At 41.3% G+C, this 115343-nt stretch carries 115 protein-coding genes, 3 tRNA genes, 1 other RNA gene and 1 other annotated feature (2 of these 120 cut by a window edge); of the genes, 81 read left to right on the forward strand and 38 right to left on the reverse strand.

The annotated features are described in order from the left end of the window. Positions 1 to 821 carry the 5' portion of a M23 family metallopeptidase gene (locus B1K71_RS18950; RefSeq protein WP_245799355.1) on the reverse strand. It extends 658 nt beyond the left edge of the window, so the window shows 821 of its 1479 coding nt (coding positions 1-821); it begins with the start codon at positions 819 to 821; its stop codon lies off the left edge, out of view. Between the two features lie 563 nt (positions 822 to 1384). After that, complete coding sequence (locus B1K71_RS18955) at positions 1385 to 2671, reverse strand: adenylosuccinate synthase (RefSeq protein WP_077329774.1); 1287 nt, start codon at positions 2669 to 2671, stop codon at positions 1385 to 1387. Between the two features lie 241 nt (positions 2672 to 2912). Here B1K71_RS18955 and B1K71_RS18960 point away from each other — a divergent pair, with 241 nt between their 5' ends. After that, positions 2913 to 3497 (forward strand): HXXEE domain-containing protein, encoded by a 585-nt coding sequence (locus tag B1K71_RS18960; RefSeq protein ID WP_077329776.1) that lies wholly within the window; start codon positions 2913 to 2915, stop codon positions 3495 to 3497. Positions 3498 to 3546: 49 nt separating this feature from the next. On the opposite strand, the gene dnaB is transcribed toward B1K71_RS18960, so the two are convergent. From dnaB to B1K71_RS18980, 4 genes are read right to left on the reverse strand one after another with little or no spacing between them, the layout of a single operon-like run. Next, a complete protein-coding gene (dnaB, locus tag B1K71_RS18965; protein ID WP_077329778.1) occupies positions 3547 to 4920 on the reverse strand; it encodes a replicative DNA helicase in 1374 nt (457 codons plus the stop codon). A 46-nt stretch (positions 4921 to 4966) separates the two neighbouring features. Next, positions 4967 to 5413: a 50S ribosomal protein L9 gene (gene rplI / locus B1K71_RS18970; protein WP_077329780.1), complete on the reverse strand. Its 447-nt coding sequence runs from the start codon at positions 5411 to 5413 to the stop codon at positions 4967 to 4969. After that, the gene (locus B1K71_RS18975; protein ID WP_077329782.1) at positions 5410 to 7383 is read right to left on the reverse strand and encodes a DHH family phosphoesterase; all 1974 of its coding nucleotides are present in this window, start codon (positions 7381 to 7383) and stop codon (positions 5410 to 5412) included. Before B1K71_RS18975 ends, rplI begins: the two co-directional genes overlap by 4 nt. 31 nt (positions 7384 to 7414) lie before the next feature. Next, positions 7415 to 8362: a YybS family protein gene (locus B1K71_RS18980; RefSeq protein ID WP_077329784.1), complete on the reverse strand. Its 948-nt coding sequence runs from the start codon at positions 8360 to 8362 to the stop codon at positions 7415 to 7417. 403 nt (positions 8363 to 8765) lie between these two features. On the opposite strand from B1K71_RS18980, the gene B1K71_RS18985 reads away from it, so the two are divergent. The 4 genes from B1K71_RS18985 to B1K71_RS19000 are packed head-to-tail and all read left to right on the forward strand — an operon-like array spanning position 8766 to position 11360. Beyond that, positions 8766 to 9254 (forward strand): DUF1189 family protein, encoded by a 489-nt coding sequence (locus B1K71_RS18985; RefSeq protein WP_077329786.1) that lies wholly within the window; start codon positions 8766 to 8768, stop codon positions 9252 to 9254. Positions 9255 to 9267: 13 nt separating this feature from the next. Next, positions 9268 to 10035: a molybdate ABC transporter substrate-binding protein gene (gene modA / locus B1K71_RS18990; protein WP_077329788.1), complete on the forward strand. Its 768-nt coding sequence runs from the start codon at positions 9268 to 9270 to the stop codon at positions 10033 to 10035. Between the two features lie 12 nt (positions 10036 to 10047). Continuing rightward, positions 10048 to 10725, forward strand: coding sequence for a molybdate ABC transporter permease subunit (modB, locus tag B1K71_RS18995; RefSeq protein WP_077329790.1), 678 nt, complete (start codon positions 10048 to 10050; stop codon positions 10723 to 10725). 14 nt (positions 10726 to 10739) lie between these two features. Then, the gene (locus B1K71_RS19000) at positions 10740 to 11360 is read left to right on the forward strand and encodes an ATP-binding cassette domain-containing protein (RefSeq protein ID WP_077329792.1); all 621 of its coding nucleotides are present in this window, start codon (positions 10740 to 10742) and stop codon (positions 11358 to 11360) included. Between the two features lie 235 nt (positions 11361 to 11595). On the opposite strand, the gene rpsR is transcribed toward B1K71_RS19000, so the two are convergent. The 7 genes from rpsR to B1K71_RS19035 all read right to left on the reverse strand — a co-directional run bounded on the left by rpsR (position 11596) and on the right by B1K71_RS19035 (position 16351). Then, positions 11596 to 11826 (reverse strand): 30S ribosomal protein S18, encoded by a 231-nt coding sequence (rpsR, locus tag B1K71_RS19005; RefSeq protein WP_077329794.1) that lies wholly within the window; start codon positions 11824 to 11826, stop codon positions 11596 to 11598. Positions 11827 to 11861: 35 nt separating this feature from the next. Further along, positions 11862 to 12338 carry a single-stranded DNA-binding protein gene (gene ssb, locus B1K71_RS19010; protein ID WP_077329796.1) on the reverse strand — a complete coding sequence of 159 codons (477 nt, stop codon included), beginning with the start codon at positions 12336 to 12338 and terminating at the stop codon, positions 11862 to 11864. Positions 12339 to 12353: 15 nt separating this feature from the next. Further along, positions 12354 to 12644: a 30S ribosomal protein S6 gene (gene rpsF / locus B1K71_RS19015; protein ID WP_077329798.1), complete on the reverse strand. Its 291-nt coding sequence runs from the start codon at positions 12642 to 12644 to the stop codon at positions 12354 to 12356. A 180-nt stretch (positions 12645 to 12824) separates the two neighbouring features. Then, complete coding sequence (ychF, locus tag B1K71_RS19020; RefSeq protein ID WP_077329800.1) at positions 12825 to 13925, reverse strand: redox-regulated ATPase YchF; 1101 nt, start codon at positions 13923 to 13925, stop codon at positions 12825 to 12827. 203 nt (positions 13926 to 14128) lie between these two features. Further along, positions 14129 to 14335, reverse strand: coding sequence for a DUF951 domain-containing protein (locus tag B1K71_RS19025; protein ID WP_077329802.1), 207 nt, complete (start codon positions 14333 to 14335; stop codon positions 14129 to 14131). A 14-nt stretch (positions 14336 to 14349) separates the two neighbouring features. Further along, positions 14350 to 15249, reverse strand: a complete 900-nt coding sequence (locus tag B1K71_RS19030; RefSeq protein WP_245799356.1) for a mechanosensitive ion channel family protein — start codon at positions 15247 to 15249, stop codon at positions 14350 to 14352. Between the two features lie 82 nt (positions 15250 to 15331). Beyond that, a complete protein-coding gene (locus B1K71_RS19035; RefSeq protein WP_077329804.1) occupies positions 15332 to 16351 on the reverse strand; it encodes a YkvI family membrane protein in 1020 nt (339 codons plus the stop codon). A gap of 89 nt (positions 16352 to 16440) precedes the next feature. On the opposite strand from B1K71_RS19035, the gene yyaC reads away from it, so the two are divergent. Next, positions 16441 to 17058 (forward strand): spore protease YyaC, encoded by a 618-nt coding sequence (gene yyaC, locus B1K71_RS19040; RefSeq protein WP_077329806.1) that lies wholly within the window; start codon positions 16441 to 16443, stop codon positions 17056 to 17058. 97 nt (positions 17059 to 17155) lie between these two features. Here the strand turns inward: yyaC and B1K71_RS19045 are convergent, their stop codons facing one another. The 15 genes from B1K71_RS19045 to rpmH form a co-directional block, all read right to left on the reverse strand. Beyond that, positions 17156 to 18232 carry a DUF1646 family protein gene (locus tag B1K71_RS19045; protein WP_077329808.1) on the reverse strand — a complete coding sequence of 359 codons (1077 nt, stop codon included), beginning with the start codon at positions 18230 to 18232 and terminating at the stop codon, positions 17156 to 17158. A gap of 261 nt (positions 18233 to 18493) precedes the next feature. Beyond that, a complete protein-coding gene (locus B1K71_RS19050) occupies positions 18494 to 19390 on the reverse strand; it encodes a glycine betaine ABC transporter substrate-binding protein (RefSeq protein WP_077329810.1) in 897 nt (298 codons plus the stop codon). 348 nt (positions 19391 to 19738) lie between these two features. Next, a complete protein-coding gene (locus B1K71_RS19055) occupies positions 19739 to 19999 on the reverse strand; it encodes a hypothetical protein (RefSeq protein ID WP_077329811.1) in 261 nt (86 codons plus the stop codon). A gap of 379 nt (positions 20000 to 20378) precedes the next feature. Continuing rightward, positions 20379 to 21083 (reverse strand): DUF554 domain-containing protein, encoded by a 705-nt coding sequence (locus tag B1K71_RS19065; RefSeq protein ID WP_077329815.1) that lies wholly within the window; start codon positions 21081 to 21083, stop codon positions 20379 to 20381. A gap of 18 nt (positions 21084 to 21101) precedes the next feature. Continuing rightward, complete coding sequence (locus B1K71_RS19070; RefSeq protein WP_077329817.1) at positions 21102 to 22256, reverse strand: aminotransferase class V-fold PLP-dependent enzyme; 1155 nt, start codon at positions 22254 to 22256, stop codon at positions 21102 to 21104. A gap of 397 nt (positions 22257 to 22653) precedes the next feature. Beyond that, a complete protein-coding gene (locus B1K71_RS19075; RefSeq protein WP_077329819.1) occupies positions 22654 to 23499 on the reverse strand; it encodes a ParB/RepB/Spo0J family partition protein in 846 nt (281 codons plus the stop codon). Continuing rightward, entirely contained in the window at positions 23480 to 24253 is a 774-nt protein-coding gene (locus B1K71_RS19080; RefSeq protein ID WP_077329821.1) for a ParA family protein, read from the reverse strand. The genes B1K71_RS19075 and B1K71_RS19080 overlap by 20 nt, the downstream gene beginning before the upstream one ends. A 179-nt stretch (positions 24254 to 24432) precedes the next feature. Beyond that, the gene (noc, locus tag B1K71_RS19085) at positions 24433 to 25293 is read right to left on the reverse strand and encodes a nucleoid occlusion protein (RefSeq protein ID WP_077329823.1); all 861 of its coding nucleotides are present in this window, start codon (positions 25291 to 25293) and stop codon (positions 24433 to 24435) included. Between the two features lie 164 nt (positions 25294 to 25457). Next, positions 25458 to 26174 (reverse strand): 16S rRNA (guanine(527)-N(7))-methyltransferase RsmG, encoded by a 717-nt coding sequence (gene rsmG, locus B1K71_RS19090; RefSeq protein ID WP_077329825.1) that lies wholly within the window; start codon positions 26172 to 26174, stop codon positions 25458 to 25460. A 19-nt stretch (positions 26175 to 26193) separates the two neighbouring features. After that, on the reverse strand, positions 26194 to 28080 hold the full coding sequence (gene mnmG, locus B1K71_RS19095; RefSeq protein ID WP_077329827.1) for a tRNA uridine-5-carboxymethylaminomethyl(34) synthesis enzyme MnmG: 1887 nt from the start codon (positions 28078 to 28080) through the stop codon (positions 26194 to 26196). Between the two features lie 65 nt (positions 28081 to 28145). Next, positions 28146 to 29522 (reverse strand): tRNA uridine-5-carboxymethylaminomethyl(34) synthesis GTPase MnmE, encoded by a 1377-nt coding sequence (gene mnmE / locus B1K71_RS19100; protein ID WP_077329829.1) that lies wholly within the window; start codon positions 29520 to 29522, stop codon positions 28146 to 28148. Positions 29523 to 29782: 260 nt separating this feature from the next. Then, complete coding sequence (jag, locus tag B1K71_RS19105) at positions 29783 to 30397, reverse strand: RNA-binding cell elongation regulator Jag/EloR (protein ID WP_077329831.1); 615 nt, start codon at positions 30395 to 30397, stop codon at positions 29783 to 29785. Continuing rightward, positions 30397 to 31164 (reverse strand): YidC family membrane integrase SpoIIIJ, encoded by a 768-nt coding sequence (spoIIIJ, locus tag B1K71_RS19110; RefSeq protein WP_077329833.1) that lies wholly within the window; start codon positions 31162 to 31164, stop codon positions 30397 to 30399. The genes jag and spoIIIJ overlap by 1 nt, the downstream gene beginning before the upstream one ends. A gap of 118 nt (positions 31165 to 31282) precedes the next feature. Further along, positions 31283 to 31627 carry a ribonuclease P protein component gene (rnpA, locus tag B1K71_RS19115; protein ID WP_077330394.1) on the reverse strand — a complete coding sequence of 115 codons (345 nt, stop codon included), beginning with the start codon at positions 31625 to 31627 and terminating at the stop codon, positions 31283 to 31285. Positions 31628 to 31745: 118 nt separating this feature from the next. Continuing rightward, positions 31746 to 31880, reverse strand: a complete 135-nt coding sequence (gene rpmH / locus B1K71_RS19120; RefSeq protein WP_010094630.1) for a 50S ribosomal protein L34 — start codon at positions 31878 to 31880, stop codon at positions 31746 to 31748. Between the two features lie 573 nt (positions 31881 to 32453). Between rpmH and dnaA the strand changes: the two genes are divergently transcribed. From dnaA to B1K71_RS19160, 8 genes are all read left to right on the forward strand, one after another. After that, entirely contained in the window at positions 32454 to 33806 is a 1353-nt protein-coding gene (gene dnaA, locus B1K71_RS19125) for a chromosomal replication initiator protein DnaA (RefSeq protein WP_077330396.1), read from the forward strand. A gap of 184 nt (positions 33807 to 33990) precedes the next feature. Next, positions 33991 to 35127 (forward strand): DNA polymerase III subunit beta, encoded by a 1137-nt coding sequence (gene dnaN / locus B1K71_RS19130; RefSeq protein ID WP_077329835.1) that lies wholly within the window; start codon positions 33991 to 33993, stop codon positions 35125 to 35127. 539 nt (positions 35128 to 35666) lie between these two features. Continuing rightward, positions 35667 to 35885 (forward strand): S4 domain-containing protein YaaA, encoded by a 219-nt coding sequence (gene yaaA / locus B1K71_RS19135; protein ID WP_077329837.1) that lies wholly within the window; start codon positions 35667 to 35669, stop codon positions 35883 to 35885. A gap of 15 nt (positions 35886 to 35900) precedes the next feature. Next, positions 35901 to 37013, forward strand: coding sequence for a DNA replication/repair protein RecF (gene recF / locus B1K71_RS19140; RefSeq protein WP_077329839.1), 1113 nt, complete (start codon positions 35901 to 35903; stop codon positions 37011 to 37013). A 15-nt stretch (positions 37014 to 37028) separates the two neighbouring features. Continuing rightward, positions 37029 to 37313, forward strand: coding sequence for an extracellular matrix regulator RemB (gene remB / locus B1K71_RS19145; RefSeq protein WP_077329841.1), 285 nt, complete (start codon positions 37029 to 37031; stop codon positions 37311 to 37313). 33 nt (positions 37314 to 37346) lie between these two features. Continuing rightward, the gene (gene gyrB, locus B1K71_RS19150; protein ID WP_077329843.1) at positions 37347 to 39269 is read left to right on the forward strand and encodes a DNA topoisomerase (ATP-hydrolyzing) subunit B; all 1923 of its coding nucleotides are present in this window, start codon (positions 37347 to 37349) and stop codon (positions 39267 to 39269) included. Between the two features lie 138 nt (positions 39270 to 39407). Continuing rightward, on the forward strand, positions 39408 to 41906 hold the full coding sequence (gyrA, locus tag B1K71_RS19155) for a DNA gyrase subunit A (protein ID WP_077329845.1): 2499 nt from the start codon (positions 39408 to 39410) through the stop codon (positions 41904 to 41906). Between the two features lie 97 nt (positions 41907 to 42003). Next, positions 42004 to 42726 carry an EcsC family protein gene (locus tag B1K71_RS19160; protein WP_077329847.1) on the forward strand — a complete coding sequence of 241 codons (723 nt, stop codon included), beginning with the start codon at positions 42004 to 42006 and terminating at the stop codon, positions 42724 to 42726. On the opposite strand, the gene B1K71_RS19165 is transcribed toward B1K71_RS19160, so the two are convergent. Beyond that, the gene (locus B1K71_RS19165; protein ID WP_077329849.1) at positions 42699 to 43664 is read right to left on the reverse strand and encodes a YaaC family protein; all 966 of its coding nucleotides are present in this window, start codon (positions 43662 to 43664) and stop codon (positions 42699 to 42701) included. The two genes, B1K71_RS19160 and B1K71_RS19165, sit on opposite strands and share 28 nt — an antisense overlap. Positions 43665 to 43847: 183 nt before the next feature. Here B1K71_RS19165 and guaB point away from each other — a divergent pair, with 183 nt between their 5' ends. The 11 genes from guaB (at position 43848) to B1K71_RS19220 (ending at position 55018) form a co-directional block, all read left to right on the forward strand. Next, positions 43848 to 45317, forward strand: a complete 1470-nt coding sequence (gene guaB, locus B1K71_RS19170) for an IMP dehydrogenase (RefSeq protein WP_077329851.1) — start codon at positions 43848 to 43850, stop codon at positions 45315 to 45317. A gap of 214 nt (positions 45318 to 45531) precedes the next feature. Next, on the forward strand, positions 45532 to 46869 hold the full coding sequence (locus B1K71_RS19175; protein ID WP_077329853.1) for a D-alanyl-D-alanine carboxypeptidase family protein: 1338 nt from the start codon (positions 45532 to 45534) through the stop codon (positions 46867 to 46869). 38 nt (positions 46870 to 46907) lie between these two features. Next, positions 46908 to 47792: a pyridoxal 5'-phosphate synthase lyase subunit PdxS gene (gene pdxS / locus B1K71_RS19180; RefSeq protein ID WP_077329855.1), complete on the forward strand. Its 885-nt coding sequence runs from the start codon at positions 46908 to 46910 to the stop codon at positions 47790 to 47792. 15 nt (positions 47793 to 47807) lie between these two features. After that, a complete protein-coding gene (pdxT, locus tag B1K71_RS19185; RefSeq protein ID WP_077329857.1) occupies positions 47808 to 48398 on the forward strand; it encodes a pyridoxal 5'-phosphate synthase glutaminase subunit PdxT in 591 nt (196 codons plus the stop codon). Positions 48399 to 48429: 31 nt separating this feature from the next. Further along, positions 48430 to 48647: a binding site (T-box leader), on the forward strand. A gap of 65 nt (positions 48648 to 48712) precedes the next feature. Continuing rightward, the gene (serS, locus tag B1K71_RS19190; RefSeq protein ID WP_077329859.1) at positions 48713 to 49987 is read left to right on the forward strand and encodes a serine--tRNA ligase; all 1275 of its coding nucleotides are present in this window, start codon (positions 48713 to 48715) and stop codon (positions 49985 to 49987) included. Positions 49988 to 50107: 120 nt separating this feature from the next. Beyond that, a tRNA-Ser gene (locus B1K71_RS19195) sits at positions 50108 to 50200 on the forward strand. Between the two features lie 215 nt (positions 50201 to 50415). Beyond that, positions 50416 to 51231: a pyrroline-5-carboxylate reductase gene (proC, locus tag B1K71_RS19200; RefSeq protein WP_077329861.1), complete on the forward strand. Its 816-nt coding sequence runs from the start codon at positions 50416 to 50418 to the stop codon at positions 51229 to 51231. Positions 51232 to 51505: 274 nt separating this feature from the next. Next, the gene (locus tag B1K71_RS19205) at positions 51506 to 52297 is read left to right on the forward strand and encodes a transporter substrate-binding domain-containing protein (RefSeq protein WP_077329863.1); all 792 of its coding nucleotides are present in this window, start codon (positions 51506 to 51508) and stop codon (positions 52295 to 52297) included. Between the two features lie 284 nt (positions 52298 to 52581). Continuing rightward, the gene (locus tag B1K71_RS19210; RefSeq protein ID WP_077329865.1) at positions 52582 to 53241 is read left to right on the forward strand and encodes an amino acid ABC transporter permease; all 660 of its coding nucleotides are present in this window, start codon (positions 52582 to 52584) and stop codon (positions 53239 to 53241) included. Then, positions 53241 to 53963, forward strand: a complete 723-nt coding sequence (locus tag B1K71_RS19215) for an amino acid ABC transporter ATP-binding protein (protein ID WP_077329867.1) — start codon at positions 53241 to 53243, stop codon at positions 53961 to 53963. Before B1K71_RS19210 ends, B1K71_RS19215 begins: the two co-directional genes overlap by 1 nt. 119 nt (positions 53964 to 54082) lie before the next feature. Continuing rightward, positions 54083 to 55018, forward strand: coding sequence for an aldo/keto reductase (locus tag B1K71_RS19220; protein WP_077329869.1), 936 nt, complete (start codon positions 54083 to 54085; stop codon positions 55016 to 55018). A 280-nt stretch (positions 55019 to 55298) separates the two neighbouring features. Here B1K71_RS19220 and B1K71_RS19225 read toward each other — a convergent pair whose 3' ends face one another. Further along, positions 55299 to 55982 carry a deoxynucleoside kinase gene (locus B1K71_RS19225; RefSeq protein ID WP_077329871.1) on the reverse strand — a complete coding sequence of 228 codons (684 nt, stop codon included), beginning with the start codon at positions 55980 to 55982 and terminating at the stop codon, positions 55299 to 55301. 399 nt (positions 55983 to 56381) lie between these two features. Continuing rightward, the gene (locus tag B1K71_RS19230; RefSeq protein WP_077329873.1) at positions 56382 to 57026 is read right to left on the reverse strand and encodes a deoxynucleoside kinase; all 645 of its coding nucleotides are present in this window, start codon (positions 57024 to 57026) and stop codon (positions 56382 to 56384) included. Between the two features lie 196 nt (positions 57027 to 57222). Here B1K71_RS19230 and B1K71_RS19235 point away from each other — a divergent pair. Beyond that, positions 57223 to 57295: transfer RNA gene (locus B1K71_RS19235), tRNA-Arg, on the forward strand. 159 nt (positions 57296 to 57454) lie between these two features. Here the strand turns inward: B1K71_RS19235 and B1K71_RS19240 are convergent. Then, positions 57455 to 57994: a hypothetical protein gene (locus B1K71_RS19240; protein ID WP_077329875.1), complete on the reverse strand. Its 540-nt coding sequence runs from the start codon at positions 57992 to 57994 to the stop codon at positions 57455 to 57457. 256 nt (positions 57995 to 58250) lie between these two features. Then, complete coding sequence (locus tag B1K71_RS19245; protein WP_077329877.1) at positions 58251 to 59756, reverse strand: MFS transporter; 1506 nt, start codon at positions 59754 to 59756, stop codon at positions 58251 to 58253. 416 nt (positions 59757 to 60172) lie between these two features. Here B1K71_RS19245 and acsA point away from each other — a divergent pair, with 416 nt between their 5' ends. Next, the gene (gene acsA, locus B1K71_RS19250; RefSeq protein ID WP_077329879.1) at positions 60173 to 61888 is read left to right on the forward strand and encodes an acetate--CoA ligase; all 1716 of its coding nucleotides are present in this window, start codon (positions 60173 to 60175) and stop codon (positions 61886 to 61888) included. Between the two features lie 263 nt (positions 61889 to 62151). On the opposite strand, the gene hmpA is transcribed toward acsA, so the two are convergent. Then, positions 62152 to 63387 carry an NO-inducible flavohemoprotein gene (gene hmpA / locus B1K71_RS19255; protein ID WP_077329881.1) on the reverse strand — a complete coding sequence of 412 codons (1236 nt, stop codon included), beginning with the start codon at positions 63385 to 63387 and terminating at the stop codon, positions 62152 to 62154. A gap of 231 nt (positions 63388 to 63618) precedes the next feature. Between hmpA and B1K71_RS19260 the strand changes: the two genes are divergently transcribed. After that, positions 63619 to 64137 (forward strand): type 1 glutamine amidotransferase domain-containing protein, encoded by a 519-nt coding sequence (locus B1K71_RS19260; RefSeq protein ID WP_077329883.1) that lies wholly within the window; start codon positions 63619 to 63621, stop codon positions 64135 to 64137. Between the two features lie 144 nt (positions 64138 to 64281). On the opposite strand, the gene B1K71_RS19265 is transcribed toward B1K71_RS19260, so the two are convergent. Beyond that, positions 64282 to 64815 (reverse strand): isochorismatase family cysteine hydrolase, encoded by a 534-nt coding sequence (locus tag B1K71_RS19265; protein ID WP_077329885.1) that lies wholly within the window; start codon positions 64813 to 64815, stop codon positions 64282 to 64284. 68 nt (positions 64816 to 64883) lie between these two features. On the opposite strand from B1K71_RS19265, the gene tadA reads away from it, so the two are divergent. The 7 genes from tadA (at position 64884) to B1K71_RS19300 (ending at position 69361) form a co-directional block, all read left to right on the forward strand. Beyond that, positions 64884 to 65345: a tRNA adenosine(34) deaminase TadA gene (tadA, locus tag B1K71_RS19270; RefSeq protein ID WP_077329887.1), complete on the forward strand. Its 462-nt coding sequence runs from the start codon at positions 64884 to 64886 to the stop codon at positions 65343 to 65345. A gap of 64 nt (positions 65346 to 65409) precedes the next feature. Continuing rightward, positions 65410 to 65675: signal recognition particle sRNA large type (ffs, locus tag B1K71_RS19275), an RNA gene on the forward strand. Positions 65676 to 66024: 349 nt separating this feature from the next. Next, positions 66025 to 67716: a DNA polymerase III subunit gamma/tau gene (gene dnaX, locus B1K71_RS19280; protein ID WP_077329889.1), complete on the forward strand. Its 1692-nt coding sequence runs from the start codon at positions 66025 to 66027 to the stop codon at positions 67714 to 67716. Positions 67717 to 67745: 29 nt separating this feature from the next. Continuing rightward, the gene (locus B1K71_RS19285; protein WP_077329891.1) at positions 67746 to 68066 is read left to right on the forward strand and encodes a YbaB/EbfC family nucleoid-associated protein; all 321 of its coding nucleotides are present in this window, start codon (positions 67746 to 67748) and stop codon (positions 68064 to 68066) included. Positions 68067 to 68160: 94 nt separating this feature from the next. Continuing rightward, positions 68161 to 68757, forward strand: a complete 597-nt coding sequence (recR, locus tag B1K71_RS19290; RefSeq protein ID WP_077329893.1) for a recombination mediator RecR — start codon at positions 68161 to 68163, stop codon at positions 68755 to 68757. A 48-nt stretch (positions 68758 to 68805) separates the two neighbouring features. Continuing rightward, complete coding sequence (locus B1K71_RS19295) at positions 68806 to 69024, forward strand: YaaL family protein (protein ID WP_077329895.1); 219 nt, start codon at positions 68806 to 68808, stop codon at positions 69022 to 69024. A 70-nt stretch (positions 69025 to 69094) separates the two neighbouring features. Continuing rightward, positions 69095 to 69361, forward strand: coding sequence for a pro-sigmaK processing inhibitor BofA family protein (locus tag B1K71_RS19300; protein WP_077329897.1), 267 nt, complete (start codon positions 69095 to 69097; stop codon positions 69359 to 69361). A 47-nt stretch (positions 69362 to 69408) separates the two neighbouring features. Here B1K71_RS19300 and B1K71_RS19305 read toward each other — a convergent pair whose 3' ends face one another. Beyond that, positions 69409 to 70224, reverse strand: a complete 816-nt coding sequence (locus B1K71_RS19305) for a ZIP family metal transporter (RefSeq protein ID WP_077329899.1) — start codon at positions 70222 to 70224, stop codon at positions 69409 to 69411. 310 nt (positions 70225 to 70534) lie between these two features. On the opposite strand from B1K71_RS19305, the gene B1K71_RS19310 reads away from it, so the two are divergent. From B1K71_RS19310 to rsmI, 10 genes are all read left to right on the forward strand, one after another. Then, complete coding sequence (locus B1K71_RS19310; RefSeq protein WP_077329901.1) at positions 70535 to 70726, forward strand: sigma factor G inhibitor Gin; 192 nt, start codon at positions 70535 to 70537, stop codon at positions 70724 to 70726. Positions 70727 to 70818: 92 nt separating this feature from the next. Beyond that, a complete protein-coding gene (locus tag B1K71_RS19315; protein WP_077329903.1) occupies positions 70819 to 72234 on the forward strand; it encodes an aminotransferase class I/II-fold pyridoxal phosphate-dependent enzyme in 1416 nt (471 codons plus the stop codon). Positions 72235 to 72248: 14 nt separating this feature from the next. Beyond that, complete coding sequence (tmk, locus tag B1K71_RS19320; RefSeq protein ID WP_077329905.1) at positions 72249 to 72884, forward strand: dTMP kinase; 636 nt, start codon at positions 72249 to 72251, stop codon at positions 72882 to 72884. A gap of 14 nt (positions 72885 to 72898) precedes the next feature. Continuing rightward, positions 72899 to 73228 (forward strand): cyclic-di-AMP receptor, encoded by a 330-nt coding sequence (locus B1K71_RS19325; RefSeq protein ID WP_077329907.1) that lies wholly within the window; start codon positions 72899 to 72901, stop codon positions 73226 to 73228. 116 nt (positions 73229 to 73344) lie between these two features. Continuing rightward, a complete protein-coding gene (gene holB / locus B1K71_RS19330; protein WP_077329909.1) occupies positions 73345 to 74334 on the forward strand; it encodes a DNA polymerase III subunit delta' in 990 nt (329 codons plus the stop codon). Between the two features lie 5 nt (positions 74335 to 74339). Next, on the forward strand, positions 74340 to 75167 hold the full coding sequence (locus B1K71_RS19335; protein ID WP_077329911.1) for a PSP1 domain-containing protein: 828 nt from the start codon (positions 74340 to 74342) through the stop codon (positions 75165 to 75167). 14 nt (positions 75168 to 75181) lie between these two features. Continuing rightward, the gene (gene yabA / locus B1K71_RS19340; protein WP_077329913.1) at positions 75182 to 75526 is read left to right on the forward strand and encodes a DNA replication initiation control protein YabA; all 345 of its coding nucleotides are present in this window, start codon (positions 75182 to 75184) and stop codon (positions 75524 to 75526) included. A 143-nt stretch (positions 75527 to 75669) separates the two neighbouring features. Then, positions 75670 to 76416 (forward strand): tRNA1(Val) (adenine(37)-N6)-methyltransferase, encoded by a 747-nt coding sequence (locus B1K71_RS19345; protein WP_077329915.1) that lies wholly within the window; start codon positions 75670 to 75672, stop codon positions 76414 to 76416. Continuing rightward, the gene (locus tag B1K71_RS19350) at positions 76403 to 76696 is read left to right on the forward strand and encodes a GIY-YIG nuclease family protein (RefSeq protein ID WP_077329917.1); all 294 of its coding nucleotides are present in this window, start codon (positions 76403 to 76405) and stop codon (positions 76694 to 76696) included. Before B1K71_RS19345 ends, B1K71_RS19350 begins: the two co-directional genes overlap by 14 nt. Beyond that, positions 76674 to 77549, forward strand: coding sequence for a 16S rRNA (cytidine(1402)-2'-O)-methyltransferase (gene rsmI, locus B1K71_RS19355; RefSeq protein WP_077329919.1), 876 nt, complete (start codon positions 76674 to 76676; stop codon positions 77547 to 77549). Before B1K71_RS19350 ends, rsmI begins: the two co-directional genes overlap by 23 nt. Positions 77550 to 77622: 73 nt before the next feature. Here rsmI and B1K71_RS19360 read toward each other — a convergent pair whose 3' ends face one another. Further along, positions 77623 to 77910, reverse strand: coding sequence for an AbrB/MazE/SpoVT family DNA-binding domain-containing protein (locus B1K71_RS19360; RefSeq protein WP_077329921.1), 288 nt, complete (start codon positions 77908 to 77910; stop codon positions 77623 to 77625). Positions 77911 to 78217: 307 nt separating this feature from the next. Between B1K71_RS19360 and metG the strand changes: the two genes are divergently transcribed. The 26 genes from metG to B1K71_RS19490 all read left to right on the forward strand — a co-directional run bounded on the left by metG (position 78218) and on the right by B1K71_RS19490 (position 102382). After that, entirely contained in the window at positions 78218 to 80179 is a 1962-nt protein-coding gene (metG, locus tag B1K71_RS19365) for a methionine--tRNA ligase (RefSeq protein WP_077329923.1), read from the forward strand. Positions 80180 to 80239: 60 nt separating this feature from the next. Next, positions 80240 to 81007: a TatD family hydrolase gene (locus tag B1K71_RS19370; RefSeq protein ID WP_077329925.1), complete on the forward strand. Its 768-nt coding sequence runs from the start codon at positions 80240 to 80242 to the stop codon at positions 81005 to 81007. 250 nt (positions 81008 to 81257) lie between these two features. Continuing rightward, positions 81258 to 82529, forward strand: coding sequence for a G5 and 3D domain-containing protein (locus B1K71_RS19375; RefSeq protein ID WP_077329927.1), 1272 nt, complete (start codon positions 81258 to 81260; stop codon positions 82527 to 82529). A 69-nt stretch (positions 82530 to 82598) separates the two neighbouring features. Next, positions 82599 to 83168, forward strand: a complete 570-nt coding sequence (gene rnmV, locus B1K71_RS19380; protein ID WP_077329929.1) for a ribonuclease M5 — start codon at positions 82599 to 82601, stop codon at positions 83166 to 83168. Then, positions 83158 to 84039: a 16S rRNA (adenine(1518)-N(6)/adenine(1519)-N(6))-dimethyltransferase RsmA gene (gene rsmA, locus B1K71_RS19385; protein ID WP_077329931.1), complete on the forward strand. Its 882-nt coding sequence runs from the start codon at positions 83158 to 83160 to the stop codon at positions 84037 to 84039. Before rnmV ends, rsmA begins: the two co-directional genes overlap by 11 nt. A gap of 210 nt (positions 84040 to 84249) precedes the next feature. After that, positions 84250 to 85128 (forward strand): sporulation peptidase YabG, encoded by an 879-nt coding sequence (yabG, locus tag B1K71_RS19390; RefSeq protein WP_077329933.1) that lies wholly within the window; start codon positions 84250 to 84252, stop codon positions 85126 to 85128. Between the two features lie 182 nt (positions 85129 to 85310). Further along, positions 85311 to 85568, forward strand: coding sequence for a biofilm formation stimulator Veg (veg, locus tag B1K71_RS19395; RefSeq protein WP_077329935.1), 258 nt, complete (start codon positions 85311 to 85313; stop codon positions 85566 to 85568). 182 nt (positions 85569 to 85750) lie between these two features. Further along, the gene (locus B1K71_RS19400) at positions 85751 to 85927 is read left to right on the forward strand and encodes a small, acid-soluble spore protein, alpha/beta type (RefSeq protein WP_077329937.1); all 177 of its coding nucleotides are present in this window, start codon (positions 85751 to 85753) and stop codon (positions 85925 to 85927) included. 114 nt (positions 85928 to 86041) lie between these two features. After that, entirely contained in the window at positions 86042 to 86899 is an 858-nt protein-coding gene (gene ispE / locus B1K71_RS19405; RefSeq protein WP_077329939.1) for a 4-(cytidine 5'-diphospho)-2-C-methyl-D-erythritol kinase, read from the forward strand. Positions 86900 to 86962: 63 nt separating this feature from the next. Beyond that, a complete protein-coding gene (purR, locus tag B1K71_RS19410) occupies positions 86963 to 87775 on the forward strand; it encodes a pur operon repressor (RefSeq protein WP_077329941.1) in 813 nt (270 codons plus the stop codon). Between the two features lie 130 nt (positions 87776 to 87905). After that, positions 87906 to 88196, forward strand: coding sequence for a septation regulator SpoVG (gene spoVG, locus B1K71_RS19415; protein ID WP_077329943.1), 291 nt, complete (start codon positions 87906 to 87908; stop codon positions 88194 to 88196). Between the two features lie 227 nt (positions 88197 to 88423). Beyond that, positions 88424 to 89797, forward strand: a complete 1374-nt coding sequence (gene glmU / locus B1K71_RS19420) for a bifunctional UDP-N-acetylglucosamine diphosphorylase/glucosamine-1-phosphate N-acetyltransferase GlmU (RefSeq protein WP_077329945.1) — start codon at positions 88424 to 88426, stop codon at positions 89795 to 89797. Positions 89798 to 89818: 21 nt separating this feature from the next. Then, complete coding sequence (locus B1K71_RS19425) at positions 89819 to 90772, forward strand: ribose-phosphate diphosphokinase (protein ID WP_077329947.1); 954 nt, start codon at positions 89819 to 89821, stop codon at positions 90770 to 90772. 294 nt (positions 90773 to 91066) lie between these two features. Then, complete coding sequence (locus B1K71_RS19430) at positions 91067 to 91699, forward strand: 50S ribosomal protein L25/general stress protein Ctc (protein WP_077329949.1); 633 nt, start codon at positions 91067 to 91069, stop codon at positions 91697 to 91699. Positions 91700 to 91774: 75 nt separating this feature from the next. Continuing rightward, complete coding sequence (pth, locus tag B1K71_RS19435) at positions 91775 to 92341, forward strand: aminoacyl-tRNA hydrolase (protein ID WP_077329951.1); 567 nt, start codon at positions 91775 to 91777, stop codon at positions 92339 to 92341. 72 nt (positions 92342 to 92413) lie between these two features. After that, on the forward strand, positions 92414 to 92644 hold the full coding sequence (locus B1K71_RS19440; RefSeq protein ID WP_077329953.1) for an anti-sigma-F factor Fin family protein: 231 nt from the start codon (positions 92414 to 92416) through the stop codon (positions 92642 to 92644). Positions 92645 to 92760: 116 nt separating this feature from the next. Then, positions 92761 to 96285 carry a transcription-repair coupling factor gene (gene mfd / locus B1K71_RS19445; protein WP_077329955.1) on the forward strand — a complete coding sequence of 1175 codons (3525 nt, stop codon included), beginning with the start codon at positions 92761 to 92763 and terminating at the stop codon, positions 96283 to 96285. A 130-nt stretch (positions 96286 to 96415) separates the two neighbouring features. Next, a complete protein-coding gene (gene spoVT / locus B1K71_RS19450) occupies positions 96416 to 96952 on the forward strand; it encodes a stage V sporulation protein T (RefSeq protein ID WP_077329957.1) in 537 nt (178 codons plus the stop codon). Between the two features lie 93 nt (positions 96953 to 97045). After that, on the forward strand, positions 97046 to 97258 hold the full coding sequence (locus tag B1K71_RS19455; RefSeq protein WP_077329959.1) for a hypothetical protein: 213 nt from the start codon (positions 97046 to 97048) through the stop codon (positions 97256 to 97258). Positions 97259 to 97291: 33 nt separating this feature from the next. After that, positions 97292 to 98875 (forward strand): putative polysaccharide biosynthesis protein, encoded by a 1584-nt coding sequence (locus tag B1K71_RS19460; RefSeq protein WP_077329960.1) that lies wholly within the window; start codon positions 97292 to 97294, stop codon positions 98873 to 98875. Next, entirely contained in the window at positions 98872 to 100320 is a 1449-nt protein-coding gene (gene mazG / locus B1K71_RS19465; RefSeq protein WP_077329962.1) for a nucleoside triphosphate pyrophosphohydrolase, read from the forward strand. The genes B1K71_RS19460 and mazG overlap by 4 nt, the downstream gene beginning before the upstream one ends. 5 nt (positions 100321 to 100325) lie before the next feature. Beyond that, positions 100326 to 100586 carry an RNA-binding S4 domain-containing protein gene (locus B1K71_RS19470; protein WP_077329964.1) on the forward strand — a complete coding sequence of 87 codons (261 nt, stop codon included), beginning with the start codon at positions 100326 to 100328 and terminating at the stop codon, positions 100584 to 100586. Positions 100587 to 100642: 56 nt separating this feature from the next. Next, complete coding sequence (gene yabP / locus B1K71_RS19475; RefSeq protein ID WP_077329966.1) at positions 100643 to 100942, forward strand: sporulation protein YabP; 300 nt, start codon at positions 100643 to 100645, stop codon at positions 100940 to 100942. After that, entirely contained in the window at positions 100939 to 101538 is a 600-nt protein-coding gene (gene yabQ, locus B1K71_RS19480) for a spore cortex biosynthesis protein YabQ (RefSeq protein WP_077329967.1), read from the forward strand. Before yabP ends, yabQ begins: the two co-directional genes overlap by 4 nt. Before the next feature lie 6 nt (positions 101539 to 101544). Next, positions 101545 to 101925, forward strand: a complete 381-nt coding sequence (locus B1K71_RS19485) for an FtsB family cell division protein (RefSeq protein WP_077330398.1) — start codon at positions 101545 to 101547, stop codon at positions 101923 to 101925. 73 nt (positions 101926 to 101998) lie between these two features. Continuing rightward, positions 101999 to 102382 (forward strand): S1 domain-containing RNA-binding protein, encoded by a 384-nt coding sequence (locus tag B1K71_RS19490; RefSeq protein ID WP_077329969.1) that lies wholly within the window; start codon positions 101999 to 102001, stop codon positions 102380 to 102382. A gap of 203 nt (positions 102383 to 102585) precedes the next feature. Here B1K71_RS19490 and B1K71_RS19495 read toward each other — a convergent pair. Further along, positions 102586 to 102659, reverse strand: a tRNA-Met gene (locus B1K71_RS19495). Between the two features lie 432 nt (positions 102660 to 103091). Here B1K71_RS19495 and spoIIE point away from each other — a divergent pair. From spoIIE to cysK, 10 genes are all read left to right on the forward strand, one after another. Continuing rightward, on the forward strand, positions 103092 to 105542 hold the full coding sequence (spoIIE, locus tag B1K71_RS19500; protein ID WP_077329971.1) for a stage II sporulation protein E: 2451 nt from the start codon (positions 103092 to 103094) through the stop codon (positions 105540 to 105542). 92 nt (positions 105543 to 105634) lie between these two features. After that, positions 105635 to 106363 (forward strand): VWA domain-containing protein, encoded by a 729-nt coding sequence (locus B1K71_RS19505; protein ID WP_077329973.1) that lies wholly within the window; start codon positions 105635 to 105637, stop codon positions 106361 to 106363. Further along, the gene (locus B1K71_RS19510; RefSeq protein ID WP_077329975.1) at positions 106338 to 107261 is read left to right on the forward strand and encodes a protein kinase domain-containing protein; all 924 of its coding nucleotides are present in this window, start codon (positions 106338 to 106340) and stop codon (positions 107259 to 107261) included. Before B1K71_RS19505 ends, B1K71_RS19510 begins: the two co-directional genes overlap by 26 nt. A 105-nt stretch (positions 107262 to 107366) precedes the next feature. Beyond that, entirely contained in the window at positions 107367 to 108776 is a 1410-nt protein-coding gene (tilS, locus tag B1K71_RS19515; protein WP_077329977.1) for a tRNA lysidine(34) synthetase TilS, read from the forward strand. Next, complete coding sequence (gene hpt, locus B1K71_RS19520) at positions 108769 to 109314, forward strand: hypoxanthine phosphoribosyltransferase (protein ID WP_077329979.1); 546 nt, start codon at positions 108769 to 108771, stop codon at positions 109312 to 109314. The genes tilS and hpt overlap by 8 nt, the downstream gene beginning before the upstream one ends. 141 nt (positions 109315 to 109455) lie before the next feature. Beyond that, on the forward strand, positions 109456 to 111501 hold the full coding sequence (gene ftsH / locus B1K71_RS19525) for an ATP-dependent zinc metalloprotease FtsH (protein WP_077329981.1): 2046 nt from the start codon (positions 109456 to 109458) through the stop codon (positions 111499 to 111501). A gap of 236 nt (positions 111502 to 111737) precedes the next feature. Next, positions 111738 to 112517, forward strand: a complete 780-nt coding sequence (locus tag B1K71_RS19530; protein WP_077329983.1) for a type III pantothenate kinase — start codon at positions 111738 to 111740, stop codon at positions 112515 to 112517. Positions 112518 to 112537: 20 nt separating this feature from the next. After that, positions 112538 to 113422 (forward strand): Hsp33 family molecular chaperone HslO, encoded by an 885-nt coding sequence (hslO, locus tag B1K71_RS19535; protein ID WP_077329985.1) that lies wholly within the window; start codon positions 112538 to 112540, stop codon positions 113420 to 113422. Positions 113423 to 113433: 11 nt separating this feature from the next. Continuing rightward, the gene (locus B1K71_RS19540; protein ID WP_077329987.1) at positions 113434 to 114330 is read left to right on the forward strand and encodes a peptidylprolyl isomerase; all 897 of its coding nucleotides are present in this window, start codon (positions 113434 to 113436) and stop codon (positions 114328 to 114330) included. Between the two features lie 99 nt (positions 114331 to 114429). Next, positions 114430 to 115343 carry the 5' portion of a cysteine synthase A gene (gene cysK, locus B1K71_RS19545; protein WP_077329989.1) on the forward strand. Its footprint extends 13 nt past the window's final position, so only the first 914 of its 927 coding nucleotides appear in the window; its start codon is at positions 114430 to 114432; its stop codon lies beyond the right edge, outside the window.

The raw sequence follows: 115343 nt of genomic DNA on the forward strand, positions 1-115343 counted from the left end.
TTTTGACCAATCGGCAGAACCGCTTCTTTTTTCAATTCCTTGTTCAGTTCCTTTAACTTTTCGACCGATAAGTCATATTCACCAGCAATACCGCTTAATGTATCACCTTCCTGAACCTTGTGCGTTTCTTCGTTCAGCGTTCCTTTTTCAAGTGCCTTGACACCTTCTTTGACGGTTAATACTTTGGAAGGTGATACAACGGCTTCGGAAAGTGATACCTCTTTTGAAAAATTTACATCTGTAATGACTGATTCACCTGTATCCAACGAAAGCTGGTCCTTATTTTCAGCCTGATGTGGTGTTGATCGATTGTTTTTTTCATTGTTTTCTTTTGTCGCTGCAAGCTTTTTCAGAACATCATCATCGACATAATTGCCTTTATATTTCTTCAGCACTTCATTTGCTGCCATTTTATCTTTAAAAAAACCGACTGTATTATGTGCAATCGTGATGCCGGTTGCCTTTGCTTTTACTGTAAGTTTGTCTTTAAGTAATTCAGCTACTTTATCATTGTCATAGGACGGATCAAAAACACGTTCCGGTACAAAAGATACATCTTCACCGACTATAAGCGAAAGATTCTTATACTTATCTTTCTTATGTTCTATTTTGGAATCCATCACATCCTGTGCGACACTTTTTTGGTCAATCTTCCCAACATGTTCGCCATCCACATAAACGTGGTAAATGGTCTCCAGTTTTCCACTCCCGTCCGCTGCAAAAGATGTCGTAAAAGGCAATAACATGCCAATGCATGCAGCAATGGCAACCTTCATGAAAAGGTCTGCATTCCCACTTCCGGTATTTCTTCTATTTAACACGCTCGTATTTCCCCCTAGCAATCTGTTTCCAATCTAGTACTAAAGACTTTCTTTTTTCTGCATCAAATCTATCATAGATAATATAGGTACAAAAGAGAACGTCTGTATTTGTAAAACAAACGTATAGATGGTACCATTTATATCCAAATCCCGATTCTTTTTAGGTCATTTTACCTATAAAAGAGAAAGTTTTTCCTGTGCAGTGATCTGTTTTGTAATCATATTGTAATATTAATTGTATAAAAAAGTAAAATAAAGGTTTAAATTGTAAATTTATAGGAAAGTCATTCAACATTTTTGTCGATATTTAGATTATTTATAGAAGTACTTGCGTATGACGGGAAAATTTTACATTATAGGTCGGTGCGCCCCATATCATTTTGTGAAGGATTGTATTTCCGGCTGAACGCTCGTTTTTCATCATGAGAGACTGTATTTTTTCCTGAAGGACCGTATTTTTCTGCGAAGGATCTATTTCCAGCTGAATGCTCGTTATTCATCGTGAGAGACTGTAGAAACACCCCTATCAAGTTGACAGGGGTGCATCTGTTTACTTTTTCCACTTAGCTGTAGACACTTCGTACGACATTTGTCTGCGTGCGATCCGGTCCAACAGAGAAAATGGATAGTGGTATTTCGGTTAATTGGGAAACCCGCTCCAAGTAATGACGAGCATTCGGTGGTAATTCATGCAGTGAGCGGACATTCGTTATATCTTCGGTCCAGCCCGGCATTTCTTCATAAACCGGCTCACATTCAGCGAGAACTTTTAAACTCGCCGGAAATTCGTTCATAATTTTACCTTTATACCGATATGCCACACAAATCTTCAATGTTTCAATACCAGTTAACACATCAAGTGAATTCAGCGATAAATCAGTAATTCCGCTAACGCGTTTTGCATGGCGCACAACGACGCTGTCAAACCAGCCGACACGACGCGGTCTTCCTGTAGTTGTACCATACTCACGGCCTGTCTCCCGTATTTGATCACCGATCTGATCGTTCAGTTCAGTTGGAAACGGACCATCGCCAACGCGGGTCGTATACGCTTTGGAAACACCGACAACATGATTTATTTTGGAAGGACCGATTCCGGAACCAATTGTTACCCCTCCGGCAATTGGATTCGAAGATGTTACAAACGGATAAGTTCCCTGATCAATATCAAGCATAACACCTTGTGCACCTTCAAACAGGACACGTCGTCCTTCATCAAGAGCATCATTTAACACAACTGAAGTATCACATACATATTCAGCCAACTGCTGGCCATACTCATAATATTCGTCCAGTATGTCCTCAACCTTTATACCTTCTGTTTCATATACTTTTTCAAATAACCGGTTTTTTTCGTTCAGGTTTTGTTCCAGCTTCTCACGGAATGTTTCTTTATCGAGAAGGTCCGCAACTCTGATACCTGAACGTGCCGCTTTATCCATATAAGCAGGTCCGATTCCCTTTTTGGTCGTGCCAATTTTATTTTCGCCTTTATCTTCTTCCTGCAGCACGTCCAATTTTAAATGATAGGGCAAAATAACATGTGCACGGTTGCTAATGCGTAGATTATCTGTTGCAATATTCCGTTCATGTAAATAAGCAATTTCTTCTGTAAATGCTTTCGGATCAATTACCATGCCATTTCCGAGCACACAGGTTTTATCATTGAAAAAAATTCCGGATGGGATCAAATGCAATTTATACGTAATATCATCAAATTTGATGGTGTGTCCGGCATTATTTCCACCTTGGTAACGAGCAACAACTTCTGCGTTCTGTGAAAGAAAATCGGTTATTTTACCTTTTCCTTCGTCACCCCATTGCGTTCCAACTACGACTACTGAGGACATAACGCACCTCCACTATTAGTATCATTTGTATTTCATGTTTAACATGGTAAGTTTATCAGTAAAGATACGGCCTGTCAATGTCTAAATGCGAACGATGAGCCAAAATCACCAATTAATGTTCGGTTAAAACTATTCCAATAATATGAACTTCACGATATTACCAGTGAACATATTAATGTGGTACATTTAGGATAGTTTCCATATTGACTCAAAAACCGGACATTGGAAGGGGACGCTGGTTATGCACGGTATTACAAAAGAATGGTTGATAGCCTATTGGCCGCATGTCAGTTTTTTTGCAGCGATTTTCATAACGCTGCCTCTGCTGACGTTTTTGCCGTATTTGGATCTGTTAAGCTTATGGATCTGGTTACAGGTGCCTATTTATATGCTTCATCAATTCGAGGAGCATGGAACGGGGAAATTCAAATTGTGGATTAATCATGTCATTTTTAATTCAAAAGAAAAAGAAGTTTTAACGAATGAACACCTGTTTTGGATTAATGCTCCTCTAACATGGGTATTATTCCCGCTTTTTGCAGCTTTATCAAGCATTCATCCATCGTTTGCACTATGGATTATCATGACGTCAATCTTGAATTCAGCGTTGCATATTGGGGCAACGGCTGTACAAAGAAAATATAATCCTGGTTTTTGGGCCAGCTTAGTTCTCAATATGCCAAGCGGAATCTTCGTCATCTATTTAATGCAGCAACATGGAATATTAAATTCTATAAATGTTACGGTGTCCATTATTATCGCAATCGCAGCACATGCACTGATACAAGTAATTGGCCGAATCCAAAAGAGAAAGGTTCTATATTAAAACGCATGGATATGTTGGTATCCATGCGTTTTAATGATTGGTTATTTTATTATGCCTGAACCGGTTCTGGAGGTACATCACTATCAGAGTAACGGTGATCCAGATCCACAAATTTATTATATTCTTTCACGAAGGCCAGTTCCACATTACCGACAGGACCATTACGCTGTTTGGAAATGATGATTTCAATAATATTTTGCTTTTCGGATTCCTGATCATAGTAGTCATCACGGTATAAAAACCCTACAATATCCGCATCCTGCTCAATACTTCCGGATTCACGGAGGTCCGACATCATTGGCCGCTTATCCTGTCTTGATTCCACCCCACGGGAAAGCTGTGATAGTGCAATCAACGGCACATTCAGTTCACGTGCCAGCGCTTTTAATGACCGGGAAATTTCGGAAACTTCCTGTTGTCTGTTTTCCTTCGAGTTTCCACTGCCTTGAATCAACTGCAGATAATCAATCAGAATCATTCCCAGACCGTGCTCCTGCTTAAGACGGCGGCACTTGGATCTAATTTCACTGACCCGAATACCCGGAGAATCATCGATATAAATTCCGGCATTGGACAGACTTCCCATCGCCATTGTTAGTTTGCCCCAGTCATCCGGCTCGAGTCTTCCTGTCCTTAGACGCTGTGCATCAATGTTTCCCTCTGCACACAACATACGGGAAACAAGCTGATCAGCCCCCATCTCCAAACTGAAAATAGCTACATTTTCATCCGTGTTAATGGCAACGTTTTGCGCGATATTCAGGGCAAATGCAGTTTTACCGACGGATGGCCGGGCCGCAACAATAATCAAATCATTGCGCTGAAACCCGGAAGTTATCCGGTCCAGGTCCCGATAACCGGTTGGGATACCGGTAACATCTGCATCATGATGATGAAGCTGCTCAATATTATCATAAACATCAATCAGAACATCTTTGATTGATTTAAAAGCTCCCGAATTTTTGCGTCCGGAAACTTCAAGAATATTTTTTTCCGCCTCATTCAGAACATCTTCCACATCATCTTCTGTAGCAAATCCGGACGTGACGATGTCAGTTGCAGTACGAATCAGCCTGCGAAGCAATGACTTTTCTTCCACAATTTTACTGTAATATTCGATGTTTGCCGCTGTCGGGACACTTCCTGCCAAATCGGACAGGTATTGAACACCCCCGACTTCATTGAGCGTCTTATCATTTGATAAAGACGTTGTTACGGTTACAAGGTCAATCGGTTCTCCCCGGTCCGACAACTTCAGCATGGCATCAAAAATACGCTGATGGCTTGCCCGGTAAAAATCTTCCGGCATTAACGCTTCTGCAGCGGCTGACAAGGCTTCCGGCTCCAGAAAAACGGCACCGATTACCGCCTGTTCCGCTTCGATGTTATGTGGTGGTGTTCGGTCACTCCAAAATTCACTCATGATTCTCCCCCTTTTAGGGCTTGCTGCAGGTTTTGCTCACACTCGATTATTTCTCAGATACGTGAACTTTAATGGTGCCGGTAACATCCGGATGCAGCTTAACCGGGACATCGGTATAACCCATTTCACGAATAGGGCTGTCAAGTTCAATTTTACGCTTATCAATTTTGTAGCCGTACGTGTTTTTCAGTTCCTCTGCTATTTGCTTACTTGTGATGGAGCCGAATAAACGACCGCTGTCACCGGCTTTCGCTTTGATTTCCACTGTCGTGTCCGCCAATTCATCTTTTAGACGCTTTGCGTCGTCCACTTCTTCCTGCGCTTCCTGTTTTGCTTTATTTTTTTTGGCTTCCAGAGCTTTTAAATTTCCGGATGTAGCTTCCACCGCCAAATTATTTTTCAATAAATAGTTTCGTGCATACCCATCGGAAACGTTTTTCAGTTCACCTTTTTTTCCTTTACCTTTTACATCTTTTGTAAAAATTACCTTCATTCCGTTTCCCCTCCTTCAAAATACTCATGCAATATATCTTTTAACAGTTTTTCCGCATCATCAATAGTAGTATCTTCAATTTGTGTTGCTGCATTTGTTAAATGCCCGCCGCCGTTCATTTGTTCCATAACAACCTGCACATTAACATCACCGAGCGACCGGGCACTGATTCCGATTCGTCCGTCATTGCGTTCAGAAATAACGAACGATGCAGAAACTCCGCTCATTGTCAGCAGCGTATCAGCAGCTTGTGCGATTAGCACACTGCCATAGACCTCCCCGGGTTTTCCTTTCGAAATAGCTATCGAATCCTGAAAAATCTCCGCGCGCTCAATTAGCTTGCTTCGTTTAATATAAAGATCCAAATCCTCTTTCATAAACTGCTGGACCAGAACGGTATCAGCCCCTTTTGAACGCAAATAGGAAGCAGCGTCAAAGGTTCGTGATCCTGTTCTGAGTGTAAAGCTTTTTGTATCAACTATAATACCTGCCAGTAATGCGGTTGCCTCGAGCATTTTCAGTTTTAATGTTTTCGGCTGATATTCAAGCAGCTCTGTGACAAGTTCCGCTGTTGACGATGCGTACGGTTCCATATATACCAATGTAGGATTTTCAATAAAATCTTCCGCACGTCTGTGGTGATCAATAACCACTTTATAGTTCGATTTATTGAGCAATCGCGAATTGGCCACCATTGATGGTTTATGCGTATCGACAACCACAACAAGACTTTTACTCGTTATAATTGCCTCTGCTTCATCCGGTTCGATGAAATGCTGCCACAAATCATCCTCGCCTTTAATGGCATCAACCAGCCGATACACGCCAGTATCTACGTCATCCGGGTCAAATACAATATATCCTTCGACACCGTTAACCTTTGCGATGTTCAATATCCCGATAGCCGCACCAACTGAGTCCATATCAGGAGACTTGTGCCCCATTATAATAACATTTTCACTTTCTTTCACCAATTCTTTCAATGCATGCGAAATAACACGCGCTCTAACTCTGGTACGTTTTTCCATCGGATTTGTCCGGCCGCCGTAAAAACGTACTTTACCGGTATCATCCTTAATGGCTACCTGATCACCGCCACGGCCCAGTGACAAATCAAGACTTGACTGCGCCAGTTCACCAAGCATCGGAAGCGGCACATTTCCGTAACCAATACCGATACTCAACGTCAGCGGGATGTTGTGTTCCGCATTTAACGCCCGCACTTCATCAAGGATATCAAACTTTGATTTTTCAAGCTGATCCAGCGTTTCTTTAGTGGAAACAGCCAAAAAACGATCCTGTGAAGTACGTTTTAAATAGATACCATAATCATGTGACCAATTATTCAGAACTGACGTCACTTTCGAATTCAGCTGGCTTTTAAGTGTATCATCCATGTTCTGGGTAATTTCCTCATAATTGTCCAGGAATATAATTGATATGACGGTCTGTTCGTTATGATAAAGGGTTTGTATCTCGGCCTGCTCAGTACGGTCAAACAAATAAAGCAGACGTTCTTCTTTTTTGATGGTCGTCTGGAACCGATAATTTTCCAATTGCAGCCATACTTCACTGCTTTCTTCTTTAATATCGGAAATCAGGTTATCATCCAACTCGATAAGTGATGTCCCAACAAGGGTATCATTTTCAGCGAATTGATTCATGAATGGGTTCGCCCATTCAATCTTATAATCATCATTAAATAATATGATCCCGATAGGCATTTCCAGCAGTGCCTCTTCACCGACCCTTTTTATCCGGTGGGAGAGTGTGGAAATATATTGCTCAGTCCTGTTCCTGTTCGTACGTTCTGTCAGGATACTATAATAAAATGATGCTGCAAATAGCACCGTCATGATCAGACCAAGCGTCCAGTGATAATACCAAATAAATACAAGCAGAACAATTGATAATGCATAAATAATCCATAAATGCCTGCTCAATTTTGGTTTCTTTTTTGAGTCCGTCACGAAATCAGCTCCTACTGGCTACTCTCCCAAATTACTTATTGTCTTTTTCCCCGATTCGGTCCCGTAATCCGAAACCTATATCAATTATACCTAATAGACGTACAAGGTAAAGAAGAAAAAACGGGAAAAACAGTGACAATACCACACTTGAAATGGGCAGTGCCTTTGAAATATTTTTCTCGTGGGCATAGAAAAAAATAAATGAAAAACCTTGTAACGTCATGAGTATTCCAGTCAGCCACATAATATTATTTACCGCCAAATATAACGTACCGGAAGGATCCAAATCAAAAAATGTGACAATCAGAGATAAAAAGTATATCCAGATAAGCGCCACCGGGAATCGCAACGTGCGAAACGGCGGAAAACCAAGTCTTTGTTGATACAAACGATTAATCACCTTATATGCTGCCCATTGGCTGATAAACGCAAAGATGATTGCAATGATCGCTAATCCCACTGGAAGGAGATTTGCTATCATGGATACTTGTTTCTTAAGCGTATCCCATTCTTCCTGTGTGACCTCAGCAAGCCCAAATTGAGTCATGAAATCACGACTCATCTGCATCGATTCTGCTAACATTGCATTGAGTTCATCAATCCAGTTGACGTCAAAAATAATCTGACTGAACAGAAAAGCAAATAACAATCCGACAATAAATCCGATTGTTCCGCGTGCCCATGTTTCATAAGCAGTAGATTGCTGATGCATGGCACTGCCTATCATCAACCCGCCTAAACAGGTCATAACCGTGATTGGCAGTGACAAAAACGTTGTAAACAGAAACGATAAGATTAGAATGGCACCAACCATAACAGCAGTCGGTTTCCAATTATAACGGCTGGCATATATAATTACCGGAACCGGCAAAACAAACATTGCAACAACTGATATTATCGGCACAAAAAGCGTAATCAGCAGAAGTACAATATAAAGTGCCGTAAGCATTGCGCCGTCTGTTAATTTTTTCGAGTTCATGTATTGCACCTTCATCTCCAAAAATTTTATTATTAGTATAAGCCGTTTTCTGAAAGATTGTTGTTTACTATTGTCCCGTTGCTGTGTGTACATTACAGCTTAGATGCGACATCTGCTCCAATTCGGTTAAAAGATAGTTAAACCTCAGCGAAGGGAAATTATTCGCCGTTTATAGAACCACAAAGGTTTACAGAACAACAAAACATGCGAAAATAGCCTTAGTACATGATAACACGATTTCACGTTTAATTGGTATATAATCAAATTATTTCCCGGGCAATAATTGCCGAATTTTGTCGGCTGGTTCAAATAGTCATGGAATCTTCATCCCTAATAAGCGATTTTGTGACTTATTTCCATTATAATATAAACCGTAAGCAATATATTCTGAAGGATGAAATGAATGATTTTTTTACAGGCCTTTTTGTACAGCATCAGATTACCGAAAAAGCAGGCAATGTTCCGCTTAAACCGTATAGGAATGGATATAACTGTCATCTACATGTTTATTCTCATATTTTTTGTATCCCTTCCATCTTTTATAAACCGTTTGACTTCCGCAAAGGGATTAGGGGCGGATATGCCCTTTTTTATGCAGCTTGTTTATTTTTTTATGTTTTACTATTTACCATTAACAATCATGCTTTTTCTGCTTATATCATTGATTGCATATATTGGTACACTCACGGCAAAAGCACTGAATCGGAAAATACGTTTTGCAATATTATGGAAAATGTGTGCATATACCACAACTATTCCATTTCTTGTTTATACAATTGCTGCACTGATTTTCCCTGTGAGTGATGCTTTCATATGGTTGTTTATAATTTATTCACTGGCATTTATGATTAAAATCATCACGGTGTACCCGAAACGGAAAAAGCGAAAATAGGAGTTTTTTAATTATGAAATACATAAAATATATATCTTTTATTCTTATCATTATACTTGTATCCGGATGTTCCAACCAGGCAAAGGATGCGGAACATAAAATCTTTGTTTCTGCAGCAGCAAGTTTATCCGGCCCCCTGAATGAAATAGTGGATGAATTTGAAAAGGAAAACCCGGACACTATCGTGACATTACAGTTTGGCGCTTCAGGAAAGCTTGCTCAGCAAATCCAGCAGGGCGCGCCTGTGGATGTTTTTTTATCAGCTGATGAAAAGCGAATGGATCTGCTGGCGTCACAGGACATGATTGTACCCGATACAAGAACTAATTTCACCCGAAATAAGCTTGTACTGATTGCTAACAAAAACAGTGCCATTCAGATTAATACATTAAAAAATCTTCCGCAAACAAATGTGAGTCAAATAGCCATTGGTAATCCGAAAAGTGTTCCAGCAGGCACATATACCAAGCAAGCGCTTGAAAATGTGGGCATTTGGGACAGCCTTGCAGAAAAGTTTGTATATGCAAAGGATGTACGGCAGGTACTGACATACGTGGAATCGGGCAATACTGACCTTGGCTTTGTTTATGCTTCTGATTTAAAACGTTCAGGGCTGGTGAAAGGTATTTCAAAAATAAACGCGGATTTATACGACCCAATTGTCTATCCGGCGGCAGTAACAGCTTCCAGTGAAACAAAGAAACAAGCAAAATCATTTATACAATTTCTCAAGTCCGACAAGGCACAAACGGTCTTGTCCGATGCTGGATTTGGTTCCTGAAGGCGGGATGATATGGATTTTACACCATTACTTCTTTCATTAAAAATAGCTGGCATTGCTACTGTGATTGTTCTGGTATTGGGAGTCTTCCTTGCACGGATTATAGCGCGAAATCATTTTCCCGGAAAACGGATTCTGGAATCGGTCCTTATGCTTCCTTTGGTCCTGCCCCCAACGGTAGTCGGGTTCGGCTTGCTTTTATTATTCGGGAAAAACGGTCCAATTGGCGGTCTTCTTTTGTCCCGGTTTGATTTCCAGATTGTTTTTACTTGGATTGGTGCTGTAATTGCGGCTGTAGTTGTTTCCTTTCCATTAATGTATCAAAGTGCTGCAGCCTCCTTTCAAAATTATGATCCAAACCTGGAAAACGCAGCTCTAACAATGGGGGCATCCAAATGGAAAGTCTTCTGGACAATTTCTTTCCCCCTTGCAAGACCGGGGCTTATCGCGGGACTTGTATTAACATTTGCACGTGCATTGGGAGAGTTTGGTGCCACTTTAATGATTGCAGGCTACATCCCAAATCGAACCGAAACAATTCCACTGGCAATCTACTTTTCCGTGGAATCCGGCAATATGGATGCTGCTTTATTTTGGGTAATCAGCATTGTTGCTGTCGGTTTTTGTGCAATATTGTGGCTGAACTGGTGGAATGGAAAAAATATTCTCCGATTTTCAAGTGACAAATAACAGGTGGAATGAACATGCTGACTTTGCAGATCACGAAAAAACTGAAGAATTTTACAATCGAAACAGCATTTGATATAGGCGGTGAAATAGCTGTATTATCCGGTCCATCCGGGGCGGGAAAAACAACCATCCTAAATTGCATTTCCGGCCTTATACAACCGGATTCCGGAAAAATCATGCTGAATGGACGTGTCCTTTTTAATGATCATGTAAAACCGCTCCCTGTGCAAAAACGGAATATTGGATATCTGTTTCAAGACTATGCCCTGTTTCCGCATATGACGATTGAAAAAAATATTTCATATGGCATGCGGGATGAGTCGTTGACCCGCAAACTTGTCGATGTGACGGGGATCGGCCATTTACTGAACAGCTATCCACATCAAATATCAGGCGGTGAAAAGCAACGTGCAGCACTTGTCAGAGCACTTGCAACAAAACCAGAAGCCCTTTTATTGGACGAACCTTTCTCCTCCTTGGATACCAAAACCAAAAACGAATGTCAAAATGAATTACTGCGACTGCATAGCATTTGGAAAATTCCAGTTATACTAGTGACACACGATTATGAGGAAGCTGAAAAACTTGGCGATCATCTTTTGCGGATTGAGCGGGGGAACATATTACCGGAATAGATCGCTTTGTTCGGTGGGTTTGGGGTTTCTTCAGTGGAGAATGGAGAGTTTCTTCAGCGCGAAACAGACTTTCTTCGGCGCGGTTCAGCTTTTCTTCAGCGCAGGACGGACTTTCTTCGGCGCGGAACGAACTTTCTTCGGCGCGGTACCCGCTTTATTCAGCGGGGGTGCACATATCTTCAGCACCTTTAAAGTCAAAAAAAAGCGGAGGCACTAAATGCTTCCGCTTTTCCTATTATTCTGCTGCATATGGCAATAATGCCATTTGACGGGCACGTTTGATTGCTTTTGTAAGTTTACGTTGGTATTTTGCAGATGTTCCAGTTACACGACGAGGAAGAATTTTTCCGCGTTCTGAAATGAAACGTCTCAGCAAATCAACATCTTTATAGTCAATGTGTGTAATTCCGTTCGCTGTGAAATAACACACTTTACGACGCTTTGCACGACCGCGACGAGCTGCCATAGTAAACCCTCCTTCAAATTTCTTCCATTCTTAAATCAGAATGGCAAATCATCATCTGATATATCGATAGGTTCTCCATTATTTTTAAACGGATCCTCTTCGTTTTGAGTTTGATTCTGGTTTTGGTTCATCCGGTTCTGATTCTGGTTTTGCTGGAATCCTGAAGACTGCTGTCCTCTGCTTTGCGAGGAACCTTTTGTTTCCAGGAATTGAACGCTGTCTGCTACAACTTCTGTTACAAATACAGTTTTGCCATCCTGGCCATCAAATGTCCGTGTTTGAATACGTCCGTCGACGCCAATCATACTGCCTTTTTTCATGTAATTCGCAAGGTTTTCAGCCGGTCTGCGCCAGACTACACAGTTAATGAAGTCTGCATCACGGTTTCCCTGCTGATTTGAGAAAGGACGATTGACTGCTACGGTAAAGTTGGCGACTGCTACTCCACTCGATGTATAACGTAAATCAGGATCCTTCGTTAACCTGCCGACAAGTACGACACGATTCAACATCAGAACCACTCCTTATTATTGATCATCTTCTCGAATTGCGATATGACGAATAATATCATCAGAGAACTTAGCGAGACGATCAAACTCATTGATAGCTTTTTCATCACCGCTGAAGTTAATGATTACATAATATCCATCACGGTAATCATTGATTTCATAAGCAAGACGTTTCTTGCCCTTTTCATCAACTTTTTCAATCTCCGCTCCGTTGTCAGTCAACACGTTGTTGAAACGCTCAATCAAAGCTGTTTGAGCTTCTTCTTCCATATCCGGGCGGACGATGTACATGATTTCGTATTTTCTCATCCGTTGCACCTCCTTTTGGTCTTAGCGGCCTCATTTGCCGTTCGGGTTCCAGAATAATGGCTGTCCATCTCTGTTACCTTCCTGTATGAAGCAAGGAGTAATCTATATTCATTACTCACGATAGTGTATTATACCAAATCTTGTTTTAAAAAACAACCATTCGAGGGATCCTTTTTACTGTTATACATTAAACCGGAAATGGATAACATCGCCATCCTGGACGATATATTCTTTTCCTTCAAGACGAACATTGCCATTTTCACGTGCCTTGGCCATACCCTGTGCTTCCATAAGATCATCATAGGATACCGTTTCGGCACGTATAAAACCTTTTTCAAAATCAGTGTGGATGATTCCTGCTGCCTGTGGTGCTTTGATACCTTTGCGGAATGTCCAGGCACGTACTTCCTGCTCACCGGCAGTAAAATAGGTTGCCAATCCAAGCAGACTGTATGATGCTTTGATCAATTTATCCAGCCCCGATTCGGAGATCCCAAGGTCTTCGAGGAACTCTTCCTTTTCCTCTTGTTCCAATTCAGCAATCTCTTCCTCAATTTTAGCGCAAATAACAATTACCTTGGCATTTTCATTTGCAGCATATTCCTTAACCTTCTGTACGTTTTCATTTGCATCAGGGTCTGCAATTTCATCTTCACTGACATTTGCCACATATAATGTAGGTTTACTAGTCAGTAAATGAAGTCCTTTGACCACTTTCCACTCTTCTTCAGTGAAATCCAATGCCCTTGCTGGATTATCCGCTTCCAGTCCATCTTTCAGTTTGGAAAGGATGTTTTGCTCTGCGACTGCTTCCTTATCTTTCTGTCTTGCCAGTTTCTCCACCCGCTGAAGCCGTTTATTAACGGTTTCCAAATCAGCCAGAATAAGTTCCAAGTTAATGATTTCAATATCATCAATCGGATCAATTTTGCCTGAAACGTGTGTAATATTATCATCCTGAAAACAACGGACAACCTGGCAAATGGCATCTACCTGGCGAATATGGGACAAAAACTGGTTCCCGAGTCCCTCGCCTTTACTTGCGCCCTTTACAATCCCGGCAATATCGGTGAATTCAAAAGCTGTAGGGGTTGTTTTTTTGGGGTTTACCAATTCTGTTAATTTATTTAAGCGATTGTCCGGAACCTCCACTATTCCCACATTCGGATCGATCGTTGCAAAAGGATAGTTAGCTGCCTCTGCACCCGCCTGTGTAATAGCATTAAATAATGTTGATTTCCCCACATTCGGAAGTCCGACAATTCCTGCTGTCAGTGACATTCAACTTTCACTCCTTAAGGGTTTCCATTCATATGAACGCGTTAGTCATACCAATTATAGATACAAGCATTTAAAATGACAAGTTATCAAAAAACAAAAATGGGCAACAAATGTCACCCATTTTTGCTTTTTACCCTATTATTTTTTGTTTTTCTATCTCTATATAGATCCATAATACTAGTTTTTGGGTACATTAGTCAATTTTAACCATTTTTATTTTCTGCTTTTTCCAGGATCTTTTTCAATTTTTTAGTGAAATCCTTTCGCGGCATCATTACACTGTGACCGCATCCAAGGCACTTGATTCGAATATCCATTCCCATGCGGATGATTTGCCAGCGGTTTTCACCGCATGGATGCTGTTTTTTCATTTGTACAATGTCGTTTTTTTCAAATTGTTTATCGGCCATACAGGGATCCCCTTCTATTCATGTTTTTCTGACGGCATTTCCATTGCATTCGGGCTCTCATTCCTGGAATACATTACAAGACGAGGAGCCGGGATCTCAATTCCCCGATCATAAAGAACCTCTTTCACTTCTTTACGGATAATACGTGCTCCGGCCCATTGATATACCGGCAATGTTTCAGCAATGACCCGAATCACATAATGTGACGTTTCCAGTGTTTGGACGCCGATAATTTCCGGAACCGTTACAATCTCCTCATAGTTATCCGGCAATTTACTGCATACTTCATTAATAATATCTTCCGCTTTGGCAACATCATTTTCGTATGGAACATTAATATCAACAACAGAAAGCCCGTTATGAGCCGAGTAATTCGTAACCTGTGTCACATTCCCGTTTGGGAGAACATGCTGCTCCCCTGTCCAGCTCATAATCTTGGTCGTCCGTAAACCGATTTCCTCAACCGTTCCTTCGACACCTGAAGTGAAAATATAATCTCCGACTGAGAACTGGTCCTCAAAAATAATAAAGAATCCGGAAATAATATCACGGACGAGACTCTGTGCACCAAACCCAATGGCAAGTCCGGCAACACCTGCACCGGCTAATAATGGTCCAATTTGAATACCCAATACCCCATCAAGAATCATCACGATTGCCGTAAAATAGACTGTATATTTCAAAATATTTTCGATTAATTTACGCAACGTCGTTTCCCTGCGCTCTGTAATCCGAAATGGTCCGCGCCGTTTATTTTGAAATACCCGGTTGATTATATTTTTTCCAACCTTAACAACAACCATAGCCAGCACCAGAATAACGATAACATGCAAAGCACCCATTAAAATGGTGTCTACCCATAGTTTCGAACTAGTTAAATACTCCAACAGTTTGAGACTTTCCTCAGTGTCCAATATCAATACCCCCGAAACAAAACTCTATACATAAGATATTACAATAATTGGAGCACGTTTTAAAGAAAGACCGACTAAATGTTTACTTTCCAGGTTTATTCCAAATGGGGTAAAACAGCAATCTTGTTAAAACATACAGATTCAATATTCCATATACCGGATAAATATAACTTATTAAGGTGGAAAACCCAAGTGTGGTTAACGGAATCATCGTTACCAGAATGACCGTTGCAAGCAGCCATACAGGACTGTTGTTCCAAATTGTTTTCATTCTGGAAACAATCCCCAGCACCCCTGCCGCTGCTGTCGTAAAAATGGCAAACCAAAGGAGAATAGACATAAAGATCAGCATCCCAAATGGATAATGTTTCAGGATTGCAAATAAAGGAATCTCGTACAGGAGTAATTCATCAGCAATTTGAATCAGACTGCTATTATATATATAAGAAATAACACCAAGTAAAAGCCCGCTTCCAAGTGAAGCAATCCATATCTCACGGTTGGATTTAACCTTATTGCCGATCGCACCCAGTACAGCAATTAACGGCAAAATATTCAATGCAGTAAACGGAAATGCCGCCGTCCAATTCCGCTGATTATGCCAATTTGGCAATAAATTAAGATCCTGATCCAATGTGAAAAGCAGTAAAATAAACAACAGGCCACCTAACAAAAGCGGCAGGATAAGCTGGTTAATCGCCAGTAGCCCGTTAATATCCCTCAAGAACAACACTACCAAGGCAATTACAATGAAAAATACGCCCCACCAGTACGAAAAGCGAAATGCCTGTCCGGTCGCACCGCTGCCGGCAATCATGACAACCGTTGTGGTAAACAAGTATAAAAAGATCATTACATCATACACACGGGTCAGCTTTGTTCCTACAATTATTTTTAAAACTGGTAAATAATCCGAGGATTTTTTCTCGTAACTTATTTTCATAATCACTAAGCAGCAAATAGAAAAAAAGATCATAAACAGTACAATGGCAAGTCCACTTTCATGACCAAAAAATTGCCATAATTCCCGTCCCGAGGCATACCCCGCTCCAATTGTTGTACCAATAATTAAGAACATCCATTTCATTCCGGCTTTCCACATGGCTTTTCCTCCATCATTTTTGCGTATTTAGGTATAGAACGAATTTTAAATCCGTATACTTATACCAATATGTTGATGGAGGATAAGCTATGAATCTGATGAATCGTTTTGAAGCAAAAAATAATAAACTCCAATTGCTGTATAACAACCCTGTTCTTAAGAAAAAAATGAGCGATAAAATAATTTCTTTCATACCCGATATGAGAAAAGATTGCATCATTGTCTGTATTGGAACAGATCGTTCCACCGGAGATGCACTTGGTCCCCTGATTGGGTCCTATTTACTGGAGAAAAACCTTAAAACGTTCACCGTGTATGGCACCCTTCCAGACCCGGTGCATGCTGTAAATCTGAAAGACTATTTAACACAGATTGAAAAGCAGCATGATAACCCATTCATTATTGCTGTTGATGCATCACTCGGAAAAACGGCAAAAGTCGGCAGTGTCATACTGGATAAAGGCCCGCTGCTTCCCGGTGCCGCAGTTAACAAAGATTTACCGCCAGTGGGAGATATTCATATTACGGGCGTGGTCAATAAGCTGGGATTTATGGAATATTCAATTCTGCAAAATACAAGACTTTCAACCGTAGTGGAAATAGCCAAAAAAACTGCGGACATTTTACATTTGGTGGATGAATTGCTGTCAGTCAGAGAGGCACTCCCCGAAACAGCAATGGCAGCAACGAAAAAAACATTACAGTAAGGGTGGACCAGATTTTTCCATATCCTAGCAAGCCATCCAACACAAATGGCGCAGGACTGAATTTATCCTGCGCCATTTTCACCCGGTTTCCTTATATTCACGTGAACAAAATGACCATGAAATATACCAGCATAGCTATTAACCCAATTGGGAAAGCAAACTTCGCATATTCGAGACTGGTAATTTTCAGCTTGCCGGCAGCAATGATATTCGGTATGTTACCCGGAATCAGCATACCGCCACTAATCAATAAGCCCATTAAAATTGCCTTAATGGTTGGTGTATCCATTGCAGGACTTACCTCTGCAGCAGCCAATGTAGCATTGTCCAGTACAGCCGAAATCATATTGATCCAATACAGCAGATCCGGACTAAGGCCCAGTAAGTATTTTTCAATAAACGGCTCAAATCCCGCCCCGAGAAATGTCAGTGCCATAACAAATAAATATATTTTTAAACTCCGGACAATAATTTCTGTATACGATTCAACTTCCGGTTCCGCCTCTTCAGTCACATTACCGGCCGCGCCTGCCGAACCCGCTTTTCCCGCGGCTATCTCGTTTCCAGCTTTATTAGCCTCCGATTCTTCTTTCGACTTAATTACGAAAGCGGCAAGTATTCCGAATATAATCACGCCAGGTATGACAGATTTGCCAATCAGCTTAAACAAATAAAAGAAATCTTCATTTAGTTTACTGACAACAATGGTTGATAAAGGTTCACCGATTGGAGTCAGTGCTGCACCTAATCCAATCGCAAAACAGGCCAGCACAACAAGCCGAATTTCTGATTTACGATCCATTGGCAGTACGCTGATAACCGCAACAAGCACAATTGCAGCGATAATCGCTGTAATGACACTGGAAAGCAGCCCAAGTATGATGACAAACAGCGCAATAAATAATCGATACGGCATAGCCTTGCTGGTGGCCAAAATTCCTTTTTCAATTGGACCCTGGAACCAGCGGAATAACAGCCCTGCAACAAGTACAGCCAGTGTAATATTAATCGGATGGATCAGCGCCTCTTTCGTCAGATTCCAGTCCAGCACCTGGCTTACCAATACTGACGCAATACCCATTATAAATAAGAATACTTCCAGGTTCTTTTCAACCACTCTTGTGAATGGTAAAAATAGTACAAGCAGTAATATGATAGTCAATCCAATTATCATAAACGCAGCTCTCCCCTTTACCTAATTAATTTTGAAAAACGGAAGCAATTATCTTTTCTTTCAAATCATTTCGACAAAATCATACAAAAAAACCTGCCACCAAGGTACATATGTACCCCTTGGTGACAGGCTCCTCCATAAAACGAACATCTATTTGAAAGTAAAAGAACACTTCTATTTCCCAAATGCTTAAAAGTATTTTATAACTTTCTTTATTCTAACACATGATATATAAATTTTTCAATATTTTTTCTACCGATGTTATTTTTCTGCTTTTAAGTCTTTAATGGAATCAATGTCCATGTATGCCGGCACAACTAAACCATTCCTTGTACCGGTCAGATTAACTCCCAAGTCTACTAAATCATTTTTATACTTTTTATAATAAGGAGCATGTGTTGATGGCAGCCATGCACCTATCATTGCATCTGCACTTCCATCCGCAATACTGGCAAACATAGGACCTGGTTCCACTTGAAGTAATTCAACTTCAAAATCCAATTTATTTTCCAATACATATTTTATGACATTAGAACTGGCAATTACATCAGCCCAGGCAACATATGGCACTCTTAATTCGGCACCGTTCCCTGGCTTTACCCCCTTAATCCAAGTATTAACCAAATCTTCATTATTCTCGACCCATTCCTTTGCCGCATCCTGTTCTGATTGGCCATCCTCAATTTTCAGCATCACCTTTTGCAAGTCTTCCGGCTCCCAATGAAATTGATCGAAAAACTTATACGCATTAGGCATATCTTCCTTTAAACCCTTGCGTATAAGCGTCTTAATCTTTTCTTCACCGCCATATACTTTTTTTGGATCCTTCAGCATTTTAAGATCATACTGGATGAACATCCAATGTGGAATCCAGCCAGTCACAATAATTGGCTCCTTATCATCAATCGCATTGTCTAATGATGCCGTCATGGCGGCACCGGAACTTTCCGTAAGCTCCCATTTCTCCTTAAGACCATACTCAGATAATACATCATTCGTTTGCCCCATAATACCAGCACCTGGATCAATTCCAATGATTTCATAGTCAACCTTATCGCCGACAAAGGCATTTTCATCTACCTTTTCATCTTCTCCACATGCTGTTAAACCTATTAAAAATAGTAATGCTAACGTTATTCCCAACCATTTTTTTAGCATGATATGTATCCTCCTTGTGTACGTAATTCTTCTGATGATCTAAAATGGCTAACCTTTAAAGGAGACAAAGTCTAATTTTACAGATTATTAGGCTGCAGCTCAACGTTCAAAATCAATTAAATTAAAGACTGGCAATTGAGTTATGGTTCTTTATCGACATCATATGTAATTTTCTTAGAATTGCACTAATTTACTATAGCATTTGATTTTGGTGACAGCGTACCTAGGCGCTTTCACTAAACTGATGACATCTCCGGTCTTTCGGCATGATGTTGCCGGTTGAATGTCCACTCATTTGCGCTAAAAAACTATAAAAAAACCAGGTATGCTAGATTTAATTTATCCCAATCATAAAAATAAAATAAGTGATACAATAAAAAATAACAGTAGAGAAATAATGGCTCTTATCCAAGTTATCTTTTTACTTATTCCAGCCTTTTTTTCCAAGAATTCAATATAACTTATGGTTAACAGAAAGCCAAAAAAGATAATTGCAAACCATTTCATATCTTTTATAAGCTGATATCTAAAGGCTCCTGCAGCTATAAGTACTGTACCCACGGCCCCCATGATCATAAAAAAACATAATTCTTTCGTACCTTTATTCAAAATTACCCTTCCTCCTTTCATCATAACTCTATTTTTACAGAACAGATAAGGTAACAGCTGTGTATTTATTAAAATCAGATGTCGATGATTATGTTGTAAAGTCTTTTTATCCAAGCCTTAAGCATGATCAACAACATCGATGATACAGTCTGTATTTTCTGTAAAATATCCCCAACTGATGACCCTGGCAGCATTAAATCGTTTAGCAGAAGTTTGAAAGAATAGCTTTCAAACTGTTTTAATGCTTCGATAACGGACATGGATTGTCATCTATAAAAGAACTGATTGTATCTTTTCAACCACAATATGAACCAACTTAAATAAGCCCAATTTTTCCAATACATACCGGGAAATTGGGCTTTATTTATTATAAAATCCTTTAAAAAAGCAAATAAACATAATTGACAATTCCAACCGTAACCAATGATGGCAGCAGATTTCCAACGCGAATCTGAACAATTTTCAACAGGTTCATGCCGATAGCAACAATTAAAAGCCCGCCTACCGCAGTAAGTTCCGTTATTAATCCATTTAAAAAGGACTCCGGAAGAAATTGTTCAATTTGCGTGGCCAAGAGCGCAATGGTCCCCTGATAAAGAACGACCGGAATAACAGAAAAAATAACACCAAAACCCAAGGTTGTTGTTAAGACAAGTGCAGTAAACCCGTCTATCATTCCTTTTGTAATCAGGATTTCATGATCTCCCCGTAATCCGCTGTCAAGTGCACCAATGACTGACAAGGCTCCAATAACAAAGATTAAAGAAGCTGTTACAAATCCCTGGGCAACACTAAAATCATCTTCTGTATTGGAAAACCATGAACCAATCCATTCCCCAAGGCGGTTAAGTCCTTCTTCAACATGAATAAACTCCCCTATTATTGCACCAGTCAATAAACTAAGCAGCACAACAATGATTGCCTCGGTTGAAAAAGCCATTTGCAGTCCGATTAGAATGACAGCTAGTCCGATCCCATGCATAACTGTTTCTTTGTATCGTTCAGGTATTTTTGTAAAAAACAGGCCGAGCAAACACCCTGCTATAATACAAACGCCATTTATGATTGTTCCTAGTAAAACCATTGCTACATCTCCATCTTTTTATAAATCCTCGTATGCTGATACTATTTCTTGAATTGCTTTTATAAAAAAATTGACTTCTTCTTCTGTGTTATACATACCAATACTCGCCCTCACAGCACCTTGTTCTGTAGTATTTAATGTTTCATGCCCTAACGGACTGCAATGCAGCCCCGCTCTTACTGCAATATTATAATGCGTATCCAGAACCATAGCAATTTCCTGAGATGGAATATCATTAATATTAAATGCAACAATTGGCATTCTCGATTCATGTTCCTGAGGTCCGTAACAAACTATTCCAGGAATGGATTTCAGACCTTTCAACAACTGTTTTGCCAACAATGTTTCACGTGGAACATTTTCCATCGACCTACCTTCCAACAGTGTCAGTGCAGCATTTAAGCCGGCAATCCCCGGGGTGTTTAATGTGCCGCTCTCATATTTTTCCGGCCATTGTTCCGGTTGTCCAATCAATTCAGAATAGGCACCTGTCCCCCCGTGATGGATTGGTTCAAGTTCGATATCTCCCTCGACAAGCAGCATTCCGGTCCCCTGTGGTCCAAGTAGCCCTTTATGACCTGGAAAAACCAGCATATCTATATCCTGCCGAACCATATTAATTGGAATATGACCGGCAGTTTGGGAACCATCAAGCAGCGTTTTAATGGAATTCCTGCGGGCAACTTTTGAAACCTTTTCAATTGGAAGGATAGTACCGGTAACATTTGATGCATGTGTCATGGCAATCAGTTTCGTCTTGGATGTCACAGCATCCTCCAAATCAATGATAAATTTCTCAGTATCTCCATTCCATTGCAAATATGTAATTGTTATCCCTTTTTGTTTTCTTATGTATTCCAGTGGCCTTCTGATGGAATTATGTTCAAATGAAGTGGCAATAATATGATCTCCCCTGCTCCATGGGAAACCTTTGATTGCCTGATTCAATGCTGTTGTTGCATTGGAATAGAATAGTGCTTTTTTTGGGTCTGTACAACCGAATAAACGGCTGGCGCGTTCACGTGTTTCCTGAATAATGGATGCTGCATTCCTTGCCGATTGATGACTTCCCCTGCCCGGATTTGCACCGATTTCATTCAGCGCATGCAACATCGCCTTCCCTACTCCTTTTGGCTTGGGAAATGATGATGCAGCCTGATCAAAATAAATCATCTCTACAGTCCCTCCTCCCCTGTTGCCTATATTTATTAGAGCTGTTATAAAAAGTTTTTTCTATCACCAAACTAAATTGGGGAGGTTCTTTGACCCCGCCGTTGGAATATACTCGCTTTCCACGGGCAAGTGTCTCGCCTAGCTTGTTCTTCCCGTAGGAGTCTCGCATATTCCAACGGCTAATTAAGAATTTTTCATTTAAATATTGCAAAATAGATTTAAAAACAACAAACGGTATACAACACCTAACATGTATTTCCGATATGACTTGATAGAATAAGTTTTTTCACAGTATGTCCGAAGTTATTATCAATACTAGAGTTGACTAAAAAAACTATATTAAAAAAGACCGACAGCATGTCATACTTCACCAGTCAGTCTTATTTAATATACGTTATTATTGTTCAAATGTCGTTAAGATCCGCTCCAAGTCATCATTTGAATAAAATTCAATTTCAATTTTACCTTTGCGTTTTCCGCGATTGATTGTAACTGCAGTGCCAAGACGATCGCGAAGAATAGATTCGCGCTCTTGCAAGAAAATGTCCTTTTCATCCTTTTTCTTTTTCTTTGGCTTTTTCCCTTTCTCATTCATCTGTACAATCAGTTGTTCCACTTGGCGAACATTAAGCTTTTCTTTACGAATCTTATCAACAAACGGCATAATTTTATCCGTATCTTTGATTCCCAGCAATGCACGACCATGCCCCATTGAAAGTTCTCCATTATTAATATAGGCAATCGCCTGATCCGGCAATGATAACAGACGGATTATATTGGCAATATGGGACCTGCTTTTACCGAGCCGTTTGGACAATTCATCCTGGGTTATATCCAATTCATTCATCAAATTGGAATATGCATAAGCTTCTTCTATAGGTGTTAAGTCTTCCCGCTGCAGGTTTTCCAAGAGCGCGACTTCCATCATTTTCTCGTCAGTAAGTTCTTTTACAACCGCAGGAATTACATCAAGCCCCGCTTCCTTTGCTGCCCGGAAGCGACGTTCTCCAACAACGATTTCATAGCCTTTAATACTTTTTCGTACGATTAAAGGTTGAATGATCCCATATTCCAAAATGGATTCTTTCAGTTCCTCGATTGCATCCGCGTGGAATGTCTTTCTAGGCTGATAAGGATTGGGACGGCAATCGTTGACAGGTATTTCCTCAATTAAATCATCCTTCTTCTCCTCTATTTCAGGAGGAAAAAAAGCATCTAAACCTTTACCTAACCCTTTCGCCACTGCTCATCACTTCCTTCGCTAATTCGAGATATACCTCAGCACCTTTGGATTTTGGATCATATTTAATAATAGGCTGACCATGACTAGGTGCTTCCCCCAATCGGACATTTCTCGGGATGATAGACTTATAGACTTTATCCTGGAAGTACTTTTTAACCTCCTCTGTTACTTGAACACCGAGGTTTGTTCGGGCATCCAGCATTGTCAGTAAAACACCTTCAATCATCAATTGTTTATTCAAATGTTTTTGAACAAGTCTGATCGTATTCAACAATTGACTTAATCCCTCTAATGCGTAATACTCGCATTGCACTGGTATCATAACTGTATCAGATGAAGTCAGCGCATTGATTGTCAGCAATCCAAGGGATGGTGGACAGTCTATAATGATATAATCATAGTTATCTTTCAAATCATCCAGTGCTTTTTTTAATCTAATTTCCCTTGAAATTGTCGGAACAAGTTCAATTTCGGCCCCTGCCAGTTGGATTGTTGCAGGGATAATATCAAGATTTTCCATATTAGTAGGTACGCAAACGTTTTCTGCCGGCAGATCTTCAACGAGCACATTATAAATACATTGATCCATATCGGCTTTGTTAATGCCGACTCCACTTGTCGCGTTACCTTGTGGGTCAATGTCAACAATCAATACTTTATTATTGAAATGTGCAAGTCCTGCGCTAAGATTTACCGATGATGTTGTTTTTCCTACGCCACCCTTTTGATTTGCAATGGCAATAATTTTTCCCATGCTGTCACCCACCTAAACTCTATACGTATTATTTTACCACTTTTTTTGTCAAAATACCTCAAATTTTTGGCTATTGTTAGGAAAAAGTAATCTTATTCAGGGGAATGAAAAACCACCCATCTTTCCGGCAAAGATGAATGGTATTATATAGGCCTATGAATCTTATATAATGGAAACTATTATTTCTTTTTCGGTATTTTTATCGTAATCTGATAGAAGTCATCTTCATCCTGCTCATCTGTTTCCACATCAATTCCCGTTTTGGAAACCATATTCAATGATTGATGAATCGTATTCATTGCTATGCGGATATCTTTATTGACACCTTTTAATTTCGGCTTCTTTTTGGCTGTTTTTTCGTTTGGCTTGTCCAGTTTTGCAATATATTCCTCTGTTTGCTTCACATTCAACTGTTTTTCCCTTATAGCCTTTAAAACATCAAGCTGTTTTTCCGGATCACTGACTTTAATCAATGCCCGTGCATGCCTTTCCGTAATTTCTTTGTCCAATACGGCCTGCTGTACATCGGCAGGCAGTTTCAACAATCGCAGTTTATTCGCAATCGTCGACTGATTTTTCCCCAACCGCTGTGCCAATGCCTCCTGTGTCAACTCCTGAAATTCCAGTAAACTTTCATATGCCTGTGCTTCCTCAATAACCGTCAGTTCTTCGCGCTGCAAGTTCTCAATCAGTGCCACAGAAGCGGTTTCGGCATCCGACATTTCACGGGTGATTGCAGGGATTCGTTCCCATTCCAATGTTTGAACAGCTCGCCATCTGCGTTCACCTGCAATGATTTCATAACCATCCTTATCATCCAATTTACGGACAATAATTGGTTGAATCATTCCATGTGTATGTATCGTTTGAGCAAGTTCATTTATCTTTTCTTCATTAAAAATTGAACGCGGTTGAAATCTGTTCGGTTCAATTTTTTCAACAAGAAGCTGTTCCACTTCGTTCGGATTATATGTTTCTTCATTCGATATGGAATTGGATTTATCCCCTTTGCCGAATAGCCGGTTAAAAGGACTTGCCATATTCAAGCACCACCTTTGACTCGTACGTTGTAACGATCCCTATTTTTAAAAATGTTCCACGTGAAACATTACTCATCTCTGATTAAATTCTAACTCTATTTTATCATATGTACAGTTGAAAGAGTATGTATATGCGAAATTATATCATGACAACAATGAGCTTGTTATGATATAGGATCTTTATTCGGCAGTCCGGGTTTGCGCGGATATTTATTCGGTGTCTTCCGTTTTTTACCGATTACGATTACTGAACGTTCACTGTCTTCAACCGGTAGTGTAAACGTATTGATAGATTCCAATTTTCCGCCAAGAATTTCAATCGCTGAGGCTGCATCATTTAATTCTTCTTCAGCCTGAGCGCCTTTCATTGCAATAAATACACCATTTTTCTTTGTTAGTGGCAAACATAATTCACTCAAAACGGACATTCGTGCAACAGCACGGGCTGTTACAATATCATAAGATTCACGGAATTTATTGTTTTTTCCAAATGTTTCTGCCCTGTCATGATAAAATGCAACATTTTCAAGCTCAAGATCCGCTGCAAGTTGATTCAGGAAATTAATTCGTTTTTTCAATGAGTCAACGATGGTTACCCGTAACCGGGGGAAACATATTTTGAGCGGGATGCTCGGGAACCCGGCCCCGGCACCCACATCACAAATATGTGCATCCTTCGTAAAATCATAATAAAATGCAGCAGAAATTGAGTCAAAGAAATGCTTTAAATAAACATCTTCCCTGCTTTTTAATGCAGTCAGATTAATTTTTTCGTTCCATTCGGACAATGTTTCAAAATAACGGCTAAATTGCTGCAGCTGATCATCGTTTAATTGTATGCGATGCTGGCGCAATGCCTCCATAAATTGATCTGGATTCATAAACGGAACTCCTCACTCATTAATTAGCAACCCGTGCAACATTACCTTGTTCAATATAAATCAACAAAATGGAGATATCTGACGGGTTAACGCCGGAAATTCGTGATGCCTGGCCAACAGAGAGCGGACGTACTTTTTTAAGTTTTTCTCTTGCTTCTGTTGCGATACCGCTAATCGCATCATAATCGATCTTTTCCGGTATTTTCTTGTCTTCCATTTTAAGCATGCGTTCAACTTGCTCATTCGCTTTTTTAATATATCCTTCATACTTAATTTGAATTTCCACCTGCTCACGAACAACTTCAGGCAGTTCCGGATTCGGCTCAATAACAGTTTCAAGCATGTCATATGTGATTTCCGGACGTTTCAGAAGATCATAAGCACGCACTGCCTCTTTTAATGGCGTGCCCTTCGCATCCTTCATCATTTGCTGGACCGGTTCTTCCGGTTTCAAAATTATTTTGAACAGGCGATTTTTCTCTTCTTCCACTAACCGATTTTTTTCGATATATTTGTTGTAACGTTCCTCTTTAATCAAACCAAGTTTGTACCCGATTTCGGTCATTCGCAAATCGGCATTGTCATGACGGAGCAAAAGACGATATTCGGCACGGGAGGTCAATAAACGATATGGTTCATTTGTCCCTTTTGTCACAAGATCATCAATCAATACGCCAATATATGCCTGTGAACGATCTAAAATCAAAGGTTCCTTCCCAAGCACTTTGGATGCTGCATTAATACCAGCCATGATTCCTTGTGCAGCTGCTTCCTCATAACCCGATGTGCCATTTATTTGACCGGCTGTATATAATCCGGGAATATTTTTCAATTCCAATGTCGGCCACAGCTGGGTCGGAACAATTGCATCATATTCAATTGCATATCCGGCACGCATGATCTCCGCATTTTCCAGCCCTGGTACGGATTTCACCATGTCATGCTGAATATATTCCGGCAATGATGTGGATAGCCCCTGTACATAAACCTCTTCAGTATCTCTTCCCTCCGGCTCAAGGAAAATCTGATGACGCGGCTTGTCATTAAACCGGACAATTTTATCCTCAATTGATGGACAATATCTCGGACCAGTTCCCCGTTTCATACCGGAATACATCGCAGACAATGATAAATTATCGTTAATGATTTGGTGTGTAAACTCATTTGTATAAGTGAGCCAGCATGGAATCTGATCTGTTATATACTCTGTCGTCTCATATGAAAATGCCCGCAGTTTTTCATCGCCCGGCTGTATTTCAGTCTTGGAATAATCAATCGTATGACTGTTCACTCTTGGTGGTGTACCTGTTTTAAAACGGGTCAGTTCAATTCCAAGTTCCTCAAGATACTCTGAAAGCTTAATGGATGCACGCTGATTGTTTGGACCACTTTCATATTCCAAGTCCCCCATCAACACTTTTCCGCGCATAAAAGTACCTGTTGTTACAATAACAGTTTCGGCATGATATGCTGCTTTTGTTTCCGTAATTACACCTTTACATACACCGTCTTCCATAATGAGTTCATTAACCATACCTTGCCTTAGTGTTAAATTTTCTTCATTTTCCAGTACATGTTTCATTTCTTTTATATATAAAGGCTTATCAGCTTGTGCCCGCAAAGCTTGCACTGCCGGTCCTTTTCCTGTGTTCAGCATGCGCATCTGGATATGCGTTTTATCAATTACTTTGGCCATTACACCGCCAAGTGCATCGATTTCACGGACAACGATTCCTTTAGCCGGTCCACCCAATGACGGATTACACGGCATGAACGCAACCATATCCAGGTTCAATGTCAGCATTAACGTTTTGGCACCCATACGAGCTGCGGCTACACCGGCTTCAACTCCCGCATGTCCGGCACCAATTACAATAACGTCATAACGCCCTGCATCATATACCATTTTTTTCACCCTTTCTAAATTAAAAGAAGATCTATTTTAAGCAATGCCCGACTCCGGCACATTTCTTATTTCCCTAGGCAAAACTGTGAAAATAATTGATCAATCAAACTGTCACTTGCTGTATCACCAATGATCTCACCCAAGAATTCCCACGTTCTCGTTACATCTATCTGTACTATATCAAGCGGCATATTCATTTCCAGGCTTGCCATGGCATCCTCAAGCGCCTGCTTCGCCTGTTTCAGTAATTGAATATGTCTGATATTGGATACATATGTTAAATCGCCTGTATCAATTTCACCTGCAAAAAAAGTTTGGGCAATTGCGGACTCCAATTCATCAATCCCCTCTTCCTTAATTAATGAAGTTGTGATGATCGGGTTACCCTCTGCAAGTTTTTCAACCTGCTGCAAATCGAGTTTGGGCTCAAGATCCATTTTATTTACAATCACAATATAATCAAGACCCTGTATTGCTTCAAACAATTTTTCATCTTCTACCGACAATTCTTCATTGTTATTTAAGACAAATAAAATCAGATCGGATTCTTTCAGGACTTGCCGGGATCGTTCGACACCAATTTTCTCCACGATATCCTCTGTCTCACGAATTCCTGCTGTATCGACAAGCCTCAGCGGAACTCCCCGGACATTTACATATTCTTCGATAATATCCCGTGTTGTTCCGGGCACCTCAGTCACAATTGCTTTATTTTCCTGAACAAGTGAATTCATCAGGGATGATTTTCCGACATTCGGTCTGCCGATAATTGCGGTTGCCAAACCTTCACGTAAAATTTTTCCCTGCTTAGCAACCTGGAGCAGCTCCTCAATCTCACGATGCACTTCCTTCGTCTTTTTCTGCATCATTTCATTCGACATTTCCTCAACATCATCATATTCCGGATAATCAATATTCACTTCCACATGTGCGACCGTCTCCAGCAAATCTTGTCGATAACGCTGGATCAGCGATGACAATCGTCCATCCATTTGTTTCAGTGCCACTGACATCGCCTTGTCGGTTTTGGCGCGAATCAGATCCATGACCGCTTCGGCCTGTGACAAATCAATCCTGCCATGCAGAAAGGCACGCTTTGTAAATTCTCCCGGTTCAGCGATTCGTACCCCTTTACCAAGCATTATCTCCAGCACCCTGTTCACTGATACTAAGCCGCCATGACAATTGATTTCGACAATGTCTTCACGTGTGAATGTTTTTGGCGCACGCATAACTGAAACCATTACTTCCTCAGCAACTTCATTCGTTTCCGGATCCATTATTTTTCCATAATGCATCGTATGTGATTCAACTTCGACTAGATTTTTTCCTTCAAACACTGAAGCTGCAACAGAAATCGCCTCCGGTCCGCTTAACCGCACAATTGCAATTGCCCCTTCACCAATTGGTGTCGAAATCGCTGTAATTGTATCTGTTTCCACTCATCTCACCCCATTTCTATCCACATGTTCATATCTATAAAAACACCCATTTATTTTAATGTCACTAACTAAATAGAATATCACAAAATCCAACAAAAATAAACTTATCCACATGTGGACAATTTGAGGCACTTGGCATCTCCTGAATTTTGTCGAATTTTCTTCAAGTATGTGGTTCGGCAATTTTTGCGATTTGTCATTTCGGGTTTTAAAGACAAAAAAATACCCCCGGACATTTCCAGGAGTATGATTGAGTTCTTTTATGGCTTAATCACAATATGCCGATGTGGTTCCACACCATCGGAATACGTGGATACCTTACCTTTTCCCTGCAAGGCACTATGAATTATTTTACGTTCAAATGCAGGCATTGGTTCAAGTGCCACTTTTTTATTTAAACGAACAGCCTTCTCGGACATCTTGACGGCCAATGATTCCAAGGTATCTTTCCGCCTTTGTCTATACCCTTCAGCATCAACCGTTACGGTATAATACTGTTTGCCGTCTTTGTTTAAAACGAGATGAACCAGGTATTGAAGCGCATTTAATGTTTGTCCGCGCTTACCGATCAATAGAGCGATTTTTTCACCGGACAAATCAAATGTGACATGATTGCCTTCCACAGCAGTTGTTACTATTGTTTCAACATTCAATTTATCAGTTACTTCCTTTAAATAAGTTTCCGTACGTTCAATCTGATTTTTGACCATTATTACTTTTACGATTGCACGTTTGGATCCGAATACGCCCAATAAACCTTTTTTACCTTCATCAATCACTTCAACTTCCACATGGTCCCTGGTTGTGTCTAACTGCTCTAATGCTGATTGGACCGCTTCTTCAACAGTTTGTCCGCTGGCAGTTATTTCCCTCACTATTTGTCGCCTCCAGTTTTAGCATCTTTCATCATTGGCTTGCGAATAAAAATAGTCTGCGCCACCATGAATACGTTACCGACAACCCAATACAGTGCAAGTGCAGCCGGGAAGAAAAATGCAAAAACCGTAATCATGATTGGCATAACATACATCATAATCATCATTTGCGGGTTTTGTGATGCCGGGCTTCCCGCCATCATCAGTTTCTGTTGCAGGAACGTTGCCCCACCTGCAATCAGCGGTAAAATATAAAACGGATCTGGTTGTCCTAATTCAAACCATAAAAAGCTGTGTTCCTGAATTGGTTCATACCGCATAATCGCATGATAAATTGCAATTAAAATCGGCATTTGTACAAAAATTGGCAGACATCCTGCAAGCGGGTTAACCCCATGCTTCTGAAACAATGCCATCGTCTCCTGCTGCAATTTTTGCTGTGTATTAGCATCTTTTGAACTGTATTTCTTTTGAATTTCTTTTAACTCAGGCTGGATGTCCTGCATCGCCTTGGAGCTTTTCAGCTGTTTTACGTTTAGCGGCAAAAGCACCAAACGAATAATGATCGTTACAATAATAATCGCCAGTCCATAATTTCCATTAAACAATTCAGCGAAATATGAAATGAACTGTGCCATTGGCCATACAAACCATTCAGCCCAAATTCCCTCTGTTTTATCGCTAATTGGGGCGTTATAATTTGTACAACCGGATAAAACCGCAAGCAACCCTGTCAGGATTACAAGCAATAAAACCTTTTTACGCAATTTATTTCCTCCTTACTGATCAAACCAAAAAACATGTCCGACTGTATAAGCATTTAATCTATATGTACTCACTTTAATTGTAGTTTATCATTAAATCAATGCAAGATTCTATATAAAATTATTTCTTCATCAATAATCGTTCTTTTGACAGTACATGAATCAGACTTTTCTTCACTTCATGGAAGTTCATCTGCTTAGTAGGCTGCCGGGCTATTACAACAATATCATACTCCGGTTTCATGCGACTTTCCAGTTCATGCAGGCTTTGACGCAAATAGCGTTTTATCCGGTTTCGTGTTACTGCATTGCCGATTTTTTTCCCTACTGAAAGCCCAACCCGAAAATGGCTCTGGTCCACCTTCTTCATATAATAGATGACCAGCTGGCGATTCGCAAAAGACTTTCCATGCTTAAATACGTATTGAAATTGTTTATTATCCTTTATACGGAAAATCTTCTTCATCACTATCACCTTAAAATTGCTGATTTCACATTCAATATAAGCAGATGACATACACTTCACTTCTAGCAAAAGTACAACATCTGCCTAGAAAAAAGACCACTGAGATCTTTTCAGTGGCCTATGCAGACAATACTTTTCTTCCTTTGCGACGACGACGAGCCAAAACTTTACGTCCGTTTTTTGTGCTCATACGTGCACGAAAGCCGTGTACCTTTTTACGTTTACGATTATTTGGTTGAAATGTTCTTTTCATTTATCTTGCACCTCCCTAAGGAATTAAAATCTATACTAAAAATGTTCCTTTTAGACAGTCTAGGTAATTATACGGAAAAAATGTAGCATCTGTCAACTTTATCACGAATTTTTTTATCCACAGTCCATTGTTGTTTCATTTTTTCGCCTAAATTTCTATCCACAACAATTATCGACAATATAATCACAAAATATAGTGTTGTTGATAGCTTTTGTCTACAACTGGTGGAAATTGTGGATAACTGTCGAAAATGCATTGCAACAATTGATTTTATTTGGTATTATTATTGTGTTTTAACATGTGGAAAAAGATCTCGTCCGAACATTTTATCCACAAATTGTGGATAGTCTGTGGACAGTTGTTCACACATCTGTTTAAACACTTATCAACAAAACTGTGGATTTCGTATATAACTACAACAATTTCTTTACATGCCTGCGTTTTTTATCCACATCCAAAAAAATAACAATCATGTAAATTACATCGTAATACCTTTCCATCTTTCAAACTATCAATGAAGGATTGAGAGAGGTTTTTTCTATCACTTATACCAAATGAAAGGGGTGAATTATGTTGGAAAACATCAATGAGCTTTGGACAGCGGCCTTGGAAAAAATAGAAGAAAAAATCAGCAAACCAAGCTTCGATACATGGCTCAAAAATACAAAAGCCGAATCGTTACAAGGAGATACACTGATTGTTTCAGCTCCCAATGAGTTTGCACGTGATTGGCTGGAAGGAAGATACACACAGCTGATTAACGAAATATTGACAGAAATTACCGGATCCAACCTGTCCACCCAATTCATTATTCCGGAAACCCAGGAACAGTCGGAAGATATAAAAGCACCGCCTAAAAAGATTCATACATTGAATGGCAATGACGGTTCAAACGCCTCCAAAACGATGCTGAATTCCAAGTACACATTCGATACATTTGTTATTGGATCAGGTAACCGATTTGCACATGCAGCTTCACTTGCAGTTGCCGAAGCACCGGCTAAAGCATATAACCCGCTGTTTATCTATGGGGGTGTAGGACTCGGTAAAACACACCTGATGCATGCAATCGGACACTACATTCGAGACCACAATCCAGAGGCAAACGTGGTCTATTTATCATCCGAAAAGTTCACAAATGAATTTATTAACTCCATCATGGATAATAAAGCTGCCAATTTTCGAAATAAGTACCGGAATGTCGATATTCTTCTAATTGATGATATTCAATTTCTCGCTGGGAAAGAACAAACACAGGAAGAATTTTTCCATACGTTCAATACATTACATGAAGAAAATAAACAGATTATTATTTCCAGTGATCGTCCGCCAAAAGAAATACCAACCTTGGAAGACCGGTTACGTTCACGATTCGAATGGGGTCTTATAACAGACATTACACCACCGGATCTGGAAACAAGGACAGCCATTTTGCGAAAAAAAGCAAAAGCGGAAGGACTGGATATTCCAAATGAAGTAATGCTTTATATTGCCAATCAAATTGATACCAACATCCGGGAACTTGAAGGTGCACTGATACGGATTGTTGCTTATTCATCACTGGTTAATCAGGATATTGATGCACAACTTGCTGCGGATGCACTGAAAGATATCATACCAAGCAATAAGCCTCGTACCATTACAATCAACCGGATTCAGGAAACAGTTGGAGAGAAATACAATGTAAAACTGGAAGATATGCTCGCCAAAAAACGAACGAAAACAATCGCTTTTCCGCGGCAGATTGCTATGTATTTATCAAGGGAAATGACCGATTTCTCACTGCCAAAAATAGGAGAAGAATTTGGAGGACGTGATCACACAACCGTCATTCATGCGCATGAAAAAATCACGAAAATGATGGAAAATGATACGCTTCTGCACAAAGATATTGAAGAAATTAAGGAACAATTAAAGTCGTTCTGATTTATCCTCTTGTGATTAATGTGAATAAAAGGACCAAACTTATAAACAGTCTATCCACATGTGAATAACTTTTGTTTAAATGCATTTATGGAGTTATCCACATAATCACAGTCCTTATTACTATTATTACTATATTTTATAAATAAAAGATAACTATATGTGCGAAAAAAGGAGAATAAATTCAATGAAATTTATTATTCAGCGTGATCAATTAATTTCCAGTGTTCAAGATGTCATGAAAGCTATCTCATCCAGAACCGCAATTCCAATATTAACGGGAATGAAAATTGAAGCGACCGCTAATGGCATTAAATTAACTGGCAGTGATTCAGACATCTCTATCGAATCATTTATCCCTGCTGAGGAAGATGGAATTGTCAATGCGGAACAAATTGAACCAGGAAGTATTGTTATTCAAGCACGTTACTTTCCTGATATTGTCCGCAAATTGCCTGAAAAAACAGTTGAAATCGAAACAGATTCAAATCTGAATGTAACAATTCGTTCCGGGAAAGCTGAATTTAATTTGAATGGACAAGATGCTGAAGAATATCCACAGCTGCCGAATCTGCAAAGTGAAAATAGTTTTGAATTACAGACAGATCTTTTAAAAAGTTTAATTAAACAAACGGTATTCGCCGTTTCTACAATGGAAACACGGCCGATTCTTACAGGTGTTCATATAAAACTGGAAAACAGTACGTTAAGTTTTACAGCAACAGACAGTCACCGGCTTGCTGCACGCGAATTACCGATACAGGAATCAAATGGTGATCTTTCAAGTGTTGTTGTACCGGGAAAAAGCTTAAATGAGTTATATAAAATCTTGGATGATACAGAAGAAAAAATAGAAATAAGTGTTACAAACAATCAAATTCTTTTTCAGACGAAACATTTAAATTTCCTGTCAAGATTGCTTGATGGCAATTATCCGGAAACGTCAAGACTTATTCCGGATCAAAGCAAAACGACAATTCATGTGAAAACGAAGGAACTGATTCATACAATTGACCGTGCTTCACTGCTTGCTAAGGAAGATCGAAATAACGTGGTCCGGCTGGCAACAAAAGGTACTTCGCTTTTGGAAATTACCAGTAATTCTCCAGAAGTAGGACAGGTTGCGGAAGAAATTTCTGTTCAATCGGTTGAGGGAGAAGAATTAAAAATATCATTCAGTTCCAAATACATGCTGGATGCATTAAAGGCAATTGAATATGATGATGTAAAAATTGAATTCACCGGTGCCATGCGCCCATTCATCATAAAACCGGAAAATGACGATTCAGTACTGCAATTAATACTGCCTGTCCGGACGTATTAAAATTTCTTTTTAGTGGTTCTCCGGCCAACGCCGGTGGAATATACTCGCTTTCCGCGGGCAAGTGCCGAGCCTCCTCAGCTCGTCCCTCGCCTGCGGGGTCTCGCCTAGCTTGTTCTTCCCGCAGGAGTCTCGCATATTCCACCGGCTAGTTTAGTGGTTTCAAGATTTGTTATGAAGGCCAATATCTATTTTGATATTAAGCTATAGTGCACAATACCCAGCGTAGGAAAAACACGAAGACTCCTGCGGGAAAGCGAAGACGATGAGACCCCGCAGTGAGTGGTTTTCTCACGAGGAGGCTCATCGCGAGCCCGCGGAAAGCGAAGTGTTTTTCCGGAGCGGTGGCATAGATTTTTTTATAAATTAATTAATCTTTTAGAAACAGCAAATAATATAAAGAGCTCTTATCAATGCGATAAGAGCTTTTCTAATCGCTTAAACAGTATTTCCTTCCCATAAGTCCAAAACTTTAGTAAAATAGATAGAAGGTACTTAAATAGTGTTAGATTAAATTTCTTCAAAAAATTTGGTGATGGATCATGCACGAAGAAGTAAAAATAAATACGGACTTTATTACACTTGGACAATTTATTAAATTGATCAATATTCTGGAATCCGGCGGAATGGTTAAAGCATTTTTACAAGACCAGGGAGCGCTGGTTAACGGTGAATTGGAACATCGCCGCGGCAGAAAACTTTATCCGGAAGATATTGTTGAAATTGAAAATGCCGGATCTTTCATTGTTTCCAAGGATTAATTTTGGTGATTTTTCATGCACATTGAACAATTAAAATTAAAAAACTACCGCAATTACACGGAGCTCGAATTAACCTTTGACGATAAAATCAATGTCATTATCGGTGAAAATGCACAAGGCAAAACAAACCTTATGGAAGCAATCTACCTGCTTGCCTTTACCAAATCACACCGGACGACAAGGGAGAAAGAGCTGATTCAATGGGAAGCAGATTATGCTAAAATAGAAGGCAGAATAACAAAACGCAGTCAGTCGTTCCCGCTTGAAATTGTCCTTTCAGGCAAAGGGAAAAAGGCAAAGTTAAATCGAATTGAACAAAAACGCCTCAGTGATTATATTGGCACACTGAATGTAGTTATGTTCGCACCGGAGGATTTGACTTTGGTAAAAGGTCCACCGCAAATTCGAAGACGATTTATCGATATGGAACTTGGTCAAATTCAGCCTAAATATATTTATCACCTTGGTCAATTTCAAAAAATATTGAAGCAGCGCAATCATTTTTTAAAACAACTTCAGCGTAATTACCAGACTGATCGTACAATGCTTGATGTTCTGACGGAGCAGTTGGTTGAACATGCTGCAACACTGCTTGAGCGCAGATTTATATTTTTGGAATTGCTCCGTAAATGGGCTGCTCCCATTCATCATGGAATCAGCCGGGAATTAGAAAATCTCGAAATAACGTATGCTCCTACGATTGACGTATCGGAAGACGCTGAAAAGGGAACAATAGAGAGTATCTATCGCAATCAGTTTCAAGAAATACAAGAAAAAGAGATTGAACGTGGTACAACCCTGATTGGTCCGCATCGTGATGACCTTATTTTTCATGTTAACGGAAAAAATGTACAAACGTATGGATCACAGGGGCAACAGCGGACAGCAGCACTGTCTGTAAAGCTTGCGGAAATAGAATTGATTTTCAATGAAGTCGGTGAATACCCGGTTTTGCTTTTGGATGATGTGCTGAGTGAACTGGATGATTTTCGGCAATCCCATTTGCTGAATACAATCCAGGGAAAAGTACAAACGTTTGTATCTACTACAAGTGTCAAGGGAATTAATCATGAAACACTGAAAGATGCTGAACTGTTCCGGGTGGAAAATGGGCAAGTATTTACATAGACGTGGAGGAATACGATGTTTATTCACATTGGCAATGATAACGTTGTTCAATCGAAGGATGTCATTACAATTATCGATCGCAATGTTGTGTCATCCTCAACGATTATGGAAGAAATGATGGACAATATGGGCCGGCAGGAAAAAGTCTATGGTCCAACCGAAAAAGCTAAATCAGTTGTGATAACAAATGATCAAATATATTTTAGCTCATTATCTGTTCCGACTTTAAAGAAAAGGGCCAGTATGATTTCTACAATCAGTAAACTGGAAGATTTTTCGGATGAACTGGAAGAAGAATAAAGATTTACCCACAAAGAAACGTAGGTGAAATGAATGTCAGAGGAAAACGTAACAAACGAACATGCGTACAATGCTGATCAGATTCAAGTACTTGAAGGATTGGAAGCTGTCCGGAAAAGACCGGGCATGTATATCGGTTCGACAAGTGAACGAGGACTGCATCATCTTGTATGGGAAATTGTTGACAACAGTATTGATGAGGCGCTGGCAGGCTACTGTGATCACATTCAGGTCATCATTGAAAAGGACAATAGTATTACAGTAAAAGATAATGGACGCGGGATTCCGGTCGGCATCCAGAAAAAAACCGGTAAACCTGCATTGGAAGTCATTATGACCGTTCTTCATGCCGGCGGTAAATTTGGCGGCGGCGGTTATAAGGTTTCCGGTGGTCTGCACGGAGTTGGGGCTTCTGTCGTCAACGCACTTTCCAGCAATTTGGAGGTATATGTCCACTTGGATGGAAAAATACACTTTTTAAGTTTTGAAAAAGGTGTTCCACAGGGCAGTATCGAAGTAATCGGAGAAACTGATATTACAGGAACGGTTACGCATTTTCAGCCTGATCCGGAAATTTTCACGGAAACAACAACGTATGATTTTGAACGATTGGAACAGCGTGTGCGTGAACTGGCATTTTTAAATAAGGGAATTACAATAACAATTGAGGATAAGCGGACTGATGAAGAGCCAATTAATTATTGTTACGAAGGCGGAATCAGCTCGTATGTGGAGTACATTAACCATACACGGGAAGTGCTGCATGAACCATTTTATGCTGAAACGGAAGAACAGCAAATTACGGTGGAAGTAGCTATTCAGTATAACGATGGATTTGCCAGCAATATTTTTTCCTATGCGAACAATATTCATACGATTGAAGGCGGCACACATGAATCCGGCTTTAAAACCGGTTTAACACGTGTAATTAATGATTACGCCAGAAAAAATAATATGTTTAAAGAAAATGATCCGAATCTTACGGGCGACGACGTTCGTGAAGGCCTGACCGCTGTTGTTTCCATCAAGCATCCGGATCCGCAATTTGAAGGACAGACAAAAACCAAACTCGGCAACAGTGAGGTTCGGACGGTAACTGATTCAGCCTTCAGCGAATCTTTTTCCAAATTTTTATTTGAAAATCCGGATGTTGCCAAAATCATTGTTGAGAAAGGTCTAATGGCTTCGCGGGCGCGCATGGCAGCCAAAAAGGCACGTGAATTGACCCGCAGAAAAAGCGCATTGGAGGTTTCCAATTTACCTGGTAAACTGGCTGATTGTTCATCCAAGAATGCGGAAATCAGCGAGTTGTACATTGTTGAGGGTGACTCAGCCGGCGGTTCAGCAAAACAAGGCCGGGATCGCCACTTTCAGGCAATTCTTCCATTGCGCGGAAAGATATTGAACGTTGAAAAAGCACGATTGGATAAAACTTTATCAAACAATGAAGTGCGCGCTATGATTACAGCACTTGGAACCGGAATTGGCGAAGATTTTGATCTGTCAAAAGCCCGATATCATAAAATTGTCATTATGACAGATGCCGATGTTGACGGTGCTCATATACGTACATTACTTTTGACATTTTTCTATCGTTATATGCGCCCATTGCTTGAACAAGGGTATGTCTATATCGCACAGCCGCCGCTTTATAAAGTACAGCAGGGAAAGACGGCTCACTATGTTTATAATGATAAGGCATTGGACGATTTACTTGAGGAACTGCCAAAAACACCGAAGCCCGGACTGCAGCGCTACAAAGGCCTCGGTGAAATGAATGCAACACAACTTTGGGAAACCACGATGGATCCGGAATCAAGAACATTGCTTCAGGTCCATTTAACAGATGCAATTGAAGCTGATCAGATCTTTGATATGCTAATGGGCGATAAAGTGGAGCCGCGCCGAAACTTTATTCAGGAAAATGCCCAATATGTACAAAATCTGGACGTATAAATAGTTTTTTGAACGGCGGCTGTTATAAACGGCCGACTGCGGAATATACCATCATACGACAGCTGTGAAGTATGTTTATATATATAATTGGCGCTATTTACGCGCTACGCTTTTTCCTATGATTTGGAGGTAATTTGAATGGCGGATCAACAACGTCCGAGCGTTAAAGAAATAAATATAAGCAAGGAAATGCGCACATCGTTTTTGGATTATGCGATGAGTGTCATTGTATCACGTGCTCTTCCGGATGTTCGTGATGGAATGAAGCCGGTACACCGCAGAATTTTATATGCCATGAATGACCTTGGAATGCATGCAGATAAAGCATATAAAAAATCTGCACGTATTGTCGGAGAGGTCATCGGTAAGTATCATCCGCATGGCGATTCAGCTGTTTATGAAGCAATGGTGCGGATGGCACAGGATTTCAGCTACCGTAATATGCTTGTTGACGGGCATGGGAACTTTGGTTCAGTTGACGGTGATTCGGCTGCTGCAATGCGTTATACCGAGGCACGCATGTCCAAGATTTCTATGGAATTGCTGCGTGATATCAATAAAGATACAATCGATTATCAGGATAACTACGACGGAACGGAACGGGAACCAGTCGTATTTCCTGCGCGCTTTCCAAATCTGCTTGTCAATGGGACATCAGGTATTGCCGTTGGTATGGCCACCAATATCCCACCACATAATCTGGGAGAAACCATTGATGCCGTTTTGGCAATAAGCAGAAATCCGGAAATTACAATTGACGAGCTGATGGAAGCGTATATTCACGGACCGGATTTTCCAACAGCTGGACAAATCCTTGGCAGGAGCGGAATCCGGAAAGCATACGAAACAGGTAAGGGCTCCATCACCATTCGAGCCAAAACCAATATTGAAGAACATGCCAATGGAAAAGCAACCATTATCGCGACGGAACTGCCGTATCAGGTTAATAAGGCAAAATTGATTGAAAAAATTGCCGAGCTTGTCCGAGATAAACGGATTGATGGCATTACTGACCTGCGGGATGAATCGGACCGCACGGGACTTCGTGTTGTAATTGAACTGCGCCGTGATGTCAATCCAAATGTTGTCCTGAACAATTTATATAAATATACGGCACTGCAAACGACCTTTGGCATTAATATGCTCGCCCTTGTGGATGGCAGGCCGAAAGTGTTATCCGTAAAACAGTGTCTTGAATATTATCTGGAACATCAGAAAGAAATTATTAAACGGCGTACTGCCTTTGAGTTGCGCAAGGCAGAAGCCCGCGCGCATATTTTGGAAGGCTTGCGAATTGCGCTTGATCATCTTGATGAAGTGATTGATTTGATCCGCAGTTCCCAAACAACTGATATTGCACGCGATGGTCTGATGGAACGTTTCGGTCTGTCCGAAAAACAGGCACAGGCCATTTTGGATATGCGCCTGCAGCGTCTGACAGGTTTGGAACGGGAAAAAATTGAAAGTGAATATAATGATCTCGTGAAGCTGATTGAAGAACTGAAGGCAATTTTGGCCAGTGAAGAAAAGGTCCTGGAAATTATCCGGGACGAGCTGACAGACATTAAGGAAAAATATAGTGATCCACGCCGTACGGAAATTGTTGTCGGCGGTGCAGACTTTATTGAGGATGAGGATTTGATTCCGGTTGAAAATATCGTAATCACATTGACCCATCAAGGATATATAAAGCGTCTGCCTGCTTCAACATATCGTACTCAAAAACGCGGCGGACGCGGAATTCAGGGGATGGGTACAAACGAGGATGACTTTGTCGAACACCTTGTTTCAACGTCTACACATGATACAATTCTTTTCTTCACGAACAAAGGAAAGGTTTATCGGGCAAAAGGGTATGAAGTTCCTGAATTTAGCCGAACGGCAAAAGGAATTCCAATCATCAATCTGCTGCAGATTGAAAAAGGTGAATGGATTAATGCGGTTATTTCCGTTAATGAATTCAGTGAAGATTGGTATTTGTTCTTTACAACGAAACACGGTATTTCCAAACGAACGCAGCTGTCCAATTTTGCCAACATCCGTAAAGGCGGCCTGATTGCAGTTGGACTGCGTGAGGAAGATGAACTGATTTCGGTTCGTATGACAGATGGTACGAAGGATATTATGATTGGTACCAGAAATGGTTATCTGATCCGTTTTCCGGAAGACCAGGTACGTTCCATGGGCAGAACGGCCGCCGGCGTCCGAGGAATTACACTGCGGGGCGAAGATGAAGTAATCTCCATGGAAATTCTTGAGGAAGGCTTGCAAGTGCTCCATGTGACGAATAAAGGGATTGGAAAACGAACACCGGAAGACCAATACCGGATTACCAACCGAGGCGGCAAGGGAATTTTCACTTGTAAGCTTGCCGATACAGATCATGTGGCAGCCATTAAAGCTGTAAATGGTGAAGAAGATATTATGCTTATTACGGTTGCCGGTGTATTGATTCGTATACCAGTTTCCGGAATTTCACAAACAGGCAGAAACACGATGGGTGTAAAGCTGATCAGGCTGCATGAAGATGAAGAAGTTGCTACAGTTGCAAAAGTGGAACCGGAAGAGGAAGAAGATCCGGAAGAAGCAGATGCTGAAAATGACGAAGCAGCTGAAACGGAAGACGACGAATCCTAATTTTATAATATAGTGCGTTAAGATGGTGACACCCGGGACATGGTCAATGTGGTGTCACCTTTTTATATGGAATTTTCAAAAAGGAGGAGCGTTGCTTATGGAGAAATATGAAGAAAAGGCAAAGATAGAATTAATACAATGGCGGAAGAAAATTTCCAAAAAATCATCCATGTTCAATCAACTGGCAAAAAAAGCGCAAAATAAGATCAATGAAAAAATACCTGAAAAGGCGCACCGAATTATAACCGAGAGCATTAAAAAGATGGTGCAGGCAACATTGATTGGATCGGAGTATACTGTTAAGGCTCCGGAAAGCTCTCCTTCGACATTGGAAGATATAGAAAAACTTGTTTTGGCAAAAAAGGATGTATATAAGCGGACAGCTGCTGCTGAAGGTGCGGGCACAGGTGCCGGCGGAATATTTCTGGGACTTGCGGATTTTCCGCTCCTTCTGTCAATTAAGATGCGTTTCTTATTTGAAACGGCATCACTGTATGGCTATGATATAAAAAAATACGAGGAACGCCTGTTTATCCTTTATGTTTTCCAACTGGCTTTTTCCAGTGACAGCCACCGGGAAAAGACAATTGATACAATCGAGCACTGGCAGCGGGAAAAAGATAAACTCACTAAGCTTGACTGGCATGTTTTTCAGCAGGAATACAGGGATTATATTGATTTTGTAAAAATGCTGCAGCTTGTCCCGGGAATTGGTGCCGTTATTGGTGCTTATGCAAATTACAATTTACTTGATCACCTTGGTGAAACGGCGATGAATTGTTATCGGATCCGTTATTTTCTTGGGGATCGTTTAAATTGATGCACCAAGTCATTTCCAAGCGAAAGCGGTACTTTTTCTGCTGAAATTTGTAAAAAACGTTTGATAAACGGAAAATCAATTTCGGCCTTTGCATTTAGAAGTTCCCCCCACCATTCTGTCTCATAACGGCTGATCATACTTAAGTTATAGAGCACAAGATAATGCACCAGGGTCTCAGGGAACGGAAGAAAATGATTTCTGTCTTTTGGAAAGTAAATTTCCCCTTTGCTGTTTTGAAAGAACGGTCCGGTGGAATCCGAAACAGGCTTCGACAATTCGACATTTAGCTTACCGGAATGAACAGTTACAGCGGTGATTTCCGGCAAATGTTTGCCGACCCGCTTCACAAAGGCGTGTTCAGTAAGCATATAACTATCCAGCAGATCCAACGGAAAAAACATGCTGGTTGCATCTTTTTTTCCAACAGGGACAAGCCTTTCTTCATTCGTGTAGGCAAATAACGGGTTGATCTCGGGAATAAGGGAAAGCAATTCCTCCATTTTAATTTTTTCAAACGGAATTGTATCCATGTTGTACAAATGTTTTGCGATATAAGTAAACAAGCCTTTGTGCTGTGTTTTTACTTCATCTGACATAAATGTATAGTTTTTTTTCTTACGTTTCCTGGTGGAGACACCATGTGCCAAAATGGATGTCGATTCCGGATAATCCGGCCGTTTTGTTAACAGACATGCTTTAAATAAATGGGATGCCCCATAAAATAATAAAACCGGCCGAAGTAGCAAATCCATTTCCATTGCTTGCTCAATAAAACGGATTCCGTGTTCTGCATAATACATAAAAGCGTTAGCGTTTTTGTAACTTTTTGCTTCTGCATCGGCAACGTTTTGTTGTTGATAACAATGGCATAAATAGTCAAATGCTGTCTCTTGTGATTGGACATATGTAAAAAATAATGAAATATCTTCTTTTTTCATCCTTTTCCCCCTTTTCTGTTCAAATATTTTGAATCTAATTTCTTTTTTTGTGAGCTGGCAATCCTGTTGAAAAAGCGCGGTTGTTGGCGTATTGTATATAACAATAGAAACAAGTATAGTTTGACCCAAATCTTGATTTATAGTCATTTTGACAATATATAATAATCGATAGGAGGAGGAAATATGCGCGAAGATAAATTTGCCAAAGAAGGTTTGACGTTTGATGATGTATTGCTGATGCCTGCTGAATCTGAGGTTCTTCCAAAGGATGTAAAAATCAGCACAGCCCTGTCCGACAAAATTAAATTGAATGCTCCATTCATCAGTGCCGGAATGGATACCGTAACAGAGGCTGATATGGCTATTGCAATGGCTCGTCAGGGAGGTCTCGGCATTATTCACAAAAATATGTCGATTGAGGACCAGGCTGAACAGGTGGATAAGGTGAAACGCTCAGAAAGCGGTGTTATTACTAATCCGTTCTTCCTGACACCGGAGCATCAGGTTTATGATGCTGAACATCTGATGGGGAAATTCCGCATTTCAGGTGTTCCGATCGTTAATAATATTGACGAACAAATTTTGGTAGGTATTCTAACAAATCGCGATCTTCGGTTTGTACAGGATTATTCCATCTCGATTACAGAAGTGATGACCAGCGAAAACCTTGTGACTGCTCCTGTCGGTACCACATTGGATGAGGCGGAGAAGCTGTTGCAGCAGCACAAAATCGAAAAACTCCCGCTTGTTGATGATAATGGTATGTTAAAAGGATTAATTACAATTAAAGATATTGAGAAAGTGATTGAATTTCCAAATGCAGCAAAGGATGGACAGGGAAGATTGCTTGCTGGAGCTGCGGTTGGCGTTACAGGTGATGCACTGAAACGAATTGAAAAATTAATCGATGCCGGTGTGGACGCAATTGTAATTGATACAGCACATGGACATTCCAAAGGTGTTTTGGAACAGGTACGGCTTGTACGTGAGAAATATCCTGATTTGGATATCATTGCTGGAAATGTCGCGACTGCAGAAGCAACCGAAGCATTGATTGAAGCGGGAGTATCCACCGTTAAAGTCGGCATTGGACCTGGTTCCATCTGTACAACACGTGTCGTTGCGGGAGTTGGTGTACCACAAATTACAGCTGTTTATGATTGTGTTCAGGCAGCTGAGAAACACGGTGTAGCAGTTATTGCTGATGGCGGCATCAAATATTCCGGTGATATTGTGAAAGCTCTGGCAGCCGGTGCAAGTGCTGTTATGCTTGGCAGCATGTTCGCAGGCGTAACGGAAAGCCCCGGCGAAACGGAAATTTTCCAGGGAAGACAATATAAAGTATACCGCGGAATGGGATCAGTTGGTGCCATGAAGGCTGGATCAAAGGATCGTTACTTTCAGGATTCAGAAGACGCCAAAAAATTAGTTCCTGAAGGTATTGAAGGACGTACAGCATACAAAGGGCCACTGGCAGATACCGTTCATCAGCTGGCTGGCGGATTGCGTGCAGGTATGGGCTATTGCGGAACCCCAACAGTTGATGCATTGCGGCATGATGCACGCTTTATCAGAATAACGAATGCCGGATTACGGGAAAGTCATCCACATGATGTGCAAATTACGAAAGAGGCACCGAATTATTCCTTTTAATTGCGCAGCGGAATAAATTCGTTCGACAAAACTGTCGGATTCGCCCAACTATATTACAGCTTGATCAAAAAAAATACATTTGTTTAAAAATTTTCATAGATGGGGATCATTCCCTGTCTATTTTTTCATTCTCTTTTATGGTAAAATATCAGGGTGCTTCCTATTTTTAATAGAAAGTATTAATATAATTCATTCATGTTGGAGGTTAAAGAAAGTGAAACATAAGCTACAAAAAGGATTGTCATTTTTACTGATAGCGTTGGTAATGATGACTACAGTAATTGCACAGCCGTTTTCTGCAAAAGCAGCGGGGTCGTTAAACATAGAAGCGGAATCAGCTATTTTGGTTGATGCTGAATCGGGAAAGATTGTATACTCTAAAAATCCTGATATTAAACTGCCTCCAGCAAGTATGACGAAAATGATGAGTGAATATCTTGTATTGGAAGCTATTAAATCCGGTAAAATCGACTGGGATACAACGACACAGGTCAGTAATTATGCATACAGCATTTCGGCTGACTCCACCTTCTCAGGTATTGGATTGACAAAAGGGAAACCGTATAAGGTAAAAGAATTGTATAAAGCAATGGCCATTTTTTCCGATAATGGTGCTACAATTGCACTGGCAGAACTTGTAGCAGGTTCTGAAGGCAATTTTGTCAAAATGATGAATAAAACAGCAAAAGAAATGGGTCTTCCAGATTATAAATTTGTAAATTCCACTGGACTTTCCAATAAGTGGCTTGGTGATAATGTTCCAGAAGGCACTGATCCTAATGCGAATAATTTATTATCTGCACGTTCAGCAGCACTTCTTGCATTTAATCTGATAAAAGACCATCCGGAAGCGTTGGACTATACAAGCATGATTGAAACAAAATTTGAAGGCTATAAAGTGGAGAACCTGAACTGGATGCTTCCACATAAGGCTACATATTTGAAACAGTTCCATTACAAAGGGGTGGACGGTTTAAAAACCGGCTATACCGATCTGGCAGGGTATTGTTTTACCGGTACTGTCGAGCGAAACGGACAGCGTTTTATCTCAGTAGTGATGAAAACGAAAAGTAAAGCTGAACGTTTTCAGGAAACGGAAAAACTGTATGAATATGCATTCAGCAATTTCGAATCCAAAAAGCTTTTTTCAAAGGGTTATCAGTTGAAGGATAAATCAACAATTCCTGTTTCAAAAGGGAAAAAGGACACTGTGGAAATTGCAACAAAAGAGGCATTCAAAGCACCTGTCAAAAAAGGTGAAAAAAAGAAATACGGCATCAAATACCATATTGATAAAGATAAATTGAATAAAGATGGGGAGCTTGCTGCCCCGATTAAAAAAGGCGAAAAAATCGGAACTGCTGAACTTGTTTATAAGGGTGATGCAGACTATGGTTATATCTTCCCTGGCGATGATAAACAAACTGTTGCATTAGTCGCACAGGATTCCGTAGAAAAAGATAATTGGTTCATGCTTACATTAGGATCTATTGGTAATTTCTTTTCCGATTTATTCGGTTCCATCGTGGATACCGTAAAAGGCTGGTTCTAATTTAATCACAGTAAAATATACCACAGGGAGGAAGCAAGATGACAAATACAGGAACAGACCGCGTAAAACGCGGCATGGCTGAAATGCAAAAAGGCGGCGTTATTATGGACGTTGTCAATGCCGAGCAGGCAAAAATTGCTGAACAAGCAGGAGCTGTAGCCGTAATGGCTTTGGAACGGGTTCCATCTGATATTCGTGCGGCCGGCGGGGTGGCACGCATGGCAAGTCCGGAAATTACAGAGGAAGTCTTAAATGCTGTATCCATACCTGTTATGGCTAAAGCACGCATTGGTCATATTGTTGAAGCCCGTGTGCTTGAAGCAATGGGTGTTGACTATATTGATGAAAGTGAAGTGCTGACACCAGCAGATGAAGAATTTCATCTCAAAAAGTCAGATTACACTGTACCGTTTGTTTGCGGATGCCGTAATCTTGGTGAGGCAGCACGCCGAATCGGTGAAGGTGCGTCCATGCTCCGTACAAAAGGGGAGCCTGGTACCGGAAATATCGTAGAGGCGGTTCGCCATATGCGCCAGGTGCAATCTGAAATCAGGAAGTTGACGTCCATGTCTGATGATGAGGTCATGACGTTTGCAAAAGAAATTGGTGCACCGTACAATCTTTTAATGGAAATTAAAACAGAGGGTCGTCTGCCTGTAGTCAATTTTGCGGCCGGTGGTGTTGCAACACCCGCTGATGCTGCTTTAATGATGCAGTTGGGAGCTGATGGTGTATTTGTCGGTTCCGGTATTTTTAAATCAAATAATCCGGAAAAGTTTGCGAAGGCAATTGTGGAAGCAACAACACATTATACGGATTACAAATTGATCGGTGAGCTTTCCAAAGGCTTGGGTACCGCAATGAAAGGTATTGAAATGAGTACATTGGAAGCACATGATCGTATGCAGGATCGCAGCGAGTAGAAAGAAGGAATTCCGATGACTACAATAGGAGTACTAGCATTACAAGGGGCAGTGCGTGAACATATTCGTTCGATTGAGGAAACTGGTGCCCAGGGAATAGAAGTGAAGCGAAAAGAGCAGTTCAATGAAATCGATGGTCTGATTCTTCCCGGCGGAGAGAGTACCACGATGCGCAGACTGATTGACAGTTACGACTTTTTCGATGCGATCCGGGACTTCGGAAAACAGGGAAAGCCTGTTTTTGGAACATGTGCCGGTTTGATTTTAATGGCAAATGAGATTGCAGGACAGGAAAATGCTCATTTAGGCTTAATGGATATGAAAGTTGCCCGTAATGCATTTGGAAGACAAGTCGCCAGTTTTGAAGCGGACATGTCAGTAAAGCGTATTGGGGAACATGTTAACGCAGTGTTTATCCGGGCACCTTATATCGTTGAAGCAGGATCTGATGTGGATATTCTTGCAACATATCAGAACCATATTGTAGCAGCACAACATGATAATTATTTGTGCACGGCGTTCCATCCGGAATTAACGGATGATAATCGTTTTATGGAATATTTTGTTCAAATGGTGGAACAATCTTTACAAATAGTTGCATCTTAACCCGCAATTGGGTATGATATACAGTAATATATGAACAGTATTGCGAGGAACCAGTACCTGGAATGCTTATCCAAGAGAGTCGGTGGCAGGTGTAAACCGATATGGGCATTGCGGTGAATCCATCCTCAAACTGGTTTGCTGAACCATGCAGTAGGCGAACCCGGTTAAAAACCGTTATGTGATTTAAGCCGGAAAAGTTTATCTTTTCAATTAGGGTGGCAACGCGGGAATAACACTCTCGTCCCTGTTTTATACAGGGACGGGATTTTTTTATTTTTATTAGCAAACAACCATCATAAAAGGAGGAATTAATCATGTTGGATATGAAGTATTTACGCAACAACTTCGAATTAGTTAAGGAAAAATTAGCCCATCGCGGGGAAGACCTGTCCGAATTGGATAAATTCGGAGAGCTTGATGAGCATCGCCGCAGATTGATTGCGGAGACAGAGAAATTGAAGGCGAAACGAAATGAAGCTTCTAAACAAATTTCGGTTTTGAAAAAGGAGAAAAAGGATGCTGAGCCTGCTATCAACGAAATGCGGGAAGTGGGTCAGCAAATTTCAGACTTGGATCGGGAATTGAAGGAAATTGAAGAGAAATTGAATCATATGATGCTTTCCATTCCGAATATCCCGCATGAATCCGTGCCGATTGGTGAGGATGAAGATGATAATATAGTCGCTCGCACATGGGGGGAGGTCCCGGCATTTGATTTTGAGGCAAAACCGCATTGGGATATTGCAGCTGATCTTGATATTATTGATTTTGAACGGGCTGCAAAGGTTACCGGAAGCCGGTTTGTCTTTTATAAAGGACTTGGCACCCGATTGGAACGTGCCTTAATCAGTTTCATGATGGATCTGCATGCTGACGAACATGGCTATACAGAGATGATGCCGCCGCAGATCGTCAATCGTGCCAGCTTAACTGGAACTGGCCAGCTGCCTAAATTTGCAGAAGATGTTTTCAAATTGGAGGAATGGGATTATTTCCTGATTCCGACAGCCGAGGTACCAGTGACGAATTTCCATCGTGATGAGATTCTTGCCAATGATGAACTTCCGAAGCAATATGCGGCATACAGTGCCAATTTCCGTTCTGAAGCAGGTTCTGCCGGACGGGACACACGTGGTCTAATACGCCAGCACCAATTCAATAAAGTAGAGCTGGTCCATTTTGTAAAACCGGAAGACTCTTACCAGACGTTAGAGGTATTGACCGGTCATGCTGAAAAAGTACTGCAGCTTTTAAAACTGCCATACCGTGTAATGAGTATGTGTACAGGTGATTTAGGATTCACAGCTGCCAAAAAATACGATATTGAAGTCTGGATACCGAATCAGGAAACATACCGTGAAATTTCTTCTTGCTCTAATTTTGAAGACTTTCAGGCAAGACGTGCCGGTATTCGCTTCCGACGCGAAGATAAAGGCAAGCCGGAATTCGTTCACACGCTGAATGGATCCGGTCTGGCTGTCGGCCGTACAGTGGCTGCCATTTTGGAAAATTATCAGCAGGAAGATGGCTCTGTTGTTGTACCGGAAATACTACAGCCGTACATGGGCGGCAAACAAGTAATTAAATAAAAAATGGATTATCGGGCCACGTGGTGTGGTCCGATGTCTTTTTTTTGTTCTGGTAAAATTTTTTTGGAAATATGTTTGACAATGCATGTACTGCATGATATATTAATTCTTGTCGCATACGGAGGTATACCCAAGTCTGGCTGAAGGGATCGGTCTTGAAAACCGACAGGCGGGTCAAACCGCGCGGGGGTTCGAATCCCTCTACCTCCTCCATTTAATAAAAAGCGCATAAATTGGAGATAGTAAAAATCGTTGCATGTGCAGCGGTTTTTTTAATTTTGATGACGGAATTGCTGTTACAATGGGCTGCAAAATAAAAAATTACATATTTCTCTTTTCTCTTGAAAAAAATACATTCATTTGGGATGATATATGGAATACTCTCGGTGCACGCTCGTTACCATAATGACTTAAAGGAGGTAATACATATGGATAAAAAAGTCGCTTTTATTGGAGCAGGATCGATGGCTGAGGCGGTAATTTCCGGGATTGTACAAGCGGAAATCCTGCAAAAAGAAAAGATTGTTGTGACGAACAGAAGCAATAAAGAACGAATTGACAGGCTGGAGCGCCGTTATGATATACAAAGTATCCAGGATAAAGAAAAAGTCGCAGCGGATGCTGATATTGTTATTTTGGCGACAAAACCGTATGATTTGGCAGCAGCAGTGGAATCTATTAAGGAATACTTGAATCAAAATCAGCTGATTATTTCTGTTATTGCGGGAATATCAACCGATGATATTACTGCATTAATTGGCAATAATGCCCCTGTTATTCGGGCGATGCCAAACACTTCCGCTTCTATCGGTTTCTCGGCAACCGCTTTATCTGCGGGGAAATTTGCCGGTGATGAGCATTTACTTGAAGCAAAAGCATTGTTTGAAACGATTGGTACGACGGTAATTGTTGATGAGGCGGATATGCATACAGTGACAGGTATTTCCGGAAGCGGACCGGCATATTTATATTATTTTGTCGAAGCGATGGAAAAAGCAGCGGTGGAATCCGGATTGAATAAAACAACAGCATTGGAACTGATTTCCCAGACTCTTGTTGGGGCGGGGGAAATGCTGAAACAGTCCGGTGAAACTGCAACATCTTTACGAGAAAAAGTAACAAGCCCGGGCGGCACAACTCAAGCCGGATTGGAGGCCCTTGCAGCCGGTGATTTTCAAAAGACTGTTCAGGAATGTGTAAAACAGGCAAGGAAACGATCCATCGAGCTGGGTGAAAAGAAATAATTAATGATATAGAAGGAAAAACGCCTCTGATAGCTTCTAAAGTCAGGGCGTTTTTTGTATATAAATCGCGTTGGTGATTCAGCATATTTCAAGTAATCGCTATCATTTGGAAGTTATCAGCAAGAAATAAAGGAATATATCTAATTTAATGCCCTCAGGAAGTCATAAGAGCCTATCTATGCTTAAATAACATCTAATCGGATTTTTCTAAAAAATGAGTATTTGATAGTATTAATTGTATGTATTGCAAAAAAACAGAAGGGGGCAAACAACAATGAAAAAGAAGTTTTTAGGACTTATCCTATTTTCTGCATTCCTGATTTTTGGACTTGCCGCATGTGGAAGCAGTGATGAGGCAAATGGTTCAGAAGATGGTGGTTTAAAAGATAAATATACCGTTGCAACGGATACAGGATTTGTTCCATTTGAATTTAAAAAAGACGGTGAATATGTTGGTTTTGATATTGATTTGATTAAAGCAGTTGCTGAGGAGGCAGGTTTTGAAATAGATCTGGCACCAACGAACTTTGATGGTATTATTCCGGGACTGCAAACGGGTAAATTTGATATTGCTGTAGCCGGTATTGGTATTACAGAAGAACGTGCCAAGAAGATTGACTACAGTGATCCGTATTACAAATCCGGACTTCGTATTGGGGTTCCAAAGGATAACACGTCCATTAAAGGGCTTGAGGATCTGGAAGGTAAAACTGTTGCTACAAGACTTGGTTCAACCAGTTCAGCGTTTATAAAGGAAAATATTGAAGGGGCAGATCCGAATGAGTATCAGCAAATGAGCCAAGTATATCTGGCTGTGGAAAATGGAAGTGCTGATGCAGTTCTGTATGATGCTCCAAATGTTGCTTACTATATTAAAACAAAAGGCAGTGACAAAATGAAACTTGTTGGTGACCTGTATAAAGCTGAAGAATATGGTATTGCTATTTCAAAAGGTCAGGATGAATTGGTGAAAGCAATAAATGATGCCCTGGCAACAATCAAAGAAAATGGAAAATATGACAAGATTTATAAAAAATGGTTTGGTGAAGAACCAATAAATCAATAGATGTGTGTTGAGAGGCTGGGACATATCAAAAACGCGAAGTTCAAAAGACGAACGATTAGCAATTTAGCGAAGTATATTTCCGGAGCGGCTATACGCTCCATTTTCTAATTCGTTTGTTCGGCTTTTTCTTTTGATATTACATTTTTGTCCAGCCTCCTTCCATGCTTTTTTGGCACATATGAAACTGTAAAACTTTCTAACTGCATTTTAAACTAAGACTATCGCCAAAGGGGTTCTTTGGCGATACGTCATATTTTCCAATAGACAACTAGAGAGGTGAAAGTATGCTGGGAAGATTTGATTTCGCCGGTGTGGTTGAATTTTTGCCGCAATTAATGACCGGTCTTTATTATACGCTCCTGATCTCAGTACTTGGTCTTTTGATCGGCTTCGTACTTGGTGCCATATTTGGCTTGGGACGTATCTCCAAAATTAAGATAATTTATTGGATATCAAGTGTTTATATAGAAATTTTACGCGGAACGCCGGTTCTCGTTCAGGCTATATGGATTTTCTATGCACTGCCGCTGATTATTGGATATAATTTTGATTCCGTTACAGCGGGTGTTATTGTTATTGCATTAAACTCGGGAGCCTATATTGCGGAAATTGTCCGTGGTGCTGTACAGTCCATTGAAAAGGGACAAATGGAAGCAGGCCGCTCACTTGGGCTCAACCATCGCCAGACGATGCGTTATATTATTTGGCCACAGGCATTTAAACGGATGATTCCGCCACTGGGTAATCAGTTCATTATCAGTATTAAAGATACTTCGCTGTTATCGGTAATTCTTGTTCCGGAACTGATTTTCCAGGGACGTCTGATTGCAGCAAACCACTTTAATGCGGTTGAGATTTATACAACGGTAGCTTTTTTCTACCTCGCGATTACATTAACATTATCATTCGTCCTGAGCATTGCTGAAAGGAGGCTGGATGTATAATGATTACCGTGGATAATTTACACAAAAGCTTTGGTAAATTGGAAGTGTTGAAAGGAATCGATTGTAAAATTGACCAAAAAGAGGTTGTTTGTGTGATTGGTCCGAGTGGATCCGGAAAAAGTACCTTTCTTCGATGCCTGAACCTGCTTGAAGAAATAACAAGTGGCGATGTCGTTGTTGACGGGGCACATTTAAATGACCCGAAAACAAATATTAATGAAGTTCGTAAAGAAGTTGGGATGGTCTTTCAGCAGTTTAACTTATTTCCGCACAAGACCGTGCTCGAAAACATTATGCTTGCACCGCAAAAGGCACGCGCGATTACTAAAAATGAGGCAAAAGAGCGTGCACAGAAATTATTGGATAAAGTCGGATTGAGCGATAAAGCTGATATGTATCCGAATTCTTTATCAGGCGGTCAGCAGCAGCGGGTGGCAATCGCCCGGGCATTGGCAATGGAGCCGAAAATCATGCTGTTTGATGAGCCGACCTCGGCACTTGATCCGGAACTTGTCGGCGACGTACTATCCGTTATGAAGCAGCTTGCCTATGAGGGAATGACCATGGTAGTTGTGACACATGAAATGGGGTTTGCCCGTGAAGTGGGTGATCGTGTTCTCTTTATGGATGAAGGAATCATAATGGAGGAAGGCGATCCGGAGCAGATTTTTACGAATCCAAAATCGGATCGGACGAAAGAGTTTCTGAATAAAATATTGTAATTGCAATCATGCTGCTGGACTCATAGTTATCTATGGGCCGGCAGTTTTTAATTTGATTGAACCGGCTATCTTGATAACGTACTTTATACAATTTAAGATAAAGGAAAGGTGGGATTACTATGGCAAATAAAGTGGAATTAGGCAACACCGGTATATCTATTCATCCGGTTGGACTTGGTGCCAACAAAATCGGCTATGAAAACGAGGAAACAAACACAGAATACGGTGGCAAAATTATTACGCAAGCCATGAACCAGGGCCTGAATTTTATTGACACAGCTTTTATGTATGGCCACGGCCTTTCTGAAGAGATCATTGGCAAAACCCTGAAAGAGAACGGCTTCCGAAATGATGCGGTTCTGGCAACGAAAGGTTCGCACCGATATGAAGGCGGTCAGATGGTTCATGATAATACACCATCATTTTTGTATAAAGCCATGGATGATAGTCTGAAAAGGCTGCAGACCGATGTGATTGATCTGTTTTACATTCATTTTCCGGACGATGATACCCCTAAATATGAAGCTGTTGGTGCATTGCAACGCATGCGGGAAGCAGGAAAAATCCGTGCAATCGGTGTTTCAAACTTTTCAATGGATCAGTTGAAAGAAGCTAATCAGGACGGCTATTTGGATGTTGTACAGGGAAATTACAATCTTTTGGAACGTTCGGCAGAAAAGGACTTATTCCCGTATTTACTTGAAAACGGTATTTCGTTTGTACCATATTTCCCTTTTGCATCAGGCTTACTGGCCGGTAAATATACGAAAGACACGATTCTTTCTGATCGGCAAAAGAAACGACCGCAATTTCAGGATGAAACGTATCTTAGAAATGTGGAAAAGGTGGAATACCTTCACAAGATTGCGGATAAGCATGGTGTTGCACCGGCACATGTGGTGCTTGCCTATTATTTGACGCTTGATCCAGTTGACGCGGTAATTCCGGGAGCTCGTAATCGTGAGCAGGTCACGGATAATTTAAAAGCTGTAGAGGTTAATCTGACAGCTGATGATATCCAACTCATTGAAAACGTTTTTCCGGTTCAGGCATAATCGCTTATGTTTATTGTTGAGCGTGGATAGCTGCAAGAACTTTAGCGAGAGGCATCTCCAATTGGGAGAGAAAGCTCTGAATCGGGAAAAAGAAGCCCGAATTGGGAGAGAAAAAACTGAATTGGGAGGGAAAAGCCCGAATTGGGAGAGGATAGCTGAAAGTTGGGAGAGAAAGCCCCCAATAGGGAGAGAGCACCCTTAAAGTGGAAAATAAGCCAATTAAGTAACATCAGCAAATAGAAATCGGTGCTCCAACTTTACAGGAGCACCGATTTCGGTTTTATCGTATAAGTTCTCTTGTTTTCCATTTTCGTGATTGTTGGATAAAGTGACCGACCTTTTCCAGAATCGGTTCAATCGTGCCTTCCTGATGGACTAAATCGTAATCGGAAATATTGACCCTCAGAATTGGACATGAATTAAAATTGTTAATCCAATTTTCATAGCGGTTGTACATTTCTTCCCAATATGAAACAGGTGTATTCTTTTCCATTTCTCTGCCGCGAAGTTCAATGCGCTTCAACACTTCGTCAAATGAACCTTCCAAGTAAATCAGAAGATCCGGATGGGGAAAGTATGGTGTCATGACCATTGCTTCAAACAGGTTGGTGTATGTTTCATAATCTGTTTTTGACATTGTGCCATTGTCATAGTGCATTTTTGCAAAAATCCCTGTGTCCTCATATATGGAGCGGTCTTGAATGAATCCGCCGCCGTATTCAAAGATTTTTTTCTGCTCTTTAAACCGTTCTGCCAGGAAATAAATCTGCAAATGGAAGCTCCAGCGCTCAAAGTCATCGTAGAACTTTTCCAGATATGGGTTTGCTTCAACCTTTTCCAGCGATGTTTTGAAATTCAATGCATCTGCCAATGCTTTGGTCATGGTTGATTTCCCTACTCCCACAGTACCGGCAATTGTAATGATACTGTCATGCGGAATCTGATATTTATCACGTAAATTCATGTTTTGTTCCCCTTTTTTCATTAGTAAAGAAAAGCAAAATTTGGATATTATTTTATTCTTGGGCTTAAATAGTCATGTCCAGCTCCAGCGCCCAGCAACTAGCAAACTTCACACTCCTCCACTACGATAAAGAAGACTTGCCGATTGGTGAAACCAGAGGCCTAGTCGCACTTATACCCTTGCGGTGAAAGTCAACATCGGTTCGGATTGTAAGGAAGGCCGACTAAAACCAGCCTTTGCGGCCAACGTCGGCATACCCCTTTTGCAGGGGCATGTTTTCTTTATCTCATTGCGGTTGGAGGAAGATCGGCTAAAACCGCCGCTTTGCGCGGCAACGCCGACCCACACTAAATGGCAGGGCGCAGTTTGTACGTTGCTAAACGGGCACTTACGCTTTTCTTATTTCGATATCACCTGATGATTGTTCAGTTGTTGTTCGACTTGCTGAATGATTGCGTTCAGGTCATCCTGGTGTTTTACAAAATCTGTTTGATCCCCATTGATACGAATGACTGGAATCTCCGGGTGCAGTAATTCAAACTCATTCATGTAATCCTCATAATCTTTTGCAAGCTGCGCCAGATAAGATGGTTTGATATTTTGCTCGATATCCCTTCCCCGCATGCGGATTCGCTTCAATATGGTATCCAGACTGGCGTGCAAATAAATCATCATATTAGGAACAGGCATATCCTTCGTCAAAATATGATAAATTTGCTCGTATTTTTTGAATTTATCGGCCTGTAATGTACGCTTGGCAAATATCATGTTCTTCGATATATGATAATCGGCAATAACTGCCCGGTTTTTTTTCAAATATTTTCGCTCAATATCTTCCAGTTGCTTGTAGCGATTGCATAAAAAGAACATTTCTGTTTGAAAACTCCACTCATCAATATCATCATAAAATTTCCCGAGAAACGGATTTTCCTCGACAATTTCTTTTAATAAATGAAAATCAAAATGGACAGAAAGTTTTTTTGCAAGTGATGTTTTTCCAATCCCAATTGGCCCTTCAATCGCAATAAATGGGACCTTCGACATAACTTTCCCTCCAATCTATGTAACAAAATTCGACATATGTACTTTATTTTAGCATATATAAAGTGAAACTTCATTCCTGCTTATTGTATGTTAGGCAGACCAATTTGGATTGAAGTGGATAAAAAAAGATGAAGTGCTTTTCAAGTGGCGTTTGGTTTTGTATAATAGTGATTGTTGCGTTTCCACTATTACATTTGCCCCCGTAGCTCAGGGGATAGAGCAATGGTTTCCTAAACCATGTGTCGCAGGTTCGAATCCTGCCGGGGGCGCTGTTGCTTTTTTGTCGTATAAATAAAAACACCGTTAAATTCCTTTTACCAGGAATGAACGGTGTTTTTTATTTATAATGAAATGAGATTCTGTTTAGGGGAGTATCGTACGTCTATTTCTTCCTGCGCTGCACCAAGCGCCAATCATTCATTTTCATGTTAAATCAACGGTCCTTTTTTACGCTGACGCTGTCGGATCAGATAATTATGCTGGTTTTGGTCAGTATTATCCTGTGAAGATTCGTCTGCAAAAGGGATATACTCCGCCTGATTATAATTGGGAAGGTTTTGCTTTCCCAATGACTTATACCTGATTTGAAATTCTTCGTGGAATTCGGGCATTTCCTGCTCCGAAGATGATTGTTTCATGCCTGCGATCCATGTCTCAAATTTATAGGTTCCTCTATTTATGATTCCACACAAATCTTCGAGGGATTGGGTCAATTCCATTAGACAATCCAATCCGTTTCTCAAAATTAATCCGCTTTTTCTAGCTTTCTCAATAGAGTGTTCCAGTTTGTAGGAATTCCCAAGATATTGAAATTCAATCAAGCAACTGGTGCGATCCCAATTGAAATGGTAATTTTCAATTTTTAATTCCTTCATTACCTTTGACAGTTTTTTTTCGTACACAGCTTGTTCATTATACGGCATCCATTTTAACGGTATCCATTTTAATAGATATTTTCTGATTAACATACAAATCACCTTCCTTAATTTTTGTTTTTACCTTAGACCAGTTTCCTTATACTAATCATTTCTATAAAACAAACAAAATTCCTGTAAGAATCGTTTTACATTTATCGACCTTTTTTTCAATATGCCGGTTATGAAACGGGAAAATAGACGTTAGTGGTCAACCATTCGGTTAGAGAATACATTGCGGGTTCCAATAAAAAATCAGCCCATTTTTCTCCTTTTTAAAGAAAAATGGGCTGACATTCCCAAACATGTGTTATTGTGTTTGGTTATCATCGTTATTATTTTTTTCCTTGTCGATTCGGTCTTTTTCATCCGTCCACCAGAGTTCTTCATTCGTATCATCAATTGCCTCCAGCAGGTTTTCTTCTGCAGCAATGGCTGGTGGAGATCCTCGAAGCGGCTTTCCTGATGTTTTTGTCAGGAATAAGGAAACCACAACAATGCCGATCAACGCGACAAAAATCACGTAAAATGCCGGAGCAAGATTACTTCCTGAAATATCTACCAGCCAGGAAACCACCAGTGGTGCTGTCCCGCCGAATAAGGAAACGGAAATATTGTAAGTAATGGCTAATCCGCCGTACCTTACCTCTGTGAAAAACAGGGACGGCAGCTGTGATGGCATGGTTCCCATTAATGCCGCCAATAGAATGGCCATGATCATAATACCAATAAAGACCCATGCTGTTACATTGGAGTTAATCAGCATAAATGATGGAACTGCAAGTAAGATAAAGCCGATTAAGCTTGACTGAATGATTCGTTTATTACCAATTCGGTCGCCAAAATGTCCCATCAGAAATACAATTGGAATCATAATGAACATGACGATTAGAATCAATAACAATCCTTTTGTCTGGCCGTATCCAAGTACTGCTGTTAAATGGGATGGCATATAGGTCAGAATCGTATAGTCAATTACATTGTAAAAGAGAACCAGAATCAATCCCATCAAAAGTGCTTTCCGATGATATAGTACAAGGTCCTTCAGTGGAACGTGGCGGGACTCATCCTCTGATGCTTCTTTCTGCTGTTCCATTTTCTCGAATGCGGGCGATTCTTCCAAGTGTGTCCGCAAATAAAAACCAATGACACCGATTGGTGCGGCAATCAGAAATGGAATTCGCCATCCCCAGTCCAACATGGTTTCGGAACCAAGCAGGAAGGTCAGAAGGGTCACAATACCAGAACCGCCAATGTAACCAATTAATGTACCTACCTCGAGACCGCTGGACATAACCCCGCGTCTGCTGTCAGGTGTCGATTCTGCTATAAATGTCATTGCCCCGGAATATTCCCCGCCGGTTGAGAAGCCTTGGATCAGCCGAGCTGCCAATAGTAATATTGGTGCTGTAAGTCCGATAGAAGAATACGTTGGTATCAAACCGATACTTAACGTTGCAAATGCCATTAAAATGAGCGTCATTGCGAGAACCTTTTTCCGGCCAATCTTATCGCCAAGTGAACCGAAAAACATGCCACCCAGCGGCCGGACCAGAAATGCTACGGAAAATGTCGCGAAACTGAATACTAACTGTGTTGAACCTTCCATTTCCGGAAAAAATATTTTACCAATCGTGGCAGCCAGGTACGAATAAATCCCGAAATCGAACCATTCCATTGCATTGCCGATACCGGTTGCAACAACTGCTTTTTTTGCAACATCCTTATCGACAACGGTAATATCATCTTCCGTTAATTCACTTTTCTTTTTCCGCTTTAAATTTTTTTCATTTTTCTTTCCTTTATCCCGTTTCATCACAAATCATCCCCAATCGTAAGAAGTAATTCAGATTTGTTTTGGTTTGTTTGGGACTGGATGTACAGGCCGTCCGGATAAGGTCATATGTGAATTATTTGTTTTGAAAAATTCCATAACATTGCGGTAAGTGAATTTCATATGTAAACGCATTCCCGGTATTTTTTTGTTTTAAACCAGGAGGCTTATCAGATGAATACGCATTAATCAATAAGCCGGAATATCCGGATGTTAACGCCCAGTTTATTTTGCAGTGTGTATATTACTTTTAAATTGTCACCAAATGTTCTAAAATAGAATTTAGTTACCATAATGTTTTCACAATTACATATAATTGCATATTTGCAGCAATTATATCGTATTCCTTACTAAAGGGATTGCAAACGGTTTCAAAATTTTCAGGATGAGGTGATAGGATGCATACGGAAAAAATCCCTGCACGCGAAGGTAATCATAATCTGCAGGACTATGAAAAGATGCGGAAGACTTTTTCATGGGATGAAATGAAAAAGAACTTCAGCTGGAATGAAACTGGCAAAGTAAATATGGCTTATGAGGCAATTGACCGTCATGCCGAAAATCCGGAAACGAAGGATAAAACAGCACTTTTATATTCCTCGCCGGATCGGGAGGAGTCATTGACATTTGACGATCTGAAAAAAAGCAGTAACCAGTTTGCAAATGTATTAAAAAAATATGATGTGGAAAAAGGCGACAGAATCTTTTTGTTTCTCCCAAGAAGCCCTGAATTCTATGCAACATTTTTAGGGATTCTGAAAGTGGGTGCGATTGCCGGTCCATTATTTGAAGCATTTATGGAACAGGCAGTTCGCGACCGCCTGCAGGACAGTGAAGCAAGCATGCTGATTACGACACCGGATCTGCTTGAGCGGGTGCCGCAGGATGATTTGCCTGACTTGAAGAAAATAGTGCTTGTTGGTGATAACAACGAAACATCTGATAAATACATTGATTATCAGAAAGAGATGAACGAAGCATCTACCGATTTCAATATCGAATGGGTTGATCTGGAAGATGGTATGGTGATTCACTACACATCCGGGTCAACTGGTAAACCAAAAGGTGTTTACCATGTCCATAATGCAATGATTCAGCATTATGCCACAGTGGAATGGGTGCTTGACCTGAAAAAAGATGACGTATATTGGTGCACGGCTGACCCGGGTTGGGTAACCGGAACAAGCTATGGTGTATTTGCCCCTTGGCTGTATGGTGTAACGAATGTTATCCGTGGCGGCCGATTCAGTCCGGATGCATGGTACGGCACACTTGATAAGTATAATGTAACCGTATGGTATACAGCACCGACTGCACTAAGGAAATTGGTAAGTGCCGGTTCAGATGCAGTTAAGAACCATGATCTCTCGTCATTACGCCATATTATGAGTGTCGGGGAGCCATTAAATCCTGAAGTGGTTACATGGGGGCTGAAGGCATTTGATTTACGGATTCATGATACATGGTGGATGACTGAGACAGGTGCCCAGCTTATCGTTAACCTCCCATCAATGGAAATCCGCTCCGGTTCCATGGGTAAGCCGCTTCCTGGTATTGAGGCATCGATTGTGGACAATGAAGGGAACGAACTTCCGCCAAATCAAATGGGCAACCTGGCAATTAAAAAAGGATGGCCGTCAATGATGCGTAAAATCTGGAAGCGTCCGGAGAAATTCGAAAGTTATTTCATTAATGGCTGGTATGTATCCGGTGATAGTGCATATAAAGACGAAGACGGTTATTTCTGGTTCCAGGGACGTCTTGATGATGTTATTAATACGTCAGGTGAGCGTGTCGGACCATTTGAGGTTGAAAGTAAATTGATTGAGCATGATGCTGTTGCGGAAGCTGGCGTCATTGGAAAGCCGGATCCGGAACGCGGTGAAATTATCAAAGCATTCATCACGCTGAATGAAGGTTATAAGGAATCAGATGAACTGCTTGAAGAAATCCGTCAGTTCATTAAAACCGGTCTTAGTGCACATGCGGCACCAAGAGAACTGGAAGTGAAAGATTCCATTCCAAAAACGCGCAGTGGTAAAATTATGCGCCGTCTCCTTAAATCATGGGAGCTTGGCCTGCCGACAGGAGATACGTCAACATTGGAAGAATAATAGATTAGAAAGAGGTTGGGACATATCAAAAAGTGTGATTCAAAAGACGAACAATCTGGTGACTAGCGGAGGGAATATACGGAGACTCCAGCGGGAGGAAAGGCATAGGTGTGACCCCGCAGTGCGTCAGCACGAGGAGGCCCACCAGCCACCCGCGGAAAGCGAAGTATATTTCCGGAGCGGTTTTACGCTCCATTTTCCGTTTAGTTGTTCGGGTTTTTCCTTGTATAAAACACTTTTGTCCCAGCCTCTTTTTATCTTATTTATGCAGTAATTGCTGTGGCTGGACCGAAAAATTCAAAATGGATATCTGTTTCAGCCACATTGAATTGTTTAAGATTTTGATACATTGCTTTCATAAATCCTTCTGGTCCGCAAAAGTAGAATGCACTGTCCTTTGTTGGAAGAATAGATGTCAGCCAGTCAAAATCAACGTATCCGGTTTTGTCACAGACTGCTTTATCTTCATCAGTTGGATTCGCATAAACGGTATATGCATGCAACTGTTGATGCTGTTCATTTAATTCACGTACACGGTCTTTCATGGCATGAACATTGCCATTATTTGCTGCATGAATAAAATAAACGTCACGATCAGGCTGCTGTTTCAAACTCGTTTCCAGCATACTCATCATTGGGGTCAGTCCGACTCCCCCGCTCATTAAAATCAATGGACGGGTATCCTCCTGGTCAAGCACAAAATCACCGGATGGGGCACTGATCGGCAATATGCTGCCTTTTTCCATTTTTGTATGCAAGTAATTGGATACGATACCGGCTGGAAAACGATTCAAGGCGTCTTCCCGTTTGACACTGATCCGGTAATATCCTTCCCCTGGTGCCGCCGATAAACTGTATTGACGTAAGTGTGTATATGGCTGTCCCGGGATTTCCGCTTTCACCGTTACATATTGTCCCGGCTGATAAAGCGGGAACGGATTCCCATCGGCAGGTTCCAGATAAAATGATGTGATGACATCACTTTCGATTACTTTATCGACCACCTTAAAATTACGGAAGTCAAGCCACCCCCCCGTTGTGTCTTGAAGTTCCTGATACATTTTCTTCTCCGTTTCAATAAAGACACCGGAAATAATGCCGTATGCTTTTTCCCATGCTTCGATAACATCATCGCTTGCTGTGTCCCCCAACACATCTTTCATGGCAAGCAATAAATATTTACCGACTATCGGGTAATGCTCCGGCTTGATGTTGAGACTCTTATGCTTTTGGGCGATTTGTTGTACTTGCGGTAATATATCGCCAAGCTGATCTATATGAGCTGCCGCTGCATAGACTGTGTTTGCCAACGCCTTTGATTGATTCCCTTTACGCTGGTTCGTCTGGTTAAAAATATTTTTCAGTTCGGGATGATTTTCAAACATGAGTTGATAAAACCTGCTTGTAATCTCATCACCTCGCTCCTGTAATATAGGCACAGTTGCTTTTACAATGTCCCTTGTCTGTTTGTCTAACTCCACTGTAGCTTGTGTTGTCAAAACAAAACACTCCTTTTATCCTAGAAATTTAATATCCCCACATCTCTATTGTAATCCTGTGAAAATCAAAGTCACTATGAGACAAAGGATTCGTAAAGTGTTAAAGCTTTGTGAAGTTGTCACAAATAATAGGTCTTTTTACCTAAATATGTTCACAAATCAGGATACATGTTTTATTTTTTCACATACGGGTAGAATTCTTGATGAATCTTCGTAAAGGAGTGTATTTGAATGGGTAAAAAAATAGCAACTGTTATTACAAATATGTTTGAGGATGTTGAATATACAGATCCGGCTAAAGCATTTAAAGATGCCGGACATGAAGTGGTAACCATTGAGAAGAAAAAAGGTGCCGTCGTAACAGGGAAGAACAATGAGTCGGAAGTTACCATTGATGAATCGATTGATAATGTAAAAGCAGAGGACTTTGATGCTTTATTTATTCCGGGTGGTTTCTCACCGGATCAACTTCGCGCAGATGAACGCTTTGTGAAATTTGCCAAACATTTTATGGATGCAGACAAACCGGTCTTTGCTATTTGTCATGGACCACAGCTGCTTATTACCGCAAAATCATTGGAAGGACGCAAAGCAACAGGATTTACCTCCATTCAGGTTGATATGGAGTATGCCGGTGCCAACGTGCAGGATGAGGAAGTAGTAGTTTGCTGCAACCAGCTTGTCACAAGCAGACAACCTGATGATATCCCTGCATTCAACCGTGAAACATTGAAAGTATTGGAAAAATAATTTTTTCGCCCCCCTTGAAGGGGGATTTTTTTGTCTATGCTAATTTCCTGATAGAACGGTTGAAATTCCCGATAGAACTCCCAAATTTCCTGATAGATCCATAAAAATTCCTGATAGAGAAATTCCAGCATAAGTTAAACAGGCTCAAATCGGATTTGTTTTTGCTTCCATTACAGTGCGCATCAGATAGAGAGCATATTCATTGCCATCCTGTTCTTCCGAGGCCATGCAGTTATCCGGTACATGCATGGAATAACGGTACATATAAGCGTCTTTTGCCGTAAATAAAATGCAGATATCCCCTGCTATACCTGCCATAATCAGATGGGTCCTGTTCAATTCGTTCAGCAATGAGTGTAATGGTGTTTGGAAAAACGCTGAATGTTGCGGTTTCATCAGAAAGTAATCATCATCATCTGGTCTCAACCCGGAAATGATATCCTTACTGAATTCATTTTCACAATGTGCAATGATTTTATGGAAATCCGCCTGCCAAAATCCATAATGATCATTTACATAGATAATCGGAATGTTATTTTTCCTGCCAAATTCTTTTAATTTCCGTAAATGTGGTAAAATCGCTTTAGTATGTTTGAGCAGTTTTTTGCTGCCGTCAAAGTTAAAATCGTTGATAATATCAATAAATAAAATCACGCTGTTTTCAAGTGAATCGTTCATAGTTGGACTCCTTTCTTCTTTTATTTATTTCCTGATTTTTTTATTTCAAACTTACGGGGTGATATTGGATGGATGACATCATACATATGCGCCAGGCAATTGATGAGGCTGTAAAGGCTAAGGAAATTGGTGAAGTCCCGATTGGTGCGGTAATTACATGTGAAGGGGAAGTAATTGGTTCCGGCCACAATGTGCGTGAGACCTCACAGATGACGTTATCACATGCGGAATTGATTGCAATCAAAGAAGCTAATAAAACAATTGGCAGTTGGAGGCTTGAGGATTGTACATTATATGTAACACTGGAACCATGCCCAATGTGTGCCGGCGCCATCGTACAATCAAGGATTAAGCGGGTGGTTTACGGTGCGCCTGACCCAAAAGCAGGCTGTGCGGGTACGTTAATGAATTTGTTGGATGAAGAACGTTTTAATCATCGGGCAGAACTGACCGCTGGCGTGCTAAAGGAAGAATGCGGGAGTCTTTTAACGGACTTTTTTAAAGAACTGAGGCAACGGAAAAAGCTATAGTTTCCAAATACTTTCATCAATTTACAATTGCATTATTTAAGCAAAGTGGTTATAATGGTTAGTGCCGTGCTAGGTGGGGAGGTAGCGGTGCCCTGTACTCGCAATCCGCTATAGCGAGGCTGAACTCCCATTCGAGGTAAGGTGATTTTAAGGTCTGCCTCAAGGGATTGGTGTTGACGTTCAGGTCCTGCGCAACAGAAACCCATGAATCCTGTCAGGTCCGGAAGGAAGCAGCAGTAAGTGGTCATTTCTGTGTGCCGCGGGGAAGCCTGGGCCGAGCCATGAACTTGGGTAACGCTTAGGAACATCTTATCAACAGTGGGTGCACGGTTTACATAACAGAAAGCTGCATTCATCTCAATTCGAGGTGGTGCAGCTTTTTTAGCAGATAAGGGCTTTTGCCACAAGGCATGCTTTTTGAAGTGAAGCCGGAAATAACCATAACCGGTACGAAATCAATCTTCAAGCGAAGTTATCGACCATCATTAATAAGAAATCAACCTTCACCCGGAATTTATCAACCTTCATGAACCGGAAATCAACCGTCATTTGGAGTAATCAACCCTCAATAGGAGTTATCGGCCTTCAAGCAGTGACAAAGATGTTTTTTTAAATGGTTCACATTTACCCTTGAAATAGCGTATAATTTAGGTAGACTTTTTGAAGGGGAACGTTTATTATGAGCTATCAGGCTTTGTATCGTGTCTGGCGTCCCAGGAATTTTCAGGATGTGGTTGGACAATCACATATAACGAGAACGCTGCAGAATGCAATCGTTCAGGAGAAATTTTCGCATGCGTACATTTTTTCCGGACCGCGTGGAACCGGTAAAACGAGTGCTGCCAAAATTTTTGCTAAAACGATTAACTGTGAAAAAGCCCCTGTGAAAGAGCCGTGCAATGAATGTGACGCATGCAGAGGCATTCAGGATGGCTCCATTTCAGATGTGATTGAAATGGATGCGGCATCACATACCAGTGTTGAAGATATTCGCGATATTCGGGATAAAGTAAAATATGCCTCAAGTGTTGTGCCGTATAAAGTGTATATTATTGACGAGGTTCACATGATTTCGGTCAACGCATTCAACGCTCTTTTGAAAACTTTGGAAGAACCACCGAAGCATGTTGTTTTTATCCTGGCAACGACAGAACCGCATAAAATACCATTGACAATCTTATCACGATGTCAGCGATTCGATTTCAAACCGATTTCCAGTCAATCCATTGTGGAGCGCATGAAAGCGATTGTTGAAAATGAAGGAATCACCGTATCTCCAGAGGCACTTGATACGATAGCATTGGCTGCAGAAGGCGGTATGCGTGATGCATTAAGCATCTTGGACCAGGCTATTTCCTACAGTGATGAAAGTGTCAATCTTGATGATGTACTTGCCGTAACGGGGGGCGTTTCCCAGCAAATACTCACCGAAATTGTAAGAGCGATGTATGAAAAGGATGTGCAGCGTGCATTATCATTACTCGATGAAATGATTCAAAATGGCAAAGATCCGGCCCGGTTTGTATATGATCTTATCTATTTTGCCCGTGATTTGTTATTATATAAAAGTGCACCATCACTCGAAGGCATTCTTGAGCGGGCGATTATCGATGAAAATTTTCAAAAACTCGCCGACACAGTTGCGGTAGACTGGATTCAGGATGCGATAATGCATCTGAACCAGTGCCAGCAGGAAATAAAATGGACGAACAGTCCGAAAGTATTTATTGAGATTGCATTGTTAACGATAACAAATAAAGAATCCGGTGCAGGTGAAACTGCGAATGCCGCTGATTCAGAAGCTGTTAACGGGCTTTTGGGCCGCCTGGAGCATTTGGAAAAAGAACTTGCTGCATTGAAAGAAGCACCTGCAAATGCAGCCAGGCAGGCACCGGCGAATGAGCCGAAAAGAGCACCGTCAAGAGTAACACGAAACAGTTTTAAAATTCCTTATGAAAGAATCCGTAATGTACTGCAAGAAGCAGAAAAGCCCGCTTTGAAAGATGTGCAGTCACAATGGGCAGCATTCCTAAATAAACTGAAGTCAGCCAGTGCTCCGGCACATGCAACGATTCAGGACAGTAAACCAGCAGCTGCATCACAAAAGGCGCTTGTGGTACAGTTTAAGTATGAAATTCATTGCTCATTGTTTTTGGAACACCAAAATACGGTGGAATCCATACTTAATAATGTGACAGGCAAGCAATTGACCATTATTCCGATACCTGCGAATAATTGGCAGGAACTGCGCAATGAATATATAAATCGGCAAGAGCAATCAGCAACGAAACAGGAAGAGCAGGAGGAAGATCCGCTCATTTCCGAAGCAAGAAAACTTGTCGGAGATGAATTGCTGGACATTCACGAATAGAAGGATCAAAAATAAAGGAGGCGATTTCCATGAAAGGTGGAAATATGGGAAATATGATGAAGCAAATGCAAAAAATGCAAAAGAAAATGATGAAGGCACAGGATGAACTGCATGAAATGACATTCGAATCATCTGCAGGCGGCGGTATGGTAACTGTCACGGCAAATGGTAAAAAAGAAATTACAGATGTACAAATTAAAGAAGAAGTAGTTGATCCGGATGATGTGGAAATGCTGCAGGATCTTATTCTGACAGCAACCAACGATGTCATCAAACAAATCGATGATAAAACAAACGAAACGATGGGACAATTCACTAAAGGGTTAAATATGCCTGGTGGAATGTTTTAACATCGTAAGGCGTATAATTGACCTATGCGGAAAACTTAGGCGCTCGCTAAAAGGCAGGGCTCAGCCTGAGTTTTTCTAATTGGAGGCATATTGCATGTATTATCCTGAACCGATTTCCAAACTGATAGACAGCTTTACAAAATTGCCGGGGATTGGACCAAAAACTGCTGTCCGACTGGCATTTTTTGTATTAAATATGAAAGAGGACGATGTACTGGATTTTGCAAAGTCCTTAGTAAATGCAAAGCGGGAACTTACCCACTGCTCCACCTGTGGACATATAACTGATCAGGATCCGTGTCCCATTTGTCAGGATACAACCAGGGATCAATCGATTATTTGCGTTGTGCAGGATCCCAAAGATGTGATTGCGATGGAGAAGATGAAGGAATATCACGGAAAATATCACGTTTTGCATGGTGCCATTTCACCCATGGATGGGATAGGACCGGAAGATATAAATGTACCAGGCCTCATCAATAGATTGAAAGATGAGGAAGTAAAAGAGTTGATTCTGGCTACGAATCCGAACATCGAAGGGGAAGCAACAGCAATGTATATTTCAAGACTTGTTAAACCATCGGGAATTAAGACGACACGAATTGCGCATGGTCTTCCTGTTGGCGGCGATTTGGAGTATGCCGATGAAGTTACATTATCAAAAGCATTAGAGGGCAGAAGGGATTTATAGTGCCTTTCAATCCGAAATCGCAAGTTTTTAAAAAAGTTGGGTGACAGCATGGCTAAAAAAATCAAAAAAAGAGATGTGGATGAGCAATTATTACAATCTATTTTTGCCCTGGAACGGGAATGGAAACAGATTCAGGCTATCCTGGACAAAAGCATTGAACCATCGTTTAACGGAATGTACAATGAGAGACTTGCCCGGGAAAAATATTTATTTCTGCTGCGGGAAGCACGGCGGCGGAAAATAAGTGCCGTCCGATACAGTAAATAGAATGATGTTCTTTTTCCAGTCTCCTTTTCATATATAAGTAGAAAGGGACAAGGAAAAGGAGTGATTCGGCTTGAGCTCAACATTGGTTATTTCGATCATGGTTGCGTTAATTGTTATTCTATTGTTTGTAGGTGCTCCTGTAAAACCGATGCGTTTTATCGCACATAGTTCAATAAAGCTTGGCATTGGCATTTTATTTTTGTTTTTCTTTAATGTGTTCGGGGGAGCAATCGGACTACATATACCGATTAATCTGTTTACTGTAATGATTTCCGGGTTTCTCGGGTTGTTTGGCGTTAGTTCACTTGCTGCCATACAATTAATGTTAATAGCTTAGGCACAAAAGTCAGCGGGATAGGATATACCTATACCCGCTGACTTTTGTTAACCAAGTGAAACATCCAAAATCATCATAATGGTAAATCCTATCATGAGACTCATGGAAGCAAGGTCTGTGTTTCCATTTTCCTGTGAACCGGGAATTACTTCCTCTGCTGTTACAAAAATCATTGCCCCAGCTGCAAAACTTAGTGCATACGGCAGTAATGGCTGCATCAATGTTACTGCCAGGGCGCCAATAACCGCGGCAATGGGTTCAACCATTCCCGAAAACTGTCCATATTGAAAGCTTTTCCATCGTGAAGCACCGTCCCTGCGTAACGGCATTGAGACAGCTACACCTTCCGGGAAATTTTGTATGCCTATCCCAACGGCAAGTGCAATAGCACCGGCAAGTGATGATGATTCAAGTCCGATGGCAGCACTTCCAAACGCTACCCCAACTGCAAGTCCTTCGGGAATATTATGCATGGTGATTGCAAAGACGAGCAGTGTGCCTCGTTTTTTCTTTTCCGGGTTGATTCCCTCCGCCTTCTTTGGGGATGACATTGGATGTAAATGGGGCAGAAGTTTATCGAAGCCCCATAAGAATATTCCCCCCAGCATGAAACCAATTGCTACCGGCATCCAGGATGCACCCCCGTTCCCGCCGGCCATCTCCAGGGCAGGAGCAAGCAATGACCAGAAACTTGCTGCAATCATGACCCCTCCGGCAAAACCAAGCATACTATCCATAAATTTCTGATTAAATGTTTTCGTCGTAAAAACGAGTGCTGCACCGAGAGCAGTCATTCCCCAGGTGAACAGAGTAGCAAGGAGTGCCTGATAAGCAGGATCCAATGATTGTAAGAACTCCATCATTTTTAAGACCTCCTTTTTTGCATGTTACATATAATTTGATATGCAGAAATATCTTCATAAGAATTGTTTGGCAAGTTATTATGATAGTATGTTCAAAATGTTTCCTTAGTGAAAAAGTTTAACCTTAGCCAAAATTAAAGTCAATTATTGTGCATTTCATCGATTTATGCTATGTTTTTTGCCCTTGAATGTGTCAATAAAAAAGCCTTCCTGCATATACTCTATTAGTGATACAAAATTCAATGATTATAAGATTTTTTTGTATAAAATTCGTTAGATTAGGAGATACTAAACTAACGGAGGTGGGGAGATGAAACAAGTAGTTTTACATGAGCGCTGTGGTATTTGTGAAGAGGAGAAGGAGCGGGGAATTCATTTATACAAACTGTTTATCTGCTGTGAATGTGAACGAAACATGATTCACACAGAGCCGCGGGAAGAAAAATATCACTATTATCTACAAAAATTAAAAAATATGAATCAGCCGACATTACATTCTTAAGCTTTTGCAGTTTTACTTGCAAAAGCTTTTTTTCTTGTATGGATCCAACGTATAATTACCTTATAAGAAAAAATTACAGAGGACGGATCACGATGAAGCGAAATCAGCAGGATACACCTTTATTTGATGCCTTACAGCAGTTTACTAAACGCAGCCCGACTTCCTTTCATGTACCGGGGCATAAAAATGGAGAGCTTTTTCCTGATTTTGCCCGGGAATTTTATCAATCTATTTTACCGGTGGATTTGACGGAATTGCCGGGACTGGATGATTTGCATGCGCCGCAGGATGTTATTAAAGAAGCGCAGGAGCTGGCGGCAGATTTTTTTGGCGTGGAACAAACCCATTTTCTTGTTGGTGGAAGCACTGCAGGGAATATCGCCATGGTTCTTGGAGCTTGTAATGCAGGTGACGAAATTATTGTTCAGCGTAACAGTCATAAGTCGGTTTTTAACGGATTGGAGTTAAGCGGTGCGAGACCAATATTTATTGCACCGGAATTTGATGCTGCCGTAGACCGGTATACTGCACCGGATATTAATACATTAAAAAAAGCATTGAAACAGCATCCGGACGTAAAAGCGGTCATGCTGACGTATCCGGATTATTTCGGTCAAACATTTGCGCTGAAAGAAATGATTGGGCTTGCTCATGAATATAATATACCAGTGCTTGTTGATGAAGCGCATGGTGTTCATTTTTCCACGCATAGGGCATTTCCGGTGTCATCCCTGGAATTTGGTGCGGATGCAGTTGTACAATCCGCTCATAAAATGGCACCTGCCATGACAATGGGGTCTTTTCTGCATGTTAACACTGCACATATTGCAAACAATCGGATCACACATTATCTGCAGATGCTTCAATCAAGCAGTCCATCGTACCCGATTATGGCGTCATTGGATTTAGCCAGATGGTTTCTGGCAAATTTGAAAACAGCTGATATAGAAGCCGTCCTGAACAGCGTGCGGCAGGTGAAGGAAATCCTGCAGGCCGGACCATGGCAAATACCGCTCACAGATGATCCATTAAAAATAACGCTGCACATGGAGGAAGGTCTTTGTGCACGTGAGGCTGCCGGTTTTTTTGAAAACATAGGCATCTATCCAGAACTTGCCACACACAATCAAATTTTGCTGATTCATGGTCTTACACCTTTCCGTAATGTGAAGCAGTTGAAAAAAGGAATGGCACGCATTACTGAACAATTAAAAAATACACGGAATCGTGCTACAATAGATTTAAGAAATCTTTTTACAAATCCCATTGAAAAACTGGCGATGCCGTATGGGATGATGCAGCATCAACAGACGAAACAAATACTGCTGGAGCAGTCGGCTGGCTGTATTACGGCAGAGGCAATCGTACCGTATCCGCCCGGAGTTCCTTTCGTTTTGAGAGGGGAGCGGATCACAGAATCACATATCAGCATGATTAAACAACTGATTCAACAAGGTGCAACCATACAGCATCACGATATTATTCGGGGAATCAGCGTTTTTAAATAAAGGAGCAAACTTCAGTGAACGGATATTTTATAACATTTGAGGGTGGCGAGGGTGCCGGAAAATCATCCATTCTTGAAGCGGCAGGCAAAACGTTGTCAGCTTTAGGGTATGATGTTTTAACAACACGGGAACCCGGCGGTATTGAAATTGCTGAGAAAATACGGCAAGTTATCCTTGATCCACAAAATACAGCAATGGATGGCAGAACGGAAGCACTATTATATGCAGCAGCCCGTCGTCAGCATTTAGTCGAGAAAGTATTGCCTGCACTTAAAAATGGAAAGATGGTATTGTGTGACCGTTTCATTGACAGCAGTTTGGCATATCAAGGGTATGCCAGGGAATTGGGAATGGATGAGGTTTTTTCCATCAATCAGTTTGCTATTCAGGATTGCATGCCTGACAAGACGTTATTTTTTGATATTAAGCCAAAAAAGGGATTAGCCCGTATTGCGGCGAATAAAGATAGAGAACAAAACAGGCTGGATCTTGAGAAGCTTCCATTCCATGAAAAAGTTTATGATGCATACCAGATGCTTGTTTCCAAATTTCCTGAGCGTATTCATGTCATCAATGCGGAACTGGCATTTGACCAGGTTGAAAAGGAAACGGTGGAAACCATTATTTCCTGTTTTTCCAAAAAAACGTAAGGGAGGTAAGAAGAATGAAGCTGATTATTGCTGTTGTTCAGGACAAAGACACCAATCGCCTGACAGATGCATTGGGCGGAGAAAATTTCAAAACCACCAAACTTGCAACAACTGGCGGCTTTTTAAAAGAAGGCAATACTACGCTGATGATCGGCTGCGAGGATGAATATGTTGACGAAGCGTTAAACATTATTCGGGATAATTGCTCACAGCGTGAACAGATGGTAGCACCAATCTCCCCGATGGGCGGAAATGCAGATTCCTATATACCAAAACCTGTCAAAGTCGAAGTAGGCGGCGCAACCGTGTTTATCCTGCCAATCGAACAATTTATGCAGTTTTAAAATCAAAAGCGAAGGCGACCTGCAAGCCTCTATAATATGATTGAAGTCCCGTACTGTGGAGGCTTGTTTTGTCTGCTTTACAATTAATATAATTCATATTCTAAGGAATGGTACTTATGAAGACGTGGTCGGAGGTCGCGGAAATACAGCCGCTTGCGAGCAGAATCATTACAAACAGCATAAAAAAAGACCGCATTTCGCATGCTTACTTAATCCAGGGTGCACGCGGAACAGGAAAAAAACCAATTGCCCTGTTATTGGCCAAGACCGTCTTTTGCACGAATAAGTCAGGATCGGAACCTTGTCAGGAATGTAATGCCTGCAAACGAATTGATTCCGGCAATCATCCTGATGTACATTGGATTGAACCTGATGGACAATCGATTCGGAAGGAACAAATTGATCATCTGCAAAAGGAATTTAATTATTCCGGAATGGAGTCAAACAAGAAAGTGTATATCATTTCGGATGCAGATACGCTGACGGTAAATGCAGCGAATCGAATTCTCAAGTTTTTGGAAGAACCAGGTAAAGAAACAACGGCAATTATGTTGACAGATAATAGTCAATCGATCATACCAACTATTCGGTCACGTTGTCAGGTTATTGATTTACGCCCGTTGAATCCGGATGCCTTTCGAAGTCAACTGATGGATGCGGGTATGTCTGACAGGGATGCGTTACTGATGAGCGCATTGACGAATAATTTGGACGAAGCGTTTTCATGGAATGCGGACGAGTGGTTTGCGCAGTCACGAAAATTAATGATACAATGGGTAGAAATGTTTTCCGGTCATTCCAATGATGTTTATTTATATATTCATAATCAGTGGATGCCGCATTTTAAAGACCGGAAACAGCAGGAACAGGGACTGGATTTGTTGCTTTTGGCGTTTAAAGACATACTATATTTTCATATCGGTAGGCAGGATGCGATGGCAGTATTTCCCGGACAAGGGGAAAAAATTGAAGACCTGTCGATGAATTTTTCACAGGTACAGCTGCTGGATATTCTGAATAAAATTCTGGAAGCCAAACGGAAATTAAAACAGAATGTTAATCCGACGCTCGTGATGGAGCAGCTTACCGTTCAAATACAGAGGTGATCTACATGATTGAAGTAATCGGAGTCCGCTTTAAAAAGGCGGGTAAAATATATTATTTCGATCCCGGAGATAATAATATAGAAGTGGACGGCTATGTTGTTGTCGAAACGGTTCGTGGTGTGGAATTTGGCAAGGTTGTTATTACGAATAAGCATGTTGACGAGGAGGATGTTGTACTCCCGTTGAAAAAAGTAATCCGTGTTGCGGATGAAAAAGACAAGATGACAGTCGTAGAAAATCAGCAGCATGCCGACAGTGCATTTAAGATATGTTCTGATAAAATTGTTGACCATAAACTGGATATGAGTCTGGTGGAGGTAGAATATACGTTTGACCGGAATAAATTAATCTTTTATTTTACAGCGGATGGGCGTGTGGACTTCCGTAACCTGGTAAAGGATTTGGCGTCACAGTTTAAAACCCGTATTGAGCTTCGTCAAATTGGTGTCCGGGACGAAGCAAAAATGCTCGGCGGTATTGGTCCATGCGGGAGAATGCTCTGCTGTTCAACTTTTCTGGGTGACTTTGAGCCGGTATCCATTAAGATGGCAAAGGATCAGAATCTGTCATTGAACCCCGCTAAAATTTCAGGTCTGTGCGGTCGGCTTATGTGCTGCCTGAAATATGAAAATGATGATTATGAGACCGCTAAACGGGAATTGCCTGATATGGGTGAGAAAATTACAACTCCATACGGCGATGGAAAAGTGGTTGGGCTGAATATGCTGGAACGCATCATTCACATCGAGATCCCTGAAAAAGAACGGGTTATTGAATATACACTGGATGAACTGATTGATGAAGGAATCATAACAGCGCAAGCCACAGAATAGTGGGGTGATCGGGCGTGAAAAAAAGGAAAATATTTGATCAGGTAACAGATATGGAAGAACAGATAGGCGAATTATACGAACAACTGGGAGATTTAAAGGGTAAATTGAGTGATCTCATTGAAGAAAATCACCGCCTGGAAATGGAAAATCACCATTTGCGTAATCGTTTGAACGACTCAGATGAGGATTTCAAAGATGATGAGATTGTCAATCCGGCCAAGGATGTTCCGGGAGAAGGCTATGATAATCTTGCGCGGCTGTATGAAGAAGGATTTCATATTTGCAACGTTCATTTCGGTACTCCTCGTCAGGATGAGGATTGCTTGTTCTGTCTGTTATTTTTAAACAAAACGAAATAGGGAAAGATTGCTGGCTGTCTCTATTCTATAGGGACAGCTTTTCTACATAAGAGGGAATTCAAAGGTTTGGCAGCTTATTGTCACTATTTAGCATCTTAGTGAATCATTGCATCCAATTTTTGAATGACAGAAAGGGTTTCATAATGGTACCACTTTACGGTGATGAACGAATTGATTACTTGCTTGCAGAAGAATATATGCATATTATACAAAGTCCATCGGTATTTTCTTTTTCCCTTGATGCCGTGCTCCTGGCCCATTTTGCGTATGTACCAATCAAAAAAGGCAATATATTGGATTTATGTACCGGCAATGGAGTCATTCCCCTACTTCTTTCCAGACGAACCAACGCTGGACTGGTTGGTGTGGAAATACAGGAAAGGCTTGCCGATATGGCGAAGCGGAGCATTGCGCTGAATGACATGGGAGATCAAATATCTATAATCCAAGGTGATCTAAGGGATATGAAATCCAGATTACATCACAGTGCATTTGATGTGGTCACATGTAATCCGCCGTATTTTCCCACACCTGAAAAAACCGAACATAATAAAAATAAACATTTAACCATTGCGCGTCATGAGGTTTATTGTACGCTTGAGGATGTTGTGAAAGCATGTAAATTGCACGTTCGGCCTGGGGGAAAAGTTGCGATGGTTCACCGGCCGGGACGACTGGTTGATATTATGGAATTATTCCGCAGCTACCGACTGGAGCCGAAACGTCTGCAATTTGTCTATCCGAAATATGGCAGGGATGCAAATATGATTTTGATTGAAGGGGTACGCGACGGCAAGGCGGATTTAAAGATTTTGCCGCCGCTTTATATATACCGTGACGATAATACGTACACAAAGGAAGCTGAGGGTATTATTTATGGAAGACAATGAACATATCGTTTATATATTAAGATGCAATGATAACACGCTTTACACCGGCTATACGAATGATCTGGAACACAGACTGGAAATGCACAGGGAAGGTAAAGGTGCAAAGTATACCAGGGGCCGGGGGCCGTTTCAAGTGCTGTTTGTAGAAAAGTTTCCGGATAAATCAGAGGCTCTGAGACGCGAATACGAGATTAAGCAGCTGACACGGAAGGGAAAATTCCAATTAATTCGGGAAAAACTGAAAGAAGTGATGAAGAATGATGATTCAAAAAAGCTTTGAGGAACATCATAAGGGAACCGTTTATGCAGTACCAACCCCAATCGGCAATCTGGAAGACATTACATACCGTGCCCTGAAGGTGCTGAAATCTGTTTCTGTTATTGCTGCGGAAGATACGAGGAACACGAAGAAACTGCTGAATCATTTTGACATTGCAACACCATTGATCAGTTATCATGAACACAATAAAAAATCACGGGAAAAGCAGCTCCTGGAATACTTGGAAAAGGGAGAGGCAATTGCTGTGGTAAGCGACGCGGGAATGCCCTCGATTTCTGATCCGGGCTATGAACTTGTACAGGCAGCAATTGAAGCAGAAAAGTCTGTAGTGGTGCTTCCTGGGGCGAATGCAGCCCTTTGTGCACTTGTCGGCTCCGGCCTTCCAGCCGATGAATTTTTATTTTACGGATTTTTGCCACGTAAAAAAAAGGATAAAACAGCTGAACTGGAACGGCTTAAACAAGGAAAGGCAACCATGCTGTTTTATGAGTCACCTTACCGTCTCAAAGATACAATCAAAGATATTCTGGAGCAATTTGGAAACCGACGGGCGGTTGCAGCACGTGAACTTACCAAAAAATTTGAGGAGTATGCACGCGGTACACTGGAAGACTTGCTGAACTGGTCAAGAGATCGTGAATTGAAAGGTGAATTTTGTCTTGTGGTGGAAGGAACAGAAGAAGCATCTCTTCAGGAAGACCGCTTGTGGTGGAGTCATTTATCCATTAAGGGCCATGTGCGGCATTATATTCAGGAAAATAATCTGACAACAAAGGCCGCCATTAAACAAGTTGCAGTGGACAGGAAAATGGCGAAACGGGATGTTTATCAGACATACCATTTAGGGCAATAAAAAAAGCGGCTGACGTTAAAAGGGAAAGGTGGTGCGCGTCAGCCGCTTTTATAACATATTTGTGGTATTGCAGTTAGTTTTTGTCTTTTACCAATCGGGATTGGATTTCGTTAATCAGTTCTTCCGCACCCTCAGGGCTGAGGACAAGTTTTCCATCTGCCAACACCAGATTTTCATCAGATGTTTCTCCGGTAATTTGACAGGTCATTGCAGGTTTGAATTTCTGCAGGATAACCCTTTCTTTATCTACAAAAATTTCGAGCGTGTCTTTTTCTTTGATGTCAAGATTGCGTCGTAATTCAATTGGCAATACAACACGTCCCAGTTCGTCGACTTTGCGTACAATTCCGGTAGACTTCATATTACTAACTCCCCTCTGAAGGATGGAAAAAAACAACCTTGCTGTTTTTTCCGCTTTTTTCAGTACGTATAAAAATTTTTCGTCATGTTTCGACATCTGCTTATGACATATAGTACCAATCATTACTAAAAGTGTCAATAAATTTTTACCGAAAGATAAAATTAATGAGAAAATTAAATAAACTGCAGTGGCGGGCTGTGTAAAGGTGTTGGAAGAAGTTACCACAAATATGTATATAGTTATCAGTTAATGGAAATCTTGTGATAAAATCGCTACAATGGAAATAATGATTGAGGAGGTAAAGGCAATGCCAAAGGAAAAAAACACGTTTTATATAACAACACCAATCTATTATCCGAGCGGAAATTTACATATAGGCCATGCGTATTCCACGGTTGCCGGTGATGCGGTAGCGCGGTATAAACGGCTGCGCGGCTATGATGTAATGTATCTGACAGGAACCGATGAACATGGACAAAAAATTCAACGGAAAGCAAAAGAAAAGGGAATGGAACCGCAGGAGTACGTCGATGGAATTGTAAGCGGAATCCAGGATTTATGGAAAAAGTTAAAGATTACAAACGACGATTTTATCCGTACAACAGAGGAACGTCATAAAAAAATCGTGGAAAAGATATTTGATCAGCTTGTCAAACAGGGTGATATTTACTTGGATGAATATGAAGGGTGGTATTGTACATCTTGTGAGTCTTTCTTTACTGAACGGCAGCTTGATGATGGACATTGCCCGGATTGCGGCGGTCCAGTTGAGAAAGTAAAAGAGGAATCATATTTCTTTAAAATGAGTAAATACGTTGACAGGCTTGTAAGGTTTTATGATGAAAATCCGGAATTCATTCAGCCGGAAAGCCGCAAGAATGAAATGCTGAACAATTTTATTAAACCGGGTCTGGAGGATCTGGCAGTTTCACGGACCACTTTTGACTGGGGCATTAAAGTACCAGGTGATCCAAAACACGTTATCTATGTATGGATTGATGCGTTGACCAACTATATTACAGCGCTTGGCTATGGAACAGATCACGATGAACTGTATCAAAAATTCTGGCCGGCAGATGTACACTTGATGAGCAAGGAAATTGTCCGTTTCCATACAATTTACTGGCCAATCATTTTGATGGCACTCGATCTGCCACTGCCGAAAAAGGTTTTTGCCCATGGTTGGATTTTAATGAAAGATGGAAAAATGTCCAAGTCAAAAGGAAATGTTGTGGATCCTATTCAATTGACGGACCGGTATGGACTTGACGCACTTCGTTACTACCTGATGCGTGAAGTGCCATTCGGATCAGACGGTGTATTTACTCCTGAAGGCTTTGTGGAACGCACCAATTATGATCTGGCGAATGATCTTGGCAATCTGCTGAATCGGACCGTTGCGATGATAAACAAATACTTCGGCGGGGAAATTCCTGCGTATAAATCAGCTGAAACCGAATTTGAAACATCGCTTGAGTCGTTGCAGGAAGAAACGGTGGAAAAAGTGGAAGAATCAATGGACAATATGCAGTTTTCGGTTGCACTTTCGTCGTTATGGAAAATGATCAGCAGAACCAACAAATATATCGATGAAACGGAACCTTGGATTTTGGCAAAGGATGAAACAAACAAAGAACGTCTTGGTAATGTCATGGCACATCTTGCGGAATCCCTGCGCAAAGCTGCGATTATGCTGCGGCCGTTTTTGACCGAATCCCCTGCAGAGATTTTTAAACAATTGGGAATTACGGATGAATCGTTGCAATCATGGGAATCGGTACACGAAAATGGACGTATAGCTGCTGGAACAATGGTTTCAAAAGGCGAGCCGCTCTTCCCTCGACTTGACGTGGAGAAGGAAGTGGAAGCAATTAAGGCAATGATGACCAAAACGGCACCGGAAAAGAAGAATCCTGCTGCCAAAAAAACGCCGGAACAAAAAACGGAGATCAGTTTTGATGAATTCATGAAAACGGATATGCGTGTTGCTGAAGTGCTAAAAGCAGAACCTGTGAAAAAGGCTGATAAATTATTAAAGCTTCAGCTTGATGTCGGAACAGACAAACGCCAGGTGGTATCCGGCATTGCTGAACATTATCAGGCGGATGAACTTATTGGCAAGAAAGTTATTTGCATCACCAATCTGAAACCCGTTAAATTACGCGGTGAAATGTCTGAAGGAATGATTCTCTGCGGGGAGGATGAAGCAGGTAATTTAACCCTTGCTTCCGTTGAACAATCATTGCCGAACGGTTCTGTTGTAAAATAAACCGGATAAAGGTCACCCTCACGTGAGGTGTTGGCCTTTTTCTCTATTAGGAGTGTTATTATGTTAGTAGATACACATGTGCATCTGAATGCAAGACAGTTTTTTGAAGATCGTGAAGAAACGATTCAGCGGGCATTTGATACAGGTGTGAAATATATGGTTGTCGTCGGATTTGACCGGGAAACGATTCCGCTCGCCATCGAAATAGCGGAACAATATGAAACGATATATGCCGCGGTCGGCTGGCATCCGGTTGATGCCATCGATATGACGGATGAAGACCTGAAGTGGATTGAGGAATTATCAGCACATCCGAAAGTGGTCGCCATCGGTGAAATGGGGCTTGATTATCATTGGGACAAGTCACCTAAAGATATTCAAAAGGAAGTTTTCCGCAAACAGATTAATCTGGCCAAAAAGGTTAACATGCCGATTATTATTCATAATCGTGAAGCAACAGAAGACATTATTGAAATCATGCAGGAAGAAAATGCACAGGAAGTGGGCGGAATTATGCATTGCTATAACGATTCCCCGGATTATGTGCAGGCTTGTCTTGACATGAACTTTTACATTTCACTTGGCGGTCCGGTCACATTCAAAAATGCCTCGATGCCTAAGGAGGTTGCTGTACAGGTTCCAGCAGACCGGCTTTTGGTGGAGACGGATGCTCCATTCCTTGCACCCCACCCAAATCGGGGGAAACGGAATGAACCGGCGTATGTGAAACTTGTTGCTGAAAAGATCGCCGAATTGAGAGGGATTTCTTTCGAGGAACTTTGTAACATTACGACAAAAAACGCTTTTTCATTGTTTCATTTTGAATGAAATCAGGGTATTTTGTCATAATTTTTGATAGCTAAAACGATGTAAAATATGGGACAATTTTACGAGATCGGGGTTTTTTTCCGGTCTCTTTTTATATACCATAACCTTGTTATACCAATGGTTACAGGCTACTTGTCACACGATGGTTATTTTCTGTAATTCAATTGTAAACAAACCGTAAACGGAATCCCGTTGCAATTACATAGATTTGTTATATATAATCATAGTCGCGGTAAAGGAGGCAAAAAGCATGAATTTTCTTTCAAGGCTATTGCCGGCGTCGAAATTCAAGCTGATTATTTCTTGTATTGGTGTTATGGCGCTGGTTGTTTTTTCTGGTTTAATCCTATTTGAAGCGACTAAAGCTGAGGTAGCCGTTACGGAAAATGGAGAAAAACAAACAGTCCAGACTCACGCAAACACAGTAAAAGAACTGCTTACAGAATTGGGCATAACGGTTGGAGAGCATGATTCGCTTTCACACCGGGTTAATGCACAAATTAAAGATGGAATGCACATTACATACAAGAAAGCTAACAAAGTGATTGTCAAAGTGGATGAAAACGAACAGATTTATTTTACAACGAAAGATACGGTGGGTGAATTCCTTCAAGCGAATGGAATGCGTATCTCAAAGCATGATGAAGCATCGCACAAGGGATCGGAACCAATCAAGAACGGACTGACACTTACAATCAATAAGGCATTTCAGGTTGCCCTTCATAATGGCAGCAAAAAGGAAAAGGTTTGGGTTACGGGTGGAACGGTAGGAGAACTTCTTAAGCGAAACGGTATTACGTTAGATAAATTGGATAAAGTGAAACCTGCCAAAAAAGAAAAGGTTACGGAAGATACACCGATTAAAATTACCCGTGTAAATAAGGATTTGAAAAGTGTCAAAGAAACGATTGCTTATGATACGGAGAAGCGTGAAGACAGCAATCTGGAAAAAGGTAAAAAACGGGTGATTTCAGAAGGAACAGAAGGTCTGCTCGTTAAAAAATACGAAATTACCAAGGAAAACGGAAAAGTTGTTAATCGCGAATTAGTTGGTAAAAACGTGAAGCGGGAAAGTGAGAACCGTGTTGTCGCTTTTGGAACAAAGGTGGAGCAGGATCTTGTAACATTATCAAGTTCCAGTTCTAACAATAGTTCCAGCAGGTCTAACGATGATTCGGGCAGTTCCAGCTCTGGTAATGATACAACTGCACAACCTAAAGAATCCAGTGACCAGGTCTTTACGATGACTGCTACGGCGTACAGTGCTGACTGCAGCGGATGTTCCGGTTATACGGCAACAGGCATTAATTTACATGCCAATCCGAATAAGAAGGTAATTGCAGTGGATCCAAGTGTCATTCCACTTGGTACGAGAGTATGGGTGGAAGGATATGGTTATGCTGTTGCCGGGGATACCGGCGGCGGTGTGAACGGCCATCATATCGATGTACACATGCCAACCAGGGCAGATGCTCTCGCGTTTGGAACAAGAACGAATGTAACTGTAAAAGTTCTCGATTAAAGTATGATACAATGCTCTTACTACACTGAAAGTAGTAAGAGCATTGTTTTTTGAAATGAGGATGTACGAGTGAAAATAAAAGAAATTATTGTTGTTGAGGGTCGTGATGACACCGCAAAAATTCATCAAGCGGTTGATGCCGATACGATTGAAACGAATGGATCTGCGGTAAATGACACAATCCTAAATCAAATACGTCATGCCAGTAGGAAACGGGGCGTCATTATATTTACCGATCCTGATTATCCCGGGGAACGTATTCGTCATATTGTGGATCAAGCTGTTCCCGGCTGTAAGCATGCTTTTTTGAAACGGGATGATGCCCGTGCAAAACATACTGCGAATAAAAGTCTCGGAATTGAACATGCATCTGTCACAGCCATTCAACAAGCATTGATCGATGTTTACGAGCTGAAAGAAGATGAAACCATTGATATTACAAAGGAAGACCTGTTACATTACGGGCTGATTGGAAGCCCTAATGCAGCCGCAAGAAGAGATAAGCTTTGTGCATTACTGCAAATTGGACATGCGAATGGAAAACAGTTGCTGAAACGCCTATCCATGTTCCAGATTACAAAGGAACAATTTCAAGAAACGGCAAATCAGGTACTGCAGGAGGAAAATGATGACAACTAACAGAATCGCAACGCCAAAGCGAACCCGGGAAATTTTGAATAAATACGGATTTCATTTCAAAAAAAGCCTTGGACAAAATTTTTTAATTGACGTCAATATACTTGAAAATATTATGAAACAAGCAGGGATTGATAAGCACGCAGCTGCAATTGAAGTCGGGCCTGGTATTGGTGCGCTGACCGAACAGCTTGCCATTCATGCCGATAAAGTGGTTGCTTATGAAATCGATCAGCGTCTGCTGCCCATTTTGCAGGAAACACTAAAGGATTATGAAAATGTTCAGGTCATGCACCAGGATATATTAAAGGCGGATGTCAGCAGCGCAATTCATAAATATTTTGATCCCGGAAAGGCAGTGCATGTGGTTGCGAACTTGCCATACTATATAACAACACCAATTTTAATGAAATTGCTTCGCGAAAAACTTCCGGTTACAAGTATTACTATTATGATTCAAAAAGAAGTTGCTGAACGTATGGCAGCTGAGCCGAACAATAAAAGCTATGGATCGCTTTCCATCGCTGTACAATATTATACCGATGCTGAAGTGATTATGAATGTACCAAAAACTGTCTTTATGCCGCCGCCAAACGTTGATTCAAGTGTACTGCAGTTAACTATCCGGGGAATACCGCCTGTACAGGTTGATCATGAAGGGTATTTTTTTGAAGTGGTACAAGCGTGTTTTGCCCAACGGAGAAAAACGCTGCGAAACAACTTGAACCGGCACTTCAAAGGTGTATTCGAGAAGGAAAAAATAACTGAACTGCTGGAGAAGGCGGGAATTGATGGAGGCCGGCGCGGCGAATCATTGGACATGCAGGAATTTGCAGTACTTGCCAATATATTTTATCGGGAAATCGGACATTAAAGCCATTGCACACGTGTTGCAATGGCTTTTTGATTGTTCGGCGGGAGCGCTCTTGTTCGCGGTTACAGCGCTATCTTCGGCGGGATACGCAGATTGTTCAGCGAGGCAGGCTTTTCATATTTGTTTGGGTTAATGTCGCACAGTAATGGGCGAAACTTCATAGTCTATGTTAGGAACAGGTTCACTCGAACGATGCTGTGAGGTGGCTAAATGAAGTTTTCAACTGGAGAATTTGTGACACGTATATCACATAAGCATGATTTATTGTTCCGGATTGCATCGGTTACAGATAAGGTTGCAACATTGCATGGTGAGGATATTCGATTGGCAGCGGATGCCCCCTTTGATGATTTGGTACATGTAGAAGACAGGGATTTAGTAAAAAGGAGAAAGAAGGAAAAAGAGCAAGAGGAATTTTCCTATCGCCTTTTTCGGCAGGATTATCAGTTAATGCGGGAGAAGCGTGAATATCAGGCAAGTAATGGATATCAGCCAAACATCAGTTATTTCCAGATTCCTGCCAAAGTTCTTCACATTGATGGTGATCCCGGATATTTACGAAAATGTATTGAATTATATAACCGGTTGGGATTGCAGGTTCATGGAATTCATGTAGGTGAAAAGGAAATGCCATTCGAAATTGCCGGTTTAATGGAAAAGGTTCAGCCCGATATTATCGTGATTACGGGTCATGATGCTTTTTCAAGGAATAAAGGAGGAAAGGGTGATATTCGGGCGTACCGGCATTCCAAGTTTTTTGGCGAAACAGTACGTGCCGCGAGACAAAAAAGTGCTAATTTGGATCAACTTGTAATTTTTGCGGGAGCATGCCAGTCCCATTTTGAATCGCTTATCCGTGCTGGGGCGAATTTCGCCAGCTCTCCTTCTCGAATAAATATTCATGCGCTTGATCCTGTTTATATTGCTGCAAAAATCGCGTATACACCATTTATGGAAAAAGTAGGCGTATGGGATGCATTACGTAATACATTAACTGGTGAAAGAGGACTTGGCGGCGTGGAAACAAAAGGTCTTTTACGAACTGGCATGCCTTATATCGCGGACGACGAAGCCGATGAAAATAGCTGATGTGTCAAACATCAGCTATTATTTTCCTGGATCATACATATTTTGTTAACAATTTGAAATAATAGGGGAGGAAAGTGAATTTTCTTGTTGACATTAAAAAAGCTATACTGTTATAATATAATGTTTTATTTGACTTACTAAACAAGCTTATGGTATGATAATAAATAGTGAGGTGGAGTATAGTGGCAAAAACATTAGTCGAAATTAAGCAAGGTCTTGAGGGTCAGATTGGCAAGCGATTAAAGCTTAAAGCCAATGGCGGAAGAAGGAAAACAATTGAACGATGCGGCATTTTAGCTGAGACATATCCGTCCGTTTTCATTGTTGAGTTGGATCAGGACGAAAATGCATTCGAACGTGTTTCATATAGCTATGCAGACGTCTTAACGGAAACGGTGGAAATCAGTTTCCAGGATGGTGCGATAATGGTTGAGCAGTGAACCCAGGTTTACTGCTTTTGTCTTTCTTGATATTATTTAGTTTTTCTCTGTTAATGGATTTTATGTCCCCAGGCTAAAAAAATATTTTCCTTTTTTGTATATATCTAACGGGTGTACGACTTAACCATTTACATAAACTATACGTGTCGTAAGCATTCCTTAACAGAAGGGGGAGCTCTTTCATGGGAAGACGTGGAGGAATAATGTCAGACCAAATGAAAGAAGAAATTGCCAAAGAGTTAGGTTTTTACGACACAGTGCAGGAAGAGGGCTGGGGCGGCATTAAAGCAAGAGATGCCGGAAATATGGTGAAACGTGCAATCGAAATAGCTGAGCAGAACATGAATGGCAGACCCTAATAATGGGTTTGCCATTTTTTCCGTTCATAACGGTGTGCAAGCATTCCCTATACAGTCGCTTGCACTTTTTATATATGATACAATTTGTGTACATATTTAAAGTGGGTGACGGAGATGATTATATTTGAACGGGCACCAGCTAAAATCAATTTGTCATTGGATGTTCTTGGTAAACGTAACGATGGATTCCATGAAGTGGAAATGATTATGACTTCCGTCGATTTGACTGATCGGCTTGAATTGATGTCATCAGATAATGGTAAAATTGATGTTGCCGCGGACAATCAATATGTGCCAAATGATGAACGCAATCTCGCGTATAAAGCTGCTCTCGCTTTCAAAAATAAATATCGGATCCATAAAGGAGTCCAAATTAAAATAACAAAGAACATCCCTGTTTCCGCCGGGTTGGGCGGAGGAAGCAGTGATGCTGCTGCTGTTTTGCGCGGACTTAACAAACTTTGGTCAGTTGGGGCTTCGAAACAGGAATTGGCGGAAATCGGGGCTTTCATTGGGTCGGACGTTCCTTTTTGCGTGTATAGTACGACTGCAATTGGGACAGGTCATGGAGAAAAAATCTATGAATTGCCATCACCGCCGCCATTTTTTGTTATCCTGGCAAAGCCGAATATCGGCATATCGACCAGAAATATTTTTCCAAAGGTGAAGATGAAAGAACTCGTGCATCCGGATACACAAGCTGTTATAAAGGCACTTGAAGAAAAAGATTTTCCGGGGCTTTGTGCCGCAGCGGGAAATGCTTTAGAGACTGTAACATTTTCGTTATTTCCAAATGTGGCCCAAATCAAAGCGAAAATGCTCAAGGCGGGCGCTGAAGGCGTACTGATGAGCGGTTCGGGACCGACAATGGTTGGTTTGGTTCAACATTACAGCAAGGCAAAGCGCATTTATAACGGATTAAGAGGTTTTTGTGAAGAAGTATTTATCGTGCAGATGCTTGATCGTCGCTGAATTTGCTAAATACGTATATTAATGGTATATTTAATACAAACATTCGGATTTAGAGGTGCAAATATGAAAAGAAGCGACCGTTTGGTATCGTTGACGAATTATTTTTTTGAAAATCCAAAACAACATACATCGCTGCCATTTTTTTCTGAAAGGTATCAGGCTGCAAAATCGTCCATTAGTGAAGATTTGGTTATTGTAGACCGTGTCATGCGGGAAGAAGGTATCGGATATTTACAGACATCAGCAGGTGCGGCAGGTGGTGTAAGTTATATTCCGTATCTTTCAGAAGAAAATAGTACACAGTTTATTCAGGAGCTCTGCAGAACATTGGAAGACCCGCTTCGTATTCTTCCCGGAGGCTATCTTTATATGAGTGACATTCTGGGGGATCCAAAAAAGGTGAAGCAAATTGGAAAGGTTCTGGCATCCGCGTTTTCCGATCTTGACATCGATGTTGTGGTGACTGTTGCCACAAAGGGAATCCCGCTTGCGTATTCAGTTGCATCTGTTCTCAGTGTTCCTGTCGTTATTGTTCGCAGGGATCCGAAAGTGACGGAAGGCTCATCTGTCAGCATTAATTATGTATCGGGTTCATCCAGGAAGATTCAGACGATGGTGCTTCCAAAACGCAGTCTGCAGGAGAATGCCAATGTATGTATTATTGATGACTTTATGAAAGCCGGGGGAACGATTAACGGCATGACAAGTTTGCTCAATGAATTTAATGCAAACGTAAAGGCGATTGGTGTTCTGGCAGAAGCTGATGATGAGGAAGATGAGCGGGTCGTGGAAGATTATACCTCGCTCGTGAAAATAAAGAATGTAGATATAAAACAGAAAGCGATTGACGTTATCCCCGGGAAACTTCACGGGTAAAACTATTAAAACCTCTCTTTTACAGGGAGGTTTTTAATTTTTTTATATTTTTTTTAAAAATTAGCAGGAATTCTCATAGTTTTGTTGAATATTGGTAATAAGTTCAAAAGGGAAAAGGTGGTGAATCATCATGGAAGTAACTGACGTAAGATTGCGCCGCGTAAACACAGAGGGCAGAATGCGAGCCATTGCATCGATTACTTTAGACCAGGAGTTTGTTGTCCATGATATCCGCGTCATCGACGGGAACAATGGATTGTTTGTGGCTATGCCATCTAAACGCACTCCTGACGGTGAATTCCGGGATATTGCACATCCGATTAATTCAAATACCCGTGCAAAAATCCAGGATGCTGTTTTAGAAGAATATCATCGTGCCGGCGAAGCAGAGGTACAATATGAAGAAGCCGGTGCTTCGTAAATTGCACGTATACAAGAGGTCTAATCTGTAATGGATTAGCCTTCTTTTTTTATTTAGGGAAATATTACATATTACCTTGCCAAAAATTACAATCCAATGTAATCAGCGGGACGGGTAAATCCAGTCCATCCGGTGCAGACGGACGCTTTTGCTTCGGTCGTTAACTGTTGAAATCATTGCTTATTTAAGATATATTCATAATGGATAAAAGGAATGGAGGATTCTTCATGGCAAATCGATATGCTATCATTCTTGCGGCCGGACAAGGAACCAGAATGAAGTCAAAATTATATAAAGTACTTCATCCTGTTATGGGACGTCCAATGGTACAGCATGTGATAGATCAACTGAAGAAGGCGCAGCTGGATGAGATGGTTACTGTTGTAGGTCATGGTGCTGAAAAAGTGGCTGAACATATTGGTGATCAGTGCCAGCTTGTTATTCAGGAAGAACAACTGGGGACAGGGCATGCGGCAATGCAGGCAGAAGATTTGCTGCTTGATAAGGATGGTACAACCATTGTCGTATGCGGTGATACACCTTTAATTACCAGTGAAACATATCAGGCGCTTTTTGATCATCATGAACAGGAAAATGCGCAAGCGACAATCTTAACTGCAACAACCGCTAATCCCACAGGTTATGGAAGGGTAATTCGTAATGAAGCGAATGAAGTGGAACGCATTGTAGAACAAAAGGATGCAAACGAAACAGAATTGCGGGTAAATGAGATTAACACCGGTACATACTGTTTTGATAATAAAGCTTTGTTTCAGGCTCTGAAAAATGTATCTAATGATAATGCTCAGGGCGAATATTATCTTCCGGATGTCATTGAAATACTTAAGAAGGAAAACGAAAAAATAAGTGCATTCATGACTGTGGATTTTGAAGAAACACTTGGTGTCAATGACCGTATTGCATTGGCACAGGCCGAAAAGTCAATGAAAAAGCGGATTAATGAGGGGCATATGCGGAATGGCGTTACAATAATCGATCCGGATCATACCTATATCGGTCCGGATGTACAGATCGAACCGGATGTGCTGATTCACCCCGGATCGATTATCGAAGGCGATTCCGTCATAAAATCCGAGGCAGAAATTGGTCCGCATAGTGAAATTCATAATTGTATTGTCGGTGAACAGACTGTGATGAAGCAAAGTGTTGCCAATGACAGTAACATCGGCAAGCGGGTTAAAATTGGACCGTATGCACATATCCGTCCGGAAGCTGCCATCGGCGATGAAGCAAAAATCGGAAACTTTGTTGAAGTGAAGAAGGCGGCAATCGGAAATGGAAGCAAGGTTTCCCACCTAAGCTATATTGGTGATGCGGAGGTCGGAACTAATGTGAATATTGGCTGCGGAACGATTACCGTTAACTATGACGGTAAAAATAAATTCTTAACGACAATTGAAGACGATGCGTTTATCGGATGTAATTCCAATTTAATTGCACCGGTTACTGTAGGAAAAAGTTCGTATGTGGCTGCAGGTTCCACCATTACGAAACATGTCCCGGAAGATTCGTTATCGGTTGCACGCGCCAGACAGACGAATAAAGAAGGATATGCATCAAGGATTAGAAACAGAAAATAATCACAAACGGAGGGTAATATCATGGCTTCTGGATACAAGGATCCATATTTGAAAGTATTATCATTGAATTCGAACCGGAAATTGGCGGAGGACATCGCCAGTCATATTGGAACAACACTGGGTGAATGTACGGTGTCCGCATTCAGTGATGGGGAAATACAGATTAACATTGAGGAAAGTGTGCGCGGATGTGATGTTTATGTAGTACAGTCCACATGTTCACCGGTAAACACACACATAATGGAACTGTTGATTATGATTGATGCATTAAAGCGCGCATCAGCAAGATCAATCAATATTGTCATGCCTTATTACGGGTATGCACGACAGGATCGTAAAGCACGCTCAAGGGAACCGATAACATCCAAGCTGATAGCAGACCTTCTGGAGACTGCCGGTGCCAACCGTGTAATCACACTTGATTTGCATGCACCGCAAATTCAAGGGTTCTTTGATGTCCCAATCGACCACTTGCAAGGTGTGCCGATTTTATCTGATTACTTTGAAGCCAAAAACTTTGATGATGTTGTTGTTGTCTCACCAGACCATGGCGGTGTGACGAGAGCGCGTAAAATGGCGGACCGTCTGAAAGCGCCAATTGGTATCATTGATAAGCGCCGTCCGCGTCCAAATGTGGCGGAAGTAATGAATATTGTTGGTAATATTGAAGGAAAAACGGCAATACTGATTGATGATATCATTGATACAGCCGGAACAATTACACTGGCGGCAAACGCGCTTATTGAAAACGGGGCAAAAGAAGTTTATGCCTGCTGTACACACCCTGTCTTGTCCGGACCGGCAATTGACCGTATTAATGATTCCAAAATAAAAGAGCTGATCATCACAAATTCCATTCCATTGCCGGAAGAAAAGCAAAGCGACAAGATAAAAACCTTATCTGTTGCGCCACTGATCGGCGAAGCAATAACACGCGTGCATGAACTGAAGTCAGTAAGTATTCTGTTTGACTAAAGACATTTTGTATCGCGTTCCAATCAAATAATTGGATTCCATTGTAGCGGAGGAAATACACGAAGACTCCTGCGGGAAAGCGAAATGTATATCCGGAGTGATGTCCAACAGTACTTTATGTCATAGTTTATTTCAACTGTGGATTATTTAAAGGTGTTTACAAGCCCTAAATTGCGGGTAATAAGTAATGGTGTTTTATTATTAGACAATTTTATGTTTTAATAGTAAAAGATAGAAGTATGCCATAGAGAACTTGGTATAAACCGGGTTTGTCAATAATGGAGGGTGATAAAAATGGCAGTAAAATTGAAAGCGGCGCTTCGGGAAGATCATACGAAGTCTGCAACAAAAATGATTAGAGAGAGCGGAGACGTTCCATCCGTCGTATATGGAAAAGATAAAGACACAAAATCAATTTCCGTAAACAGCATTGAATTGGTTAAAACCGTTCGTGATGAAGGCCGGAACGCAATCATTTCACTTGATGTCGAGAATGATAAACCGGTCGATGTAATGCTGCATGATTATCAAATGGACCCATTAAGAGATGAATTGATTCATGCTGACTTTTACGTTGTAAACATGTCTGAAGAAATGGATGTTGAAGTACCGCTCAACCTGACCGGCGAAGCACCGGGAGTAAAAGAAGGCGGCGTACTGCAGCAGCCATTATATGAATTGCAGGTACGTGCTAAACCTGCTGATATTCCGGAAGAAATTTCTGTGGATGTGGCAGAGCTGCAAATTGGTGATACCATTGCTATTTCCGACTTGCCAAAAGCAAGCAGCTACGAATTCCTGGAAGATGCTGATACTACAGTAGCAACTGTTGTTCCGCCAGATACACTGGATGATGTGGAGGAAGAGGCAGATGAAACTGCTGAACCGGAATTAGTGGATGCTAAGAAGGATGAGGAAGAAGAATAATATTCAGTAACCCTCCTATTTACTAGGGGGGTTCTACTTTACATAAAAAATAAGCAATTTAAAGGAAGAAACGAAATGAAATGTATTGTAGGTTTGGGAAATCCCGGCTTTAAATTTAAGAAAACACGTCATAATATCGGTTTTATGGTGATTGATGAGCTGGTCGAGCGTCATAACTGGAAACTGAAAAAGGATAAATTCAATGGAAAATCAATTGTTGAACATGTTCAAGGTGAAAAGGTCGTTTTGCTGAAACCGCAGACATTTATGAATTTGTCCGGTCAGTCTATTAGACCGTTGATGGATTTTTATCAACTGGAGGCAGCTGATATTCTGGTGATTTATGATGATATGGATTTACCGACCGGGAAAATAAGATTACGCCAAAAGGGCGGACATGGAGGTCACAATGGTGTCCGTTCCGCAATCGAACATATTGGCTCAAAAGAATTCAAACGATTGCGCATCGGCATTGGCCGGCCGGAAACAAGGATACCAGTAATTGATTATGTGCTTGGATCCTTTCCCAAAGCACAACAAAAGGATGCATCAGAAAGTATACAAACTGCAGCAGATGCATGTGAAGCCTGGATGGAAAAGCCGTTTGATCAAGTAATGAATGAATTTAATAATCAGCAGTGACATACAGTATAAAAAGGCGCTTTTCGGATAAACTTTATGATATCCCGAGTTTATTCGAGGAGGTATTTTGGTATGTCAATTGTGTATACATGCAGGCATTGCGGGCATATGATCGGAGAATTGGATCAGCATGCAGTCGATGCATCTATGCTTGGCCTGGATAGGTTATCCACCAGGGATAAGCAGGAAATGGTTCACTATCAAGCAAATGGTGATGTCCATATACAGGCAATTTGTGAAAACTGTGAAGAATCATTGGGAAACAACCCGCAGTTTCATGAACTTGATTATTTTATACAATAACATAAGCAAAGAAGCTTTGGTTAATGAAGATAGTAAAGTCAAATCCGGGAAAATGCTTACGGGTACTTATGCTAGTTAATTGGCCAAGGCATATTTGCACGTAAGCAGGTGGGGAAATGAAGGGTATACAGGAATTTTTACGATCAAAAGAAGATATTGAATCCGTGATAAGCGGTATTTCCGGTGGATTGAATGAACAACTGGTTGCTGGATTATCCGGTTCAGCAAGGAGTTTACTTGTTTCCATCCTGAATGAATCGGTGGATAAGCCTATATTGCTTGTCACCCACCAACTGGCACAGGCGCAGCAGCTTTATGATGATCTTGTGGAGTTTGCAGGTGAGGATGATGTTCACCTGTACCCTGTCAATGAATTGATTGCATCTGAAATAGCGATTGCCAGCCCTGAGCTGAGAGGTCAGCGGATTGATGCGCTGACAGCATGGTCACAGAAGAAAAAAGGTATTTTAATTGCTCCGGTAGCAGCATTAAAGCGGATTTTGCCGCCGACAAGCTATTGGGGGGCCTATCAGCTGGACTTCAAGTTTGGTGAAGATATTCAATTGGATGTCTATTTATCATCCCTTGTTGATATGGGGTACGAACGGACAGATATGGTCACTGCTCCCGGTGAGTTCAGCCGGCGGGGCGGAATCATTGACATATATCCGGTTACGGAAACACATCCGGTGCGTATTGAGTTGTTTGATGAGGAAATTGACTCTATACGTTTTTTTGACGTGGAATCACAACGATCTTTGGAAAAGCGAACTGAGATTTCAGTTGGTCCTGCAGATGAACTTCTTTTGACAGAAGAGGATATGGTTGCAGCGGCACAGCGTATTGAAGAAGCTTTGGCTGAAACGCTTCAAAAGCTGAAGGACAGTAAGGCAAAAGAAACGTTGATTGAAGTTGTCCAGCAAGACAGCGAGCGGCTTAAAAATCTGGAACATTTTCAGGAAATGTATAAATATATCGGGTTTCTTTATGAAAATCCTGCAAGTTTGATAGATTATTTGCCGGACAACGGGTTGATAGTCATGGATGAAATGAGCAGAATTCATGAAACTGCTGTGAATTTGGATACGGAAGAAGCGGAATGGTACAGTAATTTGCTGGAAACAAACAAAATGGTTCGAGACAGCCGGTTTTCGTTCAACTGGGATGAAGTGCAGGACAATATGCATCAGCAGCGGCTGTATATGTCTATTTTCTTAAGGCATATACCGAATACGCAGCCACAAAATATTGTAAATTTGTCATCCAGAGCCATGCAGGAGTTCCACGGGCAAATGAATCTGTTAAAAAATGAATTGAATCGCTGGGAAAAAGGGGATTTTTCCGTAATTGTACTTGCCCCGAATGCAAAACGGGCAGAAAAAATTCATTCCATTTTCCTGGATTATGATATTGAATCAGTTGTGACAGACCAGCTTGAGCTTCCGAATACGATTCCGGTTATTACCGTCGGAAATCTCAGCACCGGTATGGAATTACCGATGCACAAACTTGTGATCATAACGGAAAATGAACTGTTTAAAAGCAAGACAAAACGGCCGCGGAAAAAGCAAAAACTATCGAATGCCGAACGAATCAAAAACTATCAGGAGCTTAAAGTTGGCGATTATGTCGTTCATGCCAGTCACGGGATTGGGAAATATTTAGGGATAGAAACGCTGGAAGTAAATGATTTGCACAAAGATTATATGCTGATTAAATATTCCGGTGATGATAAATTATTTGTCCCGATTGACCAGATTGATCTGGTACAGAAATTCGTCGGGTCAGAAGGTAAGGAACCAAAGCTGTACAAATTGGGCGGCAGTGAATGGACAAAGGTAAAACGGAAGGTACAATCATCTGTTGAGGACATCGCGGATGATCTGATTAAGCTGTATGCTGAACGCGAGGCGCGGAAAGGGTATGCCTTTTCAGAGGATACCGAAATGCAGCGTGAGTTCGAAGCCGCGTTTCCTTATCAGGAGACTGAAGATCAATTGCGCTGTATTGTTGAGATTAAGCAGGATATGGAACGTGAACGTCCGATGGATCGGCTGCTTTGCGGTGATGTGGGCTATGGTAAGACGGAAGTGGCTATCCGGGCAGCATTTAAGGCAGTTGCTGATGGAAAACAGGTTGCTGTTTTGGTGCCAACAACTATTCTGGGGCAGCAGCATTATGAAACGTTCCGTGAGCGGTTCCAGGACCATGCTGTGAATATTGGTCTATTGAGCAGATTCCGAACACGTAAGCAGCAAAAAGAAACACTGGAAGGATTAAAAAAAGGACTTGTCGATATTGTAATCGGAACACACCGGATCCTTTCAAAAGATGTGCAATACCAAGATCTCGGGCTTTTAATTGTTGATGAAGAGCAGCGTTTTGGTGTGAAACATAAGGAAAAAATTAAACAGCTTAAATCAAATGTTGATGTGCTTACGTTAACAGCTACACCGATACCGCGTACCCTGCATATGTCAATGCTTGGTGTCCGTGATTTATCTGTTATTGAAACACCGCCTGAAAACCGTTTTCCAATTCAGACGTATGTGATGGAATACAATCCAATTTTTATCAGGGATGCGGTTGAACGGGAAATGTCAAGAGGCGGGCAAGTATTTTTCCTGCATAACAGGGTGGAAAATATCGATAAAGCAGCCCGTGACTTAGGGATGCTGGTAGATGACGCACGGATAGCTGTTGCGCATGGACAAATGAATGAAACGGAGCTTGAAAATGTCATTTTTGCTTTTCTGGAAGGTGAATTTGATGTGCTGGTAAGTACAACCATCATCGAAACCGGAGTTGATATTCCAAATGTGAATACGCTGATTGTCAATAATGCGGACCGTATGGGATTAAGTCAGCTTTATCAGTTGCGGGGACGTGTCGGACGTTCAAACCGGGTAGCATATGCATATTTCACCTATCAGCGTGATAAGGTGCTGACAGAAATTGCCGAGAAGCGTCTTGAAGCAATTAAACAGTTTACGGAACTGGGCTCCGGGTTCAAAATCGCGATGCGGGATTTGTCAATTCGCGGTGCTGGAAATCTGCTTGGCGCACAGCAACACGGGTTTATTGATTCTGTCGGCTTTGATATGTATTCTCAGATGCTGAAGGATGCGATTGATGCCCGGAAGCATGGCAAGGAACTGGATGAAATGAAACCATTCGAGCCTGAACTGACACTATCGCTCGATGCATATATACCGGATGAATACATTAAAGATGAAAAACAAAAAATTGATATGTATAAACAATTCCAGACGATGACATCAGCAGATGATGTAGAAGATCTTAAGGATGAACTGATGGACCGGTTTGGCGATTATCCAACTGAGGTCGGTAATCTATTCACGGTTTCCTCGCTAAAACGCCAGGCAAAAGAACAACGGGTGGAAAGCATTCACGAAAAAAATAAAAAAATCGAGATGCTCGTTGATGAAAACAGAAGCCAGCAAATTGACGGATCCAAATTGTTCGAACTTGCCAATTCATTCGGCAGGGGCTTTCAGCTTGGAACAGCAGGTAATAAACTGAAAGTGATTTATAAATGGACCTCAGATACGGAAAAGCAGCGGTATGATATTTTGGAGAAATTTATCGGACAGTTGGATGAAATAAACCGGGAAGAATAGAAATACTTGTATGTTATGTATAGTTATTCCTTGATGATTCATACTAAAGACCACAACTGGTGTTTTTTTCACACGCAGGAATAAAGTGTATGCACCAGATAGTCATCAAAGAAAGTGAGGCAACATACAAATGAAGGCAACAGGAATTGTGCGTCGTATTGATGATTTAGGAAGGGTCGTTATACCAAAAGAAATCAGGCGAACGCTGCGTATTCGCGAAGGTGATCCATTGGAAATATTCGTTGACCGGGAAGGGGAAGTCATCTTAAAAAAGTATTCGCCAATCAATGAACTTGGCAGTTTTGCCAAGGAATATGCAGAGGCGTTGTTTGACTCCCTTCAATTTCCGGTGCTCATTTGTGACCGGGATGAAATAATTGCAGTAGCCGGTGAATCAAAAAAAGATTACTTAAATAAAAGTATTGGACAACAGCCTGAAAAAACGATGCAGGACAGAACGCAGGTTTTTGAAACAGAGAAAGCAACGATGGAATTGATTCAAAGTAAGGAAGACGAACTTGATTCGTATTGTATTAGTCCTATTATTGCGAATGGTGATCCGATTGGATGTGTTATGATATTCTCCAAGGACGGTAAAAAACTGAGTAATGTTGAGCAAAAAGCTGTTGAAACAGCATCGAACTTTATGGCTAAACAAATGGAATAGAAAAATACTTATGTGAAAGTGTGAAAGCCGGTCGGGACTGACCGGCTTTTTGCTTGTAGAGGAACCCCGCTTACCTCAACTGCGCTGAACAACATGCCGCAGCCGCTGAAGGAAAGTCGAATCGCGCTGAACAACATGCCGCAACCGCCGAAGGAAAGCCGAATTGCGCCGAACAACATGCCGCAACCGCCGAAGGAAAGCCGAATTGCGCCGAACAACATGCCGCAGCCGCTGAAGGAAAGTCGAATCGCGCTGAACAACATTCAAAACACGCCGTATAAAGAAAGCTATTCTTTTATGCTATAATGGACAAAAAGTTTTTGGTGAAAGGCGTTTGTCATGGAAGGGAACGAGACAAATAAATTAGTGAAGGGTGCTTTACTGCTGACGCTTGCAGGGGTAATCAGCAAGCTGTTGAGTGCAGGGTACCGGATCCCGTTGCAAAATTTAACAGGTGATTTCGGTTTTTATATTTATCAGCAGGTTTATCCGATTCTTGGAATGGCACTGATCCTGTCCCTATACGGGTTTCCATCGGCTATTTCAAAAATGGTCAATGATTTGAATCAGCATACAAATGGTCCTTCGTTCAGACAGTTTTATCTGCCGGTTTTTTTTCTAATGTTCTTTGGATCCGTTTTTGCGTTTTTACTGTTGTTTTTTGGTGCTGATTTTTTAGCAGCTATTGCGGGAGACCGGAATTTGGGGCAGGTATATAAATTTGCATCCTTTGCGTTCCTGCTGATTCCTGTTACAGCATTGTTTCGCGGTGTTTTTCAGGGTGTGCAGAAAATGAAGCCGACAGCCTATTCGCAAGTCGGCGAGCAGTTTATCCGGGTTTTATTGATTATTGGTGCTGCTGTAATCATTTTTACGCAGCAAGAAAATATGTATTTTATCGGAAAAGCTGCTGCAGTTGCTGCAATACTTGGATCGATAACCGCTATTGCAATTCTTCTCCGCTTTTTTCGTAACGTCAAACCCGAAATGGGACAGTTTGAGGATATTCCATGGGGTTATTATGTTAAAACGTTATTTATTCTTGGTGGTGCTGCAGCATTGAATCATATGATTCTGCTTATCATTCAGCTTGCGGATGCGTTCACACTAGTACCGGGACTGGTTGAAAATCGATACAGTCAATTGGAAGCGATGAAACTGAAAGGTGTATTTGATCGCGGTCAACCGCTGATACAATTGGGAGCGGTGCTTGGGTCGTCGTTTGCGCTGGCACTGATACCAGCAATATCCCGTGAAAAATTGCAACGTGCGCCTAATGAATTTTATACATATGTGCAAAATGCAATTATTGTTAGTTTTTATTTGGCGATGGGCGCTACGCTTGGGTTAATTGCTGTTTTTCCGGAAGTGAACACATTACTGTTTCAAAACAATAATGGGACCTTCAGTCTGCAGGTCCTCGCTGTCGCTGTTCTTCTGAGTTCAGTCTCGATTACAGCTGCTTCCATTTTGCAGGGACTGGGATACAGTAAACAAACCGCATGCTTTATTTTGATTTCCTTTGTTATAAAATGTATTGCCAATGCAGTGCTCGTTCCACTTTATGGGATTACGGGCGGTGCAATTGCAACTGTATTCAGTTTGTCGGTACTCGGCATATTGCTTCTCGGAACAGTTAAAATGAAGCTGCCTCGTTTACGGGTGGAGAAGCATATTAACTGGATTGCATTGATCGCAGCTTCCGGCGGGATGCTTGTCTATCTTGCTGTTATAAATATCCTGATGCCAGAGGTGCAATCAAGGGCATCATTGCTGTTGTATGTATTATTTACCGTAGCAACCGGGGCAATGGTATATACCATTTTGCTGCTGAGACTTCGGGCATTTTCCAAAAACGAACTTGACATGCTTCCGTTTGCGGGACTCTGGCTGCGGTTGTATAAAGAAAGGAAGATAAAATGAGTAATCGTATTGAAATTATTGGTCTCGGAGCCGGTGATCTGGATCAGCTCCCATTTGGTATTTATAAAAAGTTGCTGAAAACGGATCTGCCAATCTTTGTCCGTACTGCAGATCATCCTTTGATGAGTGCACTTGAAGCAGAGGGTGTGAAATTTACTGCACTGGATTATCTTTATGAAGCATCAGATCAGTTTGGCGAGGTATATGAAAATATTGCCAGCGCTTTATTAAAAAAGGCTTCTGAATCATCCATCATTTATGCAGTACCGGGTCATCCGATGCTTGCGGAAAAAACGGTAAAATTGCTGCTTGAACAATCAGATGTTCCTGTTGAAGTAATTGGCGGTCAAAGTTATTTGGATGCACTGTTCACTGCATTGCAGATTGATCCAATCGAGGGGTTCCAAATTGTGGATGGTACCGGATTTGAGCGGCACGATTTGAATTATCGGAACCACCTTATTTTTTGTCAGGTATACGACAGATTTATTGCATCCGAAGTTAAATTAACACTTTTGGATGATCTGCCGCCTGATTACCGTATCAAACTTGTTGAGGCGGCAGGAACAGAGCAGGAGAAGATCATAGATGTACCGTTGGAAGAGCTCGACAGGAATATGGACGTTTCGAATTTAACATCTGTTTATGTTCCCCCTGTTCCATCGAATATGCTTCATCATACATTTACCAGGCTGCGTGAAGTGATTGCCCAATTGCGTGGACCAGATGGTTGTCCATGGGATAAGAAGCAGACACATGAAACGCTTCGTGTCTATGCGATTGAAGAAGTCTATGAATTAATTGAAGCAATTGATCTGCAAGACGATGACGGCATTATTGAAGAATTAGGGGATATATTGCTTCAAGTGATGCTGCACAGTCAAATTGGAGCAGATGATGGATATTTTACAGTGGACGATGTGATTCGTTCGATTACGGATAAGATGATTCACCGGCATCCGCATGTGTTCGGTAAAGGATCCGCGGAAACAGCGGCGGATGTTGTGAAATCATGGGCAGCTTTAAAGCAGGAAGAAAAAGGGGATACACGCAAATCGCTGCTTGACGGTGTACCGGTTGGATTACCGGCATTGGCGGCAGCAGCTAAGCTTCAGGATAAGGCAGCGTCCGCTGGATTCAGCTGGGACAATTCAGCGGATATGTGGGCAAAACTTCAGGAAGAAATGGATGAGGTACATGCCGCTATTGAAAAAGAGGACGAAGCGAATACGATAGAGGAACTCGGTGATGTATTATTTGTACTGGCCAACATATCACGGTATTATAAAGTCAATCCGGAACTTGCACTGAATCAGGCGAACCGGAAGTTCCGATCACGTTTCACATACATTGAAAAACAGTTAAATGAACAGGGGAAAGATGTTTTTCAAAGCTCGTTGGAAGAAATGGATTATTATTGGAATCAAGCAAAAGGAAAAGAGTGATAGAATTGCGATTGGATAAATTTCTAAAGGTTTCCAGGCTGTTAAAGCGGCGTACATTAGCAAAAGAAGTGGCTGATCAGGGAAGAATTACGATAAACGGCAGCAAGGCAAAAGCGTCATCAACCGTGGAAACTGGTGATGAACTTGTTATTAAGTTTGGTCAAAAGGTAGTGACCCTTGAAATTAGAGCTTTAAAAGAGGCAGTAAAAAAAGATGAGGCAGATATGCTCTATCAGGTGATTAAGGAAGAGAAAGTTACCGATTAAAGTTCTATACTTGTCCCTCCTTTCATAATGTAATAATGATAAGGAGGGACAAGTATATGAATTATTATGAGAAGGAACCTGTCCAGCGTGTGCAGCAGGATCATGCTGTTAAAATCGATAATCGTAAAAACATGGAGATAACCGGGGTAAAAGAAGTTGACAGCTTTGATAACGAGGAGTTTCTGCTGGAAACGGTCATGGGATATTTGATTGTCCGCGGGCAGAATCTGCAGCTGAAGAATCTGGATGTTGGTGATGGTGTTGTCACGATAAAGGGTAAAATATATGAGCTTTCCTATGTGGATGAACATAGTCAGGAGAAAGCTAAAGGGTTCTTTAGCAAGCTGTTTAAATGACACTCAATGTCCAATTCATCACCATGATTGCGATGGTTATAGGCGGATTATATTTGGGCATAATACAGGAAACATTCCGCCGTTTTTCCGTTCACTGGAAAAGACGTCGGGTTATGGCTTATTTTATGGAAATCAGCTTTTGGCTGTCACAGACCATGATACTCTATTATTTACTATTCAGGGTCAATAACGGAGAATTAAGGTTTTATGTGTTTGTCGCAGTATTGCTCGGATTTTCCGTCTATCAGGCACTCGTTGCAAACATATATAAACGGCTGCTTGAACAGATTATCTCGATTGTGCTGAAATGTTTTCGCATCATAGAAAAAGTGATAAATTTTCTCATTATCACACCTGTTAAATTTATCATTCAGGTTGCCGTAACCTGTGTCATGTTTGTTTTGCACATCCTCTTAAATATAGTGCGTTATGTTTTGAAGGTTGTAGTTGCACCCATTTTGTGGATATTTCGGGCGTTGTTTGGCATCTTGCCTGAAAATATTCAAAATAAATTATACAAAATTGCGGAATTTTATAGTACAATAGAAAATACCTGTAGAAAGTGGGTAAAAAAGATTTTGTTTAAGAGGAGGTAAATGCTGTTGTCCACAAAGGAAAAAACGCTGGCAAATTTGGAAACAAACTATAAACATAAGTATGATGCGTACATAGAAAGGCAAAAAAGAAAAAAGCAGCGATTGTTCCGCCGTCTTATGTTATTTTCCATTGTTGTTTTGATTACGTTTGGCAGTATGGCAGCCTACCATTTTAAACAACGATCCATTCAGGCTGAGAAAGCTGAACAGTATGAACAACTTGAAGGCAAACTTGCCGATCTGAAAAAAGAGGAAAAGAATCTTAATGAAGAGATTAAGCTGCTGAATAATGAGGAATATGTATTGGAGATAGCCCGAACTAATTATTTCTTCTCCAAAAAAGGGGAACTGATCTTCAATCTCCCTGATGAAGAACCCTCTTATTGACACGCTTTCATATGCTTAGCTATACTATATAAGAACTATATATTTTAAACTTTTAAGGAGGAGCATTTTTTTTATGTCAATCGAAGTAGGCAGCAAGCTGCAGGGAAAGGTAACCGGTATTACTAATTTTGGGGCCTTTGTGGAACTTGGTGAAGGTACTACGGGCTTGGTCCATATTAGTGAGGTTGCCGACAACTATGTTAAGGACATTCATGACCACCTGAGCGTCGGTGACGAAGTGAAGGTTAAAGTTATTAATGTCGAAAAGGATGGCAAGATTGGTTTATCTATCAAAAAAGCGAAGGATAGACCGGCGCGTTCCAGGAATAACCGTGATCGCGGAGAATCTTTTGAGTCCAAAATGAACAAATTTCTAAAGGATTCAGAAGATCGTTTAGCCTCTTTGAAGAAGCACACCGAATCCAAACGGGGAGGTCGAGGTGCTAAAAGAGGATAGTAGCTGCTGTCTAACAATAATGCTCTATGCGATGATAAATGAAAAGCAGGTATCACTTAAGAAAAGTGGTACCTGCTTTTTACTGTTTATGAAAGATTGGCTACGGCAAAAGCATAAATAGACAAAAAAAATTGTCTGATGGTTTTCCCTATAACGGCATGTGCCGCTTTGGGTCTCCCAGACAATTTTTTTCTTCAAATGTATAGCGGCGGAGGGGATCGAACCCCCGACCTCACGGGTATGAACCGTACGCTCTCGCCAGCTGAGCTACACCGCCAAAATTAATCACAAATGATATATTACAACAGCATTCGAAAAGTGTCAATGGTTTTTTTATGTCGCAGTTATAAAAATATATCCTTTAGTATAATTCGATTACCGATTGAGCCATGTCCAGCTCCGGCGCCCAGCAACTAGCAAACTTCACACTCCTCACTACGATAAGTCAACATCGGTTCGCTTCCAGCTCACCGTGTTTCCTTTATCTCATTGCGGAGTGCTCCAGTTTATACGTTGCTAAACGGGCACCTGCGCTTTTTGCTTTTCTTTATAGCAAATTAGACATTACTAAACAGAATACGGTAGTGGTTGTAGAATATCGCTTGTCCGAACAGAAAGCAGTCGAACGATTTTTTGATTTGGTCTGCTTGTTTTGACAAAAAAAGAATGCATACTGTGATTTAATGTTCCTAAGAGGGAGTGATTTTGTATGATGGATTCAATTCCAAGAGCGGAATCTAAAGGGGTTGGGGTTCATAACAAACAATTGCACAGATTGCGCTTGAAGATTTCTTCACAGACCAAATCATTACTGTTTGAAAGGGGGTGGCTGTTTTACCTGGTAGGATTTTTGCTTGGACGGGCTGTCATCCTTGAAGCTGTCTCACCATTTGCTGCAGCATTTTTAGCAACGATCTGGCTTATCCACCGGGACAAGGCGGCTAAAGTTATGCTTGCAGTTTTTGCTGGTGCATTAACGTATTCTGTTTTTCATGGCATGTACATAGCACTTGCTATGGTTGTTTTTATTTTTCTTGCAGGTATTTTTAAACATGCCAAAAACCAGCAACTGCTTATTCCACTATTTGTATTTCTTTCCGCAGTGGCACCGCGCCTGTGTGTCTATTCCATCATGGGTCAGCTGTCATCATATGAATGGATGCTTCTGTTTGTCGAGGGGGTACTCGGAACCGTCCTAGTACTTATCTTTATGCAGAGTATTCCGCTATTATCACCAAAACGATATAAACCTGCATTAAAGAACGAGGAAATTATTTGTATGATCATTCTACTGGCTTCGATCTTGACCGGGACAATTGGTTGGGAAGTTTATGATGCTGCTGTAGAACAGGTTTTATCCCGGTATTTTGTGATGATGCTTGCCTTTGTCGGCGGCGCAGCAATTGGATCGACGGTAGGTGTGGTTGCTGGACTGATTCTGTCGCTGGCAAACGTGGCGAATCTATATCAGATGAGTCTGCTTGCTTTTTCCGGATTATTGGGGGGATTACTGAAGGAAGGCAGTAAAGTCGGGGTTGTAATTGGTTTGTTTGTCGGAACATTTTTAGTCGGGATTTACGGGGAGTCTCATACATTGATTCCTTCATTGATGGAGTCGACCATTGCTGCGTTGTTATTCTTTTTGACACCGGCAAGTCTGTTCCGGAAACTGTCCAAATATATTCCCGGGACTGAGGAACATTCCAACGAACAGGAACAGTATCTTCAAAAGGTGCGAAATGTTACCGCAAAACGTGTAGAGCAATTTTCGGATGTATTTGAAGCGCTCTCAAAAAGCTTCGCCAATTCAGAAAAACCTGATGAAGACCAAAGACATGCAAATCGGGAAACAGATTATTTTTTAAGCCAGGTGACTGAAAAGACATGCCAGTCCTGTTTTATGAAGGATCGCTGCTGGCAGAAACAGTTTGACCGAACCTATTCTTTAATGGAGGATTTAAAAGATGATTTGTCTGAAGGCAACGCGCCGAATCGAAAACTAATGAGTGATTTTGAAAACCACTGTGTCAAATCGAAAAAAGTGGTGGATACCATCAAAGATGAAGTATCCTTTTTTGAAGCAAATAAAAAGCTGAAAAAACAGGTCATGGAGAGCAAACGATTTGTGGCGGATCAGCTGCAGGGTGTATCTGAAGTTATGGAAGACTTTGCATCGGAGATTTTGAAAGAACGACAGCACCATGAGAAACAGGAGATGCAGATAATCCATATGTTGAAACAAATGGGAATCACCTTGGAAAAATTGGACATTTATCGATTGGACAAGGGGAATGTGGATATCGAAATGACAATATCGTTTTATGATTATCATGGGGAAGGGCCGAAACTGATTGCACCGGTCCTGTCTGATATTTTAAATGAAATGATTGTCGTGAAACATGAAGAGGTGTCTCCATTTCCTAATGGCTACTGTTACTTGATCTTTGGATCAGCGAAGGAATTTGTAATTGATACGGGCATCGCCAATGCGGCTAAAGGGGGTGGACTGGTTTCCGGTGACAGTTTTAAGACGATTGAGCTTGGTGAGGGTAAATATGCCATGGCAATCAGCGATGGGATGGGAAATGGTCAGCGGGCAAGTGAAGAAAGCAAGGAAACGCTTCGATTGCTGCAGCAAATTTTGCAGACAGGAATTCCGGAAAGGGTGGCTATCAAATCAATTAATTCCATTTTGGCATTAAGATCAACGGATGAGATGTTTGCGACGCTGGATCTTGCTGTTATTAATTTACACAATGCATTTGTCCGATTTTTGAAGATTGGTTCGACACCAAGTTTTATTAAACGCGGAAATGAAATGATTAAGGTGGAGGCAAGTAATCTTCCGATGGGGATTATCCAGGAGTTTGACGTGGATATTGTCGGTGAGCAGCTGATGAATGAGGATATCCTGATCATGATGAGCGATGGCATATTTGATGGCCCGAAACATATTGAAAATACGGATGCCTGGCTGAAACGCAAAATCAGGGAGATGAAAACAAATGATCCTCAGGAAATAGCCGATTTACTATTGGAAGAGGTTGTCCGAACGAGAGCGGGAGCAATTGATGATGACATGACGGTTGTTGTCGCTAAGATTGTAAAAAATTCACCACAATGGGCTTCCATACCGTACTATTCCAATGAAGCCCAATAGTAATGGGGGGAGGCGTAACATTCCAATCGGCAAGGTATATTCTTCCAGATTCCTGGTGATGATGGTAGTGGAATCAATGGGAGGTATGCTGTATGAAAAAAGGCACTTTAAAACAGATATTATTAATTACAGATGGATGTTCGAATAAAGGGGAGGACCCGGCTGCAACTGCAGCACTTGCATATCAGCAGGGGATAACAGTGAATGTCATCGGGATTATGGATGACAATCAGACGGAACAGCCTGAAGGATTTCAGGAAGTGGAAGACATTTCAATGTCAGGGGGCGGTGTCAGTCAAATTGTTTATAAGCAGGCATTATCACAAACGGTACAAACTGTAACCAAACAGGGAATGACACAGACATTGCAGGGGTTTGTCAATAAAGAATTGAAACAAATACTGGGACCTGGACAGTCGATGGAGGATATTGAACCCGAAAAGCGCGGGGAGATTATGGAAGTTGTGGAAGATATGGGGGAAACCTGTGACCTGGAGGTGCTTGTTCTGGTCGATACTAGTGCGAGCATGAAGGATAAGCTGCCAACGGTGAAAGAGTCATTGATTGATTTGTCCATCAGCCTTAATGCGCGTATCGGCCGAAATCGTTTTTGTATTTACAGTTTCCCCGGTAGACGTAAGGATGTTCAGAAGGTGTTTGACTGGTCACCAAAGCTTGATTCTGTTTCAACGATCTTTCCTAAATTGACCAGTGGCGGAATCACTCCAACAGGACCGGCGATTCGTGAGGCCATGTATCAGTTTGGCCGGAACACTTTGTTAAGGAGTTTCGAAGATGAACAAGGCACAGAAGAAGCCTGAGATCGACTTTTTGCCCGGTATGGTTATCACCGGCAAGTGGCATAAAACGCAATATACAATTAAAGAAAAGCTTGGCAGCGGTGCAGTGGGAAATGTCTATTTATGCGAATTCAACGGACAACAGGCAGCGCTGAAGATAAGCGAAAACAGTGCATCCATGACAATGGAAGTAAATGTCCTGAAAGCGTTTGAACAGGTCCAGGGAAGCCGCCTTGGACCTTGTTTACTTGATGTTGATGATTATGAATACGGAAAGGGAAGAGTTTATTCCTTTTATGTAATGGAGTACTTGCAAGGGGAGTCGTTAACCCGTTTTATCAGACGTCAAGGCAGGGAATGGATCGGTGTTTTTATGCTTCAGCTGCTCGATGATCTGGAGCGGCTCCACGAGTTTGGATGGGTTTTTGGCGACTTCAAAACGGAAAACTTATTAGTCATTTCATCGCCGCCACGGGTGCGTTGGATTGATGTTGGGGGGACAACGCAAATTGGCAGGGCGATTAAGGAATATACGGAATTTTACGATCGGGGTTACTGGGGGATGGGGAGCAGAAAAGCTGAACCAAGTTATGACCTTTTCGCGCTTGTCATGGTATTTCTAACTGTATGTTATCCAAAACGCTTCGAAAAAGGGACCAATCCCAAGGCAACACTTCTAAAAAAATTGGATGATGCAAAACTGCTTGCTGTTTACAGAGAGTCGTTGAAAAAGGCAGTAATGGGAAAGTATCAGTCAAGCTCACAAATGAAAAGTGATGTAACTAAAGTGCTGAATCACATTCGGGTTTCACGGGCTGCGGACAGTCCCGGCAAACAGGGCGCTGGGTCTATGTTAATGGAAACTGGCGGAATCGCTGCTGTTGCCGCCTTCTTCTATTTTTCTTCATTGCTGTTGTAGAATTACTGTTATGAAACGTTCGATTCTGCTTTTCTTATGTTTCAAATATGTGGTATCATTAATTCAGTATGTAAACTAATATTTCGTGTGGAGATGGGCAGTGAAATGATTGAGAAAGTGAAGACTTTTATGAAAGAACATCAGTTGCTGGAGGCGAATTCCAATGTACTGGTTGGTGTCTCAGGCGGTCCGGATTCCATGGCGCTCCTACACTTTTTTTCCATCATCCGGGAGGTGTGGAATCTGAATGTAATTGCTGTTACAGTGGATCATCAACTGCGTGGCGAGGAATCTTTGGATGATCTTGCATATGTCCGTCAAATGTGTGATCAATGGAATATTCAATTTGTGGGAACTTCTTTGGATGTTCCTTCGTATAAAAAGGAGAAGCAAATGGGAACACAGGAAGCTGCCCGCAACCTGCGATATGGATTTTTCGAAAAACAAATGAAATCCTTTGATGCTGATGTCCTTGCCCTTGGTCACCATGGTGATGATCAAATAGAAACTGTCATAATGGCACTTGCCCGTACCGCCGACCCCGGAGCACTTTCAGGAATCCCCGTTAAGCGTGATTTTGCGAATGGCATGATTATCAGGCCGTTTCTATGTACGACAAAAGATGAATTGGAAGCATATTGCGTGCAGCAGCAGATTATTCCCAGAAGAGATCCTTCCAACGATGAGACGGTTTATACGCGCAACTTTTTCCGGAAACAGCTGCTCCCATTACTAAAAGATAGAAATCCAAATATACATAATACAGTACAGCATTTAAGCGAAGTGCTGCAGGAAGATGAGCGGTTTTTACTTGATGAGGCGGCTGAAATGGTGCAGGAGAACGTGAAAATGGATCACGAATTAAATAAAATCTCATTCGATAGTACAGTATTTTCCTCGTTTCCCTATTCTTTACAAAGGCGTGCCTATCATCTAATATTAAATTATCTATATAAAAAATGGCCAAAAAATTTATCGTATGTGCATGAACAACAATTTTTTGACTTATTGCATCGAACATCCGGAAATACACATATTGATTTTCCTTACAACCTGAAACTGAACAATATGTACGGGACATTTGTTTTATTCTTCCCGGAAGAGCAGCCGGAAGCACCGTCAGTGCCGGCAGTGATGGAAATCCCGAGTGAAACAAATTGGTACAATGGAACCATTACAGCCTGTTACACAGACGATCCGGGAGAACAATCAGAAATGAGTTATGCATGCGGCAAGGAGGAAGTTGCATTGCCGTTGCACGTCCGAACGCGACGGAATGGAGACAGGATGTGCTGGAAAGGGCTGCAGGGGAGTAAAAAATTGAAAGATATTTTCATCGATGCAAAAGTACCTTTGACCGAACGGGATAAATGGCCGGTAGTTGTTGATAATAACGGAACAGTCTTGTGGCTGGTTGGTCTGAAAAAAAGAATTCCTGAGGTGCAAAGGGAATATGACACATACATTCAGCTGAAATTTGAAAAACGTAATTCGCAGGAGGGACAGCATGCATAACGACATTGAAAAAGTATTGATTACGGAAGAAGAGATTGCGCAAAAGTGTTCGGAACTTGGAAAACAGCTTACCGAAGAATATGATGGCAGGTTCCCGCTTGCGATTGGTGTTTTGAAAGGGGCCATGCCTTTCATGTCAGATATCCTCCGTCGAGTGGAAACACACCTGGAGATGGATTTTATGGATGTATCCAGCTATGGGGGAAAGATGCGGTCCTCAGGTGAGGTTAAGATTGTGAAAGACCTGGATACGAAGGTTGAAGGCCGTGATTTACTAATCATTGAAGACATCATTGACAGCGGTCTGACATTGAGCTATCTGGTTGATTTATTTAAGTACCGTAAAGCGAGATCTATTAAAATTGTTACGCTGCTTGATAAACCATCCGGCCGTTCCGCACATATAAAAGCGGATATCGTTGGATTTGAGGTTCCAAACGAATTTGTCGTGGGCTATGGACTTGATTATGAGGAAAAATACCGTAACCTCCCATATATCGGTGTGCTGAAGCCGCGAATCTATGGTGGCGACGAATAAAGGAAATGAATAATTTTAAACAATAAAACCCATATTTCGGGGAACTCAAATTTCATGAAATTGTAAGTGGAATTAGTTGTATTAGCACTTTTTTCTATGGTACTATGTTTGTAGTTTTTCCCGCTTGGGAGGAGGTAAGGAATGAATCGTATATTTCGCAATGTTGTCTTTTATTTACTCATATTTCTAGTAGTAATTGGCGTCATTGGAGTATTTAATGGACAAAATGAACAGGCAGAACAATATGATGTAAAAGAGTTTATGCAAGCTCTGAATAATGGCAAGGTCGAAGAAATGACGATGCAGCCATCGAATGGAATAATCCGTATTACCGGTAAATTGGGGGATGACAAATCATTTGTCACACAAGTTCCGGAAAATACGAATATTGTATCGAATATATATGATAAAGCAACAAAACAAAGTGTGCTCAATGTGAAGGAAGAAGAACAGCCAAGCGGCTGGGTAACCTTCCTGACAACTATGATTCCATTTTTGATACTGGGGTTATTTTTCTTCTTTATTCTAAGCCAGGCACAAGGCGGCGGTGGCGGCCGTGTAATGAACTTCGGCAAGAGTAAAGCAAAAATGTACAATGAGGATAAGAAAAAGGTTCGCTTTAAAGATGTAGCAGGGGCAGATGAAGAGAAGCAGGAACTTGTAGAGGTTGTTGAGTTTCTGAAGGATCCGCGCAAATTCTCCTCCGTTGGTGCCCGTATTCCAAAAGGGGTACTGCTTGTAGGACCTCCGGGAACAGGTAAAACATTACTTGCTCGTGCAGTAGCAGGAGAAGCAGGAACACCATTCTTCTCCATCAGTGGTTCTGACTTTGTGGAGATGTTTGTTGGTGTCGGTGCTTCCCGTGTACGCGACCTATTTGAAAATGCTAAAAAGAATGCACCTTGTATCGTATTTATTGATGAGATTGATGCAGTTGGCCGTCAGCGTGGTGCCGGACTCGGCGGTGGACACGATGAGCGTGAACAAACATTGAACCAATTGCTTGTCGAAATGGATGGATTCGGTGCCAATGAAGGCATCATTATGATTGCAGCAACAAACCGTCCGGATATTCTGGACCCTGCATTGCTTCGTCCCGGACGTTTCGACAGACAGATTACCGTTAACCGTCCTGATGTAAAAGGACGTGAAGAAGTCCTGAAAGTTCATGCACAGGATAAACCATTGGATAATACCGTCGATTTGAAAACCATTGCGATGCGTACACCTGGCTTTTCCGGTGCAGACTTGGAGAATTTGTTAAATGAAGCAGCATTGGTTGCCGCACGTTTTGACAAAACAAAAATTGATATGCTGGACGTTGATGAGGCAATTGACCGTGTAATTGCTGGTCCGGCTAAGAAAAGTAAAGTTATTTCCCAGAAAGAAAGAAATATTGTTGCCCACCATGAAAGCGGACATACAATTATTGGTATGGTTCTGGATGAAGCGGATATGGTACATAAGGTTACGATTGTACCGCGGGGACAGGCAGGCGGTTATGCTGTCATGCTTCCAAAAGAGGATCGTTACTTTATGACGAAACCTGAGCTTTTTGATAAAATCACCGGTCTTTTGGGCGGACGTGTAGCCGAAGAAATTATGTTCGGCGAAGTAAGTACAGGTGCGTCAAATGACTTTCAGCGTGCAACAGCGATTGCCCGTAAGATGATTACAGAATACGGCATGAGTGATAAAATTGGACCGCTTCAGTTTACAAGTGGCGGTGGTGAAGTATTCCTCGGCCGTGATATTCAAAACGATCAGAATTACAGTGATACGATTGCTTATGAGATTGATACGGAAATGCAAAACTTTATCGGTTATTGTTACGATCGTGCAAAAACAATTCTGACCGAAAATAAAGATAAGCTTGAATTAATTGCACAAACATTGCTTGATGTTGAAACATTGGATGCCAAGCAAATTAAGAGTCTGTTTGAGGACGGTGTGCTGCCTGAACCTGCAGAGGATCAAACCGAACAACGGAAAGTTGCGGATGACGAGAAGGATGTTAAAGTGAACATCAATTCCAAGCAGGATGCTGACGCCGAACCTGAAACATATGAAGAGGCAAAGAAAAAAGCTGAAGAAAAACGCAGAGAAGAACGCGAAGCTGAGAAAGAAGAAGAACAGGAAGAATCAAAACCGCAAGACGGCACTTCCGATGATGATCCTAAACAATAATGTTTGATAAGGCCCTCCATGTATGATGGAGGGCTTTTCTATATGGTCTGTCATAATTTAGTATCCCGGCACATGATTCATGGCAACATGTATACCTTATCTTCGCCTAACATGCCAACAGTCAACTTGCTTACCAGAGTCCGGTTAAACAGTACTTACGCTTTTCCTATCCTTATTCATTTATGGTATATTAAAAGACAGAAAAATAATAACTGGGTGGGAAGGTTTGGTTCAGGATGCTTTTTGTGCTTGATGTAGGAAATACAAACACGGTGTTAGGTGTGTTTCATCACGATAAATTGATCCATGAATGGCGGATCAAAACAGATCGACATAAAACAGAAGATGAATTTGGCATATTGATAAAGTCAATGCTGGAACATGAAGATATATCGTTGGCCGACATTACCGGAGTCATTATTTCGTCAGTTGTCCCTCCTATCATGTTTGCACTGGAGAAGATGTCAACGAAATATTTTCATACGGAAGCAATGGTAATCGGCAAGGAACCGGTACATTCCTATTTGAAAATGGCTTATCCAAAACCGGAAGAAATCGGAGCTGACAGAATTGTGAATGCAATAGGGGCGCTGCATGAATACGATGCTCCACTGATTATAATTGATTTTGGAACAGCTACGACATATTGTTACATTAACGAAAACAAAGAATATCAGGGCGGACTGATAGCTCCGGGAATTCATATTTCAATGGAAGCATTATATCAGAAGGCGTCCAAGCTGCCCAAAATTGAAATTCAGGCACCAGATAATGTCGTTGGCAGTTCAACTGTGGAAGCAATGCAATCCGGTGTTTTTTATGGGTACGTTGGACAGGTTGATGGTATAGTCAACCGATTGAAAGGGCAGGCTTCCAAAGAACCGGTCGTAATTGCGACAGGAGGGCTTGCCCCGCTTATTTCCGATGCATCGGAAACAATTGACTATGTTGATCAATATTTGACACTAAAAGGATTGTATTTGATCTATCAAAAAAACAGGCAAAAAAATTCATAAAAAGGAGACTGAGTATTACCGTGAAGGATTATTTGGTTAAAGCAACAACATGGGATGGAATGGTACGTGCATATGCAGCAACAACAACGAATACAGTGGAAGAATCCAGAAGACGCCAGGACACATATGCAACTGCATCAGCTGCTCTTGGGCGGACGGTCACCATCACAGCTATGATGGGAGCTATGCTGAAAGGTGATAATTCACTGACTGTTAAAGTGGAAGGGAACGGACCAATTGGTGTAATCGTCGCAGATGGCAATGCAATCGGTGATGTCCGCGGATATGTCACAAACCCTCATGTTGATTTTGATTTGAACGCAAAAGGCAAGCTTGATGTTGCCAGGGCCGTGGGAACGGAAGGAAATATCGGTGTCGTAAAAGATTTGGGCCTCAAAGATTATTTTACAGGGCAGGTGCCAATTGTTTCAGGAGAAATCAGTGAAGACTTTACGTATTACTTTGCAAACTCCGAGCAAATCCCATCTGCAGTAGGCGCTGGCGTTCTTGTTAATCCAGATCAGTCTATCCTGGCTGCGGGCGGATTTATTGTACAGGTGATGCCTGGTGCTTCTGAAGAATTAATTGCAGTCCTGGAGGATAAAATTCAAAACTTCCCAGCCATTTCAACCTTGATCAGAGAAGGAAATTCACCCGAACAAATTTTGGAGCGCTTGTTTGGTAAGGACGAAGTGAAAATTCACGAAACACTACCGGTACAATTCAAATGCAAGTGTTCAAGAGAACGGCTGGAAAATGCAATAATGGGTCTTGGTTCAGAGGAAATTCAGAAAATGATTGATGAAGATCATGGTGCAGAAGCTACGTGCCATTTTTGCAATGAAAAATATCACTTTACAGAAAATGAACTTGAAACACTGAAACATTCTGCCAATGGAAAGTGAAAGGAGTTTCTATGAAAAGGAATTTTCTGTTTGGAGTAATTGCAGTTCTGATTATTACCAATATTGCGACGCTTTTATTTTGGCGGACGGATAAAAATGTTGTCTTTGAAGATGGTAATACAGAAATCGACAGCCGGGAACCGGTGGCAACAATTGATCATAAAAAGATTAAATATGAAGAATGGATGAACGCATTACGTGAAAATTATGGAAGAGAACAGTTGCAGCGCATGATTGACAGAGAAGTGGTTCTGCAGCTTGCTGCGGAACAAGACATTGAAATAAGCGAAAAAGTTATTTCCCGGGAAATATCCTTGCTTACAACAATGCAGGGTGTGATGTCGGAAAAGGAAACAAAGGCAAGGGAAAAACAATGGCGAAAAGACATCCTTTACCGTTATCAGCTTGGTGCGCTGCTGACTTCAGATGTTTCTGTTCCAGAAAAGAAAATTCGTGAATACTATAAGGATTATCATGATCAATATAATTTTAAAGCATCCATACAATTGTCGCATATTGTCGTACCCGATCGCCAAACTGCTGGAAAAGTTATGAATGAGCTTGAGAAAGGGTCATCATTTGAGTTGCTCGCGAGGGAATATTCACATGATGATGAAACAAAAAAGGATGGCGGATATCTCGGTTTCTTTGTTGATTACAGTAAATTTCTTCCGGATGGTTATGCAAAGAAAGCCATGAAGCTGAAGGAACGGTCCTACAGTGAACCATTTAAAAGCGGAGGTCATATGGCTATTATTTATCTTCACCGAAAACTTCCGGATATAAAATTTTCATACGAGGAGATAAAGCCTTACATAAAACGGGAGCTGGCGCTTGGCAAAACAACTAAAAACCTGGATGCAAAAGTACTTTGGAATAAACTGGACATTGATTGGGTATATGAATAGTAACCGGGTTAAGGGTGTTTCCTTTTCCTTGACATTTTTAGGCGTTAAACATACATTATAAATAAACCTATAAAAATACTTGGATTTAGGAGGATGAACATGCGGGTTGCTGAAAATATTACTGGTCTGATTGGGGAAACCCCTATTGTGAAATTGAACGGTTATGCTGATGAAGGCAGTGCAGATGTTTATTTGAAGTTGGAAGCGATGAATCCTGGAAGTTCGGTTAAAGACAGAATTGCATTGGCAATGATTGAGGCTGCTGAAAAAGAAGGTGCCCTTAAAGCCGGAGATACCATTATTGAACCAACCAGCGGAAATACCGGCATTGGCCTGGCAATGGTTGCAGCGGCAAAAGGTTACAAAGCTGTTTTGGTAATGCCTGATACGATGAGTAAAGAACGCCGTAATCTGCTTCGTGCTTATGGTGCTGAACTTGTACTAACACCAGGTTCTGATGGCATGAATGGAGCAATTAAAAAGGCGGAAGAACTGAAAGATGCTAACGGTTATTTTATGCCGCAGCAATTTAATAATGAGGCAAATCCGGAAGTACATGCCCGGACAACAGGTAATGAAATTGTGAAGCAGATGAGCGACGGTCTGGACGGATTTGTTTCCGGAATAGGTACGGGCGGCACAGTTACCGGTGCCGGAAAAGTATTGAAGGAAAACTTTAAGGATATTAAAGTGTATGCAGTTGAGCCGGAGGATTCGGCAATTCTTTCCGGGGGCTCTCCAGGCCCGCACAAAATTCAGGGTCTTGGTGCCGGTTTTGTACCGAAAGTGCTTGATACGGACGTTTATGATGAGGTAATCCGGATTTCCAATGATGAAAGTTTTGAAGCTACACGCGAAGCTGCCAAGCTCGATGGAATCCTTGGCGGTATTTCATCCGGGGCTGCAATAGCAGCAGCCAAAAAAGTAGCCAAAAAACTCGGCAAAGGTAAAAAAGTGCTGGCTGTTCTTCCGGATAACGGGGAGCGTTACCTTTCCACTCCATTGTTTCAACA

Origin of the sequence: Virgibacillus siamensis (assembly GCF_900162695.1) — a bacterium.
In the GTDB taxonomy this organism is placed as follows: domain Bacteria; phylum Bacillota; class Bacilli; order Bacillales; family Amphibacillaceae; genus Lentibacillus; species Lentibacillus siamensis_A.

Bases quoted from the DNA above. Each gene is read 5' to 3' on its own strand.
- spoVT (WP_077329957.1), top strand. From the start codon at position 96,416: ATGAAGGCAACAGGAATTGTGCGTCGTATTGATGATTTAGGAAGGGTC.
- metG (WP_077329923.1), top strand. From the start codon at position 78,218: ATGCCAAAGGAAAAAAACACGTTTTATATAACAACACCAATCTATTAT.
- modA (WP_077329788.1), top strand. From the start codon at position 9,268: ATGAAATACATAAAATATATATCTTTTATTCTTATCATTATACTTGTA.
- B1K71_RS19400 (WP_077329937.1), top strand. From the start codon at position 85,751: ATGGGAAGACGTGGAGGAATAATGTCAGACCAAATGAAAGAAGAAATT.
- proC (WP_077329861.1), top strand. From the start codon at position 50,416: ATGGATAAAAAAGTCGCTTTTATTGGAGCAGGATCGATGGCTGAGGCG.
- yaaA (WP_077329837.1), top strand. From the start codon at position 35,667: ATGCACGAAGAAGTAAAAATAAATACGGACTTTATTACACTTGGACAA.
- B1K71_RS19455 (WP_077329959.1), top strand. From the start codon at position 97,046: ATGCCGCAGCCGCTGAAGGAAAGTCGAATCGCGCTGAACAACATGCCG.
- B1K71_RS19210 (WP_077329865.1), top strand. From the start codon at position 52,582: ATGCTGGGAAGATTTGATTTCGCCGGTGTGGTTGAATTTTTGCCGCAA.
- B1K71_RS19370 (WP_077329925.1), top strand. From the start codon at position 80,240: ATGTTAGTAGATACACATGTGCATCTGAATGCAAGACAGTTTTTTGAA.
- B1K71_RS19310 (WP_077329901.1), top strand. From the start codon at position 70,535: ATGAAACAAGTAGTTTTACATGAGCGCTGTGGTATTTGTGAAGAGGAG.
- B1K71_RS19315 (WP_077329903.1), top strand. From the start codon at position 70,819: ATGAAGCGAAATCAGCAGGATACACCTTTATTTGATGCCTTACAGCAG.
- B1K71_RS19220 (WP_077329869.1), top strand. From the start codon at position 54,083: ATGGCAAATAAAGTGGAATTAGGCAACACCGGTATATCTATTCATCCG.
- spoVG (WP_077329943.1), top strand. From the start codon at position 87,906: ATGGAAGTAACTGACGTAAGATTGCGCCGCGTAAACACAGAGGGCAGA.
- modB (WP_077329790.1), top strand. From the start codon at position 10,048: ATGGATTTTACACCATTACTTCTTTCATTAAAAATAGCTGGCATTGCT.
- B1K71_RS18955 (WP_077329774.1), bottom strand. From the start codon at position 2,671: ATGTCCTCAGTAGTCGTAGTTGGAACGCAATGGGGTGACGAAGGAAAA.
- mazG (WP_077329962.1), top strand. From the start codon at position 98,872: ATGAGTAATCGTATTGAAATTATTGGTCTCGGAGCCGGTGATCTGGAT.
- recF (WP_077329839.1), top strand. From the start codon at position 35,901: ATGCACATTGAACAATTAAAATTAAAAAACTACCGCAATTACACGGAG.
- ispE (WP_077329939.1), top strand. From the start codon at position 86,042: ATGATTATATTTGAACGGGCACCAGCTAAAATCAATTTGTCATTGGAT.
- B1K71_RS18985 (WP_077329786.1), top strand. From the start codon at position 8,766: ATGATTTTTTTACAGGCCTTTTTGTACAGCATCAGATTACCGAAAAAG.
- rsmA (WP_077329931.1), top strand. From the start codon at position 83,158: ATGACAACTAACAGAATCGCAACGCCAAAGCGAACCCGGGAAATTTTG.
- B1K71_RS19050 (WP_077329810.1), bottom strand. From the start codon at position 19,390: ATGCTAAAAAAATGGTTGGGAATAACGTTAGCATTACTATTTTTAATA.
- spoIIE (WP_077329971.1), top strand. From the start codon at position 103,092: ATGATGGATTCAATTCCAAGAGCGGAATCTAAAGGGGTTGGGGTTCAT.
- B1K71_RS19160 (WP_077329847.1), top strand. From the start codon at position 42,004: ATGGAGAAATATGAAGAAAAGGCAAAGATAGAATTAATACAATGGCGG.
- B1K71_RS19530 (WP_077329983.1), top strand. From the start codon at position 111,738: ATGCTTTTTGTGCTTGATGTAGGAAATACAAACACGGTGTTAGGTGTG.
- holB (WP_077329909.1), top strand. From the start codon at position 73,345: ATGAAGACGTGGTCGGAGGTCGCGGAAATACAGCCGCTTGCGAGCAGA.
- purR (WP_077329941.1), top strand. From the start codon at position 86,963: ATGAAAAGAAGCGACCGTTTGGTATCGTTGACGAATTATTTTTTTGAA.
- dnaX (WP_077329889.1), top strand. From the start codon at position 66,025: ATGAGCTATCAGGCTTTGTATCGTGTCTGGCGTCCCAGGAATTTTCAG.
- B1K71_RS19265 (WP_077329885.1), bottom strand. From the start codon at position 64,815: ATGAACGATTCACTTGAAAACAGCGTGATTTTATTTATTGATATTATC.
- B1K71_RS19245 (WP_077329877.1), bottom strand. From the start codon at position 59,756: ATGAAACGGGATAAAGGAAAGAAAAATGAAAAAAATTTAAAGCGGAAA.
- B1K71_RS19035 (WP_077329804.1), bottom strand. From the start codon at position 16,351: ATGTGGAAAGCCGGAATGAAATGGATGTTCTTAATTATTGGTACAACA.
- B1K71_RS19375 (WP_077329927.1), top strand. From the start codon at position 81,258: ATGAATTTTCTTTCAAGGCTATTGCCGGCGTCGAAATTCAAGCTGATT.
- B1K71_RS19205 (WP_077329863.1), top strand. From the start codon at position 51,506: ATGAAAAAGAAGTTTTTAGGACTTATCCTATTTTCTGCATTCCTGATT.
- B1K71_RS19230 (WP_077329873.1), bottom strand. From the start codon at position 57,026: ATGTCGAAGGTCCCATTTATTGCGATTGAAGGGCCAATTGGGATTGGA.
- B1K71_RS19510 (WP_077329975.1), top strand. From the start codon at position 106,338: ATGAACAAGGCACAGAAGAAGCCTGAGATCGACTTTTTGCCCGGTATG.
- yabP (WP_077329966.1), top strand. From the start codon at position 100,643: ATGAATTATTATGAGAAGGAACCTGTCCAGCGTGTGCAGCAGGATCAT.
- gyrA (WP_077329845.1), top strand. From the start codon at position 39,408: ATGGCGGATCAACAACGTCCGAGCGTTAAAGAAATAAATATAAGCAAG.
- dnaB (WP_077329778.1), bottom strand. From the start codon at position 4,920: ATGAGTGAATTTTGGAGTGACCGAACACCACCACATAACATCGAAGCG.
- pth (WP_077329951.1), top strand. From the start codon at position 91,775: ATGAAATGTATTGTAGGTTTGGGAAATCCCGGCTTTAAATTTAAGAAA.
- dnaN (WP_077329835.1), top strand. From the start codon at position 33,991: ATGAAATTTATTATTCAGCGTGATCAATTAATTTCCAGTGTTCAAGAT.
- B1K71_RS19440 (WP_077329953.1), top strand. From the start codon at position 92,414: ATGTCAATTGTGTATACATGCAGGCATTGCGGGCATATGATCGGAGAA.
- ftsH (WP_077329981.1), top strand. From the start codon at position 109,456: ATGAATCGTATATTTCGCAATGTTGTCTTTTATTTACTCATATTTCTA.
- B1K71_RS19460 (WP_077329960.1), top strand. From the start codon at position 97,292: ATGGAAGGGAACGAGACAAATAAATTAGTGAAGGGTGCTTTACTGCTG.
- rpmH (WP_010094630.1), bottom strand. From the start codon at position 31,880: ATGAAAAGAACATTTCAACCAAATAATCGTAAACGTAAAAAGGTACAC.
- B1K71_RS19260 (WP_077329883.1), top strand. From the start codon at position 63,619: ATGGGTAAAAAAATAGCAACTGTTATTACAAATATGTTTGAGGATGTT.
- B1K71_RS19345 (WP_077329915.1), top strand. From the start codon at position 75,670: ATGGTACCACTTTACGGTGATGAACGAATTGATTACTTGCTTGCAGAA.
- B1K71_RS19430 (WP_077329949.1), top strand. From the start codon at position 91,067: ATGGCAGTAAAATTGAAAGCGGCGCTTCGGGAAGATCATACGAAGTCT.
- B1K71_RS19325 (WP_077329907.1), top strand. From the start codon at position 72,899: ATGAAGCTGATTATTGCTGTTGTTCAGGACAAAGACACCAATCGCCTG.
- acsA (WP_077329879.1), top strand. From the start codon at position 60,173: ATGCATACGGAAAAAATCCCTGCACGCGAAGGTAATCATAATCTGCAG.
- B1K71_RS19025 (WP_077329802.1), bottom strand. From the start codon at position 14,335: ATGGCCGATAAACAATTTGAAAAAAACGACATTGTACAAATGAAAAAA.
- tadA (WP_077329887.1), top strand. From the start codon at position 64,884: ATGGATGACATCATACATATGCGCCAGGCAATTGATGAGGCTGTAAAG.
- rnpA (WP_077330394.1), bottom strand. From the start codon at position 31,627: ATGAAGAAGATTTTCCGTATAAAGGATAATAAACAATTTCAATACGTA.
- B1K71_RS19425 (WP_077329947.1), top strand. From the start codon at position 89,819: ATGGCTTCTGGATACAAGGATCCATATTTGAAAGTATTATCATTGAAT.
- mnmG (WP_077329827.1), bottom strand. From the start codon at position 28,080: ATGGTATATGATGCAGGGCGTTATGACGTTATTGTAATTGGTGCCGGA.
- yyaC (WP_077329806.1), top strand. From the start codon at position 16,441: ATGAATCTGATGAATCGTTTTGAAGCAAAAAATAATAAACTCCAATTG.
- rsmG (WP_077329825.1), bottom strand. From the start codon at position 26,174: ATGAATCCAGATCAATTTATGGAGGCATTGCGCCAGCATCGCATACAA.
- rpsR (WP_077329794.1), bottom strand. From the start codon at position 11,826: ATGGCAGCTCGTCGCGGTCGTGCAAAGCGTCGTAAAGTGTGTTATTTC.
- B1K71_RS19540 (WP_077329987.1), top strand. From the start codon at position 113,434: ATGAAAAGGAATTTTCTGTTTGGAGTAATTGCAGTTCTGATTATTACC.
- B1K71_RS19350 (WP_077329917.1), top strand. From the start codon at position 76,403: ATGGAAGACAATGAACATATCGTTTATATATTAAGATGCAATGATAAC.
- B1K71_RS19335 (WP_077329911.1), top strand. From the start codon at position 74,340: ATGATTGAAGTAATCGGAGTCCGCTTTAAAAAGGCGGGTAAAATATAT.
- ssb (WP_077329796.1), bottom strand. From the start codon at position 12,338: ATGTTGAATCGTGTCGTACTTGTCGGCAGGTTAACGAAGGATCCTGAT.
- guaB (WP_077329851.1), top strand. From the start codon at position 43,848: ATGCGCGAAGATAAATTTGCCAAAGAAGGTTTGACGTTTGATGATGTA.
- mfd (WP_077329955.1), top strand. From the start codon at position 92,761: ATGAAGGGTATACAGGAATTTTTACGATCAAAAGAAGATATTGAATCC.
- B1K71_RS19065 (WP_077329815.1), bottom strand. From the start codon at position 21,083: ATGGTTTTACTAGGAACAATCATAAATGGCGTTTGTATTATAGCAGGG.
- B1K71_RS19225 (WP_077329871.1), bottom strand. From the start codon at position 55,982: ATGAATTTACGTGATAAATATCAGATTCCGCATGACAGTATCATTACA.
- tilS (WP_077329977.1), top strand. From the start codon at position 107,367: ATGATTGAGAAAGTGAAGACTTTTATGAAAGAACATCAGTTGCTGGAG.
- B1K71_RS19045 (WP_077329808.1), bottom strand. From the start codon at position 18,232: ATGATAATTGGATTGACTATCATATTACTGCTTGTACTATTTTTACCA.
- B1K71_RS19240 (WP_077329875.1), bottom strand. From the start codon at position 57,994: ATGTTAATCAGAAAATATCTATTAAAATGGATACCGTTAAAATGGATG.
- B1K71_RS19215 (WP_077329867.1), top strand. From the start codon at position 53,241: ATGATTACCGTGGATAATTTACACAAAAGCTTTGGTAAATTGGAAGTG.
- B1K71_RS19505 (WP_077329973.1), top strand. From the start codon at position 105,635: ATGAAAAAAGGCACTTTAAAACAGATATTATTAATTACAGATGGATGT.
- B1K71_RS19305 (WP_077329899.1), bottom strand. From the start codon at position 70,224: ATGATGGAGTTCTTACAATCATTGGATCCTGCTTATCAGGCACTCCTT.
- B1K71_RS18960 (WP_077329776.1), top strand. From the start codon at position 2,913: ATGCACGGTATTACAAAAGAATGGTTGATAGCCTATTGGCCGCATGTC.
- rpsF (WP_077329798.1), bottom strand. From the start codon at position 12,644: ATGAGAAAATACGAAATCATGTACATCGTCCGCCCGGATATGGAAGAA.
- B1K71_RS19080 (WP_077329821.1), bottom strand. From the start codon at position 24,253: ATGGGAAAAATTATTGCCATTGCAAATCAAAAGGGTGGCGTAGGAAAA.
- B1K71_RS19490 (WP_077329969.1), top strand. From the start codon at position 101,999: ATGTCAATCGAAGTAGGCAGCAAGCTGCAGGGAAAGGTAACCGGTATT.
- yabG (WP_077329933.1), top strand. From the start codon at position 84,250: ATGAAGTTTTCAACTGGAGAATTTGTGACACGTATATCACATAAGCAT.
- rplI (WP_077329780.1), bottom strand. From the start codon at position 5,413: ATGAAGGTAATTTTTACAAAAGATGTAAAAGGTAAAGGAAAAAAAGGT.
- B1K71_RS18980 (WP_077329784.1), bottom strand. From the start codon at position 8,362: ATGAACTCGAAAAAATTAACAGACGGCGCAATGCTTACGGCACTTTAT.
- ychF (WP_077329800.1), bottom strand. From the start codon at position 13,925: ATGTCACTGACAGCAGGAATTGTCGGACTTCCGAATGTGGGGAAATCA.
- glmU (WP_077329945.1), top strand. From the start codon at position 88,424: ATGGCAAATCGATATGCTATCATTCTTGCGGCCGGACAAGGAACCAGA.
- gyrB (WP_077329843.1), top strand. From the start codon at position 37,347: ATGTCAGAGGAAAACGTAACAAACGAACATGCGTACAATGCTGATCAG.
- B1K71_RS19360 (WP_077329921.1), bottom strand. From the start codon at position 77,910: ATGAAGTCTACCGGAATTGTACGCAAAGTCGACGAACTGGGACGTGTT.
- remB (WP_077329841.1), top strand. From the start codon at position 37,029: ATGTTTATTCACATTGGCAATGATAACGTTGTTCAATCGAAGGATGTC.
- rsmI (WP_077329919.1), top strand. From the start codon at position 76,674: ATGATGATTCAAAAAAGCTTTGAGGAACATCATAAGGGAACCGTTTAT.
- B1K71_RS19000 (WP_077329792.1), top strand. From the start codon at position 10,740: ATGCTGACTTTGCAGATCACGAAAAAACTGAAGAATTTTACAATCGAA.
- B1K71_RS19165 (WP_077329849.1), bottom strand. From the start codon at position 43,664: ATGAAAAAAGAAGATATTTCATTATTTTTTACATATGTCCAATCACAA.
- noc (WP_077329823.1), bottom strand. From the start codon at position 25,293: ATGGCAAGTCCTTTTAACCGGCTATTCGGCAAAGGGGATAAATCCAAT.
- yabQ (WP_077329967.1), top strand. From the start codon at position 100,939: ATGACACTCAATGTCCAATTCATCACCATGATTGCGATGGTTATAGGC.
- hpt (WP_077329979.1), top strand. From the start codon at position 108,769: ATGCATAACGACATTGAAAAAGTATTGATTACGGAAGAAGAGATTGCG.
- B1K71_RS19070 (WP_077329817.1), bottom strand. From the start codon at position 22,256: ATGATTTATTTTGATCAGGCTGCATCATCATTTCCCAAGCCAAAAGGA.
- serS (WP_077329859.1), top strand. From the start codon at position 48,713: ATGTTGGATATGAAGTATTTACGCAACAACTTCGAATTAGTTAAGGAA.
- pdxT (WP_077329857.1), top strand. From the start codon at position 47,808: ATGACTACAATAGGAGTACTAGCATTACAAGGGGCAGTGCGTGAACAT.
- B1K71_RS19295 (WP_077329895.1), top strand. From the start codon at position 68,806: ATGGCTAAAAAAATCAAAAAAAGAGATGTGGATGAGCAATTATTACAA.
- pdxS (WP_077329855.1), top strand. From the start codon at position 46,908: ATGACAAATACAGGAACAGACCGCGTAAAACGCGGCATGGCTGAAATG.
- B1K71_RS19285 (WP_077329891.1), top strand. From the start codon at position 67,746: ATGAAAGGTGGAAATATGGGAAATATGATGAAGCAAATGCAAAAAATG.
- recR (WP_077329893.1), top strand. From the start codon at position 68,161: ATGTATTATCCTGAACCGATTTCCAAACTGATAGACAGCTTTACAAAA.